The organism is Nostoc sp. JL34, assembly GCF_017114945.1.
Taxonomy (GTDB): domain Bacteria; phylum Cyanobacteriota; class Cyanobacteriia; order Cyanobacteriales; family Nostocaceae; genus Nostoc.
The window spans coordinates 1-115,343 of the sequence record NZ_JABXKQ010000014.1; the positions used below are offsets into that span (position 1 = coordinate 1).

The 115,343-nt window shown below is 42.2% G+C and carries 87 protein-coding genes and 2 pseudogenes (1 of these 89 running past the window's edge); 37 read left to right on the forward strand and 52 right to left on the reverse strand.

From position 1 onward, the window contains the following. Positions 1 to 162: 162 nt before the first annotated feature. The 9 genes and pseudogenes from HWQ44_RS01305 to HWQ44_RS01345 all read right to left on the reverse strand — a co-directional run bounded on the left by HWQ44_RS01305 (position 163) and on the right by HWQ44_RS01345 (position 12,976). A complete protein-coding gene (locus tag HWQ44_RS01305; RefSeq protein ID WP_292713821.1) occupies positions 163 to 1,464 on the reverse strand; it encodes a response regulator in 1,302 nt (433 codons plus the stop codon). Then, positions 1,461 to 4,256: a CHASE2 domain-containing protein gene (locus HWQ44_RS01310; RefSeq protein WP_292713983.1), complete on the reverse strand. Its 2,796-nt coding sequence runs from the start codon at positions 4,254 to 4,256 to the stop codon at positions 1,461 to 1,463. Before HWQ44_RS01310 ends, HWQ44_RS01305 begins: the two co-directional genes overlap by 4 nt. Positions 4,257 to 4,375: 119 nt before the next feature. Then, positions 4,376 to 5,296 (reverse strand): DUF928 domain-containing protein, encoded by a 921-nt coding sequence (locus HWQ44_RS01315; RefSeq protein WP_292713823.1) that lies wholly within the window; start codon positions 5,294 to 5,296, stop codon positions 4,376 to 4,378. 274 nt (positions 5,297 to 5,570) lie between these two features. After that, positions 5,571 to 8,135 carry a CHAT domain-containing protein gene (locus HWQ44_RS01320; RefSeq protein WP_292713824.1) on the reverse strand — a complete coding sequence of 855 codons (2,565 nt, stop codon included), beginning with the start codon at positions 8,133 to 8,135 and terminating at the stop codon, positions 5,571 to 5,573. Between the two features lie 385 nt (positions 8,136 to 8,520). After that, positions 8,521 to 9,138, reverse strand: coding sequence for a Uma2 family endonuclease (locus HWQ44_RS01325; protein ID WP_292713825.1), 618 nt, complete (start codon positions 9,136 to 9,138; stop codon positions 8,521 to 8,523). 52 nt (positions 9,139 to 9,190) lie between these two features. Then, positions 9,191 to 11,674 carry an S-layer family protein gene (locus HWQ44_RS01330; RefSeq protein ID WP_292713826.1) on the reverse strand — a complete coding sequence of 828 codons (2,484 nt, stop codon included), beginning with the start codon at positions 11,672 to 11,674 and terminating at the stop codon, positions 9,191 to 9,193. A 24-nt stretch (positions 11,675 to 11,698) separates the two neighbouring features. Further along, the gene (locus tag HWQ44_RS01335; protein WP_292713828.1) at positions 11,699 to 11,953 is read right to left on the reverse strand and encodes a hypothetical protein; all 255 of its coding nucleotides are present in this window, start codon (positions 11,951 to 11,953) and stop codon (positions 11,699 to 11,701) included. Beyond that, a pseudogene (locus HWQ44_RS01340) lies at positions 11,889 to 12,125 on the reverse strand (ShlB/FhaC/HecB family hemolysin secretion/activation protein); the annotation flags it as partial. The gene HWQ44_RS01335 and the pseudogene HWQ44_RS01340, both read right to left, overlap by 65 nt. A gap of 686 nt (positions 12,126 to 12,811) precedes the next feature. Next, positions 12,812 to 12,976, reverse strand: coding sequence for a CopG family transcriptional regulator (locus HWQ44_RS01345; RefSeq protein WP_292713830.1), 165 nt, complete (start codon positions 12,974 to 12,976; stop codon positions 12,812 to 12,814). Between the two features lie 282 nt (positions 12,977 to 13,258). Here HWQ44_RS01345 and HWQ44_RS01350 point away from each other — a divergent pair, with 282 nt between their 5' ends. Both HWQ44_RS01350 and HWQ44_RS01355 read left to right on the forward strand, forming a co-directional pair. Then, positions 13,259 to 13,408, forward strand: a complete 150-nt coding sequence (locus tag HWQ44_RS01350; RefSeq protein WP_292713832.1) for a hypothetical protein — start codon at positions 13,259 to 13,261, stop codon at positions 13,406 to 13,408. 248 nt (positions 13,409 to 13,656) lie between these two features. Next, positions 13,657 to 14,856, forward strand: a complete 1,200-nt coding sequence (locus HWQ44_RS01355; protein ID WP_292713834.1) for an acyl-CoA dehydrogenase family protein — start codon at positions 13,657 to 13,659, stop codon at positions 14,854 to 14,856. 207 nt (positions 14,857 to 15,063) lie between these two features. On the opposite strand, the gene HWQ44_RS01360 is transcribed toward HWQ44_RS01355, so the two are convergent. The 6 genes from HWQ44_RS01360 to ssuD form a co-directional block, all read right to left on the reverse strand. Next, on the reverse strand, positions 15,064 to 16,014 hold the full coding sequence (locus tag HWQ44_RS01360) for a D-2-hydroxyacid dehydrogenase (RefSeq protein ID WP_292713835.1): 951 nt from the start codon (positions 16,012 to 16,014) through the stop codon (positions 15,064 to 15,066). Positions 16,015 to 16,101: 87 nt separating this feature from the next. Then, positions 16,102 to 17,049, reverse strand: coding sequence for a D-2-hydroxyacid dehydrogenase (locus HWQ44_RS01365; RefSeq protein WP_292713837.1), 948 nt, complete (start codon positions 17,047 to 17,049; stop codon positions 16,102 to 16,104). Positions 17,050 to 17,148: 99 nt separating this feature from the next. Further along, positions 17,149 to 17,652 carry a GNAT family N-acetyltransferase gene (locus tag HWQ44_RS01370; protein ID WP_292713838.1) on the reverse strand — a complete coding sequence of 168 codons (504 nt, stop codon included), beginning with the start codon at positions 17,650 to 17,652 and terminating at the stop codon, positions 17,149 to 17,151. A gap of 268 nt (positions 17,653 to 17,920) precedes the next feature. Beyond that, positions 17,921 to 18,691: an ATP-binding cassette domain-containing protein gene (locus tag HWQ44_RS01375; RefSeq protein WP_292713840.1), complete on the reverse strand. Its 771-nt coding sequence runs from the start codon at positions 18,689 to 18,691 to the stop codon at positions 17,921 to 17,923. A gap of 134 nt (positions 18,692 to 18,825) precedes the next feature. Then, on the reverse strand, positions 18,826 to 19,653 hold the full coding sequence (ssuC, locus tag HWQ44_RS01380) for an aliphatic sulfonate ABC transporter permease SsuC (RefSeq protein WP_292713841.1): 828 nt from the start codon (positions 19,651 to 19,653) through the stop codon (positions 18,826 to 18,828). 101 nt (positions 19,654 to 19,754) lie between these two features. Next, complete coding sequence (gene ssuD, locus HWQ44_RS01385; protein WP_292713842.1) at positions 19,755 to 20,903, reverse strand: FMNH2-dependent alkanesulfonate monooxygenase; 1,149 nt, start codon at positions 20,901 to 20,903, stop codon at positions 19,755 to 19,757. A 148-nt stretch (positions 20,904 to 21,051) separates the two neighbouring features. Here ssuD and HWQ44_RS01390 point away from each other — a divergent pair, with 148 nt between their 5' ends. Next, positions 21,052 to 21,393 (forward strand): hypothetical protein, encoded by a 342-nt coding sequence (locus HWQ44_RS01390; RefSeq protein ID WP_292713843.1) that lies wholly within the window; start codon positions 21,052 to 21,054, stop codon positions 21,391 to 21,393. 692 nt (positions 21,394 to 22,085) lie between these two features. Further along, complete coding sequence (locus HWQ44_RS01395) at positions 22,086 to 23,900, forward strand: iron uptake porin (RefSeq protein ID WP_292713845.1); 1,815 nt, start codon at positions 22,086 to 22,088, stop codon at positions 23,898 to 23,900. 645 nt (positions 23,901 to 24,545) lie between these two features. Here HWQ44_RS01395 and HWQ44_RS01400 read toward each other — a convergent pair. After that, on the reverse strand, positions 24,546 to 26,312 hold the full coding sequence (locus tag HWQ44_RS01400; protein ID WP_292713847.1) for an iron uptake porin: 1,767 nt from the start codon (positions 26,310 to 26,312) through the stop codon (positions 24,546 to 24,548). An 802-nt stretch (positions 26,313 to 27,114) separates the two neighbouring features. Here HWQ44_RS01400 and HWQ44_RS01405 point away from each other — a divergent pair. From HWQ44_RS01405 to HWQ44_RS01415, 3 genes are all read left to right on the forward strand, one after another. Next, complete coding sequence (locus tag HWQ44_RS01405) at positions 27,115 to 28,737, forward strand: FAD-binding protein (RefSeq protein WP_292713849.1); 1,623 nt, start codon at positions 27,115 to 27,117, stop codon at positions 28,735 to 28,737. Further along, entirely contained in the window at positions 28,734 to 29,063 is a 330-nt protein-coding gene (locus tag HWQ44_RS01410) for a ferredoxin family protein (protein ID WP_292713851.1), read from the forward strand. Before HWQ44_RS01405 ends, HWQ44_RS01410 begins: the two co-directional genes overlap by 4 nt. A 297-nt stretch (positions 29,064 to 29,360) precedes the next feature. After that, the gene (locus tag HWQ44_RS01415) at positions 29,361 to 30,419 is read left to right on the forward strand and encodes an ABC transporter substrate-binding protein (protein ID WP_292713853.1); all 1,059 of its coding nucleotides are present in this window, start codon (positions 29,361 to 29,363) and stop codon (positions 30,417 to 30,419) included. On the opposite strand, the gene HWQ44_RS01420 is transcribed toward HWQ44_RS01415, so the two are convergent. Then, the gene (locus tag HWQ44_RS01420; protein WP_292713855.1) at positions 30,416 to 30,841 is read right to left on the reverse strand and encodes a hypothetical protein; all 426 of its coding nucleotides are present in this window, start codon (positions 30,839 to 30,841) and stop codon (positions 30,416 to 30,418) included. The genes HWQ44_RS01415 and HWQ44_RS01420 overlap by 4 nt on opposite strands. 73 nt (positions 30,842 to 30,914) lie before the next feature. Between HWQ44_RS01420 and HWQ44_RS01425 the strand changes: the two genes are divergently transcribed. The 7 genes from HWQ44_RS01425 (at position 30,915) to HWQ44_RS01455 (ending at position 40,459) form a co-directional block, all read left to right on the forward strand. Then, positions 30,915 to 32,402 (forward strand): amidohydrolase family protein, encoded by a 1,488-nt coding sequence (locus HWQ44_RS01425; protein ID WP_292713857.1) that lies wholly within the window; start codon positions 30,915 to 30,917, stop codon positions 32,400 to 32,402. A gap of 108 nt (positions 32,403 to 32,510) precedes the next feature. Then, the gene (locus HWQ44_RS01430) at positions 32,511 to 33,992 is read left to right on the forward strand and encodes an amidohydrolase family protein (RefSeq protein ID WP_100897324.1); all 1,482 of its coding nucleotides are present in this window, start codon (positions 32,511 to 32,513) and stop codon (positions 33,990 to 33,992) included. Between the two features lie 196 nt (positions 33,993 to 34,188). Then, the gene (locus HWQ44_RS01435) at positions 34,189 to 35,541 is read left to right on the forward strand and encodes an acyl-CoA dehydrogenase family protein (protein WP_292713985.1); all 1,353 of its coding nucleotides are present in this window, start codon (positions 34,189 to 34,191) and stop codon (positions 35,539 to 35,541) included. A gap of 83 nt (positions 35,542 to 35,624) precedes the next feature. Next, complete coding sequence (locus HWQ44_RS01440; RefSeq protein WP_292713861.1) at positions 35,625 to 36,446, forward strand: class I SAM-dependent methyltransferase; 822 nt, start codon at positions 35,625 to 35,627, stop codon at positions 36,444 to 36,446. A 305-nt stretch (positions 36,447 to 36,751) separates the two neighbouring features. Next, complete coding sequence (locus HWQ44_RS01445; RefSeq protein ID WP_292713863.1) at positions 36,752 to 37,858, forward strand: aliphatic sulfonate ABC transporter substrate-binding protein; 1,107 nt, start codon at positions 36,752 to 36,754, stop codon at positions 37,856 to 37,858. A gap of 36 nt (positions 37,859 to 37,894) precedes the next feature. Next, positions 37,895 to 38,758, forward strand: a complete 864-nt coding sequence (locus HWQ44_RS01450; RefSeq protein ID WP_292713865.1) for a TauD/TfdA family dioxygenase — start codon at positions 37,895 to 37,897, stop codon at positions 38,756 to 38,758. A 615-nt stretch (positions 38,759 to 39,373) separates the two neighbouring features. Continuing rightward, positions 39,374 to 40,459 (forward strand): sulfonate ABC transporter substrate-binding protein, encoded by a 1,086-nt coding sequence (locus HWQ44_RS01455; RefSeq protein ID WP_292713866.1) that lies wholly within the window; start codon positions 39,374 to 39,376, stop codon positions 40,457 to 40,459. A 62-nt stretch (positions 40,460 to 40,521) separates the two neighbouring features. Here HWQ44_RS01455 and HWQ44_RS01460 read toward each other — a convergent pair whose 3' ends face one another. After that, positions 40,522 to 43,566 (reverse strand): PAS domain S-box protein, encoded by a 3,045-nt coding sequence (locus HWQ44_RS01460; RefSeq protein WP_292713868.1) that lies wholly within the window; start codon positions 43,564 to 43,566, stop codon positions 40,522 to 40,524. 2 nt (positions 43,567 to 43,568) lie between these two features. After that, on the reverse strand, positions 43,569 to 43,796 hold the full coding sequence (locus HWQ44_RS01465; RefSeq protein WP_292713870.1) for a helix-turn-helix transcriptional regulator: 228 nt from the start codon (positions 43,794 to 43,796) through the stop codon (positions 43,569 to 43,571). Positions 43,797 to 44,094: 298 nt separating this feature from the next. Here HWQ44_RS01465 and HWQ44_RS01470 point away from each other — a divergent pair, with 298 nt between their 5' ends. Continuing rightward, a complete protein-coding gene (locus HWQ44_RS01470) occupies positions 44,095 to 44,379 on the forward strand; it encodes a hypothetical protein (RefSeq protein ID WP_292713872.1) in 285 nt (94 codons plus the stop codon). A gap of 195 nt (positions 44,380 to 44,574) precedes the next feature. Continuing rightward, the gene (locus tag HWQ44_RS01475) at positions 44,575 to 46,773 is read left to right on the forward strand and encodes a CHASE2 domain-containing serine/threonine-protein kinase (RefSeq protein WP_292713874.1); all 2,199 of its coding nucleotides are present in this window, start codon (positions 44,575 to 44,577) and stop codon (positions 46,771 to 46,773) included. 105 nt (positions 46,774 to 46,878) lie between these two features. Here HWQ44_RS01475 and HWQ44_RS01480 read toward each other — a convergent pair whose 3' ends face one another. Continuing rightward, positions 46,879 to 47,109: a hypothetical protein gene (locus HWQ44_RS01480; protein WP_292713875.1), complete on the reverse strand. Its 231-nt coding sequence runs from the start codon at positions 47,107 to 47,109 to the stop codon at positions 46,879 to 46,881. 83 nt (positions 47,110 to 47,192) lie between these two features. Between HWQ44_RS01480 and HWQ44_RS01485 the strand changes: the two genes are divergently transcribed. The 3 genes from HWQ44_RS01485 to HWQ44_RS01495 are packed head-to-tail and all read left to right on the forward strand — an operon-like array spanning position 47,193 to position 52,023. Further along, on the forward strand, positions 47,193 to 50,240 hold the full coding sequence (locus HWQ44_RS01485) for a CHAT domain-containing tetratricopeptide repeat protein (protein ID WP_292713877.1): 3,048 nt from the start codon (positions 47,193 to 47,195) through the stop codon (positions 50,238 to 50,240). 2 nt (positions 50,241 to 50,242) lie between these two features. Beyond that, positions 50,243 to 50,653 (forward strand): hypothetical protein, encoded by a 411-nt coding sequence (locus HWQ44_RS01490; protein ID WP_292713879.1) that lies wholly within the window; start codon positions 50,243 to 50,245, stop codon positions 50,651 to 50,653. Then, the gene (locus tag HWQ44_RS01495) at positions 50,650 to 52,023 is read left to right on the forward strand and encodes a hypothetical protein (RefSeq protein WP_292713881.1); all 1,374 of its coding nucleotides are present in this window, start codon (positions 50,650 to 50,652) and stop codon (positions 52,021 to 52,023) included. The genes HWQ44_RS01490 and HWQ44_RS01495 overlap by 4 nt, the downstream gene beginning before the upstream one ends. 108 nt (positions 52,024 to 52,131) lie before the next feature. On the opposite strand, the gene HWQ44_RS01500 is transcribed toward HWQ44_RS01495, so the two are convergent. The 3 genes from HWQ44_RS01500 to HWQ44_RS01510 all read right to left on the reverse strand — a co-directional run bounded on the left by HWQ44_RS01500 (position 52,132) and on the right by HWQ44_RS01510 (position 56,277). After that, a complete protein-coding gene (locus HWQ44_RS01500) occupies positions 52,132 to 53,115 on the reverse strand; it encodes an RNA polymerase sigma factor, RpoD/SigA family (RefSeq protein WP_292713883.1) in 984 nt (327 codons plus the stop codon). Positions 53,116 to 53,669: 554 nt separating this feature from the next. Continuing rightward, positions 53,670 to 55,412 carry an ATP-binding protein gene (locus HWQ44_RS01505; protein ID WP_292713885.1) on the reverse strand — a complete coding sequence of 581 codons (1,743 nt, stop codon included), beginning with the start codon at positions 55,410 to 55,412 and terminating at the stop codon, positions 53,670 to 53,672. 70 nt (positions 55,413 to 55,482) lie between these two features. Next, positions 55,483 to 56,277, reverse strand: coding sequence for a glutathione S-transferase family protein (locus HWQ44_RS01510; protein WP_292713887.1), 795 nt, complete (start codon positions 56,275 to 56,277; stop codon positions 55,483 to 55,485). A 742-nt stretch (positions 56,278 to 57,019) separates the two neighbouring features. On the opposite strand from HWQ44_RS01510, the gene HWQ44_RS01515 reads away from it, so the two are divergent. After that, positions 57,020 to 57,865 carry a fasciclin domain-containing protein gene (locus HWQ44_RS01515; protein ID WP_292713888.1) on the forward strand — a complete coding sequence of 282 codons (846 nt, stop codon included), beginning with the start codon at positions 57,020 to 57,022 and terminating at the stop codon, positions 57,863 to 57,865. Between the two features lie 76 nt (positions 57,866 to 57,941). Here HWQ44_RS01515 and HWQ44_RS01520 read toward each other — a convergent pair whose 3' ends face one another. Next, positions 57,942 to 58,862: a polysaccharide deacetylase family protein gene (locus HWQ44_RS01520; protein ID WP_292713890.1), complete on the reverse strand. Its 921-nt coding sequence runs from the start codon at positions 58,860 to 58,862 to the stop codon at positions 57,942 to 57,944. A 688-nt stretch (positions 58,863 to 59,550) separates the two neighbouring features. Next, positions 59,551 to 60,849: a glutamate-1-semialdehyde 2,1-aminomutase gene (hemL, locus tag HWQ44_RS01525; RefSeq protein WP_292713892.1), complete on the reverse strand. Its 1,299-nt coding sequence runs from the start codon at positions 60,847 to 60,849 to the stop codon at positions 59,551 to 59,553. A 422-nt stretch (positions 60,850 to 61,271) separates the two neighbouring features. Here hemL and hisIE point away from each other — a divergent pair, with 422 nt between their 5' ends. Continuing rightward, on the forward strand, positions 61,272 to 61,922 hold the full coding sequence (gene hisIE / locus HWQ44_RS01530) for a bifunctional phosphoribosyl-AMP cyclohydrolase/phosphoribosyl-ATP diphosphatase HisIE (protein WP_292713894.1): 651 nt from the start codon (positions 61,272 to 61,274) through the stop codon (positions 61,920 to 61,922). A 29-nt stretch (positions 61,923 to 61,951) separates the two neighbouring features. Here the strand turns inward: hisIE and HWQ44_RS01535 are convergent, their stop codons facing one another. After that, positions 61,952 to 63,226 (reverse strand): MFS transporter, encoded by a 1,275-nt coding sequence (locus HWQ44_RS01535; RefSeq protein WP_292713896.1) that lies wholly within the window; start codon positions 63,224 to 63,226, stop codon positions 61,952 to 61,954. A 470-nt stretch (positions 63,227 to 63,696) separates the two neighbouring features. Between HWQ44_RS01535 and HWQ44_RS01540 the strand changes: the two are divergent. After that, a pseudogene (locus tag HWQ44_RS01540) lies at positions 63,697 to 63,888 on the forward strand (DUF2811 domain-containing protein); the annotation flags it as partial. Positions 63,889 to 64,502: 614 nt separating this feature from the next. Here the strand turns inward: HWQ44_RS01540 and HWQ44_RS01545 are convergent. Beyond that, positions 64,503 to 65,222, reverse strand: coding sequence for a response regulator transcription factor (locus HWQ44_RS01545; RefSeq protein WP_292713897.1), 720 nt, complete (start codon positions 65,220 to 65,222; stop codon positions 64,503 to 64,505). 647 nt (positions 65,223 to 65,869) lie between these two features. On the opposite strand from HWQ44_RS01545, the gene HWQ44_RS01550 reads away from it, so the two are divergent. Next, positions 65,870 to 66,496, forward strand: a complete 627-nt coding sequence (locus HWQ44_RS01550) for a CPP1-like family protein (RefSeq protein WP_292713898.1) — start codon at positions 65,870 to 65,872, stop codon at positions 66,494 to 66,496. A gap of 293 nt (positions 66,497 to 66,789) precedes the next feature. Here the strand turns inward: HWQ44_RS01550 and HWQ44_RS01555 are convergent, their stop codons facing one another. The 7 genes from HWQ44_RS01555 to HWQ44_RS01585 all read right to left on the reverse strand — a co-directional run bounded on the left by HWQ44_RS01555 (position 66,790) and on the right by HWQ44_RS01585 (position 73,337). After that, positions 66,790 to 67,482: an HAD family hydrolase gene (locus tag HWQ44_RS01555; protein ID WP_292713900.1), complete on the reverse strand. Its 693-nt coding sequence runs from the start codon at positions 67,480 to 67,482 to the stop codon at positions 66,790 to 66,792. 143 nt (positions 67,483 to 67,625) lie between these two features. Continuing rightward, entirely contained in the window at positions 67,626 to 67,781 is a 156-nt protein-coding gene (locus tag HWQ44_RS01560; protein WP_292713902.1) for a hypothetical protein, read from the reverse strand. Beyond that, positions 67,778 to 68,884 carry a 4-hydroxyphenylpyruvate dioxygenase gene (gene hppD, locus HWQ44_RS01565; protein WP_292713904.1) on the reverse strand — a complete coding sequence of 369 codons (1,107 nt, stop codon included), beginning with the start codon at positions 68,882 to 68,884 and terminating at the stop codon, positions 67,778 to 67,780. The genes HWQ44_RS01560 and hppD overlap by 4 nt, the downstream gene beginning before the upstream one ends. 106 nt (positions 68,885 to 68,990) lie before the next feature. After that, a complete protein-coding gene (locus tag HWQ44_RS01570) occupies positions 68,991 to 69,695 on the reverse strand; it encodes an SDR family oxidoreductase (protein ID WP_292713906.1) in 705 nt (234 codons plus the stop codon). Positions 69,696 to 69,776: 81 nt separating this feature from the next. Continuing rightward, entirely contained in the window at positions 69,777 to 70,886 is a 1,110-nt protein-coding gene (locus HWQ44_RS01575; RefSeq protein WP_292713908.1) for an NYN domain-containing protein, read from the reverse strand. Between the two features lie 352 nt (positions 70,887 to 71,238). Continuing rightward, complete coding sequence (locus HWQ44_RS01580) at positions 71,239 to 72,018, reverse strand: phosphate ABC transporter ATP-binding protein (RefSeq protein ID WP_292713910.1); 780 nt, start codon at positions 72,016 to 72,018, stop codon at positions 71,239 to 71,241. Between the two features lie 365 nt (positions 72,019 to 72,383). Next, complete coding sequence (locus HWQ44_RS01585) at positions 72,384 to 73,337, reverse strand: stage II sporulation protein M (protein ID WP_292713912.1); 954 nt, start codon at positions 73,335 to 73,337, stop codon at positions 72,384 to 72,386. 80 nt (positions 73,338 to 73,417) lie between these two features. Between HWQ44_RS01585 and HWQ44_RS01590 the strand changes: the two genes are divergently transcribed. Both HWQ44_RS01590 and HWQ44_RS01595 read left to right on the forward strand, forming a co-directional pair. After that, entirely contained in the window at positions 73,418 to 74,386 is a 969-nt protein-coding gene (locus tag HWQ44_RS01590) for a DUF975 domain-containing protein (protein ID WP_292713914.1), read from the forward strand. Positions 74,387 to 74,406: 20 nt separating this feature from the next. Beyond that, positions 74,407 to 75,186, forward strand: a complete 780-nt coding sequence (locus HWQ44_RS01595; protein WP_292713916.1) for an RDD family protein — start codon at positions 74,407 to 74,409, stop codon at positions 75,184 to 75,186. A 163-nt stretch (positions 75,187 to 75,349) separates the two neighbouring features. Here the strand turns inward: HWQ44_RS01595 and HWQ44_RS01600 are convergent, their stop codons facing one another. Next, positions 75,350 to 76,141 carry a DUF1868 domain-containing protein gene (locus HWQ44_RS01600; RefSeq protein ID WP_292713918.1) on the reverse strand — a complete coding sequence of 264 codons (792 nt, stop codon included), beginning with the start codon at positions 76,139 to 76,141 and terminating at the stop codon, positions 75,350 to 75,352. A 190-nt stretch (positions 76,142 to 76,331) separates the two neighbouring features. Here HWQ44_RS01600 and holA point away from each other — a divergent pair, with 190 nt between their 5' ends. Both holA and HWQ44_RS01610 read left to right on the forward strand, forming a co-directional pair. Continuing rightward, complete coding sequence (gene holA / locus HWQ44_RS01605) at positions 76,332 to 77,321, forward strand: DNA polymerase III subunit delta (RefSeq protein WP_292713920.1); 990 nt, start codon at positions 76,332 to 76,334, stop codon at positions 77,319 to 77,321. A gap of 109 nt (positions 77,322 to 77,430) precedes the next feature. Beyond that, positions 77,431 to 77,913, forward strand: coding sequence for a DUF4168 domain-containing protein (locus tag HWQ44_RS01610; protein ID WP_292713922.1), 483 nt, complete (start codon positions 77,431 to 77,433; stop codon positions 77,911 to 77,913). Between the two features lie 256 nt (positions 77,914 to 78,169). Here HWQ44_RS01610 and HWQ44_RS01615 read toward each other — a convergent pair whose 3' ends face one another. The 7 genes from HWQ44_RS01615 to HWQ44_RS01645 form a co-directional block, all read right to left on the reverse strand. Continuing rightward, positions 78,170 to 78,784 (reverse strand): helix-turn-helix transcriptional regulator, encoded by a 615-nt coding sequence (locus tag HWQ44_RS01615; RefSeq protein WP_292713924.1) that lies wholly within the window; start codon positions 78,782 to 78,784, stop codon positions 78,170 to 78,172. A 720-nt stretch (positions 78,785 to 79,504) separates the two neighbouring features. Then, complete coding sequence (locus tag HWQ44_RS01620) at positions 79,505 to 83,842, reverse strand: PAS domain S-box protein (protein WP_292713926.1); 4,338 nt, start codon at positions 83,840 to 83,842, stop codon at positions 79,505 to 79,507. A gap of 187 nt (positions 83,843 to 84,029) precedes the next feature. Continuing rightward, complete coding sequence (locus HWQ44_RS01625) at positions 84,030 to 86,417, reverse strand: glycoside hydrolase family 31 protein (RefSeq protein WP_292713928.1); 2,388 nt, start codon at positions 86,415 to 86,417, stop codon at positions 84,030 to 84,032. A gap of 483 nt (positions 86,418 to 86,900) precedes the next feature. Further along, positions 86,901 to 87,236, reverse strand: a complete 336-nt coding sequence (locus tag HWQ44_RS01630) for a hypothetical protein (protein ID WP_292713929.1) — start codon at positions 87,234 to 87,236, stop codon at positions 86,901 to 86,903. Then, complete coding sequence (locus tag HWQ44_RS01635) at positions 87,236 to 87,595, reverse strand: hypothetical protein (protein WP_292713930.1); 360 nt, start codon at positions 87,593 to 87,595, stop codon at positions 87,236 to 87,238. The genes HWQ44_RS01630 and HWQ44_RS01635 overlap by 1 nt, the downstream gene beginning before the upstream one ends. A 3-nt stretch (positions 87,596 to 87,598) precedes the next feature. After that, the gene (locus HWQ44_RS01640) at positions 87,599 to 88,813 is read right to left on the reverse strand and encodes an Nramp family divalent metal transporter (RefSeq protein ID WP_292713931.1); all 1,215 of its coding nucleotides are present in this window, start codon (positions 88,811 to 88,813) and stop codon (positions 87,599 to 87,601) included. Next, positions 88,806 to 89,258, reverse strand: coding sequence for a hypothetical protein (locus HWQ44_RS01645; protein WP_292713932.1), 453 nt, complete (start codon positions 89,256 to 89,258; stop codon positions 88,806 to 88,808). Before HWQ44_RS01645 ends, HWQ44_RS01640 begins: the two co-directional genes overlap by 8 nt. Before the next feature lie 670 nt (positions 89,259 to 89,928). Between HWQ44_RS01645 and HWQ44_RS33485 the strand changes: the two genes are divergently transcribed. The 5 genes from HWQ44_RS33485 to HWQ44_RS01665 all read left to right on the forward strand — a co-directional run bounded on the left by HWQ44_RS33485 (position 89,929) and on the right by HWQ44_RS01665 (position 96,119). Then, positions 89,929 to 90,093, forward strand: a complete 165-nt coding sequence (locus HWQ44_RS33485) for a Rieske 2Fe-2S domain-containing protein (protein WP_366931342.1) — start codon at positions 89,929 to 89,931, stop codon at positions 90,091 to 90,093. A gap of 766 nt (positions 90,094 to 90,859) precedes the next feature. Then, positions 90,860 to 91,690: a phytoene/squalene synthase family protein gene (locus HWQ44_RS01650; RefSeq protein WP_292713933.1), complete on the forward strand. Its 831-nt coding sequence runs from the start codon at positions 90,860 to 90,862 to the stop codon at positions 91,688 to 91,690. 686 nt (positions 91,691 to 92,376) lie between these two features. Next, positions 92,377 to 93,981: a serine/threonine-protein kinase gene (locus HWQ44_RS01655; RefSeq protein WP_292713934.1), complete on the forward strand. Its 1,605-nt coding sequence runs from the start codon at positions 92,377 to 92,379 to the stop codon at positions 93,979 to 93,981. Positions 93,982 to 94,466: 485 nt separating this feature from the next. Next, on the forward strand, positions 94,467 to 95,735 hold the full coding sequence (locus HWQ44_RS01660) for a bifunctional sterol desaturase/short chain dehydrogenase (RefSeq protein ID WP_292713935.1): 1,269 nt from the start codon (positions 94,467 to 94,469) through the stop codon (positions 95,733 to 95,735). 189 nt (positions 95,736 to 95,924) lie between these two features. Beyond that, the gene (locus HWQ44_RS01665; protein WP_094350397.1) at positions 95,925 to 96,119 is read left to right on the forward strand and encodes a hypothetical protein; all 195 of its coding nucleotides are present in this window, start codon (positions 95,925 to 95,927) and stop codon (positions 96,117 to 96,119) included. A gap of 84 nt (positions 96,120 to 96,203) precedes the next feature. Here the strand turns inward: HWQ44_RS01665 and HWQ44_RS01670 are convergent, their stop codons facing one another. The 3 genes from HWQ44_RS01670 to ahcY form a co-directional block, all read right to left on the reverse strand. Beyond that, positions 96,204 to 96,326: a hypothetical protein gene (locus HWQ44_RS01670; protein WP_292713936.1), complete on the reverse strand. Its 123-nt coding sequence runs from the start codon at positions 96,324 to 96,326 to the stop codon at positions 96,204 to 96,206. 115 nt (positions 96,327 to 96,441) lie between these two features. Next, on the reverse strand, positions 96,442 to 96,621 hold the full coding sequence (locus HWQ44_RS01675) for a XapX domain protein (protein WP_292713937.1): 180 nt from the start codon (positions 96,619 to 96,621) through the stop codon (positions 96,442 to 96,444). A 407-nt stretch (positions 96,622 to 97,028) separates the two neighbouring features. Beyond that, the gene (ahcY, locus tag HWQ44_RS01680) at positions 97,029 to 98,306 is read right to left on the reverse strand and encodes an adenosylhomocysteinase (RefSeq protein WP_292713938.1); all 1,278 of its coding nucleotides are present in this window, start codon (positions 98,304 to 98,306) and stop codon (positions 97,029 to 97,031) included. A 392-nt stretch (positions 98,307 to 98,698) separates the two neighbouring features. Here ahcY and HWQ44_RS01685 point away from each other — a divergent pair, with 392 nt between their 5' ends. Continuing rightward, complete coding sequence (locus tag HWQ44_RS01685; protein ID WP_292713939.1) at positions 98,699 to 100,351, forward strand: mechanosensitive ion channel family protein; 1,653 nt, start codon at positions 98,699 to 98,701, stop codon at positions 100,349 to 100,351. A 328-nt stretch (positions 100,352 to 100,679) separates the two neighbouring features. Next, positions 100,680 to 104,021 carry an efflux RND transporter permease subunit gene (locus tag HWQ44_RS01690; protein WP_292713940.1) on the forward strand — a complete coding sequence of 1,114 codons (3,342 nt, stop codon included), beginning with the start codon at positions 100,680 to 100,682 and terminating at the stop codon, positions 104,019 to 104,021. Positions 104,022 to 104,245: 224 nt separating this feature from the next. Here the strand turns inward: HWQ44_RS01690 and HWQ44_RS01695 are convergent, their stop codons facing one another. From HWQ44_RS01695 to HWQ44_RS01705, 3 genes are read right to left on the reverse strand one after another with little or no spacing between them, the layout of a single operon-like run. Further along, positions 104,246 to 104,947 carry a carbonic anhydrase gene (locus tag HWQ44_RS01695; RefSeq protein ID WP_292713987.1) on the reverse strand — a complete coding sequence of 234 codons (702 nt, stop codon included), beginning with the start codon at positions 104,945 to 104,947 and terminating at the stop codon, positions 104,246 to 104,248. A 28-nt stretch (positions 104,948 to 104,975) separates the two neighbouring features. Continuing rightward, a complete protein-coding gene (locus tag HWQ44_RS01700) occupies positions 104,976 to 105,287 on the reverse strand; it encodes a P-II family nitrogen regulator (protein ID WP_292713941.1) in 312 nt (103 codons plus the stop codon). Positions 105,288 to 105,291: 4 nt separating this feature from the next. Then, positions 105,292 to 106,260 carry a sodium-dependent bicarbonate transport family permease gene (locus HWQ44_RS01705; protein WP_094349023.1) on the reverse strand — a complete coding sequence of 323 codons (969 nt, stop codon included), beginning with the start codon at positions 106,258 to 106,260 and terminating at the stop codon, positions 105,292 to 105,294. A gap of 512 nt (positions 106,261 to 106,772) precedes the next feature. Here HWQ44_RS01705 and pcrA point away from each other — a divergent pair. Then, a complete protein-coding gene (gene pcrA, locus HWQ44_RS01710; RefSeq protein WP_292713943.1) occupies positions 106,773 to 109,097 on the forward strand; it encodes a DNA helicase PcrA in 2,325 nt (774 codons plus the stop codon). Positions 109,098 to 109,145: 48 nt separating this feature from the next. Here pcrA and HWQ44_RS01715 read toward each other — a convergent pair whose 3' ends face one another. The 3 genes from HWQ44_RS01715 to HWQ44_RS01725 all read right to left on the reverse strand — a co-directional run bounded on the left by HWQ44_RS01715 (position 109,146) and on the right by HWQ44_RS01725 (position 112,052). After that, positions 109,146 to 109,439 carry an antibiotic biosynthesis monooxygenase gene (locus HWQ44_RS01715; RefSeq protein WP_292713945.1) on the reverse strand — a complete coding sequence of 98 codons (294 nt, stop codon included), beginning with the start codon at positions 109,437 to 109,439 and terminating at the stop codon, positions 109,146 to 109,148. 82 nt (positions 109,440 to 109,521) lie between these two features. Further along, on the reverse strand, positions 109,522 to 110,874 hold the full coding sequence (locus HWQ44_RS01720; RefSeq protein ID WP_292713948.1) for an MATE family efflux transporter: 1,353 nt from the start codon (positions 110,872 to 110,874) through the stop codon (positions 109,522 to 109,524). 260 nt (positions 110,875 to 111,134) lie between these two features. Beyond that, positions 111,135 to 112,052, reverse strand: a complete 918-nt coding sequence (locus HWQ44_RS01725) for a metallophosphoesterase (protein WP_292713950.1) — start codon at positions 112,050 to 112,052, stop codon at positions 111,135 to 111,137. Between the two features lie 135 nt (positions 112,053 to 112,187). Between HWQ44_RS01725 and HWQ44_RS01730 the strand changes: the two genes are divergently transcribed. Both HWQ44_RS01730 and HWQ44_RS01735 read left to right on the forward strand, forming a co-directional pair. After that, complete coding sequence (locus HWQ44_RS01730) at positions 112,188 to 113,075, forward strand: hypothetical protein (RefSeq protein ID WP_292713952.1); 888 nt, start codon at positions 112,188 to 112,190, stop codon at positions 113,073 to 113,075. A gap of 35 nt (positions 113,076 to 113,110) precedes the next feature. After that, complete coding sequence (locus HWQ44_RS01735) at positions 113,111 to 113,941, forward strand: YheC/YheD family protein (protein WP_292713954.1); 831 nt, start codon at positions 113,111 to 113,113, stop codon at positions 113,939 to 113,941. A 51-nt stretch (positions 113,942 to 113,992) separates the two neighbouring features. Here HWQ44_RS01735 and HWQ44_RS01740 read toward each other — a convergent pair whose 3' ends face one another. Continuing rightward, positions 113,993 to 115,343, reverse strand: the 3' portion of a protein-coding gene (locus HWQ44_RS01740) for a GAF domain-containing sensor histidine kinase (protein WP_292713956.1). The gene runs 683 nt beyond the window's last position; only the last 1,351 of its 2,034 coding nucleotides appear in the window; its start codon lies off the right edge, out of view; its stop codon occupies positions 113,993 to 113,995.

The following is a 115,343-nucleotide window of genomic DNA, read 5'->3' on the forward strand; positions in this document are numbered from 1 at the left end:
GCAGGGGGCAGGGGGCAGGGAGAAAGAGGTTTTCCTGACTTTTGCACGGATGCGGTAATCATAAGTAATTAACCGGACTTGATATTATTCAGTAACACCAATTTTTGATTGTAGTGTGGGCTAATGTACCCATTATTTAATTATTAATTAGTAATTATTAGGTCACATAGGCAGAGTAATAATAAACTTTGTCCCCTCACCAGGGATTGAAAAGCAGTTGACTTGTCCATTGTGTTTATCAACAATAATTTGGTAGCTGATTGCTAATCCCAGCCCGGTTCCCTTACCCACAGGTTTGGTTGTGAAAGATGGCTCAAAAATTCGAGCTTGCACCTCAGCAAGCATACCGGGGCCATTATCTTGGATGCAAATTGTGACGGTTTGTTGCTGAGAATCAACCGATGTAGTAATGGTGATGATGTTTGGACAAGCAGCAATCTCTTGATAAGAGTGGTTTAGATTGAGTTCATCAAATGCATCAATAGCATTGGCGATGATATTCATAAACACCTGGATCAGTTGTCCGGGATAGCAACTAATTGGAGGTAACTCACCATATTGTGTCACAACCTGGATTTTAGGGCGGTCTCCCTTGCCTTTGAGTCGATGTTTCAACAGCATTAAGGTGCTATCGATTCCTTCGTGAATTTGAAAATCCACTTGAGATGAAATATCTGCGCGAGCAAAAGTTCTTAGAGAGAGGCTGATATCTTTAAGACGGGTAATTCCCTGGCGCATTGATGTTAGAAGTTTCGGCAGATCCTCTGCCAGATACTCCAAGTCGATTTCTTCAACAAGTTCTTCAATTTCTGTGTCTGGTTGCGGTAGCTTCTGCTGTTGGAGGCTTACCAAACGAAGCAGATCCTTTACATATTCCTCAATATGGGAAAAATTCCCGCCCACAAAACCAACTGGATTATTAATCTCATGACCAATACCTGCAACCATCTGTCCGAGAGTGGACATTTTCTCACTCTGGATCAGTTGTAGTTGACTTTGTTGTAACTGCTCTAGAGATTGAGTTAATTCTGCGGTGCGCTCTTGTACACGTTCTTCCAATGTGCGGGTGAGATGGGAAATTTTTAGGTGTAACTTTAAACGGGCAATGACTTCTTCCTGTTGGAAGGGTTTGGTAATGTAGTCAACTGCACCAATTTCCAATCCTGCCACCTTGTCTGTAGAATCGGATAGGGCAGTCATGAAAATCACCGGAATATTCTGAGTGATGGGATTAGTTTTCAGCCTGCGACAAGTTTCAAATCCATCAATACCTGCCATCATCACATCCAAGAGAATGAGATCGGGAGGGGCATATTCTGTTTGTTCGATCGCTGACTCTCCATCTGTTGCCATCAGGGCTTTCCAGCCACACCCCTGAATTGCTTCAGATAGCACCTTGAGATTGTTTGGATTGTCATCCACCAACAAAATATGTATGGGTTTCGAGATAGAAACAGCGATCATGGATGTAACTCCGTTGTGACAAATGATTTGAGGAACTTACGGATTTTTCCGGTTTGGAAATTGGCAGTGAGTTTGCTTAACTCTGCCGTGAAGGGAGCTAGCTGCCTATTTTGCTCAACTAGCTCTCTTAACATTCCCTCAATCGCTGAGATATCCCCCATCATTGCCAGATGATAGAGTTGTTGCAAAACATCCTGGGATGGTAGAACCCATTTACCTTTGAGAGGTGAAGGTTGGGCATACATCCACTTGACTCCCAACAGATCACGCAGTCTATCGAGTAGTTCATCAATCTGGAGGGGTTTGGGTAGGAATGCTGTTGCCCCTGCTTCTAAACTCCGCTGGCGATTTGACTCAAAGACGCTGGCACTAGAGACGATAATCGCAATAGAACGGGTTTGCGGATTCGCTTGCAGGTGAACCATTAGTTCAAAACCATCCATGTTGGGCATGGCTAAATCGAGCAGAATCACATCTGGATTGTGTTCAATTGCCATCTGTAGCCCAAGTTTACCATCGGTCGCTTCCAGGGTTCGACAACCAATTTCTTGCAGCAGATTGGTTAACATAGAACAGTGGTTGCGATCGTCATCGACAATCAAAATCTGCGGCGCACTGCCCCGAATCTCGGTAATTTTCTGGGGAGTTGGGGCGTAGCCCATCGTAGACATCACTCCTCCATACCAGTCATGTAGGCGTACGTCGTAGACATCAAGCGGTACTGATACTGTCAAATCCAGCCAAAACAGACTTCCTTCGCCCAGGTGACTCTGCACCTGAATTTGGCTCTCCATCAAGGCTGCAATTCTTTGGCTAATCGCTAATCCCAAGCCAGTACCTTCAGATCGCTGCCCTGCTTTACCCACTTGCTCAAAGGGCAAAAAGATTTTTTCGAGTTGCTCTGGTGACATCCCAATACCCGTATCTTCAATCTGAAAACGAATCTTGAGCGTTGGGGATTGGGTATTCTCCTTATCTCCCTTGTCCCCCTTGTCCCCAGTCTCCAATACCTCTACTTTGAACGTTACACCACCGCTGTCTGTAAATTTGATCGCGTTGCCCAACAAGTTAATCAACACTTGCCGCAGCCGTTTTTCATCGACTTCAATGGCAAGTGGTAGGCGATCGCTAATTAAGACATTAAATGCAATCCCTTTCTGTTCAGCCCCAATACCACAAATCTCAGTCACACCATATAAGAAATTGGGTAGATGCACACTGGTTACCACCAAGTCCAATTTCCTCGCTTCTATCTTCGAGAGATCGAGAATGTCATTGATTAGCATCAAAAGGTGTGATCCGCATTGGTAGATAATGCCGACTCCTTCCAGATTTTTAGCTGTCATGTTTGGCGAGCCTTCTAGTACCTGGGCAAAACCAAGGATGCCATTGAGAGGTGTACGTAGTTCGTGGCTCATATTGGCGAGAAACTCACTTTTTGCCTGATTGGCAGCATCGGCAGCAAGCTTGGCCTCAACCAATTCATGAGTTCGTTCTTCGACTTTTGTCTCCAGGGTTTTAGAATAATCCAAGAGTTTACTGTTGGCAATTTCTAGTTGGCGATTTGTTTCTTCTAACTTCCGCTGTTTATAGGCATTCGTTGTTGCAATCACACTACCGATAAACGCGGCTAAGGTGGGTGTTACCGGAATTAAAACCCCATACAAAAACATTCCATAGCCACCCCCAATGCAGGCTCCACTAACGCCTACAGTTACCCAAAGAATTTTGCCACCGGGAATCCGCAGCCTGCTATTGGATAACAACCAACTGCCCGTAGAACCAATGACAGACCACAAAACAATCCAGAGTGATAAATTAATGCCAGAAACGCCGTGCAGACTGGCTTTTCCTGTTTTTGCCCCTCGGACTAGTTGATGAGCAATATTGGCATGAACAACCACACCTGGAGTCGGTTTTTGAGCAGATACCCAGGAAGAAAAGGGTGTGCTGAAGAAATCATTGGTACTGGAAGCGACTGACCCAATAAATACCATGCGATCGCGCATCAAATCTGCCGGAATTCGCCCTGCTAACACATCGCGCATGGAAACTCTACGAAAGGCTGTATCTGTTCCATACCAATTGAGCAGAATTTGATAGCCTCCTAAATCGGCATCAGGATAACCTGCTTCTTGATTTTGCAGTGGTAGGTAAATTTCCTTGCCCAACTGAAACTTTTGTTTTTGAGGGTCAATGCTTTCTAAGCTAATTTTTTCAGCTTCCAGGTACTTTAGAGCTACAAGGGTTGCCAGTCCGGCTTTAATGGTGTTTTTCTCTTTGGCATCTTCAGCTGTCAAGAGGGCACGACGTACAAAGCGATCGCCATCCAACACTAAATCTGCTAATCCTACCTGATCCTTTTTTTTCAATTCCGGTGGGGGATTGACGCGTTCACCGGTAATTTTCTCAACTCCGATCAAATTGGGAGTGTTGCGGAAGACTTGAACAAGTTGATCGTGTCCGTTTCCTTCGGGTAAATCTCGATAGAGATCCAGTCCAATGGCGCGGGGTTGTTGCGCCCGGATTTTTTCTAGTAATTTTGCCAGCGCCCAGTCTGGAACTGGCCATTTACGTACCGATTGGATATCGCGCTCATCAATTGTGACAATCACAATTTCATCAGCGATCGCCTGTGAGGATCGCTGACGAACCCATTCGTCGCGAATTTTCCATTCCGGTAAATTGAAAAGTCCCAACGATTGCCCAACTATAACCGTCAAGGCAACGCTGGGAGTAATAATCAAAAGGCTGCGAGTACGTTGGATAAAAACCTGGAATCTGCGCCACATATTTGTGCCATAGAATGAATAGGGAGTGGGGACTGGGGACTGGGTGGAAGGAAGAAGAGGGGGACAAAGAGAATAATTACTCTTAACCCAATGCCCAATGCCCAATGCCCAAATTGGCATTAGTTAGTAGATGCCAATAAGTTCGCTGTTACAATCTCCTTCAAACTCACTGAGGACAGAAGTTCTTCCCATTGTTTGCGGAGAGTTGCATTGTTAGGCTGGGCGGTGTATACCGCTGCAAGTGTTGCCACACAGTCATACCAAACACCATTTTTACCCAAAACAGTAGCCCGCTTCAGAGCATCTTTCTCTTGCATTGCTGTTGCTAACTCAGCACTAGGCTGGATACGCTGAACCCAACCATCGACGTAAGGTGTACTGGGGCTGAGTTGTCCATCTACTTTAAGTGCTAGAAACCATTGGTAGTTTTTGCCAACGGCTAAAGCGGGTGCATTGGCTGGTAATTTGATCGCGATTACCCCAGTTTTCCCTGCAACTGAAATGTTCATCTGATGTTGCATGTTGCCAGCTTCATCCTTGAGGCTAAACAACGCTTCTTGGGCATTGGAAGCCGGGAGATACACCAGAATTGTGGGACGTTCAGACACTGTTGTGCCATAGAAATTTTGGGGCAAGAGGGCGATTAGCGCTGCTGGTTGTGTTGTGCTTACAGTCGATGGATTCAAGTAGTAAGTACCAACGCGAGAAGCACCCGCACTTGCTTGTTGGGGAGCGCCTTTTCCAGGGGCAGGCGTAAAGAGGTTGCCGCGAGAAGCTCCTCCAGTTGCTTGTCTGGGCGCACCTTTTCCAGGGGCAGGTGTAAAGAGGTTGCCTCGAGAAGCTCCTCCCGTTGCTTGTCTGGGCACACCTTTCCCGGAAGTAGGCGTAAACATACTACCCCGAGAAGCTCCTCCCGTTGCTTGACTAGGAGAACCACTGTTGATGGGCGGGGTAAATGTAACAGCATGAGCACTAGTCCATGCACTGCTAGTAATCAGAGCGATGACGCTCAATGTACTAGCTAAATATCGACGTTGCATGATGCTTTACCTCATCTAATTGAAATGTGATAGAAAATATGTTGCCTTCGACTCTGATCAGAAGTTCAGAGAATAAGTCCAAGCAATAGTCAACAGATTTGGGATTTTGGATTTGTGTCACCCACAAGGGATGTTAGTCCAGCATGAACCAAAAGAAGCTAAAATTGGCACAGTCAAATCAGGAAACTTCTACTAGCAGTATAGGCGAGGTTTAGCTCAAACACTGTAAAAAATAGCCTAACTTATTTGTAGTAGAGTCCGTTTTATTACTTAGTTAAATCCAGTTGCCGATCAAAACAAAGCCAGACCAAAAGAACGGATCGTGGAAATCAGTTTGGCGAATTAGGCTAATTTGTGCTTGTCTTAGTGCTTCGGCTTTAGTGATTTTGGGTTGTCGCAGTTGTTCATAGAAGCGAGTCATGAGTATTGCCGCTGCCCGGTCTTTGACGGGCCATAGGGTGGCTATAGTTGAGCGAGCGCCGGATTTCACAGCCAAGCCCGCCAGTCCCAAGACGGCGCGATCGTCTCCTGCTGCTGTATCGCAGGCACTTAATACCAGCAACTCGATGGCTTTCGATGGATCGCTACCCCGATTTTTCAGGAGTTCCGAGAACTCCTTAACGTTGACTTCTCCATCCCAAGTGAGCAAGAAAGTATCTTCGAGGCGGGAGCTAAACTGTCCGTGGGTTGCTAGGTGGACAATACTTGCGCTACTGGATTTCACTCGTTCAGCAAGGGCTTTACTAGTGAATTCCTGGTTCAGTAACAGAGAGGAGGATATGGACTTAGAGATTTGTTTAACTTCTGATTCTACAGCGGGCAAAGCACTAAATCCAGCGCGAGATTGGCTGATGCCACCCACGATCGCACTGATGTGGTTTTGATGAAGCGATCGCGTCGCCATCAGTTGTAATCCTGGTGAGAGCGCCACAGCATACTTCTCAATCAGATATTGCTTACCGTCATACAGAGCTGCTATGGGAATGTTCCGCAACCGACCATCTAAAACAAACACTAATGTCTTAGTATTAATGAATGCTTGATCTCCTTCTGCTGGACGAATCAACCAATCATAAATCTGTTGAGACAATCGATCCCGATCTTGGGAATCTGAGACTGGGTTGAGAGCAACCAAAAACTTGTTCAGAGTCTGCTCCATTTCAGTTTGAGATTTGTGAGTGACATAAGAACGGAGTGGTTGCCCTGCTTTGGAGAGGATTACCGTTAAACGATCTGGCAAGATAATTGGATAAACGATAGTTGCAGTGGGATCAACCCGATCAATTTGTTGAGTTCTATCTAAACAGGCTTCCCGAAAAAAGTTATCGAGTTCTGCAATTTGGAGTGCCTCAATCAATTCACGAGCTTGCATTAGTTCTGCTTGACTCGGTTGATTTTCTAGAAGTAAATCAACTAGTTCCCGGTAGACAGGCTCCACACTGGTGCGAAAAGAGAACTGGACATCAGAGTTGATAGCTACCAAATCGCCCCGCAGTGCCTTTAAGGCATTGACTGCTTCTATATAGGCAGTAATTGCTTTTGAGCGATCGCCTTGTTGCTTATATAGCTGTCCTACCTGCCAAGCAGATTGAGCAATGATATCGTTAGCTTGGAGTTGACGGGCAATGTTGAGGGATTTCTGAGTTAACTCCTGTGCTTCAGATAACTGCTGTGTACGCCGATAGAGTTTTCCCCACTGATGCAGTGCATAAGCTTCTGCTTGAGTATCTTGGATTTGTTGTGCAGATTTGACTGTGACTGCCATCAGTTGGGCTAAATCTTTCAATGGTATAATTTGGTCAGAATTTGACTGGTGGTTGAGGGTGGCAACAAAATTAATCGCTGCGTAGAGGGAGGTATGACTGGGGGGTAGTTCCCGGAGTCGTTGGAGTAGTTGAGGTGCAAGTGGGATAGCAAACTCAGGTTTGTCGTAATTGAGGAAAAGTTTAAACTCAGCTAAACGCGCTTGCAACTGATCGCTTGGGTTGCTGGCTAAGAGTTGAGCCTGTTTAAAGTAATCTAATCCTGCTTCTGGATCTTGCAAATCAACGGCAGTTTGACCTAGGCTGATCAGAATAGAACTTAAGTGAGGTTTAGCTGCAATTTTGCTAGCGATCGCTAAACTTTGCTCTAAAATCTGTTGACTTTTACTAGAGTCGCCAATCATTTGTAAAGCTAAACCAAGCGATCGCAATCCACTAACTTTGACTTCCGAATCTGGCATTGCTAAGAGCTTTTGAGTCAGCGCCTCCAACTGCTGTTTAGAACGGCGATAAAATCCTAAACTTTGTAAAGCTTGTGCCTGGTTGATTTGACTACCCAAGCTGCCTGTTTTGTCACCTGCTTGGTCATAAAATTTTTGAGCTTGTTGCCAACTTTCTAGCGCGGTTTCAGCTTTGCCAGTATGCAGTTGCAAATTTGCTTGCGTATTGAGTGCTTGTGCCCAAAGAATTGCATCAGCAGGGGGTCTAGCTGTTTGCAATAGTTTCAGACTTTGCTCAATAGACTGTTGGGCTGCTTCCCATTGATTAAGTTCCTGTTGTGCCAGTGAGAGATAACTCAAACTGAGAGCTTCGCCCTGGCGATCGCCTTGGGTATGATACTGTTGTGCTGCCGTTTGCCAACTTCTCACTGCTTCTACAAAGCGTCCTGAATGGTAGAGGTTTCGTCCCTGTTCTAGCCAATTGGTAGGCTGGGAAGTGGATGCAGACACATTCAGGGTAGAAGTTGTTGGTAATTGCAGAGATGCTATAGCAGGTGTAATGGTGACTGCCAAACACAAGCTCAAAATACTCAGACTAATATATAACCAACGACATTGTTTAATTTGGAAAGTCATAGGTTGTTACCTGAGCTATAGCCGATAGCATTATCCCTGGAATTAATAACCCACTTGTGAATATAAATAGAAAAGCGTAGACGCTTCGCGGTGAGGGGGTTGCAGTCTTCTCTACGAGACGCTGCGCGTTGGCAAAGCCTCTCACAGAGAAGGCGGTTTCCGTTAATTGCGACCCCCCAAACCCATTGGCGCAGCCTCTCGTAGAGAAGGGCTTGTTGTTAGACATCGCTTTTATTGACATGAAATACTTACCTTTAACTAATAGTCTTATAATTCCCGAAATAGTTGTGTTGATAACAAACACCTATTGTCTGGAATGAAAGTAATTATCAGCTATCAGCATATTATCGAGTGTTCTTTGGAGTGTAGATAGAAAAAGCTCTATCTATAAAGCACTATTAAAAATGTGATTAGCAGTCAGTTTCAATTCTGGAAAAGTAGGGAATATAATCCGTTCCAAATCCCTAAATTGAGAAACTTGATATTCTTCATCAACTAGATAATAAATAGAAATAGTTGGTTGTTTGGGATTAGCAATAAATTTTATTACTCCCAAATCTGCATAATCAACGATCCAATATTCAGGAATCTTTATTGCCTCATAATTCCCTAACTTGGTGTAATAATCATCTTCCCAGTTTATACTGACAACCTCAATAACTAAAGAAATAGATTCACTTTGAGTCACAGTAGATTCTTTTTTCCATAATTCCTCATTCGGCAAATTAGCATCGTTGATTAAAACCACATCTGGTGAGTAACCCGATGATTTTCTCGGTGGTTTTATTAACGCTGTTTTGGGGATAAAGTATGGCAGTTTCAACCGCTTATATTCAACAGTGATTTCCCCTGCTAAAAATCCCGTAACTTTTTCATGTTTTCCGCTCGACTGAGGTATTTCAACAATTATCCCGTCGTGTAATTCGTAACGCTTGCCGATATTTTCCGGCAGCCATTCGATAAATTCTTCAAAGGTAAATAATTTGGGTAAAGCTTGAGCCATATCAACACCTTTGCTTGTTTTGACACTTTACCATTTCTAGCATCGGGACTGATTAATTTGGCGTTGCAGCACAGTTTAAAGATCGTTGAATATGGGCTGGATGAGCCGCAATTAACTCAACTTTGCCCTGGGCGTTGCGATGCCAAGTTGTGGCTTCGACGAGAACCTCCGGTGATGCTGGAATTTGGGCATTTAGCTCACCCGTTTTGCGGTATGCAGACAAATCTCGTACATCATCCCAAGTGCGTAGGCGTAGCCCGTCGTAGACATCGCTCGTCACTTGTTGATTAGGATTTGGCGGTATACCACCTCGTCCCGTTGCCACAAAGCGACTGCCTGCACTGTCCCCGCAACCTGTAGCAATTTGCCGCGATGGATCGGTGACATTTGCTGGTAGTTCAACTAAACCCGAATTTGGATCAACACCGATAGTATTAACTTGAACTGTGCCACTTACCCCAAATTGTGAACTGGCGGTGATGTCACTATCAGGAGTGAGTTGGTTGCGGAACTTCAGTCCGAAAAGCCCTTGTGTGGTGATTTGGATATTACCCCCCCGACCTTTCACGGCATTAGCAATAATGTCACTATTTTTTAAACCCACAATGATCGGAGCGTTGAGGGTGATGTTACCACCATTGCCTGCTTCCTTGGCTTCAACAGAAATTTTGCTATGATCGCGTATTAGCAAAAGTTTTTGAGCATTAAGAACCAGGTTACCTCCGTTCCCAGATTGTGTGGCTGCGGAAATCGTGCCGCGATTAGTCAAGAGAATCGAGTCAGCATAAACCTCAAAATTACCTGCATTACCCGTACCCTCATTTCTTACCCCGATGTCGGCTCGATCCGTAACGCGCAATTGAGGCGTTATCAGAATTACTCCTCCCCCATTACCACTAGGAAATTCGGGTAGGTGATAAGTCGCACGGGTGATAGGATCGAGGCGTAGTGCATTAGATCCAATGCTGCTACTAAGAATACTATCTGGTGATGCGCCGCTCACATCGATAAAGTCTGAAGCCACAATTTTTACATTACCAGCATTTCCGGTTGCACCAGTTGAGGAGGTGACCAAGCTTCCATCCCGCACTGTTAATCGTGCAGTTGTGATGGTCAAATTCCCAGCATTTCCACTTCCTACTGTTGATGACGCCACAGTAGTAGGGAGAAATGTGACATTATTAATTCCAGAAACATCTATCGAATCTGAGGCATCAATTTGGACATTACCACCATCCCCAGCTCTAGCAGTTGAACCAATACTAGTGCCGTTAGCAACTGTAAGTTTTTGGGTTGAAAGAGTAAGGTTTCCTGCCTTTCCAGAACCAGTAGAGCTTGTTAGAATCGATGTCATTACTGAAGGATTGACACGATTAAACCCACTGGCTGAGATAGACTCAGAAGCCTTAACTACGATGTTTCCACCCTGCCCTAAACTCAAATTTTGAGACCTGATTTGCGCTCCATCCCGCAGCAATAGTTGCCGGGTTGAGATGGTAATGTCTCCAGCTTGCCCTACCCCGATTGTGTTGCTTGTCAATTGGCTGCTTCTAGTTCCCGCTAGGTTTGTTCCTACGAGGCTGAACGACCCAGTGCTATTAATCGTAATCTGATTCGATGAGAAAGCACCTTGATTTCGAGTGATAACAGCCGAACCTTCCAAAAAACTGATATCTCTACCCTGCATTTGAATCAAACTACTTCCAAACCCTGAACCAGATACTTGTGCCTGCTGAGTCAATTGGATATCGCTCAGTCCGCCACTATTAGAATAATCAAATGTCCATCCCTGAGGTACTTCTGTAAGGCGAACTTCTCCTGACTGAACACTACCAAGTTCGATGGCCCCATTTACGGTTTTAAGAACACCACCTGCTAAATCAATTCCATTTCCCAGCAAAGCCAGAGTCTTACCTGAACTTACCTGTAAGCCTAGTGGAGTTTGGGGGATGCCATTAATCGAATTTTGTACTGCGATGCCTACGGTGGGCTGTGCCAATGCACCTGAGTTTTGTCCAAACTGCAAGCCAACTGGTACATTGATTGTCAACAGGGGTGCTGCTGTAATGTTGGTGGCACTAAACTCCACCCCATCAGCAAACTTTATGCTATTTGCAGTTGTACCAATAAACGATCCACCAATATTCAGTTGGGCATTGGGGCCAAAGACAATGCCACTAGGATTGATCAAAAATAAGCTAACGGGGTTGTTGCTGTTGATGGTTTGAATGACGCCATCAATGTGAGAAATACTACCTCCTGTAACCCGGCTGAATATGGAGGATATATTAGGCGTGTTGATTAAATCAAAGATGGCTGAAGTGCCTGTGGGAAGATTAAACTGCTGGAAACTGTGAAATAGGTTACTGTTTGCAGCACTACCGTTAGTGATGGTGAACTTATTACCATTTTGGGAGACAGTAGTATTGACAGTGCCATCTGCGGTAACCTGGGCGTTGGCAATGTCGCACCAGAGGAACATCCCACCTGTCAAAATTACATTGACTAAATTCCAGCAAACAGAGGGTGCTTTCATGGCTCGGTTTCCATCAATACTTACTTAATAAATAGGGTTCCCTAAATGGCATTGTGTTTCAACAACTTGACCACTGTCACCGATACTACGCGATACTGAAGATAGCCCTGCACCATTGGACACTAGTAAACTATCACCATTGACGAAGATATTACCTGCGCTCCCAGAACCCAAGCGGTATGGTATTGAACCATCAACTGGGCGATCGCTTCCCTCAAAACGGTGAATAGCGCACCGAGAAGTACAACCCATTTTCCTGAAGCGATCGCCTTTCACCATCCACTGAGATCAGGGGAATACCCCAATCTAGGCGGGCCAAAAAGTCATCACCCTGTTTCCACAATAGCCCCAACCCACTACTAAGAAGTGTACTCGGTGATGGATTTTCGCCATTGACATTCCAGCCTTTGCCAACTTCAATGAAGGGTGTCAGTTGCAACACCCCGCCAACATTTGCTAAACACTAAGCTCGACTTTATTCAAAATGAGCAACTAATTTTACTTGATGCGGCAAAAACTTTTTGTATGTTACTGATTCTCGTTGAAAATCAAAAAGTCAAAATATCTTTACAAAAAGGTTTCAGTCTCGGCTTTGACCTTTGGGAAAAATGGATAAAATAGGTTTAAGTAGTTTGTTCAAAAAATCAGGATACCCATCCTAATTCTTAGGATGTTTTTACTTATCATACTAATTATAGTTGTTAATAAATATCCAACTATTTTAAATAAAAATATTATATAGAAAGAACAAAATTCAATAATTTAATCAAGATAATTGCACAATATCTATAGGTAAAATTCAGAGCAGAGTAAGTCTCCGCTCTGAATTTTGTAAGAAAATGTTCTTATTTATAAGCTAATCGTCATTCAAATTACATCTTTGCGTTCCCGCATCTTTAGAGCGATTTTAACTATGCAAGTTAAAAGCACATCAGCTTATAATGGAACAGGCTTTAAAGACTATTTTTGTCTGTATTTTCTCATTATTTCATGTCCTAATCTACCTGAAAAACACTATAAATCACCTAATTTTAGCTATGGCGATTCACTGTGAGACGATCGCTGTTAAGCACTATATTTCACTCACAAATTGAGATGTACTTAACCTGATTTTACTTTTTGTCTAGTTATGATTTACTAGATTTCAGAGACTTTTTCATCTTTAGACGAAAGAGAACGAATTAACTCCCGAATTACATCAGTTGCTGGCCTCCCCGTTATTGAACAGTATTGTTCAAGCTTTTGTGCCTCACCTGATGTGAGATTGATTGTAAGTCGTTTAGCAGCCCATTTTTTATTCATGTATTAGACAAGCTATGTTTTTAAACTACTTCTCTAATATCAATCATGTAGACTGCTATTACAATGGTATAAGTAATGACATTTGGTTCAAGTAATCATGAAGTTGGATAGAATATTTTTATAATCAATAGTGAAGAGGTCAAGCATATTCTAAAGTATAAAGTTTAGCAACTTTCCGGGCAGTAATTATAAATAGAATGTAAAAACAATATTAAAGTATATCAACACAAAATAAGTATTCTCACAGAATAGTTGAGGACAGTAATACAGAAAATTTTTGCAATGTCATACCAATTCTTTCCTCTGCTGCACATTATTGGAGAGGATAAAAGTCGATGGGTCAAGGTTTTTATCCCTTTGTTATATAGGGAATTTGGCGATTCGTTAAGTTGTGGAGCGATCGCTAAATCCTCTGGTTGGCTTGCTCTCTGAAAGCTGTTTGTGTAATACTTACAGAACTTATAAATTACTAAATCTCGATTGACTTTAAGTAGTATTTTTAGCGATCGCCAGCAGACCTGAGTTCGAGGTCAAAAACTGACGAATAAAAGTAAGCAGGATTTAGGCTAAAAGTAGTTGCGATCGCTTAACTCCGATGAAAGCATCTTAAGTTTGCAGGAAGATCCATTTTTCGCGGGATGAGATTCAGTAGTAGTAAAGTGAGTTTTGAAGGAGTATTTATGTCACAGTTGGAGCAAGCAGTACCAGATACCTTTGTAGCCAAAGGCTTAGAAACTTTCCCCAATATTTTCGACCGAGTTGAGGCTTTGGCCAAAGACTTTGCCACCCGTGCAGGGGCACACGACAAAGATGGTTCCTTTCCCTTTGAGAATTTTACAGCTTTGCATGAGGCAGGATTGCTCAACCTCACCATTCCACGTGAATTTGGTGGTCAGAATTTGGGGTTGCGAACTATCTGTCGGGTGATTGAAGGGATAGCGCGTGGCGACGCTTCGACCGCATTAGTCCTGACAATGCACTATCTTCAACATACTCATGCCGCCCGTAGCCGTCGCTGGCATCCAGAAGTATATAAGCGATTGTGTCGTGAATCAATTGAAGGCATCGCCTTGCTGAATGCTGCCCGTGTTGAACCAGAGCTAGGAACGCCAGCAAGAGGCGGATTGCCAGCGACAATTGCCGAACGAACAGCAGAGGGCTGGCGTTTAACAGGACATAAGCAATACACCACGGGCAGTCCTATCCTCAGCTATTTTGTTGTTTGGGCACGGACAACCGAGGATGAACCGCAAGTTGGAAATTTTCTGGTTCCGCGCGATCTGCCAGGTTTGCAAATTGTCGAAACCTGGGATCACTTGGGGATGAGAGCTACAGGCAGCCACGATCTCATTTTAGAGAATGTATTAATTCCCTCAGAATATGCTCTAAGTATCAGCCCCATATCTACTGCACCATCCTTTGATCCGCTGATTTCCACTTGGGGCAGTTTGACAGTGAGTGCCTTATATCTGGGTGTTGCTACTAGTGCGCGAGACTGGCTTGCTAAATATCTTTGGGAGCGATCGCCTTCTAATCTCAAAGAGCCATTGGCAACTCTGCCCCGCTTCCAAACTGCTGTAGGTGAAATAGAAGCACTCTTGTTTGCTAACAATAGGTTGATTTATAGCTTGGCTGAAGATATTGACAAGGGTGAATATCAGCCTGACGTAGGATTACAGGCACAAGCAGTTAAATACCTTACTACAACTAACTCAATTCGTGCTGTGGAGATTGCCTTAGAACTGACAGGTAATCCTGGTCTGTTAAAAAGAAATCCTTTAGAGCGTCACTACCGTGACGTTTTATGCAGCCGTATCCATACACCGCAAAATGATGTTATTTGCCAGTCTTTAGGGAAGTCGGTGCTGAAAGTTAAGTGATTGGGGATTGGGCATGGGGGAAGACTTGTTGCAAGTTCTCTTCGAGTCACCTTGTCTCTCTCATCCCAATCTCCAATTCCCAATGCCCAATGCCCAATGCCCAATATTTAGGCATCATGTAAAAATAAGTTGTACAAATTTAATTTGGAATAAGCTGTCAGCCTTACTTTCCAATTAAAAGTGTTCAAGTTATTTTTGCGTGACTCCTTAGTATCCTGCTTGCTTGTCTACAACATTCCGCAAGGGCTGACCGTTTTGGTAGCGTTGAAGATTGTCGATAAACAGTTGTGCTATACGCTCTCTCAGGCGTGGCGATAAGGCTGAACAATGGGGTGTGATAAAAGCGTTAGGTAGCGACCATAAGGGACTTTCCGGTGGCAGAGGTTCTGTAGCCACTGTATCTAATCCAGCACCTGCAATCCATCCCTCACGTAGTGCAGTGAGCAATGCGGTTTCATCTACGATCGCACCACGAGCAATGTTAATTAGGTAAGCAGACTGACGCATAGAGCGCAATGCAGCTTCATCAATCAAGCCGTTAGTTTCTGGAGTTAATGGTGTAGCAAGAACTACATAGTCGGCTGCTGGGAGGAGCGATCGCCACTCATCAGCACCCACAACTTTGTCAAAATTCGGTAGGGGTTCGGGATGGCGGCGACTACCCCAAACTGTGACTCCAAAGGCTTTGGCCCGAGATGCGATCGCTTGACCGATATTTCCAGTGCCGAGAATTAATAAAGTCGCGTCTGCCAACTCTTCGAGAAACACTCCTCTTACCCAAGTGTGTTCATCCTGCAAAGTTTGCAATTTCCGCAGATTCTTGGCGTGATAAAGCATAAATGCTAGTACAAATTCCGAAATTGGAATTGCATGAACCCCTGCGCCATTGGTGAGGATAATATCCTTTTGCAAAAAAGTTGGTGTGAGGATGTGATTCACGCCAGCACTTGGTGATTGTTGCCAACGCAGCGCGGGTGCTGCTGTCAGTACTTTGTCAAGGGTAGAAGTTTTCAAGTAAAATCCGTTGACATAAACTTCTGCATCACTGACATCACCATCGAGATTACCTTCACTATCCACTTCTACGACATCTATATTAGATGGTAGGTGTGGTTCAATATCTGCAATGAGATGATCGGGTAAAATTAGTTTCACCATTTGCTACTCCTTGATTCCATTTTGGATTTGGATTTTGGATTGTGCAACCCAATAGGCAGCACCTCTTAATTTTTAATTTTTAATTGTTTAGTATCCTGCGTTTTTGTCTACGACATTTCGTAACGGCTCACCAGCTTGGTAACGCTTCAGATTGTCAATAAATAACGCTATTGAACGCTGTTTACTTTTTGGTGAATGACCTGAAGTATGAGGTGTGATAAAGATGTTAGGAAGTGACCACAAAGGACTTTCTGGTGGTAATGGTTCTGAGTTAACTGTGTCTAATGCTGCACCTGCAATCCAACCTTCGGTGAGCGCTTTTATTAATGCCGATTCATCGACTACGCCACCGCGAGCAATATTAATTAGGTAGGCATGATTTGGTAGCGATCGCAATACAGATTCATCAATAAATTCTTTGGTTTCTGGAGTTAGCGGGGTCGCAATAACTACATAGTCAACCCCTGGCAGGAGCGATCGCCATTCATCAGCACCCACTACTTTATCAAAATTTGGTAACTCTTGGGGATGACGGCGACTGCCAATAATTCTTAAGCCGAAGGGTTTAGCACGGGCGGCGATTTCTTGACCGATACCACCAGCACCAATAATTAGCAAGGTTGCATCTGTCAACTCTTGGATGGCAAAGCCTCTTTTCCAGTGACGTTCCGCTTGTAAAGCATATAACTCTGGCAGGTGTTTGGCATGAGCCAATATATAAGTAATCACAAATTCTGCGATCGGAATTCCATGCACTCCGGCCCCATTTGTGAGGATAATATCTCTTTTCAAATAAATTGGTGTCAGGATGTGATTTACCCCTGCATTGGGTGCATGATGCCAACGTAGTGCAGGTGCTGCTTCTATTATTTTATGCAGCGTCAGACTTCTGGATAAAAACCAACTGAAATAAACTTCAGCATCGCTAGCATCTCCGTCTAAATTACCATCAATATCTACTCGTACAATTTGTGTATTGGGTGGTAGATGTGGCTCAATATCAGCAACGAGATCAAGCGGCAAAATCAGCTTCATTGTAGATTACCTCTTCTTTTTTACAGGGCTATGTTTATAAAATATCTCTGTTTGATTCAAAAAAATGCCATTTTTTTATTAGTCTAAATTATGATATTTTTATTGAATCTGTAAACGCATAAGCTCCAGATCAAAATATTTATAATTAGATTTATATGCCATTTCCTCTATTCCATATACTTGAAAGCCAAATGATAAATAAAGTTGTTTTGCTAAAAAATTATTTTTAACAATATCAATTAATAATATTTCTACCTCATTAATAGCTTTTGCTTCTTCGATTAATTCATTTAGTAATAATTTACCTATGCCTTTTCCTCGATATTCTTGTTGAACATACATACTACTAATATATGCTTTATGCCTGAGTTTCATTCTTGATTCTTGATGAAATGCGACTATTCCAATTAATTTTTTATCCTCAAAATAGCCCAAAATAAAGTTATTGTTATTTACTGGTATTCTATCCCGAAATTGTTCTATCGTCTTAATTGCTTCTTCATGATCCGTTGTGCCAAATGAATCTGGATTTTTAGATAAAGCTTCTAATCTGATCTGTCTATAATCTTCTGCATCATATTTTGTTAATTTTCTAATTATCATTAGATTAAATATAAATAATAGATATTTATTGCTTATTTTCAATAAAAAGATATAAATTAATAATTATTGTGTTCTAGTTTATCTAGGTTGTGAATATCTAAAAAATCATCCAGAGGCGCAGAGAGAATAGTTGAGAGGTATTTTGAGTTTTCATAAAGAATTTTCGATTGCTATAGCTGCTTTTTAAGAGGAAGTTTTAATCTCGAAGTAGCCTATTTACCGCAGCTACCTCAAGTGTAATATTACTCAACTAGCGAAAACTTAAATTTCAACTACTCAGTTGTAATAATTGGTTACTTGTTTGAGTACCTTCATGGCTCATTACTCGCTGTAGAACTGTTTCTCTGATATTGATAAATACTTCGCTACTTCTATCTCGCGGGCGTGAAAGTCTCACAGGTAGATCCAGAGAAATTTGCCCTTCTTCAATCACTATCACTCGGTCTGCCAATGCCACAGCCTCTTCCACATCATGAGTAACCAAAAACGCAGTAAACCTCCGCTCTTGCCATAAGTTCTCAATCAAACCCTGCATGTCTTGGCGAGTTAGAGCATCTAATGCTCCCAAAGGTTCATCTAGCAATAACAAACGGGGCTGACTAACTAATGCTCTTGCCAATGAGACCCTTTGCCGTTGTCCACCAGATAAAACGTATGGCCACTCATCAGCCCGATCTTTAAGTCCGACTTTATCGAGTGCCCACAGAGCTTTTTCACGCCAATTACCTTCCAAACCCAACCCCACATTTTGAACAACGTGCTTCCACGGCAGCAAGCGGGGGTCTTGAAACATTACTGTTACAGAGCGGCTGAGTCTATGCAGTGGTTCTCCATCTAGTAGTATTCCACCGGAAGTTGCTTTATCTAATCCTGACACAAGACGCAATAAGGTACTCTTGCCACAACCACTTCGTCCGACAATAGCGACAAACTCACCTGCTTCAACTTCTAAAGTCAGCGCGTTTAAAACAGTTTTCTTGCCAAAAGCCTTCGTCAAATCCAAAATACTTAGTTGTGTACCCTGTACATTTGAACTCACTTGCAAAACCTCCTTATTTTAGAACAATCGGGATTTAATTATTTGATCAGACGTTGAATAAAGCAAATCACGCTCAAAATAAATAGAAGTCAAAATCAAGAGTTTTCAACCTTTTACTCTAGTGACTTGAGCATTTATGACTTTTGATAGTTGGGATTCCAAGCCAAGAATTTTGTTTCCAATCCCCTGGCAACAGCATCTGCTAATTTACCCAGCAGTGCATAGATTACAATACTCAAAACCACAACATCGGTTTGCATAAACTCACGGGCATTCATTGCCATATAACCAAGACCGGAATCTGCTGCGATCGTTTCTGCCACAATTAGTGTCAGCCACATAATCCCCAAGGAAAAACGCACACCAACGAGAATCGAAGACAAAGCTCCTGGAAAAATAATTTGCCACAGAAGTTGCGGTGTTTTCAATCCATAGACTTTTCCCATTTCAATTAGTCCAGGATCAACACTGCGGATGCCATGAAATGTATTGAGATATAACGGGAAAAATACCCCCATAGACACTAGAAATAATCTAGCTTGATCGCCAATACCAAACCAGAGAATCACTAGCGGAATTAATGCCAAATTAGGGATAGTACGGAGCATTTGCAAGGAACTATCCAATAACTTTTCTGCTACACGGGAAAAGCCATTGAGTAATCCTAAACCGAACCCAATACTGCCACCAACGATAAAACCAGATATCGCCCGTCCAGCACTAATTCCTATATGTTGGAACAGTTCTCCAGTTGAGCCTAGTTTAATCGCTGTAGCGATTACACCACTAGGTGCTGGTAAAATCCTGCTTGAAAGTAGACCAGTTCTGGAAGCAAGTTCCCAAAGAACTAATACGGTGATAGGCACAATCCAAGGAACTATTTTCTCGATTTGCGGGTTGTCTAATATCTCGCTCAGGGATATATTATTGCTGCTTTTAGTGCGTTTAAAGGTAATAGTCATGGAATTTGGGATTTTAGATTGTTCCAAAGGATGAATCTAGGAGCATCGCCACCATAATTCGTAATTTGCTCTTTAATTACGAATTACGAATTACGAATTAGTTATGAGGCACTCGTTAGTTGTTTAGCAAATTTTTCATTGGCGATGATTTCGCCAACAGGACTCAAGATTGGTGGCGTTAAAGGTGCAGGTTCGCTCTGCAAAGGTAGCCGGGGAAATAATAATTCAGCGGTGCGATACGCTTCTTCTAAATGGGGATATCCAGAGAAAACGAAAGTTTCTATGCCCAAATTGCGATATTCCAGCATTCTAGCGGCAACGGTGTCAGGATCTCCAACTAGGGCCGTACCAGCACCACCCCGCACCAATCCAATTCCTGTCCACAGGTTGGGGCTAATCTCTAAGGTTTTTCGACTACCACTATGTAGTTGACTCATGCGCCGCTGTCCTTCAGAATCAGAATGAGCTAAGTCTTTCTGAGCTTTTGCGATCGCATCCTCATCGACATACTTAATTAGCTCATTGGCAGCATCCCAAGCAGCAGATTCGGTTTCTCGCACAATTACATGCAAGCGAATCCCAAAACTTACTGTTCTACCTTGTTCAGCAGCCAATTTTCGGACTTCGGCAATCTTTTGGGCCACTTGTTGTGGAGGTTCACCCCAAGTCAGGTAAACATCTATATGTTTAGCAGCAACTCGCTTGGCAGTAGCAGATGAGCCACCAAACCACAAGGGTGGATAGGGTTTTTGAACTGGTGGGAATAAGAGTTTACCGCCTTTGATATTCAGGTAGTTTCCCTGAAAATCAACTGTTTCCCCGCTGACGATACCCCGCCAAACTGTGAGAAATTCATCGGTTAAATCATAGCGATCGTCATGACTAAGATGCAAGCCATCCCCAGCCAGTTGCACAGGATCTCCACCTGTCACCACATTAATCAACAATCTTCCTTTAGAAATCCGGTCAAATGTTGCTGCCATCCGTGCCGCAGCCCCCGGAGAAGTAATTCCTGGACGAATTGCTACCAGAAATTTCATTTGCTTGGTGACAGATATGAAAGCAGCGGCGGTAATCCAAGCATCTTCACAAGAACTCCCTGTGGGTAACAATGCGCCCGTGTAGCCTAAACTATCCACAGCTTGGGCAATTTGCTGCAAATAATCAGGTGTGGCAACACGAGAGCCAATATCTGTGCCTAAATAGCGTCCGTCATGAGATCCAGTAGGAATAAACCAAAGAATTTGCATGTTTGTCAGGCAGGGTATGAGGGCTGAATATACGATAAATCGACGCTATTACCGTAGATTATAATCAGCATTTTACAGGAAATGATTTAAAAAGCGAGTATAGATTAACGATTCATAAAAAAGAACTGCCCACGAAAGAGTCAATTTTGTGGATAATTTTGCTAATCATGACACTTTTGCCGCAACAATGGCTGTCGTGAAGAATACAAGTTTTATGTTAATTACTCAGATTTTTGCAACTCCGAAGTGTGAGCTTCCGGTTTCATCAACAGAAGCCTTTCTATCTTGCAGTTTCTTGCTCTGTGCAGAACCCACCAGTTATATTCGTGGTTTGCGTCAGCAGAAGGGTAGCAACTACCGGACAAAAACGCCCTTACGCAAAGATGCGACTATCTGCGGCTATTGTCTACGGTACACTACGCGATCGCAGTTGGATGAGTTGACTTACCTAGTAATTTTGACATCCTTTCACCTGATGAAGAAGTACTAGGTCTTGCATTGTACCAAGCTCTATGCAAAGATAATTTCACGGAAAATACGGTAATTCTATCGGCTTATCGTATCTAGATAATAATTGATGCTGTCAAATATTCGCTGATTGCAAATTACTGCCTTCAGCTAATGCTAATTGGCAGATCATAACTTGAATCAAAATCAAGCTTTAGTCAATGTCATTAACATTGGTTTACTTTGTACATGATAACCAATAAAAACAGGATTTCAAAGAATGTCTTAGAAGTGTCAGTTCACATAGCGTATGCTTTAGTTTCCCTTAAAAGGAGTGAAGTCTTTGTCAAGGCAGTGATTGTCTTATCCAAAAGGTTTTAAGTATCCTTTCAATCGCCAGAAGTCATAATTTAACCCCGTCTACTGTGAAAGCTGGAGTTTTTCAAGAGAGTATATTATTCGCCTGTGGCTTGAGTTGCGAATTTTACTCTCATTACAAAAAACTATGATTTTCAAGGTAGGCGTGGTTTGACTGCGGCTTTTGGATTCTATATTCAACTGCTTAGTACTAGTTTCGATATCTATAGGAGATTGCTACTTTTCTCCCTAGTGAAACCTTTACTAAGGTTATTCTCTAATGGTTTAGCAGTGGCATAGGAACAAGTATTTCTGCTGATTTATCTGTCCAATTTAGAGCTAGTTTATTCATCATTTAGGTTGAGGAGTCGAGGAGTCATGTCGAATTTTCGCTGGAATTATAGATGCCTAATGTTTTTGCTTTCGTTGCTAGATATTCTAATTGTCCTGGTTTTTTGTCCAGCAAAAAGTAACGCGGAACTGCCTAAGTCTGATGCATCTACTGTCCAATTAGAAGTGAACAAAGCTCCAGAAGCAGAAGTCAATCAAACAGTAGAAACTTCAATTGCACCGTTAAATAATGAAAAGGCTACAAATAATATTACAGGCTCAGTGATACCTGTCTCGCAATTGTTAGAAGTTGCACCGCTAACTAGTAAAAAAGGTACAAATAATGCTGCCGGACAAGCGACATCTGTCTCGCAACTGTCAGATGTTAAGCCGACAGATTGGGCATTTCAAGCATTACAGTCTCTAGTTGAACGCTACGGTGTAATTGCAGGATATACAGATGGCACATTCAAAGGAAATCGTCCCCTAACGCGCTATGAATTTGCAGCTGGGTTGAATGCAGCTTTAGATCGCCTCAATGAACTAATAGCAACTTCAACGACAGATTTAGTCAAACGGGAAGACTTAGATACCATCAAAAAACTACAAGAACAATTTTCTTCAGAACTTGCTGAATTTCGGGGACGCTTAGATACCTTGGAAACGCGAACTGCGAAGTTAGAAGCAACTCAGTTTTCGACCACAACCAAACTTATCGGTCGATCTCAGATTGTTTTTGGTTCAGTTCTGGCAGGTAATAACGTTGTCAGCAAGAGACCAGCACCTCACAATGTCACACTTCAAGGCTCAACTACTTTACGGTTAAACACCAGTTTTAACGGTAAAGATTCACTAGGTATAACAATAGGAGGTGGAAATATTGAATCATTGGGACAAACAAGAGCCGGATTATTGGGAACTTATGAGGGAAGAACTGCTGATAACTCCAGTATTACTTTTGTACGCAATACTATTATTCTCAGTGGTGTTCGCTATCGGTTTCTACCTTTTCCAAATACCCAAGTAAACATTTTTCCATTGTCTGACGGAGCTAGTGAAATAGGTCTTTCTGGCCCGATTAACCCATATTTTGAATCGTCTTCTGCGACTGGTGCTAATGGGATTTCACGATTTTCACGGCGGTCTTTGGTCTATAACTATGGAGATAGCGGCCCCGGAATTGCCATACTCCAGGGATTAGGCAAACAGGTTCAATTAGGGCTAGCGTACAGCGCACCAAACGGTGGTAATCCCGCACCTAATAATGGCTTATTTACAGGCAGATATTTAGCTTTAGCACAGTTAATATACTACTCTTCTAATAGGAATTTTCGGGTAGCTGCAACTTATGTTAATACCTATAGCCCACCAAGAACACTAGGTTTTAGTGGGACAAATTTCGGCCCAGCAGTCGGGAGTAACTTAGTAAACAGCACCGTGGATGGAGCGGGAACTGTGGGCAACCTTTATGGTCTACAGGCGTTCTATCAAGTTAATCCCAAGTTGGCGATCAATGCGTGGGTAAGTTATGGGGTACACCGTTATTTAGGACGCGGAGATGGCGAAGCTATGGATTGGGCGGTAGGACTGGCATTCCCGGATCTTTTTACTGAAGGTGCTTTAGGGGGGGTTTTAGTTGGTATGGAGCCGAAACTCACTAGTCTCAGTCAGAATGTAGATTTGGGAGCAGGTGCGGGACAAGCGGATAAAGATACTTCCCTACACGTTGAGGCATTTTACCAATATAAAATCGGAGATAATATTGAGGTTACGCCGGGTTTCATCTGGATTACTGCACCGAACTCTGATGCCAGCAATCCTGATAGTTTATTTGCTTGGGTTCGGACTGTCTTTAGGTTTTAACTTGTAAAAACTAGATATCTAGGTTTTCTAGCAATATATATCTGTCAAATGCCCCACCTACTCTTGGGATGGGGCTTGTAACTAACCGAGAGAATCGGCTCAAATGGATGGTGCTGACTGACACCTACTCCTCTGTCCCTTAGGTAGAAGAGAGAATATACTTATCCCGAACATTTTTCGCAACATTGAGAACAGTATGAGTCTGATGTCCACAGTTTTTAGATATCATCGGCGCATCTTTGCGTCAGCCCTAATTATTACCCCTCTTCTGTCACTCTCCGAAAACATTTGCCATTTCTTAATTCTAGAGCTTTTGTATAGCAAGCGATTGCGCAATTCTTTTCTAATAATAAATACAAGACAAATTTTTTTCTAATAGTATAGCTTGTATTGATTGCCTCATGAGGCTTCTAGCGATCGCCCTCCCGGAGAGTGACAGAAGAGGGTTACAGCGATTTTCAGGTAAATGAACCACAAATAGACCTTTATTCCAAACCTCTCTCCTACGTTCGCGTAGCGGCACGAAGTGCGGAGAGAGGCTTTGATTTTCTCCCCAACGCTAGTAGGGAAGGGGCTGGAGGTTAGGTCTCATAATTGTGATCTAAATACATGAAAACTGCTGTAAGTATTCATCTGAATATGAGATTAGAAATTAAATGTACTACGTATAGCACCTACCCAAATTGGATCATTGGCTGAATTTCCTTCAGGGTTGAGAATTACAAACAAAGTTGGGGTAACACTAATGTTGTCATTCAACCTATAGGTATAAAAACCTTCTAGATGTAAGGAGGTATCTTTGTCTCTGCGATTTATGTTGTCATTACTAGTAACTTTAGGTGGTATACCAAAGACCAACCCACCTAGATTCGCTTTTTTAAACAGGTCTGGAAAAGCTAAGGTAAGCGCACCATTAATTATGGTTGCATCGTTATTAGTACCTTCTTGATGGGCAAGTGTATAACCAAACCAACCACCTACATTAACTACACCACTGGCTTTCCAGTTGAATTGCAGTCCGAAGTTATCAGATGAAGTGGGAGCGGCACCAAAAGGACGAATAGCGAAAGTAGTACCTGTACCACCAGTGATGTTATAACCAGATCCAAAAGCGGCAGTTGCGCCGGTACCAACAGCGATTGGGGCAGGGAAGTATTTGTGGGCGTAGGCGAAACTAATATCTAAACTGCGACTGGGTGTGAAAGTTAGTTGACCAAGTGCTTCATAGGAGTTACCAAATAATCCTCCTCTATTGGTTGCATTGCCTGCGGGGTTATTAGCTAGACCGTCATCTACTATGTAACCTGCGTTGAGTTGGAATTGATTATTAAACTTATAAGCAAAAGCTGCACCAGCACCGTCAAAGCCGGGTCGGTAAATTACAGGGTTGGAAAATGCAAACCGCGAGAGAGTACCACTTTGCCCGTTACCAATCAAGGGATTTAGTGTTGGAGCAAAAGTAACTGGTTGGAGTGCTCTCGCGCCTATCCAGACAGTGGTTTTAGCTCCAAGTGGGAAGCGATAAAACAATCTGTCAAGATAAACAGAACCATCGGTGTAAAAAGTATTCCTTTCAGTATTAAACCGGGTCTGTGGAGTTCCTGTCAGAACTGCTCCCAAAACAGGACTGTTAACTGCTGTTAAACTAGTGGTCAACTGGTCTTTACCAGTAAAACTAGTTTGCAGCGCAAGTGTAGCGCGGTAGGAAAAAAAGACGTTGGTGTTATCTCTGTTAGTACCAACACGATTGCCAAAAGTATCACCCACAAAGAATTGTGCAAGGCCCAGCAGTTTGGTAGTAGTAGAAAACTGAGTGGCTTCTAACTTAGCACTACGCGTTTCTAAGGCATCTACCCGTCCGCGCAATGTGGTAAGTTCGGCGGCAAACTGTTCTTGCAGTTTTTGCAGAGTCGCTAAGTCTTCCTTTCGTACCAACTCTCCAGTGCTAGTAGCAATCAGTTCGTTGAGGCGATCGAGGGCTGCATTCAAGCCTGCGGCAAATTCATAACGATTCAGGGTCCGATTACCTTTAAATGTGCCATCTGGATATCCTGTAATCACACCGTAGCGTTCAACTAGAGACTGCAAGGCTTGAAAGGCCCAATCTGTAGGTTGAACATCAGAGAGTTGCGAAACAGATGTAACTTGCTCTATGCGATCGCTAGGAACAGCTAAAACTGGCAATTTTACTGTGCTACCCAAGGGTTCTGCATTCACAGGTGCTAGAGATGATTCTGATGAAGTCTTCTGAGCAATACCAGTTGGAGTAATCTTGTCAATCTCTGGTATTACTTGCTGTGTCGGCTGTGCTATCTGTTCTACTTCCGCAGCAGGCGCAGCTGAAGACAGGACTACGAGTCCACCGAACAAAGCTGGAATCACTAGCAAATAATTCCATAAAACTTTAGACATGGGTTATTTGTTCCTCACACAATATCAACTAAATTTCGCTGCTCAATCTTTTTCGGTAGCTACAAGACCTTGTGGAAGAGCGAACATCTGTCTGTATATATAATTCTTGGAATTTCTTCGGTTTCTAAGTGTGGCGTACATCCGTACGTCCATACAGCCGATTCATTTGTTGCAAAGATTTAACGCTGAAATAGCGCTACGCAATTACTTTCAAAAAAGCAATTTTCACAAAAGACTTCTGGCAAAAACTTTTTTTACCCTTGCCATTCTTAGCTAGGGTTTCGGAATTTATAAACTTTAGATGCTAAACAGCTTATAAGCTATTAGCCACTTTCACTAAGCTCGAACTTTGAAAAACATTGGTAGTAGATGCCTTGAGCCAGAATAGGATTCCTTGCTCTTTTTTGGAGAAATTTATTAAACAACAGTAAGTCTATCGAAATTTAGTACTTTGTGTACTAACATTGGATATTTGCACATAAGACTGTAAAAAGCAAGTCTCTGAGGAGAGATAATAAAATTAACTTTACATAACTTTATGTTTGAAGTTGTTTAGTAAAATGCTTGCTTTTTCTCGAAAACTGTGAAAAGCTTTGTTATATTGCAAACTACGGTTTATCGATCAAGATAAAGTATTTGTAATGCTACTCTAGTGGTAACCCGTCTGAAGGGGCCACAATTTCGGGCTACTAGTAAGCTGTGAAAATGTAGATAGGCAAACAGATTTCTAAATATTTATTTTGCAGCATCGATGGGGTGAAAACTTGATGCTTAAGACTTTATCGATGGGGGAAAATGGTAGATGCTGAAGACGTTAACAACCGATTTTGAACTCGACTTAGAAGCAGATGTGCTTGTGATTGGAGGTGGGCCAGCTGGGACTTGGGCGGCATGGAGTGCTGCATCAAGTGGAGCTAAAGTCATCCTGGTAGATAAAGGATATTGCGGCACAACTGGATGCGCTGCTGCATCTGGGAATGGTGTGTGGTATGTGCCACCCGATCCAGAAGCACGGGAAACAGCAAAGGCGAGTCGGGAATCGTTGGGTGGGTTTTTAGCCGATCGCAATTGGATGGATCGGGTACTGAATCAGACCTATATCAACGTCAATCAGTTAGCAGAGTGGGGTTATCCCTTTCCTACCGACGATGAAGGTAAACCCTATCGGCGATCGCTGCAAGGGCCAGAATATATGCGGCTGATGCGGCGGCAAATTCAACGCGCTGGAGTCAAGATTTTAGATAACAGTCCCGCCTTAGAATTACTGGTTGATGACGATGGTGCTGTTGCTGGTGCAACAGGTGTGAACCGTCAGACTGGTGAAAAATGGATAGTGCGATCGCAGTCCACAATTATCGCAACTGGCGGCTGTGCGTTTCTCAGTAAAGCGTTAGGATGCAACGTCCTGACAGGGGATGGTTACTTAATGGCGGCAGAAGCAGGAGCCGAGATGTCGGGTATGGAATTTTCCAACGCTTATGGCATCTCCCCCGCCTTTTCTTCAGTCACCAAAACCCTGTTTTATAATTGGGCAACCTTTACCTACGAAGACGGTACTGTGATTCCGGGAGCAAGTTCTCATAGACGTTCAGTAATTGCCCAGACATTACTGCAACAGCCAGTTTACGCCATCATAGACAAAGCGGCGGAATCGATGCGGCCATCTATGCGTTTAGCACAGCCCAATTTCTTTTTACCCTTTGACCGTGCAGGTATCGATCCATTTACTCAACGTTTCCCTGTGACTCTGCGCCTAGAGGGAACTGTGCGCGGTACGGGGGGAATTCGGATTGTAGATGAGAGTTGTGCCAGTTCTGTGCGGGGACTTTACGCGGCTGGAGATGCCGCTACACGCGAACTAATTTGTGGCGGATTTACTGGCGGTGGTAGTCATAACGCTGCATGGGCAATATCTTCTGGCTATTGGTCGGGGAAATCGGCTGCTGAATATACCCGCAGCTTAGGGGAATACAAAACTCAACGCCGCGTTCAGGGCGTTGGAGAGGTAGGATTACAGAGTGGGAGCGATCGCTCTCAAACTTTGGCAACTGATGAAATTATTCAAGCAGTTCAAGCCGAAGTATTCCCTTACGAAAAGAACTATTTCCGTACAGAACAAGGTTTAACTGAGTCTTTGGGTAAGCTAAATCATCTTTGGCAAGAACTCCGCAGTAGCCAGGTAAAGTCAGATAAAGAGCTAATCCGGGCGCGAGAAGCTGCGGCAATGGTAGCCACAGCGCGATGGATGTACAGCAGTGCCATTGAACGTAAAGAAACTCGTGGAATGCACAAACATCAAGACTATCCAGAACAAGATGCTAACCAGCAACATCACTTGATTAGTGGCGGATTAGACCAGGTTTGGGTAAAAAGTCAGCCGCTAAGTACAGAAAAGCCTTTATCTAAAATAGGAGCAGCCGTGTGATTGAGTTGGTCAGCGAATCGCGGTGCATAGAATGTAATATCTGCGTGAATATTTGTCCAACCAACGTGTTTGACAGAGTACCTAATGCGCCGCCAACCATTGCCCGACAGAGTGACTGCCAAACCTGTTATATGTGCGAATTGTATTGTCCAGTTGACGCCCTTTATGTAGCACCAGAAAGCGATGTGACGACCTCAGTCAACGAGGCAGAATTGGCAAAAGTGGGGCTACTGGGTAGTTATCGGCAAAACATCGGTTGGGGACACAAACGTACATCAACAGCAAAAGCCGATGAAACATTCCAAATTTTGAAGCAGATGAAATAGTAATGCGATGTGCAACTTATCCTTAGAACCCCGCTTCCATTCCTCTCCCCCACTCTTCGAGAGGCTTTGATTCTTGCTCCCCTTCCCTAGAGCATCGATTCAGTAATCAAAAACCTAACCCCCCAGCCCCCTTCCCTTCAAGGGAAGGGGGAGCTAAACTCCCCTCTCCTACGAGGAGAGGGGTAGGGGGAGAGGTTCTTCCAGGATTACTGAATTGGTGTCCTAGTAGGGAAGGGGTTGGGGGTTAAGTCTGAGAGAAAGTTGCACACGGCGTATAGTACGGCGGAGAAAAAAGTCATGCTGTCGTTTTCAGTAGTAACAGGTTCTATCAGTAAAAATAAACTTACTTTCAGATTATCAACCTCAGTGGCTTGTCTTCTACTGCTACTAACTACAGCATGTAGCCAAGGCGAAACTAAATCTGCTCAATCTGTTGAAGCTGTTAATGTCAATAAAGCTGTTGCTGCATCCAATAAAATTTCTACGCTACGTATAGGTTATGTAGGTAGTTCAGAACCTACAGGGCCACTTGGTTGGGCAAAGAAAAAGGGAATTTTAGATCGTGAGTTGCAACAAGCAGGATTTAAAAACATTACTTTTGCAAGATTTCCTAATGGGCCGGATCTAAATGAGGCGCTGGTTGCAGGACAATTAGATGTTGGCTCTTTAGGGGATACACCAGCCATAGTTTTGAGAGCAAGGGGTCAGGAAACACGACTGCTAAGGATTACTCAATTTAATACAACCGCTTGGTTAGTGGCGAAAAAGAATGGGCCGCGATCGCTTGCTGAACTTAAGGGTCAAAAAATAGCTACCCAAAAAGGTTCTTATATGCATCGATATCTGCTGGGACTATTAGCTGAAGCTAAAATTGCCAAGGATGTTAAAGTTGTTCACTTGATGACTACTGAGGCAAAAGCAGCTTTAGAACGTGGTGATGTCGCAGCTTATGCAACTTCAAGCGATCTGGGGCCTTTTCTGAAATCGCAAGGGTTTCCAGTGATTGATTCTTCGGCGAATCATAAAGGTTTGTCAGGGACATCATTAGTTGTCGCAACCGAAAGCTTTTTGGCAAAACAGCCTGATTTCCCGCAGAAGTTTAATGGAATTCTGACAGAAGCAGCCAAGGATTTAAAAGCTAATTCTGAAGAATATTATCAGTACCACGCCCAAATTACTAAATATCCCCTCGATATTATCAAAGTATCGTTACCACTCAAACAAATATCAGAAGAACCATTACCAGCCGAGGGAGTGAAACTTTTAGAGGGAACAAAGAAATTTTTAGTCTCGCAGGGTTTGGCAAAGTCGGACTTTAAATTAACAGATTGGGTTGTGAACAAACAACAGCGTTAATTTCTATCAGCCATTGCAAATGCGGGAATAGAAGAAGCAAAGGGAGTAGAGGAGGTAGGAATTAGTAACTTTTCTAAGCAAGAAAAACAAATTTTTGTAATTAAGTCTTTTAAAGGTGCAACTTCCAAGCTCAAAGGCTCAACTTCCAAGCTCAAAGGTGCAACTTCCAGGCTCAAAGGCTCAACTTCCAAGCTCAAAGGCTCAACTTCCAAGCTCAAAGGCTCAACTTCCAAGCTCAAAAGTGCAACTTCCAGGCTCAAAGGCTCAACTTCCAAGCTCAAAGGCTCAACTTCCAAGCTCAAAGGCTCAACTTCCAAGCTCAAAAGTGCAACTTCCAGGCTCAAAGGCTCAACTTCCAAGCTCAAAGGCTCAACTTCCAAGCTCAAAGGCTCAACTTTCAAGCTCAAAGGCTCAACCGTCATATTTCAAAAGCTTTCTGCATCCCTCCTAGCTCCTGCTTCTTGACAATCCATTTGAAAATTCAGGTAAAATGCTATGACTATTGCACTAGACCGTCCACAGAAAACCAAGTCTGCTCAAATTAGGGAAAAACTGGGTTATCCGATCATCGATACTGATGTACATACCCAAGAATTTCCCCCAGCATTCTTGGACTATTTAGAGCAAGTTGCAGGAACTGCGATCGCACAGCGTTTTCAAGAACACTTACCCGGTGCATCTCGCTCTAAATGGTTTAAGCAATCTTGGGAAGAACGCCGCGCTAACCGCACCGCTCGCCCTCCTTTCTGGACTCGTCCCACTAACGATCCCCTAAATTTAGCTACCGTTAGTTTGCCAAAGTTGCTGCACGAACGCTTACAAGAAGCTGGTACAGACTTTGCCGTTGTGTACCCCAACTTGGCAACGATGGCCCCACACATTGGGAATGAAGAAATGCGGCGGGCTGTTTGTCGGGCAGCTAACACCTATCACGCTGATATTTTTCGCCCTTATAGCGATCGCTTAACACCCATTGCGGCTATTCCCATGCATACGCCCGAAGAAGCGATCGCAGAATTGGAATATGCGGTAAAAGTGCTGGGACTCAAAGCCATTCAAATCCCCGGACATATCCGCCGCCCGATTCCCGCCTTTGAGAAATATGGCGAAGAAGTAGCCAACGAAGCCATCTGGATTGACACCTTTGGCTTGGATAGTAAGTATGATTACGATCCTTTCTGGGCGAAGTGCGTGGAACTGAAAGTTGTACCCACCACCCACTCTTCCGGTATGGGTTGGATAAATCGCCGTTCCATTAGCAATTACCAATACAACCATATTGGTCACTTTGCATCGGCTGCGGAAGCATTATGTAAATCTCTGTTCTTTGGTGGTGTAACTCACCGCTTCCCCACACTCAAGTTTGCTTTCTTAGAAGGAGGTGCAGCTTGGGGTGCTAGTTTGTACACCGATTTGATTTGGCACTGGGATACCCGCAATAAAGATCATTTGGTGGAAAATAACAATCCCGCCAATATCGATCGCGAAGAATTGTTAGAACTATATACCCGTTACGGTGGCGAATTAGTACATGGTCGTTTGGATCAACTAGGTAGCGGTTTAGGTTTCCACGCTGAGTTATTATCTCCCCTAGAACCCGGTGATTTAGATGAATTCGCCGTTGCCGGAGTTACCAAGCCAGAAGATATCCGCGATCGCTTCTTGAATCACTTCTACTTCGGGACAGAATCAGATGATACCCGTGTAGCTCAAGCCTTTAACCGCAAAGCTAATCCTTATGGCGATCGCGTCAAAGCCTTCTTGGGTTCCGATTCCGGTCACTGGGATGTACCTGATATTACTGCGATCGCAGCCAATACCTATTCAATGGTAGAACGCAAGATTATCAGCGAAGAAGATTTGCAATATTTCCTGTCAATTCATCCCTTGGAGTTGTACACCAGCCTGAATCGTGACTTCTTCAAAGGTACGGCTGTCGAGAAAACAGCAGATGAGTTTTTGGCTGCGAAAGAGACGCGATAAATCGCCGTCTGTACAATAATCAATCCTTTGTAGAGACGGCGATTTATCGCGTCTTTGCTAGTGGCGTCTTTGCTAATGCCTATAAACATTTGATGAGGATAAACTATCATGACGATCGCTCTAGACCGCCCACAAAAAACCAGGTCTGCTCAAATTCGGGAAAAACTTGGTTATCCGATCATTGACACCGATGTACATACCCAGGAATTTGAACCAGCAGTCTTGGATTACTTAGAGCAAGTTGGTGGAACTGCGCTTGTCGAACGTTTCAAAGAAAATTTACCAGGATCTTCCCGTTTTAAGTGGTACAAACAAAGTTGGGAAGAACGTTTTGCTTATCGCACCAATCGCCCTAACTGGTGGGGTCGTCCCACAAAAAATACTTTGAATTTGGCTACCATTAGCTTGCCCAAGTTGCTGCACGAACGCTTGCAAGAAGCAGGTACAGACTTTGCCGTGGTGTACCCCAACTTGGCAACAATGGCCCCAAATATCGGCAACGAAGAAATGCGGCGGGCTGTTTGTCGCGCAGTTAACACCTACCATGCTGATATTTTCCGCCCTTATAGCGATCGCTTAACACCCATCGCCGCCATTCCCCTGCACACTCCCGAAGAAGGGATTGAAGAGTTGGAATACGCGGTGAATGTTCTCGGACTCAAAGCAATTCAAATCCCCGGTTATGTTCGTCGTCCAATTCCTGCCTTTGAAAAGTATGGCAAAGAAGTCGCTAACGAAGTGGTTTGGATTGATAACTTTGGCTTAGATAGCGAGTATGATTACGATCCATTCTGGGCTAAGTGCGTAGAACTGAAAGTTGTACCCACAACTCACGCTTCTAGCCAAGGTTGGACAACTCAGCGTTCTGTCACCAACGCTCAGTACAATCACATTAATCACTTCGCCTTTGCAGCAGAAGCATTATGCAAATCGCTGTTCTTTGGTGGAGTTACCCGCCGCTTCCCACAATTAAAGTTTGCCTTTTTAGAAGGTGGTTCAGCTTGGGGTGCTAGTCTATACGCCGATATTATTTGGCATTGGGAAACCCGTAACAAACAACATTTGTTGTCAAATAATAATCCTGCGATTATCGATAAGGAAGCATTGGTAGAGTTGTACACCCGCTACGGTGGCGAACTGGTAGATGGACGCTTAGATCAAATTGGTGACGGTTTAGGATTCCATCATCAACTATTAGCGCCAGAAAATCCAGGCGAACTCGACGAATTTGAACTAGCAGGAATTGAGAAGCCAGAAGATGTGCGCGATCGCTTTTTGAATCATTTCTACTTCGGTACAGAATCAGATGATACCCGTGTCAGCCAAGCCTTTAATCGTGCAGCTAATCCCTTTGGGGACAGAGTTAAAGCATTCTTAGGTTCAGATTCCGGTCACTGGGATGTGCCTGATATCACCGCCGTTACTGCCAACGCCTACTCAATGGCAGAACGCGAAATCATTACCGAAGAAGACCTCCGCTACTTCCTCTCAATCCATCCCTTGGAGTTGTACACCAGTCTCAATCAAGACTTCTTCAAGGGTACAGGTGTTGAGAAAGCCGCAAATGAATATCTGGCGGCTAAGAAATAACTGTCATTAGTCATTAGTCATTGGTCATTTGCAAAGGACAAAGGATAAAGGACTAATGACAAAAGACAATTACAACGTTCCATGTTCCATTTCCTCTGTTCACTTGTAGCGTGGGCCTTGCCCACTCTACATTTCTCCTAAATTCTGTGTCTAATATCAACAATCTGTACCTTTATTGCATCGGTTTGCACCTTTGATGCATCGGTTTGCACCTTTGATGCATCGACTTGCACCTCTATTGCATCGGTTTGCACCTTTGATGCATCGATTTGTACCTTTATTGCATCGGTTTGCACCTTTGATGCATCGGTTTGTACCTTTATTGCATCGACTTGCAAAAACTAACTTACACAAAAATGATTTAATTATGGTGCTAGATATTACAAAACCAAAGGATTACGTTGACCTAGCAACTTCTCTATCCAAGGAACTTGCTCAATCCGCAGTTGAACGGGATGCTAAAGCTGGAGTTCCAGAAGAGGAAATTAATAAACTGCGTGAAAGTGGACTGCTACCACTGATTGTACCTAAGCAATATGGTGGGATTGGAGCTACTTGGATTGATGCTTTAAAAATTGTCAGAAAGCTATCGAAAGCAGATGGTTCAATTGGTCAATTATATGGTAATCATCTCAATTTGACGGCTTTGGGTCACGTTTCCGGCACGCCAGCCCAAAAGGAAAAATATTATAGAGAAACTGCTAAAAATAATTTATTTTGGGCAAATGCCATTAATACAAAGGATACTAGACTGAAAATTAATCCAGAAGGTGAGAATTTTCGGATTAATGGTGTTAAAAGCTTTGGTACAGGTATTTCCGTTGCAGATTACCGGGTATTCTCCGCTTTAGAAGATGGCGTAGAATTGCCCTTCATATTCATAATTCCCAAAGACAGGGAAGGGTTAGTTTCCAATCACGATTGGGATAATATTGGGCAACGTCGCACAGATAGCGGTAGTTATACATTTAATAATGTCCTAGTAGAAAAAGATGAGATTTTGGGGCCACCAAATCCCGCTGATAGCGCCTTCTCAACTTTTCTTGGGATTATTGCCCAGCTAACAAAAACCAACGTTTATCTAGGAATTACTAAAGGAGCCTTCGCCGCTGCTCGTGATTACACTAAAACTACTACTCAACCGTGGATTACATCAGGAGTAGATAGTGCTACTCAAGACCCATATATCCTGCATCATTACGGAGACTTTTGGATTGAAATTCAAGCTGCGATCGCACTAGCTGACCAAGCCGCTGAGAAAGTACAAGCAGCCTGGGAAAAGGATGCAGAACTGACTCATCAAGAGAGAGGAGAAGTTGCGATCGCAGTTTCCGCAGCCAAGGCATTAGCGACCCGTGTAGGCATAGATATTACCAACCGCATTTTTGAAGTTACTGGAACTCGCGCCACAGCAACCAAATATGGATTTGACCGTTACTGGCGAGATTTGCGAACCTTTACCCTACACGATCCTGTGGACTACAAATTGCGTGCGATCGGCGATTGGGTACTCAACGATCAACTACCTGTAATCACCCAATATTCTTAGGGCATTGGTTATTTCTCTCTCCACCTTTATCCCCAAAGACGCGATGAATCGCGTCTCTACAAAATCCAAAATCCAAAATTGATATGACTCAACTAAAAACACTTCCTACCTACGACCCAAGTTTATTTGAGGGAGCCGCAGAGGGCTACGCTCAATATAGAACCAAATACCCACCGATTGTATTCGACAAATTAGCCGAAATATTTAATCTCAATGGTCAAGGACGACTCCTTGATTTAGGTACTGGCCCAGGATTAATTTCAATTGGTCTACGAACCAAATTTGAAGAAGTTGTGGCGATCGATCCCGATCCAGAAATGATTGCAGAAGCTAAACGGCAAGCAGCAGCAGTTGGAGCAAATAATATTACTTGGTTAGAACAAGGAGCAGAATTAATTGACTCTAGTTTAGGGAAATTTAAGTTAACCACAATTGGTAGAGCCTTCCACTGGATGGAACGCGAACTAGTGCTTGAGCGCCTTTATGAATTGCTAACTGATGATGGTGCATTAGTACTGCTTCAGACTGGTGATAACCCTTGGGAAAGTAATCTACCTTGGAAACAAGCTGCTGTTGGAGTAGTGAAAAAATGGTTAGGTGAAGAACGCCGAACTGGGCAACGAGGACAAGGCACTCGTAAGCCAGTCGATCCTCCCCATGAAGTCGTCATTGGCAATTCGGCTTTTGCTCGCCAAGAAAACTATGAAGTGCCATTTGAAAAATCTTGGACTGTCGATAGCTATCTCGGCTATTTATACACTACAGCCTTCTCTCTGAAAATTTTCTATGGTGATAACGCCCCAGCATTTGAAAAGGATCTCAGAGAAGCGTTACTCGCAGTTGAGCCGTCTGGACATTTTACAGAAGAACTCCAAGCTACAATTCTAGTCGCTTGGAAGCACTAGCAAAATTGCACGCAAATAAAACAGAGCTTCATTCACAAATTTCAATCTTCCACTAGCACGACATTGGAGTGGGTCTTTCTCACTCCACTTCCTAAATTTTTGCCTCCTAACTATTAAATTCTCAGTTCCTCGAGTCGTTTTAGGGTGGGTTATACCCACCTATTTCTTAAGTTAATAGATAAAGCTTTTTGAGTAAAAAGTATTTTTTAATTATTAAATAACTTAATAAAAAAGATTTTTTGTTTTTTACATAGCAATTAATCATCATGTTTTAACCACTTAGAGGGAAATCAATAAAACAACCCATGCCAGCTTTAAAAGGAAAGTTTGAATTCAGAAAAAGCCAGAGAACAACACGTCGTTCCTTATTGTTTGCTCTGGGCTACTGCTTAATGCTATCGACGGCCCTATCAAGTTGTGGTGAAGCAAAAAATAGCACTCAGCAGTCACCAGCTTCCCCTGAGTCGGTAGCTTCATCTAGCACTACAGAGAAGTCAACAGAGAAACAAGTAGTACGGATTGTACGTTCAAAACAACTTACTGCTCTAGCAGTTTTAGAAAAACAGGGTTCCTTGGAAAAGCGATTAGAGCCTCTGGGTTTTAAAGTACAGTGGCCTGAGTTTGCTGCTGGGCCACAACAGCTAGAAGCCTTGAATGCAAATGGACTAGATATTGCATCTACAGCCGAATCGCCTCCTGTATTTTCACAAGCAGCCGGAGCACCTCTTGTTTATCTAGCTACTACACGCCCTAGTGGTAAAGCTATTTCACTTTTAGTTCCTGTCAACTCTCCAGTTAAAAGTGTTACTGATTTGAAGGGTAAAAAAGTAGCTTTTCAGAAAGCTTCTATCGGTCACTACTTATTAGTTAAAGCATTAGAAGATGCCGGACTAAAACTGAGCGATGTCCAATCAGTTTTTCTCACACCGCCAGATGCAAATGCGGCATTTAGTCAGAGTAAAGTAGATGCTTGGTATATTTGGGAGCCATTCGTTACCAGAAATGTAGAAAAGAAAATCGCTCGTGTTTTAGCAGATGGTGATAAGTTGCGGGATACTGGAAACTTTTACTCAACCTCGCGCCAATTTTATCAGGCTCATCCTGATGTTATCAAAGTGTTTCTAGAGGAGTTAGAAAAGGCAGAAATCTGGACTAAAGATCATCCCAAAGAAGTTGCCCAACTGCTGGCTCCTGTGACTCAGCTAGATCCACCAACTCTAGAAATAATGCATAAGAAATATGACTATGGGTTAGTACCAATTACTGATAAAACTATTACCAAGCAACAGGAAGTTGCAGATAAATGGTACAGCTTAGGACTTATCCCCAAAAAGGTGAATGTTAGAGATGGCTTTTTAACACCTGAAGAGTACGCCAAAATTACTCCTTCAGAGGTTCTAGCGAATAAGTAGTTATCTCAAGAAAAAATTAAAGCACAGGAGAATATTATGTCTACCTCGACTTTGACAAAGGTTAAAATTAGGTCTATCGATGCTCCTTTGGGAGCCATAGTTACAGATATAGATGCCAGTCAAGCGATCGCACCTGAAGTCATATTACAACTTAAAGAAGCTTTGCGCGATCGCCACATTTTAATCTTCAAAGACCAAAAGCTCTCCGATGAACAACTTTTGAACTTTTCTCTATACTTTGGCGCACTCTTTGTACCATCTGATGAAACTCCAGTATTGGCTTCTAAACCAGGAGAAACTCCGGTAGTAATTCCGATTTCCAATGTCGATGGTGGCTATACTGGTACTGGAGAATTAACTTTCCATTCCGACCACAAATGGACTCCTACCCCATCTAGTGGTTCGCTTCTTTATGCATTGGAAATACCAACTCATGGTGGAGATACTTATTGGTTAAATACTAATTTAGCTTATGAGGCATTAGATGAAGCCACCAAAGCACGGATTGCAGATTTACAGTTAATTACCTACAACCCATTTTTGCGAGATCGGAATGCACCCCGTTCTTTGTATCGTTTAGACAAAAGTATTCCTTTAATCAGTCCAATCTTTCCCCATCCTTTAGTTAGGACACATCCAGAAAGTGGTAAAAAGCATCTTTACTTAGATGCTGCTACAGAAGTGGAAATTGTCGGGTTAGAGCCGGAAGAAGGATCTAAACTGATTGAACAGTTGAGACAACATCTAAATCAACCCAAGTTCTACTACCAACACAAATGGTCTGTAGGCGATATTGTCTACTGGGATAATCAAGCTACCTTACATTACCGTCAAGCATTTGATCCAAATGAGCGACGAGTCTTAAAGCGGGTTAGCCTTGCAGGTAGTCGTCCTTTTTAGGATAGCTCAGAAGATTCAGCTAATAGGCATTTTTTAATACATTTTATTGGTCAAGAGTCAAGAGTTATTCTGGGTTTGTGACCAATAAAAATTGTCTAAATATCATCCTCTATGCTTGTAAATTAAAAATAGTAAAAAAATGTTTTTTGTTTAAAACAAGTGTTAATAAATACTTTATTTGAAGACCAAATTTGATACACTATAGACTGAGATTGATAGTTTTTAGCACTTATTAAAAACGCTAAAACGAAAATTATTAAATTTAACTAGAAAATATTATTGGACTTTTAAAATCTTTGCAAAGGCTAAATTGGTATTGATGTAACTACTCTCAAAGCGATTCATAGTAAAGCAGTATATGGTCTGCTACTAATCACCAACGAACTTGTTAACAAACAACAAGAAATAGCTGATTGATGGTATGCACAAAGACTCCTCCCAAAAAAGGTTAATGTCAAAGATGGAGTACTTACTCCAGAAGAATATGCAGCATTCACACCTGATTCAATTAAATCTAATAAGTAAATAATTGTAATAATATTTAAAATTTTGGATAAATTAAGTTTTAACGCAATGTTTAAAAATCAGTAGCTAATCAAAAGTTGAGGTGCAAAAATGTTTAATAATTTGGGGAATGCTAAGATAACAGTAATCAGTAAATTAGCCTTATTTGTCATACCTGGATTTGTAGCTTTATCTACGACTTTAATCAGTTGTACGTCAACTGTATCTAATACAGATACAGGAATTACTAAAGCAAAAACAGTAGAGGCTAAGACTATAAATTTTAAAACAAAGGTGCTGCGAATAGGATATCAAAGCTCTGGTGATTTAGTTAGAGTCAGAGGAGTTTTAGAAAAACGTTTGCAGCCTTTGGGCTTGAAAGTAGAGTGGTCACAATTTGCTCAAGGGCCACAACTCATGGAAGCGATGAATGTGGGCAAAATTGATATTGGCTCAGTTGGAGAAACTCCTCCGATATTTGCTCAAGCTGCGGGTGCAAGAATCATCTATTTGGCTGGTAGAAGACTTGGCCCTAATTCAGGTAAAGGTAGTGCGATCGCAGTTCCGAAAGGTTCTCCAATTAAAACTTTAGCTCAGATTAAAGGTCAAAAAGTAGTCTTTCAAAAAGGTTCGGCTTCTCACTATTTTATTATCAAAGCCTTAGAAGAGGTAAATCTAAAATATAGTGATATTAAAGTTCTGAGTATGCCCAACGTTGAAGCTCGTGGTGCATTTATTCAGGGAACTATTCCAGTTTGGGTGACTGGCGATCCTCATTTAGCTTTGGTAGAAAAACTCTACGGTGCCCGTGTATTGCGAGATGCTACAAATATTGGTACTCCAGGGGGATATTACATCGGAACACGTGAGTTTACTAAGGAAAATCCTGAATTAGTTCGCATCATCCTAGAAGAAATTGATAAAAATGGTCAATGGGCAGAAGCGAATCGTAAAGAAGTAGCCAAACTCATAGCACCTGTACTCAAAATTGATTTACCTATTCAGGAAGTAATTTCTAGCCGTGCTAATTATCGGCTGAGAGGAATCACTCCAAAACTAATCCAAAGTCAACAAAGTGTTGCTGATTTGTTCTATAAGGAAAAAATCTTACCCAAAAAGATTGATATTAAAGAAGCACTACTAACACCTCAAGAATATGCAGCTATCACTCCCGAAACACTCATCAGTGAAAAATAAATAGATGGGGATTGGGGATTGGGGATTGGGGACTGGGAAGAGGTAAATAGGTAGCGGCAGGTTTATTCAGCGATTAAATTGGCGATCGCATTTATTAACTCGGCTGGCTCTACTGGTTTGGCAATATGCTTGTTAAATCCGGCTCTTAGCACCTGCTGGGCGTTCATTTCTCCAGCATAGGCGGTAAGTGCGATCGCTCGAATTTGCCCTCCCTGCTCTGGTGGCAATGTTCTCAACTGTCGCATGAACATACATCCATCCACGTCTGGCATCCCAATATCGCTTAAAAGTATATCTGGCAAGGATTGGGCTAAAGCAGCTAGGGCTTCATTGGCTGATGTTACTGCTGTCACATTTGCCCCATATTGCTCTAATAAGAAGGCAATAAATTCTCGCGTATCTGTATCATCATCCACTACTAAAATTTTGACACCATTCAAATTAGAGTATGGCTCTGAGTCGCTACTGTCTTGTTTAATCTCTAATTGATTTTGCATTAACGGTAATCTTACAGTAAAAGTTGCCCCCTGCTCTTCGCCCTCACTTTCTACCTGGACTGTTCCACCATGCAGTTCGACTAAGTGACGAACGATCGCTAATCCTAACCCCAATCCACCAAATTTTCTGGTGGTGCTGCTGTTCTCTTGGCGAAAATATTCAAACACGTAAGGCAGAAAATTAGGGTCGATGCCTTTCCCTGTGTCGCTGACTTGAATCAGTGCTGAGTTATGAGTGCTGGGTGCTGAGTTCAAATTAGCACATGATGATACTCGAATATCAACCCGTCCGCCTTCTGGTGTAAACTTAACCGCATTTGAGAGCAGATTCCAAACGATTTGCTGCAATCGGCTGGAGTCTCCCAAAACTTGCCCCAAATTTGGTTCTAGGCTGATGTGCATCTCAATTGATTTAGCTTCTGCCGATAGCCGCACTGTCTCCATTGCTGCGGAAATCACAGATGTCAAATCAACTGGGTAGATATTCAAGCTGATTTTACCTTGTAAAATCCGGGAGATATCCAGTAAATCTTCAATCAGTTGAGCCTGTAACTTCGCATTTCGCTCAATAGTCTTCAGCGCTTGAGGAATTGTCTTTTCATCAAGTTTTTTGGTTTGGAGTAGCTTTGACCAACCTAAAATTGGGTTGAGTGGCGATCGCAATTCATGAGAAAGTACTGCCAGAAACTCGTCTTTTATCCGGTTAGCGTTTTCTGCTGCTTTCCGGGCGGTTTGCTCTGCCTCGTATAGACGGGCACGTTCCATCGCTTGAGCGCACTGCTGTGCTAATGCCAGCATAAAGGCTTGGTCATCCTGATTAAACTTCTGAATTTCGGTAAAAGCTAGAGACATTCCACCGATGGCTCGTCCCTCGATGATCAATGGAATCGAAATCCCAGCGCCGTAGTTGGACTGGGCGTATTCCTGAGCCAGATTTGGAGCAACTTTTGTTGTGGTTGGTTGCCAAATAGGCTGCTTAGTTCTTACTGCTTCTGCCAGTGGCGCGGATGGATTAATCGAGAATCGACGCGATGAATCTACTATTTCTTGTTGTTCGCCAACAGTTCGGACAATTTCTAATTCAGTACCGTTTTGAGTCAGTAGTGCGACAAAAACAGAACTAGCTCCCAAAGCTGCCATACCTTGCTCTACAATTACTTCAGCGACTTGTGTCGGAGTTAGAGATTCAGAAAGTGCAGCGGTAATGGCTTGCAGACGGGTAGTGCGAGATGCTGCGTGTAAAGCCGCCTGTTGAGATTGCTGTGCTTCTCTGTAGAGTCGGGCATTATCAACTGCGATCGCCGCCCGGCCAGCCAACTCCTCAGCTAACATCAGGCTTTTGGTGTCGTAGCGACGACCTGAAGAAGATACCAAAGTCATCGCTCCCAGCCCCCGTCCCCGAACTATTAGCGGTACACTCATACCAGATGTCGGATTTAGTTCTTGCAAGATTTTTAGATGAGTGGCGTTGTGGCTTAACCTTTGCATCTGTTCATCAGAAATCAAATGAATAATTTTTGATTTGCCTGTCCGTATTACCTCAGCAACACCTGCTGTTTGGGCCAAATCAGGCGGATAATTTTGTAACTGTTCTACCAATTCTTGTTTCTCTGGATTGGCATGGGCTGCTGCAACCCGATGGACTAATTGATTGTCACAAATGATATCAACTAAGCACCAATCAGCGATTTCCGGCACTGCCAAACGCGCCAAACCTGCTAAGGTTGTCTCGTAATCCAATGATGCAGCCAAAATCCCACTAGCCTCAGCCAGAAAACGCTGCTCCTCTTCCACCTGCTTGCGCTTAGTAATATCTCGCGAAGACGCCTGCATCTCTAAAATTTCTTGAGTTTGGCGATCGCGGATAGCTCGAATAGTTGTTTCCAACCAGATATAATGTCCCTCTCGGTGACGCGCTCGGTGAGTAATGGTATAAATATCTGGTAAATCACCATTGACTGGGTAATGTCTCGCCATCTGTACCAAGTCGTCTGGGTGAACTAACTCATGGCTGGGATGACCGACTAGTTCCTCTGGTTGATATCCCAGCACCGTGTAGCAAGCTGGTGAAAGGTAGAGAAGAATTCCATCGACTGTATGGCGGGAAATAATATCAGTTGAATTCTCAGCCAGCAGCCGAAAACGCGCCTCACTCTCGCGCAGTTTGGCCTCACCCTGCTTGCGTTCGGTAATATCGATGCACATTCCCACCCATTCGCGGATTTCGCCTGTTTCATCGAGTATCGGCACACCGCGTATATTCATATAACGATATTCGCCGTCATGCCGCAGAACTCGATACTCGGCAACTGCAACGCTGCGTGTCGGAAATGCCTGTTTCCAAATTTCCACCATCGAAGAACGATCCTCTGGGTGCAGAGCTTCAACCCAACCCCATCCTTTATATTGTTCGAGACTTTGCCCTGTGAACGCCTCCCAGGTAGGAATCTCATCAACGACGTTGCCCCAAGGTGCTGCCCTCCAGACAATCGATGCGCTTGCCTCTGCCAGTGAGCGGTAGCGTGCTTCACTATCGCGCAGTGCAGCTTGCTGTTCGCTCAAATCTTGCTGCAAGTCCCTAACCTCTTGAGCTTTCAGGTTATCACTCATTTTTAAAAGTATTTGGCTAAAAGCACCTCACCAGGTTCTCCCATCTGGTATAGTAGCTCTTTAATTTGTTTCATGGCCAGTGGCGAAGGTTGTGTGCGTCCGTTTTCCCAGCGATTTATAGTGTGGAATGAAACCCCTAACATCGTTGCCAGTTTTATCTGTGTAAATTTGAGGCACTGCCGAGTCTCACGAACCAACTGGGCAATTCTTAGCTGTTCGATTGCAGGCATAAGCTAAATATATTTTGATTTTTCTACTAGATATTGCAATATAACAGATGCTATAACTCTGACTGCACCTATCTAGGGTATATAGGTAGCCCTATCAAAATGGGTAGAAATTTTATGAGTCCCTGTATAGCGGTTCCCATTCAGATGCGGTACAAAATTATATCGCGAGTTGTAGGGGCACGGCACTGCCTACAGGTGTACTTCGCTACGCTATAAGTTGGTGATTATGTACTACATCAACTATCATGCAAGCTATTTAAGCTAGTAATAGAGTTGTTTCAATCCAGGGGATGAGAATATGAGGGTTTGGCTTGCCTGCTTTTTGGTGCTGTTTGCCTTGGCGGAACTGTTTGACTGGTTGCAAGAGTTTAATTTGCCATTACCTATCTATATTTTGGGTGGCACTTTTTTAGCTGTTGCTTCTAACTATGATAGGATTTTTGGCTCTTATTTTGCTGATTCAAGCATTGAAGCATCACTTGAACAACCTCAGTTAGATTCACTAACCCCATCTGCGAATCCTATTTCTTTCCCAATTACCAATCCTGTTGAAGATACTCAAACATCTCAAACAGATGATTAGCCGATCGCTTGTCTTATTTTCTAGTTGAGGCTACGCGTCAGCTTGCTTTCAAAGTAGGAATATGCCAAAGTCTCTAACTAGCAAGTAAATTGCTACATTAATAGAAGCTCAGGTTAGCTAGCTTTTAACCTAGAGTCTAAAAATTGACTTCTGCGCCTGCAACATCTACCCAATTCAGGCTACCGCCGCAACGCTGTGATTAGTGGACTATTAGAAAAACTCCGTGTCCCCTTTGTCAAAGTTCAGGATTCCCGTGAAACTTCCCAGAGCAAAAGCTGGCTGCAAATTATTTTTGTTACCAGTGTAGGAGTCACCGCCTTGATCTGGGGGGTTCGTGAACTCAAATGGTTACAGCCTTGGGAGTTAAGAGTTTATGACCAGATGTTGCGATCGCGTCCCGCACAAGCACCCGATCGGCGAATTTTGCTAGTAAAAATCACTGAGGAGGATCTTAAACGAGAGAAATGGACTCTATCAGATCGGACAATCAATCAACTGTTAAAGAAAATAGAGTCTTATCAACCACGAATTGTTGGTTTATACCTTTTTCAACCAGAACACAACAATTTGGCGGCTAATGTTCAAAATCAAGATAATATTATCAACACCTGTTTGTTCAGCAGCTTGGGTAGAGATGAAATTCCACCGCCGCCTAATGTCCCTATAGATAATGTTGGGTTTAGCGATGTGGTTGCTGACAATGAAAACGACCAAATTGTCCGCCGCAGTTTGTTATTTGCTTACTCTACAGACAAGAAATGTACAACATCATTTGCATTTGGTGCATTAATTGCCATTAATTATCTAGAAAAACAAGGTATTGAATACCAGTTTACTAATAAAGGAGATTTTCAGTTAGGGAAAACCCTGTTTGTACGTTTACGAGCTAATTCTGGTGGCTACCAACATCTGGATGCAGATGGCTATCAAATATTATTAAATTATCGTCACCCTAACAGCCTTGCGGAGCAAGTAACCCTTACACAAGTTCTCAGTGGCCAAGTTAACTCTAGTTTATTTAAAGATCGTCTTGTAATCATCGGTACTACAGCAGCTAATCTTCCTCCAGGTGGCTTTTATACGCCCTACAGCGCTTTGCCAGATCAACCAGCCAGAATGCCTGCTCTGTTTATTCATGCACAGATAGCAAGTCAACTCATCAGTACAGTGTTGGATGGGCGATCGCTAATTTGGTACTGGCCCGATTGGGTGGAAGTTATTTGGATATGGGGCTGGTCGCTTTTAGGTAGTGTTTTAGCATGGCGATCGCAAAATCCGTTGCTTTTACTAGTGGTAGTAGGGATAACTCTACTTGGGTTAGTATTAATCTGCGTTGCTTTATTTTTGCAAGCCGGATGGATACCGTTAATCCCCTCTGCTCTTGCCTTCGTAATTAGTAGTATCTGTGTGATTGCTTATACTAACTACCAAAATCAGCGACAAACTCAGGTAATTATTCTGCAAGTTGAAAAACAACAAGAAGCGATCGCCCAATTAAATGTCCTCTTAGAAGATAAAACAGCAATCCCCGACTCCTATCTTGACTTTCCTCCCCCAGTTGATTCACTAGAAATAAAATCAGGTGATTTGCTTTTAAGTGGACGCTACAAAATCTCTAAAACTCTCGGTGCTGGGGGATTTGGTCGCACTTATTTAGCACAGGATACTCAACGACCGGGGAATCCTACTTGTGTAGTTAAAAAGTTAATGCCAGCCCGTCAAGATACAAGATTTTTGCAAGTTGCTCGCAGGTTGTTTAATAGTGAAGCTGAAATTTTAGAATCTTTGGGTAAACATCATCAGATTCCTGAACTACTTGCTTATTTTGAAGATGACCATGAATTTTATTTAATTCAACAATATATTGAGGGACATACCCTAAGTGAAGAATTACCACCTGTACAGAATGTGCAGAACGAATCATTTGTGATTGATATGCTCAAACAAGTTTTAGAAGTTCTAGAATTTGTTCACCAGCATCGAGTGATTCATCGTGATATCAAACCGACTAATATTATTAGATGCGCTGAAGATAATCGGCTGGTGTTGATTGACTTTGGTGCTGTGAAATTGATGCAACCGCCGAGTAGTGAGCAAACAGAATTAGCCACAGTAGCCATCGGAACGCGGGGTTATGCACCTCCAGAACAATTTGCTGGTCATCCCCGGTTGTGCAGTGACATTTATGCTTTAGGAATGATTGCTATTCAAGCCATAACTGGGATACCACCGCAAGAACTTCATCCAGATCCAGAAACGGGGAATGTGATGTGGCGACAAACCGTGCAAGTGAGCGAAGGATTAGCAGCAATTTTAGATAAGATGGTTTGTTATCATTTTAGCGATCGCTATCAATCAGCCGCCGAAGTTTTACAAGATTTGAAACGGGTGTAGCCTTAGCGATTAGAAATTACGGCTGAACTATAATTAATTACACAATGTCATTGCGAGTGAAGCGAAGCAATCGCAAAGGCTGGGATTACTTCGCTCTGCTTGCAATCACTGTAAATATTTTTGTTTATCTACACTATAGGCTGACAATACGATTGTTTTGGGTTGCATTGCGATCGCATCGACTAACAATGCGATTGTTTTGGGTTGCATTGCGATCGCGTCGACTAACAATGCGATTGTTTTGAGTTGCATTGCGATCGCGTCGACTAACAATGCGATTGTTTTAGGCTGCATTGCGATCGCATTGACTAACAATGCCATTGTTTTGGGTTGCATTGTGAAATTATACTTTCGCACCCCACTTTGCTTTCGGTAAAATTGCTAAAATACACTACAAAAGCAATACATGGTTGCGGCAAATGCTCAAGCGGCTTTGGCGGTGGCTCAATAAGTTTTTTCAGCGCTTATTTGGCAACAAGCAGACTCCTCCCTTGAGGGAACATAGGAAAGTAGAACCACCGAAACAGCTAACAGATGCAGAGTATGAATCGTTGTTTCTCCAGTTGTTGGCAGAAGTCAATGACGGCTTGAGTAGAGGAGGGGCAAAAGATTTCTTGGCTGCAAACCGCATCAATGAAGCTAAGTTGGTGGAGTGGTTGGGGGGTTTTGGCGAAAGATTGTTAGCTTCAGCTACACCGAATGATGAGTTAGCAAGGCGGATGGTGCGGCTGGGTGAGTTGAATATTGGGGAAGTTAGTGTTGTTGCTTATAATATTGGGCGGCGGTTGGGGGGAGGAGAAACGAACCGCAGAGGCGCAGACGACGCGGAGGACACAAAGGGAAGAGAAAAAAAAGGGATTAAGCAAGTTGATGTTGTTAGTGAATCTACTACAGATAAAGCAGAAGCTTGGTTTAATCAAGGGGACGTGCTGTATAGTTTAGGGCTATATGAACAAGCGATCGCACTCTTTGACAAAGCTATTGAAATTAAACACGACTACCACGAAGCTTGGCATAACAGGGGTGTGGCGTTACGTCAATTAGGGCAATACGAAGAAGCAAACGCATCTTTTAAAACAGCCTTCAATCAACAAGCCTCAAAATTTCAACCCCAAAATCACGTATCTTGGTGTAGCCGTGGAGATATGTTACTTAGTTTGAGGCAATATGAAGAAGCGATCGCATCTTACGACAATGCTATCGAATTCAAACCCGAAGACCACAACGCTTGGTATCAAAGGGGTATGGCGCTGTATAATTTAGGGCGATTTGAAGAAGTGATCGCATCTTGTGACAATGCCCTTAAATTCAAACCTGACGACCACGATGCTTGGTACAAACGGGGTAATGCCCTGGCTAATTTAGAGCAATATGAAAAAGCGATCGCATGTTGGGACAACGCACTCAAAATTAAACCCGACTACCACGAAGCTTGGAACGCCCGGGGTTATGCGCTGGCTAATTTAGAGCAATATGAAGAAGCGATCGCATCTTATGATAGTGCCCTCAAAATCAAACCCGACGACCACGAACTTTGGCACAACCGGGGTTATGCACTGGATAATTTAGGGCGATTTGAAGAAGCGATCGCATCTTATGATAGTGCCATCAAAATTAAACCCGACAAAGACAAAGCTTGGTACAACCGGGGAGTTGCGGCGGGAAACGCAACTGGAAAGAGGATAGATTTATTTTTCACATTCACTTTATCTAATGCAGCAGCACCAAACCTAGCTTTAAAATTTAACAATCCTGATTTAAACCAGCGTGGCTATGAGGGGAAATTGGCAAGCTACGAGGAAGGGTTGAAGCATTGTCAGCAAGACATGCATCCAGAAGGTTGGGGAAAATTGCATCAGGCGAGAGGTAATGCTCATTACTTCCAAGGGCGAGAAAATTCTCAAACCCGCTATTGGCACAAAGCTGTTAACAGTTACAAAACGGCACTGCAAAGTCTTACAGCAATAGATTTTCCTGAGTTGCATCTGGAAGTTTTGCAAGACTTAATTCGCGTTCAGTTGGATTTGAGGGAAACAGCCGAAGCCACAGAACTCCAGCGACAGGGTACTGATTTATTGCGGCGCTTATTAAATGAACCAAATCGCTCTGATCAAAGTAAAAAACAACTAGCTCTAAAATTTGCCTGGATTCAACAGTTAACTGTTGATTTAGCAGTGCAATCTGGAGATTTGCTGCAAGCGATTGAATTAGCAGAAGAGGGCAAAAACACCTGTTTGCGTTGGCTTTTGGATGGATGGAGTGATGAGAGTTCATCTCTGAGTTATTCAGAAATGCAATCACTGCTGAATCCTTCAACTGCTATTGTTTATTGGCATCTCAGTTCTTACGCCTTACACACCTTCACCCTAAAACACAACGCGCCATCACCAATTGTCCCAAGAGAAACCGAGTTTATAACTCAGGCGCGACGCTTACAAGATTTTGAAGGCTGGGTGAAAAATTGGAATGAACAATATTCTGATTATCGCAAAGGTAAAGATCAGCAAGGTGACAAAGCAATCACTTGGCGCGACAACTTACCCGAAATGCTTCGCCACTTGAGTAATATCCTTGATATCAACGCTGTTATCTCAGAAATACCAGAAATTACTCACCTAATCCTCATTCCCCACCGCGACTTACACCGCTTCCCTCTCCATGCACTCTTTCCACCTGAATTCACCATCACCTATCTACCCAGCGCAAAAATTGGCTTGATTCCTCGAACTCCCCTGAAAAAGCAGGACTATCATTTGCAACAGCTACTCAGCATCGAACATCCCAACAGCAAAGATTATCCCTTACTGGAGTTTGCCCAAATTGAATCGGAAGCGATAAGCCAACTGTTTCCTAACGCCACTCGCAAGCGTTCTGAAAAAGCGACAAAAGCAGAACTAATAAACGCTTTATCCCAAAACTATAATATTTTTCACTTTACAGGGCATGGCGAATACAATTTTCAAAATCCGGCATTATCTCACTTAGCCTTAGCAGGTGAAGATAAGCTAACTCTCGCGGATATTCGCAATTTAAATTTGCAAAGCTACCAACTCGTCACTCTAGCAGCTTGCGAAACCGCGATTACAGGTAATCACACCATCGCTACAGAATATGTCGGGCTTGTCAGTGGCTTTCTGGGTTGCGGTGTGGCTCATGTTGTTAGTACGCTATGGACTGTAGAATCAGCCGCTAGTGCTTTGGTGATGATGCAGTTTTACCAATTTCTGCAACAAGGTAAATCAGAAGTGGTGGCTTTGGCTAAGGCTACTCAATGGCTGCGAAATGTCACAAATGCAGAACTTGCAGAATGGTATGCAGCGCAAATTGCTAAATTGCCCCAAAATGAAGGTATTATTCGTCCTTTTTTACAAGATCAGTTAAATGATATTAGTATCAGACAAACAACCGATCAACCTTATAGTCATCATTACCACTGGGCAGCTTTTACAATTATTGGAGCTTTTTGATCGTGCAACCTTTAGAAGCCTATAATCTCAAAGCTTTTGTCTTTGCATTGTCTTACCTTGATGCACCATTAGCAGATGATGTGCAAACCCAGGTTAATCAAGTAAAAATTCCCGATGACATTGGTAAATTGGATGCGATCGCCCGCAATTACCCGCCCTTAGCTCAACATTATCAAGCTGTTCGTCAAAATTTAGCACAGAAAACTCAAATCCGCAGCAAAGGGCCTTTACCTGCTGAAATTAATCAGGCTGCTGAACAGCAAAGCACAGAAATCAATAATATTCTTGTTGCCATTGATGAACAGATGGATGAGGAAGAACTCACTAAAATCGCTACACAAACTCTGCAATCTCCTGATTCTGTCAGTACATTAAAAATATTGATTCGTTCCTTAAAAAAGTTTATATCATGAATCAACAGGATCATCTCATTTACCCCACTGTTGATTTATTTATCTATGACCTACAACAAGGTTTAGGACAAACAGATGACCAAATCAACCAAAATCGTCATTATTTTTGGCGTAAAATTAAACCAGATTTAAATCAAGATTACGATAAAGTTAAAGATGATGATTTGCTTAAACAACTCGCTACTTTAGAAAAAACAGAAGCAGATTACGTCGAGTTACTAAGACCACAAAAACATAAAAAATTCCAACCAGATATAGCAGGTTATGATTACGCACTGCAACTAGGTGATACCTATGCTCTGCAAGTAGATGGCGGTGTTAGCGATGAACTCAGCAAACCTATCAGCCAATTTCAAGATATTAAAAAAAATATAGAATCTCGTATCGATCACCAACAAGGGAAAATTGGTCAAACTTGGTATGTTTGGGGACAGTTGGAAAAGATTTATAATGATGAAGAAATTAAAGCGATCGCTAAACAATGCTATCTGCAAATAAATCCTGATTATCAAGGCGAAATCAATTTAAAAAGCCAAGGGACTTTTTTAGGTGCGACTGCATTTGACATCTGGGAACAACCTAGTGATTGGACAGATGAACAAAGTTTTAGAAATAGTTTTCATTTGTTAATATGCTTGTTTCCACCACAGCGATCGCAGAAGGAGATTACAGAAACTATTGCTAAAGTATATTTTGATTTAATTCGTTTATTTTGCTATCGCCATAAAATTCTTTGGGCTTACTACCAAAGCCGCAAATTAAAAAATAAACTCAAGACAGATTTTCACCAAGTACAAAAGACAGTTAAAAAAATCAGCGTTTTAGGGCAAGAAATAAATCAAGGAAAACCTAATCTTGAGGAATTACAAAAAACCTTAACTGATACGCTGACAATCCTATCGCAATACGCGATTAATTTAAGCTATCTGGATGACCAAGGACGCACAATTAAAGTTAATCTGAATAATTACGACAAACGGCTAGAGAAGATTTCACGAGAAAACAGCAACAGCCAGCTTCAATTTATGCAACAATTCAGCGAATTTAGTACTGAAAAATATCTCCAGCAAATCGAGACAGATTATATTAACCTCAGTCCAGGCTTAACCCTGCTACAAAATTTAATTAATACAATTCAAGGTACTATTGACATTTACCAAGCAAAAAGCGATCGCAACTTAGAAAACTTCATCGGTAGTGCAGGGATCGGATTAGCAACCAGCCAAATTGCATCTTCAGTATTGGTTGCTCAATATCCACCGAGTAGCAAAATTCCATTTTTCCTCACAACAGCTTTCGGTTGGAGCGTTTTTGCTGGAGTGCTTACCAGTATAATAGCCTGGATATTCTTTAAAAAAATTCGCCGCTAATCACTCTTGGCTTTGCGTCCTTAGCCAGCAAAAAAAATCGCCCCCTGAATTATTCAGGAGGCGCATCACCAAGGTGGTGTAGAGACGCAAGATTTTGCGTCTCTAGTTTTAACTAGCAACGTATTCTTTGACATTGGCACGACGGCGACGCAGATGAGCCAAAGCTTGATGCTCTAACTGACGAACCCGTTCGCGGCTGAGATTCAATCTCTCACCCACTTTCGCCAATGACATTTCATTACCATCTTCTAAACCAAAGCGTAAAGCTACAACTTCTCGCTGTTGCGGGGTTAGTTCCGCTAGCAGGTTGTTCAAGTCTTGGCGTAAGAATTCCTGGTTGGTGTAATACTCTGGTGATGGGCCATCATCTTCGAGCATTTCTTGCAACTCAGTATCCTGGTTCTCACCAACTCGCACATCCAAAGATACTGGTTGACGAGCCATATTCAGGTACTCGCGAATCTGAGCAGGTTCTAGTTCCAGTTCTTTAGCAATTTCGGCTGGAGTGGGCGATCGCCCCAAGGTTTGAGCCAACTCGCGCTGCACTTTTTTGATTTTGTTCAGTTTTTCGGTAATATGGATTGGTAAGCGGATAGTCCGTCCTTGTTGAGCGATCGCACGAGTAATTGCTTGGCGAATCCACCAGTAAGCGTAAGTTGAGAACTTATAACCCCTCATTGGGTCAAATTTCTCCACACCTCGCTCTAATCCTAGTGTTCCTTCCTGGATTAAATCCAGAAACTCCATATTTCGCTTTTGGTATTTTTTGGCAATAGCAACGACCAAGCGCAAATTCGCTTCGATCATTTTTTGCTTTGCCCGCTTACCTTGTGCTACCGTTTGTTGTACTTCAGTTTCCGATTGTTGAACGTGGTCAGCCCACTCTGACATATTCGGTTCGCGTTGCAGTTTCTTCGCCAAAGCTTCCTTGGCGTCGATAAGCGTCATCATTTGTTGCACCTGCTTCCCAAAGACAATTTCTTGTTCACGGGTTAGCAGTGGTACACGACCAATTTCTCGCAGATAGGTTCGCACCATATCAGCCGTGAATTTGGTGTTGAGATTTTCCGTTTGGGTATTGACAGTAGGCATTGGTGCGATGTCCTCTACTCCGTAAACACAATGTATGTTTTCTTATTAAAATGGATTGGAAAAAGTAGTACATCTATCACGAAATATCGGGAGCTACCAAAAGCAATAAATCAATTGATACAGCCGTTGTTAAGACGGTAAGCCCCCAATGATAGGTTCCCCTACCTTCCCTAAATTTTCAATCTTTTATAAGCACGCTGGTTGTTTTTGAGAATTCTTCTTTTGAGCAGTTACTGACAGCAACTGGCAAATCCGAAGTCGGTATGAGTTCTACTTAGCTTTATATTACGATAAATTAGGTAGATAGTAAACTATCTTAAGATAAAGCCTATAATTATAATTCAAAAGCGGTCGTTCGGTAAAAAATTTTTAAACTTCCTTGAAATTACTGACTATATATATAGTGACGCCAAAAACCCCTCTTCTGTTGCAAAAAACTAGCCGGATAACCGAACTTAATTTGCTGTGACAATGGAGGGATGTCACGAATTAGTCATTGGTCATTGGTCATTAGTCATTTTGCAAAGGACAAAGGACAAATGACTAATGACAATCTAGAAACCAAGGTCAGCTTTGGCTAGTTCGGCAGCTGCGAATACTTCTGCGTCAGGTTTTTCTTCCCAGGCTGGCTCACCAATTTCTTCGTAGAAAGTTGCGTCGTAAGGTCGGGTACGCACTACTACTGGCATAGGAACAGCGTGACCCAAAATTAAGGCTTGTTGTTTCGAGTCTAACTTTGCCAACACCGATCGCAGTCCGCTACCACCAGATACACCCGTGAAAATTGCGTCAATGTCTTTTTCATCATTAAGCAAAGCGGTAATCCGAGTCCCGATCTGGGACATAACCTCATTATCTATGCCTGACGGACGTTGATCAACTACCAAAAGTGTGACAAAGTACTTCCGCAGTTCGCGGGCAATAGTCCCAAAGATTGTACTTTGTACAATAGCCGGGTCAAGGAAACGGTGCGCCTCTTCAATGGTAATCATCAATGGCGTCGGGCGATCGCTAGGATTTTTGCTTTGCAGAAATTTATCTGCTTTCTTGACGTAATGCTCGTGAATCCGCCTGGTGATCATATTCGTCACCAACATATAAGAGAGCATATTAGACTGGGAACCAAATTCTATCACAACATTCTTCCCAGATTCCAGGCATTGGACAATTTTACTAATATAATTTTGGGGGCAAACTGCTCGCATATACTTCAAGCTATCCATCCGCAAGAGTTTGCGCTGCAATGCCATAATCGAGCCTTTGTGTCCGCGCTTCTCGTCGCAGAACATCTCAATTTCTTCGTTAGTCATATTCAGCAACTGGACAATCCAAGACTTGCCAAACTCGCTATACAAAATATTGGCGTTATCTAAGGCTGCGTCAGAGAGTCCTAAATCTCGGCTACATAACTTAATATCTTCAACTTCTATTTGCTCATAGCTCAAATAAAGTTCTTGAGCATCACGCACACCCCGACGCTTTGTCGATTCTGGGTCGAGGGTATAAACTTCTACCTTACTGGGGAAAAGTTGCTTTAAGCCCTTAACCGTATTGACGTTCTTACCTTCTGCAACGGCTTCCCAGCCATACTCGGAGTGCATATCAAAAATCAAATTTACTGCCGCATTTTTACGGATAACACCAGCTAAAAGTAGCCGCGTTAGAAAGGATTTACCAGTACCAGATTTACCAAAAACCCCATTACTCCGTTCCACGAAGCGATTTAAATCGATACAAACGGGCACATCCATATCCAAAGGTTTACCGATGGAAAAATTGCGCCTTTGGGGGTCATCTTCCCAACCAAATACCCGGCGAAAATCGTCAACACTGGCTTCGTAAACTTGACTAAAGTGGCTAGGAATAGTTTTAACGGGTAACAATTCCATCGTCGTACTCGTTTGTGGCACAAATGAAGCCAAACCCGTCATTGATGGGACGAAAGGATTTGCCGATTTGCCATTTGTTGGGGAGAAAGATTCTTCAGTTTCGGGAGTGAACATCAACATCGGCGCGAGGTTGATAGTACCATAAGTACCACTTCCGGCTAAAACATCCCGTAAAAAAGTATCTTCCCAACTGGGGGGATTAGCTATAATTCGCGCATTAGCAGCTCCCAATGCTACATCTGTCAGCATACAAAAAAAACGCGATCGCATCCCTTGCACAACAAGAAACTTACCTACCCGCATATCTTCTACAGAAATGTCAGGATGCAATCGGACTTCTAAACCTTCAGTTAGAGAACCTTGAATGACCGAACCTAATGGCTGTGCCGAATTTATCTGATTAGTCATTGGTCATTTGTCATTTGTCATTTGTTTTTCTTCCCCCATGCCCCATGCCCAATTCCCCATGCCCAATTGTCTAATCAATCTGAATCGAAGTTGGCGCACTTCCCGTTGGTGGAGTGGTAGTAATTAACGGTCTGCGGAATTGGGCGTAAAGGCGATCGCGCCAGGTAAAGAATGGTTCATAATCTATATTCTCGGCAAAGATTGGCAATCCTTTACCTCTAATAGAAGCTGGTAAATCCAGATAGGGGCCAGGGGGAAACTTGAGCAATATCGATAAGCCAGCCACAGCTAAGTCAGCTAAAGTCGGCTCATCTCCCGTTAAATAGGGACTATCTGCCAATAATAACGTTAGCGCTTCCAAGTCTTGTTTTAAAGATGCGATCGCTGACTGGATTACATCTGGGCTATAACCTACGCCAAAACCCAATAGTGCCACTAAGTCACTAGGTACTCCTTGAACCAGACTTTTAAATATATCTGGTGTTGAGGTAGGTAATAAAGACTTACGGAAATTTTGATCTTGACTTATGGCAGCAAATAGTGCTTTGCGACCTTTGATGCCTATGGACTCATCCGCCCATTCTTCTATTAATAAAGTTAAACCCCGTTGTTTGGGATCTTGCGGTATTATTGGGCGATCGGGATACTCTAAGTCTAAATACTTAGCTATCTCCGTAGAATCCGCAATATATTTATTACGATCCTTTAATACTGGGACTTGTTTCTGACCAGTCAGCCGGAACAATTCTACCTGTCCAATCCCAGGTGTCACCTCTATTTTGCGGTAATCTAGTCCTTTAAAATCTAGAATTAGGCGAACTTTCTCTGAGTATTGAGATAGTTCCCATTGGTATAATTCCAGCATGTATTGTATACCTTGTAACTGGTCAACTTCTTAACTTTATAATTGTATCTTTAGTTAATGTAATTTTTCTTGACATTAGGGAGTAATTATCAATTTAATTGATATCAAGGTTGAACTCATGCCTGATTGTTGGTAGAACTATCGATTTAAAAAAATATTGTTTTCTGATTAATTAAAATATCAAATAGCTAAATAATTTAATTTGGCATATATAAAAAAACCTCACCACTCAGTCGTGAGTCTTCAGCTGTTACTTTAATTTCTGTCACCGTTAACCTATGTTGAGATATTTCGGTGATTAATCTCTGTGATTTTGTCAAATAATCAATGCTTAATTCAGAGATATATCCTTCTGGCCTATGGGGTTGAGTATTTTTGAATTAACTATTAATTTACGTACAAGTTTGTATATAAATTGGCTTTGAATTGGAATCTTGATCCGAGCTTATTCTAACTCACAACTTGTAGATGTAAGATTTTCACGGTTTACTATAGATGACGATAGCTCAAGTGGAGTTTTTTAACTATTTTTGGTGTGATGGAGAAAATTTGCTCAATTTACATAAAATATATGATAGATATATTTCATACTCGTCAGCGTCAGCCGAAGTCGAATATTTTACCTCACAAGCACAAACCTATTCTGAGAAAAAATCTTACTTCCCTCTTCAGTTAGATTTTGTGCATAGCAAAATGTTATAAATCTTTATGTAACGTGTGGACAAAAAGACAAACAAAATTTATGAAGACAAATTACAGCAAATTGCTGACCACGTTGGCAGGCATAGCAGGATTGAGTAGTTTCAGCGTCCTCATTACTTTACCATCTGACGCGAAAGAGGCACTAAATCCTAACCCCAGTATTTTCAACGAAGCCCCTTATAACCAGGGTCAACGCCTTCAAGCAGACGCTCAATACACACCTGCTGAGGCTATTTCTCAAATAGAAAAGGGCAATACCAAACGCAAACCTGTAGCACAGAATAGCGGTGGAACGCTAAATCCCAAACCAAGTATTTTCAACGAGCCTCCCTATAACCGTGGTGGTGGCGCTACACCTAGTGAACCTACACCCCGCACCCCACGTCCTATCCCGGAAACTCAACCTACCCCACCATCTACTGGGACACCTTCTACAACTCCACCAGGGCCAGGGGCAAGCGACAATCAAGGCAAAAACTTGTTAGCGTTGGCAGAATCAAACGCTTCCTTTACCACCTTAACCAAGGCCTTGAAAGCAGCAGGATTGACTGGAGCTTTGCAAGGTAAAGATAACTTAACTATTTTTGCACCAACAGATGCAGCTTTTGCTAAATTGCCACCAGATGCTTTGCAAGAATTGCTAAAACCAGACAACAAAGAAGTATTGCTGAAGATTTTAACTTACCATGTAGTACCTGGTAAGGTATTGTCCAGTGATTTGAAGTCTGGCGAAGTTAAAAGCCTTGAAGGCGGCACAATCAACGTTAAGGTTGATCCTGCTACTGGTGTTACCGTGAATGATGCTAAAGTCACACAGGCAGATATCACAGGTACTAACGGCGTAATCCACGCAATCGATCAGGTGATTTTACCTCCTGACTTGTAGTTGTAAGGTATCAGCACAACTGGCAACATAACTAGATTTGCATGAAATATTAATCTGTTAAAATTCCGTTCAGATGTTAATTTTGGACGGTTTTTTTGTTTCCAATCAGCTTTTGATCTTCATCTTGCATTTCTAAAAGTTCAGGAATAGTAACAAACCTATAGCCCTGTTTCCGAAAGTTGGCAATAATTTCTGGCAAAGCTTGCACAGTTTTAGAGCGATTACCACCACCATCATGCATTAGCACAATTCCACCTGGCTTGGCCCTTTTAAATACATTATTAATTAATTTTGGTACAGCAGGACGTGAGTAGTCTACAGAGTCAGATGACCAGCGAATGATGGCATATTTGCTATTTCTAGCATAACTAGCCACCCCATTGTGCATAATTCCCCCTGGTGGTCGAAATAAATTTGTTTTAATCCCTGTCACTTGATAAATCAAGTCTGCTGTGTGGTCAATTTCATAGGCAGCTGCTTGGGGATTTAAGAATTGATACCAATGATGCCAAGTGTGATTACCAATTACGTGACCCTCAGCAATTTCCCGCTTCACTAAGCCTGGATAATTCTTCACGTTTTGCCCAATGAGAAAAAATGTCCCTTTGATCTGATTTTTTTTAAGAATATCCAGTACTTGCGCGGTACTCTCAGGCCATGGCCCATCATCAAAGGTGAGCGCAATTACTTTCTGTTCGGGAGTAAGTTTTGCCGCATCAACTATTGCCCCTTGAAAACGTAGTGGCACAGTATATGAAATACCTTTTGTTTGTACTTGTTGCTGCCAACTTTTAAGCATCGCCGCTTTTAGGTCTTCAATCTGCTGCTGAATTCCAACTTTGCTTGGTAGATTGTTTACATTTATATTCTCTGTACTTTGAGCATCAGAGGAGCTTGACTTGATGAGCATCATCGTGCTGGCACTCAAAATGCCACTCAAGACAAGCAACGTAATTAATATTTTTTGCAGACCATAAAATGACTTATTGTCGTTCACTTCATAGCTCCTTCAAGGTTGAACCATCTTTTTTTTCCACAATACTTATGGCAGCTTTTTAGACTCTGGTAAGCCTTGCCATACAAGCTACAAGTTATGATTGGTATATTTTTTAAAGTTAGCTCCAACCCTGACTCTGAAAAAATACCTTACCCGATGGATAATCTAATATCTATAAGTAAAACCCTCGCCATGAAGGTAAGAACCTTCTTCCGTGTTAATTTTTATAACCTATGGGGTATGAGGAAAATTTCGAGAAATGTAAAAGGAAATTAAAATAATTTGTAATTAAGTTTTACAACGGTGATAAAGACAAAAGCAACAAAACTTGCCGCTTGTTAGTTGCGAGGGACTTAACCCTCTAGAATTTGTTAATCCTGCTTTATTAACATGAATATCTTAATGTAGGCTAAATATTGCATATTCTATTGACGAAGCCATTGCGAAATTATGACGAAGATGTGACCTTCCTTGAGTAATAACGATAGAGAGGAAACCTGTTAAAAAATTTCTTTGATCCCCAACCGTACAAGACGATTGAACACCATTAGCTGCTGAAAGTTCTGCAAATAAGGCTTTAGAGTTGCTTAGAAAAGGGAGTTCCTATAAATTATGCCTTTTGTGGGGCAAGATGCCCGCCCCACAAGAGGTAAGAGGATACTTTTTTATTTGGAAATCCCTTAACACCTTACAGGCTCGACATTACATCCCGTGCAACTGCTAAAGTCTGCTCAATATCCTCTTCAGTGTGAGCAAAAGACGTAAACCCAGCTTCAAATTGAGAAGGTGCTAAGTAAACACCACGCTCTAACATTCCGCGATGGAAGCGTCCGAATTTGGCTGTATCAGACTTTTTCGCATCTTCGTAGTTATGAACTGGGCCAGAGGTAAAGAATAAGCCGAACATGGCGCTGATTTGACCGCCGCAAACCGCATGACCAGTTTCTTTGGCAATTTGCAGCAAACCATCTGCTAGCTTTTTAGTAATCCGTTCAAGAGACTCGTAAGTACCTGGCTTTTGCAGCAATTCTAAAGTCTTAATGCCAGCAGTCATTGCCAAAGGATTACCAGAAAGAGTCCCAGCTTGATATACGGGGCCAGCGGGCGCAACCATTGACATAATATCTCGACGACCACCATAAGCCCCTACTGGCAAACCACCACCAATCACCTTACCCAATGTTGTTAAATCGGGAGTGACGCCAAATTTTTCCTGAGCGCCACCGTAAGCAATGCGGAAGCCTGTCATCACTTCGTCAAATACTAATAACGCTCCATACTCGTGAGTCAGTTCCCGTAATCCTTCTAAGAAGCCAGCATCAGGAGCAATAAATCCAGCGTTGCCGACAACTGGCTCAAGAATGACACCGGCAATCTCGTCGCGGTTTTCTTCAAATAAAGCTTTGACTGCTTCTAAGTCATTGAAAGGCGCAGTTAGAGTGGTGCTAGTTGCTAATTTAGGTACTCCCGGTGAGTCTGGCAAACCAAGTGTAGCAACACCAGAACCCGCCTTTACTAGAAACGCATCGGCGTGTCCGTGGTAGCAACCTTCAAACTTGATGATTTTCTCCCGGTTGGTGAAAGCCCGCATTAGCCGCAAAACTCCCATACAGGCTTCAGTTCCAGAGTTAACAAATCTGACCATTTCGATGCTAGGAACGGCATCAATGACCATTTCTGCCAAAACATTTTCTAGGACTGAGGGAGCGCCGAAACTAGTGCCTTTTTCTAAAGCTTCATGCAATGCTGCAATGACTTCTGGATGAGCATGACCACAAATAGCTGGCCCCCATGTGCCTACATAGTCTATGTATTGATTGCCATCTACATCCCAAATATATGCGCCTTTAACACGATCAAAAACGATGGGTTGTCCGCCCACAGATTTAAAGGCACGAACTGGAGAACTGACTCCTCCAGGCATGAGGTTTTGAGCAGCAGCAAAGACTTCTTGTGATTTTGTTGTTTTAATTGTGGTATTTACCAAGGTTCTCTCCTAACAGTAGGCAATAAAAAGCTCTATCTTAGGATAGGGTCAAACAGTGCTTAGAATTTCTATCCTATAGGATTAGCTGAACCAAAAAAATAACAATATATTATGCAAGTCCAATGAAGACTTGACTTTAAGGCATCATGTAAAAATAAGTTGTACAAATTTAATTTGGAATAAGCTGTCAGCCTTACTTTCCAATTAAAAGTGTTCAAGTTATTTTTGCGTGACTCCTAAGATATTCAAACTCGATAATTTGCGGCATACTAGGATCTTTACCGAAGTCTATGCTTGCATCAGTCTAGGAGTCTGTCACAGCTAGATAAGATAGTTCAATTCAAAAAAAACATCCCAGTTGCCCTATTCTGGATGGTATCGTAAATCCATATAATTATTCTCATTAGAGCAAACTAGCTGGTATGTCTTCTAAGGATTCGCGATCGCTGCATTACACCATCCCGGTTGAGAAAATTCGCTACGATGAACGGGGTCTGGTGCCTGCAATTGTCCAAGACTATCTGGATGGTACTGTCCTGATGATGGCGTGGATGAATCAGGATTCGTTACAAAAGACTTTAGAAACTGAAGAAACTTGGTTTTGGAGCCGTTCTCGGCAAGAATTATGGCACAAGGGAGCAACTTCGGGACATCTTCAAAAGGTGCAGAGTATCCGTTATGACTGTGATAGTGATGCGTTGCTCATTGGGGTAGAGCAATTAGGAGATGTTGCCTGCCACACTGGAGAGCGCAGTTGTTTTCACCAAATAGAAGGGAAAATTGCCCCGCCACCAGGGGATACATTGTCGCAATTGTTTGAAACAATATGCGATCGCCGCGATCATCCTACCGAAAGTTCTTATACCTGTAAACTCTTTGCAGGCGGCGATAACAAAATTTTGAAAAAGATCGGTGAGGAAACAGCTGAGGTAGTAATGGCCTTTAAGGATGATGAAGCAGATGCGATCGCAGGTGAAGTGGCTGATTTGCTATATCATACTTTGGTTGCCTTAGCTCACCATCAAGTTGATTTAAAATCGGTATATCGTAAGCTGCAAGAACGTCGTCAATAGAGGGAAAATAAGCGCACATCTGTGCGCCCCTACTCAGCCAAAATTCGATTGAGATACTGTAAAATTGCCACAGCGATCGCTACACTCAAGGTAAAACCTAGCCAGTAACTATTGGTAATAATTTGTGGTTGATCTAATGCCCATCCCCCCAAGGGATGACCAATAAAAGAGCCAATAGCCCAGCACAAAGCGTTGATGGAAAAATAAACGCCGCGTTGATTTTCCGGGGCTAACTCAGTCACTAAAGAAGCAGCAGATGGGGTATAAGAAACAATTGCCACAGCAAATACTGCCAGTGCCAATATTACCCAGACCAGATTATGAGATGGGGCAGTGCCGCTTACCCAAATCAGACCAAAACCAATTGCCCAAAAAATGGCGGAAACAGTGAGCGCGAGTGTGTGAGAACAGCGTTTTAAAATGCTGGTGACAGGCAACTGACAAATAATTGCGAATACTAAATGCCAAGCAAATAGTCCGCTAATGGTAGTTTCAGTAAATCCCTTGGCAGTACTTTCGACAAATACAAAGTTTTTGAAGTAAAGCGGCAGGGTGCTGTGGATTTGAGAAATATAGATTGTAAAGAATATATTAACTGCGATGTAGACCAGGAAACGGCGATCGCTTAATACTGCCATCCAAGAAGCGAAAAGTTCTGTCTTTTCAGATTTCTCTATCTGCTGTTGTTCAGTTTCACTAATCCCTACATAGACAACTCCAAAAAATACCATAAAAGAGATGGCATCAATCACAAATAGCCATCGATAACTCCCAATTATCGCGATCAAAAACCCTGCTAGCACAATTCCGATCACTAATCCAAGGTTATCAGCTAGTCGAGCGATCGCAAAAGTTTCCCGGCGATTGTCAATTTGGCTGGCGTCAGCAACCACAGCTTCAGCCGCCGGCCAATAGAAACCTATCCCTAAACCGCTAATCAAGCTACCGATTACCAAAGTAGTGAAATTATTGGTTGCAGCTAAAACTAGAGAAGCAATTGCTGAAATCGCCGTGGCTAGCAACAAAGTGCGGCGGCGTCCCCAATATCCAGAATCAGCCAAAGAACCACCTGTAATCCGCCCGACGATGCCGGAAATCGAGGCGCTACCCAAGGCTACCCCAACACTGGTTGCAGATAAACCAAGTTGATTGACAAAAAAGATGGGGGCGTAAAACAGGGTAAAGCCGGTGCCAACTTCCGAGAAAAATCTACCAATTGCGAAAATCCAGACCTGGGGATGTATCGAAGACAGCCACGATGATAACTGAGATTGAGAAGCTAATTTCATGAACTTAAATGTCATAATCTGGTGACATTTTGGTAATTCTTATCATTGGCTGCAATTTTTCTCACTAATTCCACAGGGTTTCCACAGGGATTTTAACAGTTTTCCACAGGTGTTCAACGAGCTAATAGGCTTCTTACCGTCTGACTGGGGATTGTTGATTAACAGTGGTAAGGAACTTCCAGGACTGAGTTTTTGTAAAGTAAAGTAACGAAAAATAGACTCTAAAGCTGATTCTCTCGTTCGCATTTATTTTTTATACAATCGTTTTTAACATTTCGCAGCATTGACAAACCCACCCCCTCTTGGCGCACAATGATGCGGCTTGCTTTTGTAATCCGTTCAACCGTCAGCATCAAATGTGTAAAATATATTACTATTAGATGCGGACGTAGATTGTCGGGATGGCGAAAGAGCGTGTGAAGCTTTAAGCCGCTTCACCGCAAGCAACTTGTCCCTCTTGATTATCCTCATAGGAGGAAAATCTCATGAAAGCAACGGTTAGCATCTTTACAGAAATTCCCCAAACACTCCACGAATCATTAAAAAACTACTTAGAAACCCATCCCGATTGGGATGAAAACAGAGTATTGACAGCGGCGCTATCATTGTTTTTACTCCAAAATGGAGATAGCGATCGCCGTGCTGCCCGAGTATATCTGGAAACTTTGTTCCACCACTCCTCAGTAGAAATGCCCTGTACCGACTCACCAGCAACAGCTAATTTACTAGACACCCCATAGGTACTGGTATAAAGGGCGTTATTCTGGCTCACGCCCTAATATGGGCACGGCAAACCGTGCCCTATTAACGGGATTTTAAGCTAATAGCGATCGGCAATATTACAACAAAAAAGATCAGTAGGTTCTGATCCTTAAAAAGTTCCAATAGTTTCTCCTGTTGCCAAAACTAGTTGGTAATAGTGCAAGATTGAGAATTGAGGCAAGACTTGAGTATATTAGCTGACCGTTAATACTTGTTATCTAGCAGTTTTCTTTTGGATACAAACACGTTTGTAGGGGCGCATAGCTAACTATGCGTCCCTACTAACTCCAACCTAAGTACTGTTATCTCTATGAAAACGGTCAGATGCAAAGAAATATTTTCCAGTGGACTCTCTCCCCTGTCCACTGTCTTAAAAAGATAAATATCTCAAATAAATGCCTGGTCTATATTTGAGGAATATCTACCTATTTTTATCGTCTGAATTTGTCTTTTATTAAAGCCAAATCAATTCACTAATGCCTCCCCCAAGAGTCAACAGTCAAGAGTTAAAAAACTCTAGACTATCAACTCAGGATTTGGCCTCTAACTGTTGGGAATAAGCAGGAGATTCAAACTTATACCCTACGCCACGTACAGTTTGAATTAATGCTGGCTGACTAGCATCAATTTCAATCTTCTTGCGAATTTGACCGATATGCACATCTACAACCCGCTGGTCGCCGACATATTCATAGTCCCACACCTCTTGGATTAGTTCTGCTCGCCGCCAAACTCGACCTGGATGACTAGCTAAAAAATGCAACAAGTCAAATTCCAGAGCAGTTAACGGTACTGGTTGGTTATTAAGTGCTACCTCCCGTCGCACTGGATCAATCATCAGTTTTTCAAATACCAAGCGTTTCTGCTCGGCCGTAGTTATCACTCGCTGACGCCTCAAAATAGCTCCGACTCTGACTTCTAGCTCTCCCAGCCCAAAAGGCTTGGTGAGATAGTCGTCAGCACCTTTAGCAAAGCCGCGAATTTTGTCAGCTTCGTCAGCACGGCTAGTCAACATCAGAACAAAAACACCATTACGACTTTGCATCTCTTGGCAGAGGTTAAACCCTGTGACATCTGGTAGATTCACATCTAGAATCACCAAATCAGGGTTAAATTGCTCAAATAGAGTTAAGGCTGTCTTTCCATCTTCGGCAGCCTCTACCTGATAGTTCTGCTTAATCAAAAAGCGTTGGATTAAATTCCGAACCGCAGGGTCGTCGTCAACTACAAGAATCTTGGCAGGAGCCATGACCATTACTTTGCACAAAAATTCGTAAGATTAACAAGAGGGTTGCGTAAAAACGCAGTTGCCACTTTAGGACTAACTAAGAATCTACATGGCTACGGTGTGAGAATCCTGATTATTTAAAAATAAATACTTTAATCAGGATTGTGGGCAATGAGAACGCGAAACTTCTGTTAGGCACAGTGTATAAGCGTTATGAACTTTAGCCGCAACAGTTTTTTACACCAAGACACCTCGTTGATCCCAGTTAGGTGGTAACTTAAAACGTTTCAATTTTAAATCGATATGCGGATATATACCACAAGCGATTATTCAGTATAATTAAAAAAACTCTATTAGGGCACAGTAAGTTGCCAAATTTGAAACAATAAACTTGATTTTTTCATAAAAACTATGCAATTTAGGTACTCTCCGTTCAAATTCTAGATTAGAGCCAGAACTAGGCAACGACATGAGGGTATACACGGAGTTATAGCAATATGTTAAAGTGACTATAGTTGAAATTACAAAGTCGATCAAACTAACCCGTGCTACTATCCTGGTAGGGCATAAAATAGGTCGAGACTTTAGTTTCGATCAAAATAAAACCTAAAGCTGTTTTTTCTTCGACAAAAGACTGCCGCTGACTGAGGCTGAAGTAACAAACTCCCATGAGCGATCAAAATCCCTACGAAAAACTTGGGGTATCAGAAGAGGCTAGCTTCGATGAAATTCAGGATGCTCGTAATCGCCTATTCGAGCAATATAATGGCGATGCCAAGCATTTAGAAGTAATTGAAGCGGCTTACGATGCGATTTTAATGGATCGCTTACGGATGCGCCAGGAAGGTAAAATCAAAGTTCCTGAGCGCATCCGCTTTCCAGAGTTGCGAGTACAATCGCCTCCTAAAGAAAGTCCAACCCCTCGCGAACAGTCACCTGCATGGCTGCAACGGATGCTGGATCAGCCAACACCTGCGGATATATTCTTACCAGGAGCTTGGTTTCTTGGCTTGAGTTCTATTAGCCTGTTTTATCCAGAGGGAGGCGATCAGGTTTTGCAGTTAGCATTGGTGGTTGGGGTAGGCACTAGCATTTACTTTCTCAATCGCAAGGAAGGCAAGTTTGGCCGAGCAGTTTTGTTCACCCTGGTCAGTTTAATAATTGGCTTAATCGCTGGGGGACTAGTTGCTATGTGGCTCTTACCACAAATGCCATTCCTCAATCTGTCATCGAATCAGTTCTCTACTGTACTGACGTTTATATTTTTGTGGTTGGTTAGTAGCTTTCTACGCTAAATCGATAGCCGTAAGGAAGTTTCTAAATACTTCTAAAAAGAAGACGTGATTAATGTGTGTTATTTATTTGGACATAACACGTGGTAAGGGTACATATATGTGTGCCCTGATCGTAGAAACGTCAGTATACTAAAATACAATAAACATATACTTATTGATTACTTATCAAACCCCAAGAACCCCACTGCTACCAAAGCTACGCTTTGTCTCGCCTCCCCGCAAGCGAGGAGGGGATTAAGGAGAGCGCTAATTTATCTGGTATGATTCAAGCTCTTGCAGCCTACAGAGTCTTTCTAGACAAGGCGTTTAGGTTTTAGGACTAAATCTACAGCAGTGCTGAAATCCTTAACGATTAGGTTGGGATGGTAAAGTTCCAATTGGGTGCGATCGCGAATCCCAGATTCTACAGCCATCACCTTAATACCATAATTTTTTGCTGCGGTGATGTCGGCTTCCGTATCCCCCACCATCCAGGTATCAGTAGCCGGGGGCAGTTCTCTTAATGCCCTAGCCATTAACAAGGGCTTATCTTCAATATCACGAGTTTTAACATAGTCGTTACTCAAGCAATAACAACGATTTTCCGGGAAAAATTTACCTAGATCGTATTTTTTAAAGGCATAATCTAGTTCTCGAACTCGGCGCATCGTCATAACTGCCAAATCGATTCCAGCTTGTTGAATTTTTAATAGTGCATCCACAGCACCGGGTACGAGAGTGTCATAGTGAAAGTAAGCTTCTGTATGCACAGTTTGCCGCCGCAATTGGGCGAATTCTTGGGCTTGGGCTTCGTCTAACCCGGAATTTAAGGCGATTTGTTTTTCAGGAACCCGCGATCGCTTTAACTGCCAAAATTCCGCTTTTGGAAGTTCTTGCACTACTTGGTCTGGGCGACGGGTTTTCTCCAAGCAGAATTGATAAACACGGTAGTACCGTTCGGAAACATCAATAATTGGGCCGTCGAAGTCAGTAATCAGTCTTAGCATCGGCGGAAAATGTTAATTTTTATTAAAATTATCTCAGATATATGGCTATTTTTCGAGACTATCAAGTTCAACTAAGGTTTTTTGTAAACTCTTTTTAAGAAAGTATCGACGATAACCTGGAGGAAAATCCTCCAAGCCGCCCGCTACATTTTTTCTGAATCACGAAGCAATAAAAACAGTGGCGTATATTGATAATCTCCAATCTTACTTGTATTAAATTCCTGAAGTTGCTTGTCTACAAAATCAACTTGTTTGGAATCTGGCTGAACTTCAATTGAGATTTTGTACTCAGACATCATTGCAAAGTACCGCGTTTGATTTGTTCACTTTCAATAGCTTCAAATAAGGCGCGAAAGTTACCTTCCCCAAAACCTTGAGCTTGAAAACGGCGTTCAATAAACTCAAAGAAAAATGTCGGCTGTTCAAAAATAGGCTGAGTGAAAATTTGCAGTAGGAGGGGTGCAGTTTGTTGTGTTCCTACGGAAGTATATTCTTGCCAGTCTACGAGAATTTCTTGTTGAGCGATCGCTTCTAGTTCTAGAGGTGATAGAGTGAGTCCTTGACGCTGTTTTAGCTGTGAGTAATAGGTTTGGGGAACTGAGAGTAAGGATAAACCACTGGCACGAAATTTAGCGATCGCACTTACAAGATTAGTCGTTCGCAAGGCAATATGTTGAATTCCTGGCCCCCGGTTAACATCGAGAAACTCTTGAATTTGAGAATTCCTAGAAGCCGGTTCATTAATTGGCAATTGGACGCTACCGTTGCGCGAAACCATCACCTGGCTGTGTAAAGCAGAGCGATTGGTTTTAATTTTAAATGCTTGCTGGGGCTGAAAATCTAGGATCTTTTCGTACCAAGCCACAGCACGATCTAATTCACCAACTGCCACGTTCAGCACTATGTGATCTATGGCGGTAATTGAAGAAGACACGGGGAGACGGGGAGACGGGGACACAGAAAGTTCATCCCCCTCTCTCCCAATCTCTGCGTCTTTTCCCACTTCTCCACAGTGCCTTTCTACCAATGTATGAGTCAGTCCACCCCAAGCGGCAATTTTGCCACACTTGAGAGATGCCCTACCTTCCTGGCGTTCCTGGACGGGTTGTAGGATTGTAGCACCGTGCATTTGAGCTAGTGCGATCGCAGCCTCGACATCTTCGACGACAAAAGCGACATCTGCCACACCAGGTGGGTATTGACGTAGAAACTCAGCTACTGGACTTGTAGGCAACAGTGGTGAAGACAGAAAAAAGCAGACATCGCCACTTTTCACCACTTCTGTACAAGTATGAAATGAACTAACGCGATCGGTTACTGCTTGAAAACCAAGATGGCGTACAAACCAATCCCGCCACACTTTGGCGTCTTCTACATAGAAATGAACGCGATCAATTTTCATAGATATTGAAAATCCAGCATAACAGTTTATATATCTGTAAATTTTGCCTTTTTTGCTAGATTTTCACGTCCTTCCTAAGCAAGAATTATGTAGGCGCACTCCCCCTTTAAAAGAACAAATGACTATCAGGTTGAATGTTAATTTCCATTGGCACAGCTTGCGGTTCGGCAGAAAGAGCAAAGAAAATCGCATTGGCAGCAGTTTCAGGACTGAGCATTTTTTTTCGGTCTACTTTTAGGTTGACGTTATCCCAGAAAGGAGAATCTACCCCACCAAAGTAGAATAGCGTGAACTTGATACCAAAACGCTTGAGTTCTTCTGCCATGCACTTGCTGAAACCAACAACACCAAACTTAGAAGCAGAATAAGCCGCTGCCATTCCCATCGAATGCTTACCCAGAATTCCCACCACATTACAGATGTGACCAGATTTGCGCTTTTGCATCTCTTCAGCAGCCGCCTGAGTAGTGTAAAAGCTACCTTTTAAGTTGACATCTAACATCTTGTCTAAATCAGCGGGTTCTAGGGTGTTGTAGGGCTTGAGTATACCAGCACCAGCTGCATTCACTAAAATATCTATTTGACCAAACTCAGCAATGGTCTTTTTGATCAAAGTATCTACCTGTTGGGGATCAGTAATATCCGTGGGAACGCTCAAAATTTGCCCTGGTAAATCAACAGACAGTGTTGTTAAACGAACAGCATCTCTGGCAGCCAGTACCAACCGGACTCCGGTAGGCACAAGTTTGTGTGTTAAAGCTGAACCAATACCACCAGTAGCACCGACAACAACAACGACTTTATCCTGCATTGTATCATTTACATTTCTTTACATCTTTTTACATAATACTGAATTACAGGCTCAGGTTGTAGGTAAACATCTAGAAAGTATTTACTCGCAGGGTAGCGCTGTTACCTCGTATTCTTTGCCATTTGCCTTTAATGTAAATGTGGGAGATGATTCTAAATATTTACTAAAATTGGAGCCTAACTTTAATTTTTTAATAATTGAATTAGGAGATTCTCCGGTTATTTTCTGTAACTCTGAACCTAGCTTGGACACAGATAATTTAGTTTGAGGAGACTTATTTTGTATATCTTGAATAATTTTTAATAGTAATTTATCTAATGTTTCTCCATTATAAATTTTCGCAGCATTTTCTTCTTGAATAGATTGTGCAGATGAGTTATATTGAATAGAGATTATTTCCTCAATTTCAGATTGCTTTGGATTAGATTTAATATTGATATCGCATCTTTCTTGAAATAAAGTGGCAACATCCACTAAACTGTTTAATTTAGCATTGATTGATTCCTCTTCAGTTTTAATTAAATCTTGAATTGGATCAATCACTTTTTCAAAAGATGTAGCTTTTGTTGCCATTGACAAAGAATAATGAGTTAATTTGCCAGTATTCCGGTTGTCTATATGCAAATTTTGTCCTTGTCTACGTACCCAATAGACAATTAATCCTTGATTTTGGAGTTCGTTACAAAGATGGTTTAAAATTCCATCGCTAGAACAGACTAATATTTCTTTAACTTTTGGATAAGAGCGTAAGACACAAGCACCGAATGCAATCATTTTTGCATCAGCACTATTTTTCCCTTCAGGCACATGGAGAAGTTGATAACCACGGTTATATAGTTCCATATCTTGCTTCCCAATACTGGGGTTTTTCCAATTAGCAAATGCAATTTTTACTTGGAGTGGATATTCGCAAAGACTGGCTAAAAATAATTCTGAATTAATATCTAATTTTAAGTTTTCTGCATCCAAAATGAGAAGAGATATTCCTGTTTCTAACTTATGCTTAATTTCATTATTTTGCTGAATTTTTAAGAGCAATTGGCTGAACACAGAAGATTCTAACCAATCAGGCGATAATATCATTTGCAGCAGTTCTTCAGCTAATTTAAAATTAAAAGAGCCAAGACTTTTCTCTGTGATTTTTTCTTTTGGCAGGTTTTTTACTAAAGAAAGTTCCGCCGCATCAGTCATAGATAGTTTAGTATGTCCATTGCTGTTAACTAGCAAGTCCCCTTCCAGGGAATGAGGTAATGCAGGCTCAAGGAATTGTTTGCCACAATTTTTGCAGAGGTAATTCTGCTGGTCATTGCAACGACCATTTTTATAATATGAAGTAGATTCGCACAGAGGACATTTCATCTTATGATTCAGGTGATCTAGGCAGATACTTTTCTTTAAGTATATAGTATAAAAAGAGACTGTCAATCTCGGTCTGCATTGCCCAACACAAGAAAAACTCAAAACAAGCGGAAATCAAATTTAACCCCTAATTTCCGCAAGACTATCTAGTTACCCTCTGAATAGCTAGAATCTTAGAAACACTTCAACTGACGCGGGCGAAAACGTAGTCACGGGTGCGAGAATCTACGGGGTTAGTGAAGATTTTATTTGTAGTTCCAAATTCAACCATTTGAGTCATGCGATTTTCATTACTGCAAAAGAAAGCTGTAAAATCAGATAGGCGAGTAACTTGCTGCATATTGTGACTAACAATCACAATTGTCAACTCAGAGCGCAAGTTATTGATCAGATGCTCTATTTTCATACTACCCATAGGATCAAGACCTGAACAAGGCTCATCCATCAACAGAACATTCGGCTTGACTGCTAAAGCACGGGCAATACATAATCTTTGTTGTTGACCACCAGAAAGCTCTAAAGCAGATTTGTGCAGCTTATTTTTCACTTCATCCCAAAGTTCGGCAGCTTTGATGGCAGATTCAACAATTCCATCTAATTCTACTTTTGGATGCCATCCAACTAATTTCACCCCATAAGCAACATTATCGTAAACGCTCATGGGAAAAAGATTTGGTTTGGGAAAAACCATGCTAACTTGGCGACGTAAGCGATTGATGTTGACACGACGCTCATAAATACTCTGCCCAAAGAATTCTACTTTTCCTTCAACTTTCACTTCTGCTTCTAATTCACCCATGCGATTTAACGATTTCAGAAAAGTAGACTTGCCACAACCACTAGAACCAATAATTGCCGTGACTTGGTTTTGGTAAATATCCATTGACACGGCTTCAACTATCTTTTGAGTGTCGTAATAGTAGCTGAAGTTTTTGACTCTGATGGCTGGAATTAGTTTACTCATATTCCCAAAACGTGTGAAACAAAACTTGACTAAGTAAAACAGTACAAATCAACGCCGCTGTTTCACTATGTTACTCCCAAAAGGAGATATTCATGGAAATTACGTAGCTATATAGTAGCCATCCAGCAGATAAACTGTTAGCAGATAGTTGTATTAAAGCTGTGTTCCACAATTTATCTTTTAAAGAGTTTTTATACCAAGCTTTTGCACTTTGAACTATATACCAATTCGCTTGAGTTAGCATCAAAAACCATCAACTGCGTAGATTGGCTTGAACGAAGTAAACCAAAATTTTCTATTTAACAGGCTAGTGCAGCTATTGTACAGATTTTTTAATTTACCAATCTGCCACCATCTAAATTATTTTATGTTTGCTTGCGGCTACAATACATTACCAAAAGTATAAACAATCCTAATCCTGCCAGATATTTAATTGCATCAGGGACGCTGGGATTAGGTGAAAAAAATCCTTCGATTGCACCAGCAATAATCAACATTGGTACAATCCCAAATACTAGCTGCACCGCCTGAGAACCGTAAAATTTCAGTGCATCTCCACGGCGATATTTACCAGGAAATAAAATTGCTCTTGCTAATAAAAATCCCGCACCCCCAGCAAAAAATATCGCAGGTAATTCCAAGGAACCATGCGGTAACACAAAGGCCCAAAAAGGATAAGCTAGATTATTTTGACCAACTAAAGTACCAACAGCACCAATTAATAAGCCATTAAATATCATCAAATAGGCTGTGTATGCTCCAGTCGTCATGCCACCAGCGACAGCCCCAAAAGACACGGACAAATTATTGATCATGATACCGCTAGATGCCAGAGGTTCAACACCGACAATTGAACCCATCCATAATTTATGCTCATCTCGCACCTTGCTAATCAAGTTTTCAGGTACAATCAAAGGCATAAAGCTGGGGTTTTGCCAAGAATACCACCAAGCCACTAGTGCGCCTAGTAGAAACAGCGCCGTTGCAGCTGCAATGTATACAAATGCTTTCTGGACTACAGATGGTAATCCCCAACGGTAAAATTCTAGGATTGCCTGCCATTCTTGTCGCCGCGAACCTTGGTAAATCTGCGTGTAAGCACGAGTTGTTAAAGATTGTAAACTTTGGATTAAAGTATTGCCGATTTGCTGAGTGCGGGCACGGGCTAAATCTGCCGCCACTGAACGATATAAACTCGCTAACTCTCTAATTTCTATTGCTCGTAAGGACTTTAATCCTTTTTTTTCTATCTGCCTTAATAGGGCATCCAAACGCTGCCAATTCAGTTCTCGTCGCGCAATCCAACGTTGAATATTCATGAATTTTGGGAACACTGAGTTTAACTTAGCTTAAGATAGCCTCAAACTCATCTCCGTAGTTTCAAGGCAAATTTACCATTATGTTTGAAAACTTTGGATCTCCTGGTCAAATACAACCACTGAGTTTAGGAAATGTAGTTACTGCTGGATTCCGAATTTATCGCTCTCATTTAAAATCCTACTTTTTGCTTGCTTTAATAGGTTATTTGTGGTCATTGCTGCCATTTTTGTTTTTCATCCCTGCGGGAATAGCACTTTTTTGGAACTTACGCTTTAATAATAATTCTCTTTTGCTTTGGCTGATTGTACTGCTCATTGGAATAATTGTGTATTTTTATGCATTGGGAAAATACTTAGTTAACGCTGCCATTATTTCACGATTAGCTTTTGGTGAATTAGTCAATCAACCCGAAACAGTTAATACTGCTCGCAGCCAAGTTAAACCTCGTTTATGGATGTTTGTACTAACTGTACTCTTGCTATTGCTAATTTCTTTTTTACTCTTACTATTTTTTGTAATTTCACTATCTCTCTTACAAACTTTACAATGGATAAAGCCCTTGGATTTGATTTTGCCACTATTAAATATTGGGTGGGGTTTTATTGTATTGGCTGCTATTTTTTGGTTTGTTGCAAGGTTTTTTATAGCTGACGTACTAATAGGAATTGAAGAGCATCTTAATCCAATTACAACAATAAGTCGCAGTTGGGAATTAAGTAAAGGAAATGCATTGCGGATTATTTTAATATTATCTGTATCTTTATTGATCACAATGCCAATACAAATAGTTATTCAATTAGTTGTCAGAGGATTTATCCAAGCATTAAATCAACCAATATTAATTCAACAAGCAATACCAGATATTATGAATGGTTCAACAAATGCAATTTTCTTTATTGCTATAGTTTATTTATTTGTATTAGGATCATTATTTTTAGTGAGTGCAGTTATTTTACCCTTCTGGCAAGCAATCAAAGCTGTTATTTATTATGACCTGCGGAGTCGTCGTGAAGGGTTAGGCTTGAAGTTACGCGATCGCGAAATTTAAACCTCAGTACAAAGACGATTATGCACCTTTTCAATAATGTTAAATTTAATACTCCCGAAAGCGTAGAACTAGAATTCACTCTTGCTGGAATCGGAAATCGTGCCTGGGCTTTGCTCATTGACTATCACGTTTTGGCTGTGATTTTGGTGGGATTTTTCATAGCTTGGTCTCTTGTTTTAGACCAGTTAGGAGATTTTTGGGTAGATATTTTCGGTACCGCAGTAACTTTGTGGTTGATTGCGATCGCATTCTTTGCCAGTTTTATTATTTATATTGGCTATTTTGTATTTTTTGAAACCTTATGGTTTGGACAAACCCCTGGTAAACGAGTTGCAAAAATTCGCGTAGTTCGAGATGATGGTAGACTCATTGGGCTACAACAAGCAACACTACGCGGCTTACTACGGCCCTTTGATGAAACTTTGTTTATTGGCGCTTTTTTAATTATGTTGGGTCGCCACGAAAAGCGCTTAGGTGATTTGGCTGCTGGTACAATTGTAATTCAAGCTCAAATAACCACTGCATCTGCAACATTGACAATTTCAGAACAGGCAAAGATACTGCATGAACAGTTAGTACAGATTGCCGATTTGTCACCATTGATGCCAGATGATTTTGCTGTTATTCGTGAGTATTTGCAGCGACGTAGTGCAATGTCATTAAAGGCAAGAGCTTCACTATCTCTAAAGTTAGCCGAGCAAGTTGTAGCTATTATTAATTTAGAAAAGTTGCCAGAAGCTGTTACACCTGAAGTTTTTTTAGAAGCAATTTACATCGGTTATCAAAAACCGGAATTTTAAATCCGAACAAACTATAGTAATCCTGAATAATTCGTGATAAACAAGATCCCCAACTTCTTTAAGAAGTCGGGGATCTGCGGCTGGCAATTCTTAAAAATCAAATAGGATTGCTAGATGATTCCTGAATTCTTAGATTTATTGTTCAGATAATACACGCATCAGGTTAAAAATCTAAAATCGGCCAGTTTGGTTCACGATAATAGCGCGTCATATTATCAAACTTTCGCAATTCGACACGATTGATCAAAACTTCTGGCAAATTCAACAGCCATTTTTCATTCAATTGAGAAAGCATTGTGCTGAAACTTATGCGGTCTAAGTCAGATGAAACCTCCCCAAAATAGGCTAATGTAACATGGGCTGTGAAGTGATAATGCTGCTCAATACCCAAGGCAATTAACTTGGGATTTTGATAAATTGTTCGGCGAAATTTAATAATTTCCTCGTAGCAGCTTTCATCTTGAGGTACTAAACAAACGGCTACAGCTCTTGGCATCAGTATCAGTCCCAGCATTTGCCATTTAATCGGATGACTCCTGTTTGTCATCAATTGTTGATATTGCTGAAATATTTCGGCTAAACAAGAGTGTAACTCTTCATCAAATTTGGGATTTTTTTCGTAGGCATCAAGGTAAGCATTGTCCCAAATTAAATCCGCTAAAGTCACATGAAAGCTAGCAGAAGGTACAGGTACAATCAAATTACGGTTTACAGGCAACTGTAAAAGTTCCTGTTGGTAAGTCTGTAATTTGGCATAGAAAGCAGCGTTTTGCGATTCTTCTTCTGCCGCAGGTGGGGTAATTAGCGTATAGCCAGGAAAGGATGCTGCTTGTCTCAACCCAGAATTTGGCTGAAATTTAGAAGATTCCTGAATATGCTGGGCCTGGGATCTGTAGGTTTCTGGCAGCGTCAGTCGTGCTAACCGATTTAAGTAAGTTTGATAGTTGTCGTCCAATCTTCATAGCCTCACGCTCTCACTTGATAGATTTTAGGGAAAATTACCTTGATTAAGAGAATGATTTCAAAAGTATTTAGTTTTTTGGAGTTGGGAGACGCGAATAATCGCGTCTGTACAAGGGGGATAAGCGGAATGATTCAATAAGTCTCTTTCTATGCCCCATACCCATCTATTAAGAGGTTTATCTATGCCAATCTATGTTTACTGGGGTGAAGATGATTTTGCTATGGAAAAGGCGATCGCTATGCTGCGCGATCGCGTCCTCGATCCTCAATGGATCAGTTTTAATTACACTGTATTCTCCCCAGATCAAGCTGATGCTGCTATCCAGGGGTTAAATCAGGTCATGACACCCACTTTTGGCGCTGGTGGGCGCTTAGTATGGCTGATAAATACTACTCTGTGTCAGCATTGTCCAGAGAATGTATTGGCAGAATTAGTGCGATCGCTACCAGTCATTCCCGAAAACTCATTTTTATTGCTCACCAGCCGCAACAAGCCAGATGAACGCCTCAAATCCACAAAATTGTTAAAACAGTTTGCTACCGAATTTCGAGAATTTCCCCTCATTCCCCCTTGGAAAACAGAATTACTGGTGCAATCTGTGAATCAAGTAGCCCAGACTGTGGGCGTGAAACTGACTGCCAATACTGCCCAACTGTTAGCAGAATCCGTAGGAAATGATACACGACTACTCTATAATGAGATGGAGAAATTGCGGTTATATGCCCAAGGTAGCAATAAGCCTTTAGACGTAGATACTGTTACGAAGTTAGTAAGAAATACTACTCAAAATAGCTTACAATTAGCAGCAGCAATCAGAACAGGAGATACAGCTAAAGCTTTGACAACCTTGGCAGATTTGAGCAATGCTTCCGAACCAGGATTACGGATAGTTGCCACACTGATTGGACAATTTCGCACCTGGCTCTGGGTCAAGATGATGATGGACAGTGGTGAGCGCAATCAACAAGCGATCGCTATTGCCGCTGATATCGGTAATCCCAAACGGATTTATTTCTTACAGCAAGAAATCAGGCTGCTTTCTGTGCAACAGTTAATCTCTTGCTTACCCCTACTACTGGAGTTAGAAGTGAGCCTCAAGCAAGGAGCATCAGAAATGTCAACATTACAGACTAAAATAATCGAACTTTGTCAAGTATGCCGAGGAAATTGACAATCAAATATAAAAGCTTGATGTATTGAGCAGTTGCTGGAACTTCCAACTTTGAAAATAATTCAAAGTTCTTATAATATCCCTGATGTAGTTCTGTGTCATACACTATATGAAGAAAATTTCTGATTTATTTTCCCGCTCTAACCGAAAGCGAATCCTTTTCCAATCATTCTTTTTTGGCGCGATCGCCACTGCGGGTGTGATTTCCAACGCTTTTTCATCGAGTTCAAAAGCTTACGCTCAAACTCCACCACCAATAGTTAACAATACTGAAATCAACAGCTACGCTCAAGCCGTGCTAGCAATGGAGCCAGCCCGTCAAAATGCCTTTGAAGAAATTAAAAAACTTATTGGCAATGGAGAAATTCCCAAGATTGTTTGTAACGATCCTAACAGCATAAGTGGTCTTCCAAAGAAGGCTCAAGATATTGCAGTTAATTACTGCGCTCATGCTCAAAAAATTGTCCAAGATAATGGTTTGAGATTTGATCAGTTCAACAAAATAACTATAGAATTACAAAATAATAATATGTTAAAACGGCAGGTTTACAATACATTATTACGCCTGCAACAAACTCCTGATTCTCGGTAGTTAAATCTTGCATAAAAATTTGACTAGCTATAGATTATACTGAATTTTCACGATTTTACTTGTTGCGACTCGTGCGAGTTATCAAAATTATTCAGTCGCCACGCAAAACTTTGTTTTCATGCCAGGGTTGATATTACCTATTCTATTATTTGATTAGATTTACTTAATAATATGACCCCAAGCAACTTATCAAATAACCGGATGAAAAAATCCAGTTAACAACTTGCAGTTTAAAAATTAATTCTGAATTGCAATACTAATATTCAACTACAATGGATGCATGTCGCTTGGTGTGAATATTTTTCATGTGCTTTTTCACTGTGTTTATGGTGATGTAAAGCTTAGTAGCAATTTCTTTGTAGCTGTAGTTGTTTCTATAGAGAAACCAAATTTCAGCTTCTCGCGGCGTCAAGTCAAATTTTTTAACTTCAGTGATTGCTAAACTTTTCTGAGACTCATATTGATTTTCGATGGTAACTAATAAGCAAGGTACTTTAAACCCATCTAAATCTAGCAGTCTCACCCTAATACGAAAAATATTTGACTTATCAAGCACAATCTCATCCGACAGAATGATGAGTTTATCAGAAAAAAAACATCCATTGCTAAGTAACGATTTACAAAGATTCCAGATGACTGACGGGACAAAATTTTGGTTGAAATTGCCTTGATTGAATTGACAACAAAGACGACGAGCAGATGCATTAGCATGAACTAGTTCACCCGTTTGACTTAAAATTAATATGCCGTCTTCTAAGCCTTCAATTACTTCTTGTAAAAAATCAGCTCGCTTCGATTCATGTAAGTCAATATTATCTAGCTGTTGGGGTTCAGCTAAAGTTTTTACTAATGTCTTTGTTAGGGCGCTCATACGAGGTATACTAATGTATAAAATAGTGCTTGATTATGAGATTTGAGATTTATGAGAGTTGGAATATATACCATCCATTTTTTACATACTCATCTGAGTAAATTTAGAAAGTCAATGTGCTAATCAGCTTAAAAAGCATACAAAAATTGTCTTAGCGAATGTGCGTAGAGTCACACAAAGGGTGAATACTACAGACTAATCACACTAACTAAGGTAAAAAAAGTTTTATTTTTAACATTAATCTCTTGCAATACCCAAGTGAAAGTTTATGTAGCCTGTTTAGATTAGCTGAGGTTACATAATCTAAATACAACTCTTAAATTACCTATTTCGGAAGCCGCATTCAATTTGTTTCGGATAGCATTCCCCCACTGATGGCGGTTGCTTTTTTAAAGGGGTAAAGGTGGAAAAAAGCAAGCTTTTTAAGAGGATTTGGGCGAATGTTTGCATAATAAACAAGCTAGCCGAATTGTATTGAAGCCGCTTTTACTAAGTACTCATCGCCTCAATAGACAATAGTTATTCATATTGAAATAAAAATATACAGATAAATATTTTGATAATGCAGTATTTACCAGCCACGTTAAATTCAAAGAAAAAACTGCTTTTTGGTAATAGGGAAAAACTTGGAATTTTGGATAAATTTTAATATTGCTAAAAAAGGGAATGGGGCATTGGGGATTGCTTGTTTCTTCCTTGTCTCCCCAGTCCCCATTCTCTCTAAGTCCTTCCAACAAGGCTAGCTACTACTGTAGCTAACTCAGCAGCCTCAATAGGTTTAGGTAAATGCAGCTGATAACCTTCTTGTATAGCTCGCATCCGATCTTCTGCCCTAGCATAAGCTGTCAACGCTGCTGCGGGAATATTTCCTCCTAATTCTGGTGGTTGCGATCGCAATTTGCGGATCAAAGAGTAACCATCCTCTTGGGGCATACCGATATCGCTGACTAAAACATCTGGTTTCCACTGTGTAATTACCTGCAATGCTTCTGAAACTGATGCTACTGCTTTAACTTCGGCTTGGCACTGTTCCAGGACTGTGGTGATGAATTCACGGGTATCGGCTTGGTCATCTACAACTAGCACGCGCACGCCAAGCAGGGAGAGGGGAAGAGGAGGAGGGGGAGAGGGAGAAAGGGGAAGAGGGGGGAAGGGAGAGAGGGGGGGAGTTTTCAGAAGTGGTAGTTTGACTGTAAACGTCGCTCCTTGTTCTTTACCCGGACTATCTGCGTGGACAGTACCGCCATGTAATTCTACTAAATGACGGACGATCGCTAACCCTAATCCTAATCCACCATAGGTTCTAGTGCTAGAACTATCAGCTTGACGAAAGCGATCAAAGACATAAGGAAGAAAGTCACGACTCATACCTATGCCTGTATCAATCACTTGAATTTGGGCATATTTATCCGTCGTCTGTTGTTTTTCTTCTCCACTAACCACTGACAATTGCACCTCTACTCGTCCTCCGACGGGTGTGAATTTGATGGCATTGGATAGCAGATTCCAGATGATTTGCTGCAAGCGCTCGAAATCCCCAGAAACTAAGAATTGAGAATTTTCACTAAGCTTGCTGTCCTCTGAGTGTTGATTGGTTTGGGATTGTGCTTCTGGAGATTCAAGATTTTCGCGATTGATTCCTAATCCCCAATCTGAATTTGGCGTTTCTTTTGAGGGAATCAGGGAAAATCTCAAATCGATTTCCTTGGACTGAGCGGCTAGACTAACAGTCTCGATGGCTGACTCAATCATGGGAACCAAATTACAAGTACGGACATTGAGGCGTAACTTGCCTCTAATCATCCGCGATATATCCAGCAAGTCTTCAATTAGCTGGGTTTGCGCTTTGGCATTACGCTCAATTGTCTCCGTAGCCCTAGCCATTTGGGTTTCATTGAGCTTGCTTCGTTGCAGTAATTGCGCCCAACCAAGGATGGCATTGAGAGGCGATCGCAACTCATGGGACAATATCCCCAGAAACTCATCCTTCATGCGGTTAGCCTCTTGCAACTGCTCAGTTTGTTGTTGCAAAGAAGCAATTAAACTAGCCCGTTCCATTGCGATCGCTATTTGGTCGCATACTGCTTGCATCATCCCTTTTTGATTGTCGGTGAAGCTTAACCGACTGCGGCTGCCAAAAGAAAGAGTACCCAACAGCCGTCCTTGGGCGATCAATGGGTAGGCATAATAAGCAGTAATGCCTAAAGAGCGAAGCAATTCTGTTTGCGAGTCAGTAGATTGCTGCACATTCTCTACAGCTATGGGATGGCGTTCCTGCGCTACAGTACCAGAAACCCCTTCACCAAATGCCAACCACTCGATTTTCTTTGCCATCTCCTGGGAAATGCCATTGTAAGACCCCAACCGCATTACCTGAGAATTATCCTCAACCAAGTAGTTAAAGTAAATATCTAAACCAATTTGGTCTCTTAGTTTTCGGTAGACGCTATCGATTAGTACTATTGCTTGCTGGCTCGATAGTAAATCATTGGCTGTGTCAAATAGTAGCTTTAGCCTTTTGTAACCCAAGGAGAGCGCTTTTTGTGCCTCCTTGAGGTTGCTAATCTCTTGGAACACCAAAATACAAGTAGCCGGATGACCGTGCATTGCTGGCAAAGTATCAGCAAATATCAGTAGAGAGCGCACACCAGCAGGAGTGTGCCAGTCCACCTCCAATCCATTCAGGCGTTCGCCAAGGGCAACGCGCACTCCTGGCATTTGCTCATTGGGAATGCGATCGCCAGCAGCATCCGTATAGTGATAAACTGTGTGATAATCTGCGGCTGGTACACCTTTGGGAAATTCGCCCCCAGCTAATTCGTTAGCAGAGCGATTGGCAAAAGTTACCCGCGCCGTTCCTGGTTCGATAAACAGCAGCGGTCTTGGCATCAGATTTAACACATCTTCCAGCCATTTTTGCTGATTTAGAAGTACTTCCTCTGCTTGTTTGCGCTCCGTAATATCTAAAAATGCACCAACGCTTCCTCTGGTTTTACCCTCTTCGTCAAACAGGGGTGCAACGGACTCCAAGAGGTTGACGATTTTTCCATTTTCATGAACTATATCAACTTCAAAATCTAGAACTTCAACACCATGAGCAGCAGAGTAGTGCATTGGGAGTTCTTCTGTTGACAGTTCTCTTCCCTCGCGGTAGCTTTTAAAGCTTGTTGATCTTTCGTCCAAGGAAGGACTGAGGTGGGCATTTATATCTGAGGATATCCCCAACTGCTTGGCAAAAGAAGGGTTTACCTTGATATTTTTGCATTCTGGATCTTCGGCAATGCCAATTCCAATGGGAATTACCTCTAACAAAGTTTGTAACTCAGTAATGCGGCGCTGTAGATCCTTGTTTAGTTGTAAGATTTTTTCCTGGGTCTGCTTTTGTTCGCTGATGTTGCGAGTCACAGTTGCTAAAGCAATTGGCTGACCTGTGTTGTGATCTGTAACAGTGAAGATGTTGTAATCAACTGGTATCGGTTGACCTGTTTGGAGGTGGCTAAAGCAAAATTCTCCCTGCCAGCGCCCTTGTAATAGCACAGTCGGCAGTATATGTTCTTGAAAATAGGCTTTGTCTTTGGGCATGACGTAATCTAATACTGCTTTTTGCCTCACTTCATCAAGGCTGGCAAGCCCTACCAGCTTTTGACCTGCATCATTTATGTAGAGTAATTGACCCTCAAGGGTGGCGATACTGATAAAGTCAGAACTATTTTCTACCAGCAATACTAGTTTTTGTTGCTCTGCTTCTGCTTGTTTGCGTTCGCTCAAGTCGAGGATAAACGCTACTGACTCTTCCCGGTTTTCTCCCAGCAGGACGTAACCAACTAAAACCGGGATGCGGCTACCATCCTTGTGAATATATTCTTTCTCGTAGGGCGTACAAGCAGCGTTGGTATTACCTTGTGCCTCGGCGACACCTCGCTCATCCAAGTATAGATACTCTGGTGGTGTGATATCGCTCCAACTTAATCTACCTGCTAACAAATCCTCCCGCGTGTAACCAATCATCCTGAGAAATTCGTCATTTGCCTGCTGGATATCGCCATACACGTCGCCAAACAAAATGCCGATGACGTTAGCATCTACAAAACTTCCTAGTTTAGCTTCGTAGGTTCTCAGTGCTTTTTGAGCGAGATCGCGTTGATGGCTGAGGCGTTCAATAACTCTGGCACTTTGCCAAATCAAAATAGTAAAAATTACAATCAGGACGATCGCAAACACTGATACTGCAAAAGCCGGATCGTATTGTCCTGCCCGTTGACCTTCTACAATTATCCACCCCAATCCAAAAGGGACTGCGATCGCAGCAACTAATAAACGTCGGGCAAGTAAACCGCCGTAAGTATCACTTGTAACTACCCTCATTAACCCCTGTTCTGCCTGCGCCCACAGAATGCCCATACTTAGTAAAAGGAACAACACCGCTGTGTGTAACGCCATTGATGTTGTATAAGGGGCGAGTCCGTAGAGAACTTTCACTTTATAGGCATAGCCCATGAGCGCCTGAAAGGAAATTAAAGTAGCGATCAGAGCGATAATCTGGGCATACCAATAACTGCGGTGGGTTTTTGGATGAATCAAAATCTGTAGGGCGACACTGACCAGGATAAAATTTACTGCTGTGTTCACCCCCATTCGCCCCGGATGCGATGTCGCTATACTAGTTAGCGAATCACGAAACACCAGCTCGTCAATGCCGAGATTCCAGCCAAACTGATATTGACAGAGTGTGAGCGCAGCAATTGTAGTGACAGCTATTGCACAGACCTGAGAAATGAGAAGAGTGGGGAAGTGGGGGAATAATTTGGAATTTTTTTCCCCTGCTTTTAAAAATAGCCACAACGACATACCACACAGCACAAAACACACCGCTGTGTTGACTTTCATAGTGGCAGGACTACCTGGGAAGCCGCGCTTAAGAACTTCAATGCCAAGCCACCAGCCAACTAGTACCACACTGCCAATAAAAACAGCGATCGCACTTGCGACTTTTGCCACAAGTGAATTTGTAGGGATCTTTGATATATCTTGCAGCCGCAAGCGGTTAACATTTAACATTGATTGTTCTCTAACCGCATCTATCTAGCGTAGTAAATTTACGTATTTCTTACGGTTTCACCATTTTCATCCTTTGTATTGTATGTTACCCCTTGACTTGCTTTTCATCTACCTCTATGCATATTTTTTCTGGCACAATTTAGAGTAGGAGATAATGGTGGTTCAAGAAACCACCTTTGCAAATATTTCAAAATTGCAGAGTATGTCGCTTACCATCATCTTGGAAACGTTGCTCTCCAACACCAACAACTTCTACAATCACTTCACGCGGTGGTGTCCATTCCCCAACTCTTGCTCCAATTTCCACTACTATTTGATTAAACTCAGTAAATACGCTGATAGTTGCTAGCGAAAACTTTTGATCTTGATACTTATTTGTCTGTCCATCATCTTCAAATAGCTGATATTCATTATTACCTGGCCAAATCCGTAATCGGATCTCGTCGAGTGGGGTTTGATCAACGTATTGCCTAACAGGTTGCATGGGAACGATCGCACCACTACGGACATAGAGTGGCATTGTTTCTAGTGGTGCATGAGCAAGAATGTGAATCGGGCCTTCGTAGCGATCGCCACTCCACCAATCATACCAAGTGCCGGCGGGTAAATAGACAGCTCGATGCTCAACTCCAGGACGGTAAATTGGCGCAGCCATCAGCGACGCACCTAGTAATACTTGATCGTAGAGGCTATAGGTTTTTGGATCGTTAGGGAAGTGGTACAATAATGGTCTTAAAATCGGTGCGCCCGTTGTTGTCGCTTCCCAGAAAAGACTATAAATGTAGGGCAGTAGTTGGTAACGGAGATTAATGTATTCTCGACAGATATTTTCAACGCGATCGCCAAATACCCAAGGTTCATGATGAGCAGTAGACATTGCCGAATGACCGCGCATCAATGGGTAAAGCATTCCCACTTGCATCCACCGAGCGAATAATTCAGCTGTGGCGTTACCAGCAAACCCGCCAATATCGCAACCGACAAACCCCACACCCGAAAGTCCCATGTTGCAAAGCATCGGCAGAGACATTTCTAAATGCTCCCACAACGATTGGTTATCTCCCATCCACACAGAAGACCAGCGTTGCACACCAGCATAACCCGATCGCGTTAACACAAACGATCGCTCTGAACTTCGATGCCGTTGCAATCCTTCATAGCAAGCTTTAGCCATCATCAACCCATACAAATTATGCACTTCTGTATGAGTCACATCAATTTTGAATTTTGAATTTTGAATTTTGGATTGAGAATTATCCTCCTCTCCCTCTGCTTCCCTGCTTCCCTGCGGTGCATCTAGCGGAAACCAAATTTTTTCACCTTCATCGCCGAAAGGGCGATCGTTTATGGCAGGTTCGTTCATATCATTCCAAATTCCTGCCACGCCAATATCAGTTAGGCTTTTGTGTAAATCAGCCCACCAGTTACCCACATCAGGACGCAAAAAGTCAGGAAAAACAGCTTTCTCAGGCCAAACGTAGCCGTGGAACAACGTACCATCAGCTTTACGCACAAAATAGTCGTTTTCTATTCCTTGGTCAAAAACGTGATAATTGCCTTCTGGTTCATATTTCACACCAGGATCAATGATAGTGACAGTTTTGAAACCATCCTGTGCTAAATCACTGATCAGTTTTGCCGCGTTGGGGAAGCGTTGGGGACTCCAGGTAAACACCCGATAGCCCCGCATATAGTCAATATCGAGGTGAATAACATCGCAGGGAATGCGGCGCTGGCGAAATTCCTTTGCTAGTTCTCGCACAACGGTTTCTGATTCGTAACTCCAGCGGCATTGATGATAACCTAGCGCCCATTTCGGCGGTAATGGCATTCTCCCAGTTAACTGAGTGTATGTGTCCAGAATTTGGGCTGGTTCGGGGCCGTAGATAATGTAATAATCCAATTCACCGCCACGAGTTTCCATCTTCCAAATACCTGGTTGTTCAGCACCGATATCGAACTGACTCCAAAAAGTGGTATTGAAAAAGATGCCATAGCTTACCTCTGGGCGCAAAGCCATAAAAAATGGAATTGCTTGGTACATTTCATCTGTCAGTGCATCATAATCTAGGGCATCCGTTGTCCAGTTGGTTTTTACTTCGCTGAGTTTATCCAGAAAGCCTGTGCGTTCACCAAAGCCATAGAAATGTTCATCGGCTGCAATTTTTTTCCACCCTGCAACTGCGCCCATCCGCCAACCTATACCCATCTCTGCATCTTTGGCAAAGGGACGATTAGCTTTGTCGAAACAGGCGATGCGACACTTTTTTCGCTGGACACACACACGAATCTGTGCTGTTTCAATTTCTACCGTTGCTTCAGTTTCCCGAACTGTAAAAGGTGTTGTCGTCCATTCTGCATCATCCAGCGTCACTGCCCAAGAACGGCGAGGCATAAATTCCCTAGTCAGTGCGAAACGCACGCGGATTAAATTGGGAGCAAGTACGCTGACGGTAAGGCGTGAGTCCCCACAGTCACAATTAATAATATTATTGTCCCAGGTTACAGCTTTTACATTGCTAACTGTTGTCCAAGGTTGGTTCGTAGTGGGTAGTTTTCCGAAATATTGCGGCATATCAGTTATTTAGCAGGTTAACACTTGTCCGCATTCATGATTACAGAGATACTCAGCCTCAAACTCTTTCTTTCGCTAGAAGTTGGGTGAAAGATTAGCAGATATTTTTTAGCAAGAGTGGTTTTTGTAATGCACAAGCTTGTGTCGTTACCACACTAAATACAGCATTTTATTAATTTGTAGCGAATTAAATTTGGCAATACCCTGCAATGCTAATGCATCGGCCGCATTGTTAATGCGTCGGCTGACAATCCTAATGCACTGGCCGCATTGTTGATGCGTTGGCTGACTAATGCCAATGCATCGGCCGCATTGTTAATGCGTCGGCTGACAATGCCAATGCAGCCAGTGCATTGTTAATGTATCGGCTGACAATGCCAATGCATTGCCCTACATTAAAAACGCTACACTTTTACGTAAAACTACACTAACTTCTCTTGTTAGAAGCGAATTAAATGAGACTGTTGGCTAATTGATAGATATCTATATATCCTGTGGTTGCTCGTTTAATGACTTTAATGCATCTAGACTGCAACGCAAACGCGGCTGGTCAGGGTCAGTCAAATCTAGCTTGTCCCAAGGTATTGTATAACCATCGGAAATTTTCTGCGCCCCCAATAGATGCAAAATTTTTAACCCAATTGTCCAAGCGGATAGCCTTTCTAACACGGCAATATAGCCGATAAGATATTCTTTTACAATCCATTCTTCGCCTTGTTGTTCGGCGCGTACTTCCTCAATGCGTCCAACTACTTTACCAGTTGAGTCTAGTACTGGTTTACCTAGCAGTAATTCTAGATGAATTTCACGAGTTGTCATTATCCCCCTCCTGGAATTCGGGCGATGATGCGATCGCGCAGCCATTTTTCATAGGCTAAGGCTGGTGTTGCTTCAGCTTCAATATCGACTTCGACATCAATACCAACATCCCGTACTTTTGACCACGGAATCCGAAATGGTTCACTTTGTTTAGCGCCCCATTTACTTGCAATTGCTGCTACCAAACGTGCCAAGCGGGGATTTAGCCGTTTGGCCAAGGTTGTTACTCCTACTTCAATATAAGCAAGTCGTGGTGGTTGGCCGTCTTGCAACTCCATCACAATGCCATCAACTTTACCCATTTTGTGTTGATTGCGGTCAACTAATTGGTTATCAAGAACATCTCTAATAATGTTCATTTCCTACCCTCCAATAATTTCCAATGGAATAGCAACAATCGCTAGCACAAATGTCAGCGCAATTGTAAAAATGACAACACTATTACTAATCCAGCCGTTGCGATACTTGCCAACATAAGATTGATCATTCATTAAAACTAGAAATGGTATGATTACAGGCGGCAAAATCACTGCTGTAATTGCCATTGAAAACAAAGTTAATTGCAACGGGTCGATACCAAATACCATCAATAACGACGCAAAAAAGACAAACACGGTGTAGATTAAACTAAAGCGTGCGGCATCTTTTGGTTTAAGACTTTCGCCCCAATTCCAACCAAAGGCTTGAGCAACGTCATAGGCAGTATCAAGGCTTACCTCTAATGCTGCACCGAAGCAGGCAATGCCCAAAGATGCTGCAAATAGAACAAAGCCCCAATAACCAAAAGGTTCTGTCAACATCAGCGCCGCCTGTTCGTAGCTATCAACCTGGATGCCTTTGGATTTGAGTACCAATGTTGCTACAATCAACACCCCCAGCGAGACAATGCTACCAAAGCCCATCCCCAAACCAGCGACGGCGCGATTCACACCAATATGCCCTTCATCCCATTTATCTTCCACTGCACCAGATGAGTAGAAATAAAATAGGTAAGGGCTGATTATCGCACCCAAGATGCCAACTGCAAGGAATAAATAATGTACGGTGTCTTCTTGTGGCAGAGTTGGCAATAAACCAGTACCAATTTTTGTCAATGATGGATGTAATTTGAACGTGGCAACGACAAATGCCAGTGTAATTAATCCTAATACGGAAATACCATTTTCAATGAGACCAAAGTTGCCATACCAAAGTATCAACCAAATTGCAAAGGCAACGGGTAGAGCATACCACTGAAAGCTAATGCCTGTTAACAGTTGCAAAGCAATACAAACACCGCCAATTTCAGATCCTAAAATTAGAAAATCAACAATAACTTCTGCAACTAGGGGAATGATATAAAAGTTGAACCCAAAACGTTCCCGCACTGCCGCAGCTAACGTATGTTTGCTGACTGCTGCCAAGCGACCAGACATTTCTACTAAGAAAATTACACAAATTGTACCGAGAATAATCGCCCAAATCAGTTGAAAGCCAAATTCAGAGCCGGCTTCAGCAGCAGTCGCGATCGCCCCTACATCGAGAAAGCCGCCGATACTGGTAACAATCCCAAGGGCGATTTCCAAAATTTTATTCATTCGTTTGTCCTGCTACTTTTCTTAGCTTGTTTAACGATCGCTTTTCTGCTGCTAATTCTATAAGTTTTTGCCGTACCGCTGAACGATTTTTTTGTGCCACAGCCCTGGATATTTCCTCAGTTTTATTTCCTAACTTTAAAACTTCAGCTAATAGTATTGATTTATCATCTTCACTTACATCCTTGGATAACTTTATTTCGTCTATTTTCTCTTTTTCTTTTTGCAGCTCTTGCTGGGCTTTTTTCAATGTTTGTTCAGCATATTTATTTGGCACAACATCGCGTATCCAGGCATCACCGACCATATTTGCTGTTGCTACCCAAGAAGATATATTTTGTGTTTCTTTGTCCATATCTTCTGCTGACGTTTTAGCACTGCAAGAAGCTAACAATGTCAGTATTAATAAACAATTAATTACAGATGCCATTTTACCAGGCTCTGGCATTTCTAGCCCTCCATAGCCAACATAAGTATATTTGTATGATTACTTTGATAATAGTATACATCTCTCTAGCGAAATATTTTAGCAGATACTAGTTTAAATTTAATTGTTTATTTTTTAATTACAATGCATTTTCATAACGTAAATTAGCTTCACAAATACTGATAATAGTTTTATTGATAATTTATGGTGTATCCAAAGTAAATAAATATAGAAAAATATAACTTTTTTTCACAGGAGATTTTATTGGCAACTTCATCCCTAATAAAGTATATTTTTAATGTCTATCATCGTGCAGATACTTTATTTATAAATAATAGTTTACGGCACACTTGTCGAATGTGCTGACTTATCATTGACCAAGAACTCAAGGAAATACACGGTAAAAAGGGCGCAAAACTTGTTGCCCAAAGTCATACAACAGCAATTAATACTATAAAGGCGATCGCTACCCAAGAAAACATTAACTGCGACTTTGAGCGACTTGACGGCTATCTTTTTCCCCAGACCTAAAATCAATAGATGAGATTCAGCAGGAGTTAGAAGCAGTACACCGGGCTGGACTGACTCATGTTGAAATGGTGAAAAAAGGGCCACTGACTGACTTTGATACAGGAGTGTGTCTACGCTTTCCCCGACAAGGGCAATTTAATCCACTCAAGTATCTAGCAGATTGCACAAACATTCTGCAATCTGTACTCACCTCAATGGTATCGTCGCCTGGAATTCCTCAGAAAAGACCTGGGATTGCCCGTGTGACAGTTCGCGGTTTAATACACAGGGACAGGTAATCAACGACCCAGCGATTAATGGGCTGACACTAAAGGAAAACAAATGAAGGAGGCAGGAAGCACGAGGGGATTCGACCCCGGATGATTTGGAGTCACTGAACTTCCGTACCCTGCGGGAAGCTGACACAACAGAGGGCGTATTAAACCCCTGCTCCCTCTGGTCGTATCAGTTCTTGGTAAAAATATTCACAAATGTTTTGTTGAGTGGACAAACAGCCCACTTTTTTATTGTCAATCTAGTAAATATACGGGAACTTCTGGTTGTGGGTTATAGTCATTTGGTGTCACTATCTCATTAGCGTAGACGTAGCCCGCCGTAGCCCTCTGTGTCCAATTTAACTTACTCTAACTCTTCAGCAAACCGCTGTATGCATCTAAAGGTGCGTACAGATGCTGCTCTCATTTGTCAGCTTTTGCTGAATTGTCTTTATATATACAATAATTGCACTTTTTTAGTCAGATTAACGCAGACTTGAAATACTTTTAAATGCCTAAAATGGATGTTTGCTCATGGAAAAAATTCGCGATATTCAACCAAACATTACCATATTTCCTTATATATATCCTAAAAGTTTATGAAAGCTATATTAAACGACACCTCACACATTTTTACAACCAAAAACCTATATACTAGACTAGACTTTGATTAATTTGAGAGTTTTGTTAATTGCAACACCAAAACTATTAATTTTTAGATGAAATACTAGCGTATCTTATAGTCTATAGTTTTTAAGGTTTAGTCAAAACTATATCCAGTATCATCAAAAAACTGCAAACTTCATGTGGTGCAAAAATCAAGCGGGGAGTGAAAACATGAATTTACGTAGAGATGCATTGCAAATCCTCAAAGAAACTAGCCGAACTTTTTATATACCAATTAGTCTTTTACCGCCAGGATTGCAAGAAGCAGTAGCATCAGCATATTTGTGTATGCGTGCCATTGATGAAATTGAAGACCATCCTGAATTAGATAATGCTACTAAAGCGAAGCTGTTAAGAACGATTAGCCTGACATTACAGGCAGGGGTTGATGGCTTCGCAGTAGACGCTTTCTTTGCAGGTTTTAGTGGGTATGAGAATTTATTAGAAGAAGTCACTTTGAGCATTAGAGAATGGTCGCTGCTAGCACCAGACACCATTGCACCTCGAATTTGGGATGCCACTGCTGCAATGGCAGACCGAATGGCTTATTGGGCAGAAAGAAACTGGAAAATTTACACAGAATCTGATTTGGATCGTTATACCTTTGGGGTTGCAGGTGCAGTGGGATTGTTACTTTCAGACTTATGGACTTGGTACGATGGAACACAAACGAACCGTACCCAGGCGATTGCATTTGGTCGCGGTTTACAAGCAGTTAATATCCTGCGTAATCATACTGAAGATTTGGGACGTGGGGTAGAATTCTTCCCAGAGGGTTGGAATGCAGAAAATATGCAAGAGTATGCGCGGCGCAATCTAGCCCTGGCAGAAACTTACACCAAAAACCTTCCTACAGGTCCAGCCTTAGATTTTTGCCAAATTCCCTTAACCTTGGCTAATGGTACTCTTGACGCCCTTGCTAATGGTAAAGAAAAACTCAGCCGCAGTGATGTTTTTGCCCTTATCGAACAGCTGATTAGTGTAAACATGAAAGCCAGCTAATAGTCTCTTTAAGACTAATGGAGACAATTCTAAATTGCCTCGAAATTTGGGCATCCAAAATCCTACAGCGATTTTCTGTACGGAAGCCAGTGTGGTCTTGGGGTCTCCCCCGAAGTTCAGATCGGCAAAAGCCACCGCTCCGACTTCTCTCCAAGTAAAACAACTGGCGTTGGGCACTGCCCTCCAATACCTCTAAATACTAATTATCCAAAATTAAGATTACACATACAATCATGGGTAAATCTAGTACTCTACCGTAGGGATGATGACAGCTTAAGAGATTTTGTGGTAAGCACTGAAGTACTTAGATAAGGGCTACAGCCATCCACTACGAATTTGGCAAAATTCATGTAGGAGACTACTAGATAAAAGCTGACTTTCTTAATTAGGAATTACGTTAGTAAGTTAGGAGAGCAGCAAGCTTTAAGGGAACGTCATTACCTAGCTTGCTTCTCGCCTTTAGCAAGTATTACAAATTAGTATAAAGTAGCATAAGCACTATCTGTAAGCGTAAGTATAATAAATCTTCTTGTTATCGCGATCGCTTTACGTAATCTCAATTAAACTTTAGCAACTCTTCAAAGGATTTCCAGCAAAAATTACCTGGCAGGAGTTGATTAATATCTAAATAATTGAAAGGGAGTACAACACTCCCCGTGATTATTCGTGCAGCGAGTTGAGAGTGCATGAGCTACTGCTTAAATCCTACCTGTCCCAATCCAGAAAATTTGGTATATAGCCAAAGGTGTCAGTCTTGTGGCTCGCAACTACTGTTGCGCGATCGCTATCAGGTGATCAAACCATTAGGTCAGGGTGGCTTTGGAGCAACCTTCTTAGCCAACGATCAAGGCTTACCAGGAGAACCAAGTTGCGTAATCAAGCAATTACGCCCATCAGGAAGCGCCCCCCACGTTTTACAGATGGCTAGAGAACTCTTTGAGCGAGAAGCTAAAACTCTAGGTAAGATTGGCAATCATCCCCAAGTACCAAGATTGTTAGACTATTTTGAAGATCATCAGCAATTCTACTTGGTTCAAGAATACATAAGTGGTGATACCTTGCAGGAGGAGGTCAAACTTAACGGCATCTTGAGCGAAACTGGAGTCAAGCAATTTTTGAGCGAGATTTTGCCACTGCTGCAATACATCCACGATCAAAAAGTGATTCACCGTGATATTAAGCCAGCCAACTTAATTCGCCGGACTCAAGATGCCAGAATGGTACTCATCGACTTTGGTGCCGTCAAAAACCAAATTAGCCAAGGTGGGACAAGTCCATCAGGACAGACAGCGTTAACTGCGTATGCTATTGGTACTCCTGGTTTTGCGCCTCCAGAACAAATGGCTATGCGTCCAGTCTACGCCAGTGATATTTATGCATTGGGGGTGACATGCATTTATTTACTGACTAGCAAAACTCCTAAAGATTTAGATTACAATCCCAACACTGGCGAGATGATCTGGGAGCATCTTGTGCAAGTGAGTGACCACTTGAGCAATGTATTGCGAAAAATGTTAGACGTGTCTGTGCGTAATCGCTATCAGTCAGCGGCAGATGTTCTCAGAGCATTGGAAATAGAACCATACTTAGATAGTTTAGCAAAGGGTTTACTGATTAAATCTGATAGTGGATCTAAAGAGCGAACATACAACCACCTGGAAAATTCTGCTGTTTTATCTAATAACCCTTCTACTGCTGTCACCAGTGCAGGAGTGGCACAAGTAGCGGCAGCAATTCGTGCCAGACGAGCCAAGGCAGCAGAAGTGGGTGGATTACACCAGGGTTCTGGGATGGCTAAATCAACCACTTTAGCTAACAGCAGCAGTAATGGCTCACAAGTTCAAAATTCTAAAGTTGAGCGTAAGTTAGATACCCAAAGTTTATTAACAGCCTATCTGAAGGGGAGAAGGGATTTTGCCCTACACAATTTAAGTTTGCTGAATCTGCAAGGTGCTGACTTATCCCAAACAAATTTCCATTCCGCTCAATTGCAAAAAACTAATCTTCAGGGAGCTAATCTCCACAATAGTGACTTTGGTAGAGCCAGTCTCACTCGAGCAAATCTTAAGGATGCTAATTTGAGCAAAGCATACTTTAACCATGCTGATTTAGAAGGGGCAGACTTGCGAGGTGCAGACCTCAGCAATGCTTATCTTAGCAATGCTAATCTTCGAGGAGCCAATTTGTGTGGTGCTAATCTTACCAGTGCCAAAATTTCTGATGAGCAGCTAGCACTAGCAAAAACAAATTGGATGACTGTGCGCCCCAATGGGAAACGAGGCTTGTTGTAATTTGAAAGTTTAAATTTGGGAGCTACTTGCTTGCTTTGGTTGCCAGGGTTGAGCGAAGTGGCGTTATTTTTAGATGGGGTTAATTATTGTCATCACTGTCGGCAGTCAGCTTTCAACTCTCACAAGACTTATGTTTACGGTTATACAAATTAGATGTTTTTCTGTTCATCTTACACAAAGCTAAAATTCATTTGGAAATGACTATAGGATTACTCAGCCAGTAAAGTTAATTTTTAATCACTAATTCTTGACTCCCTTTATTCCAGAGGGGAGTTTTTTATGTATTATAGTTATTTTCGATAGTTCACTTTCTTTGACCTTCAGATTATTGCGATCGCCTGGGTTGGGTGCTTAGTGCGATCGCAAGTCCCCTTGTATTCCCCACTCGGCATTGCCTACTTTAATTTTTATTTGCTCTAGACTCGACCTTAATGCACCTTTATCAGATTATGAAGAATGATTAAGAAAAACGAGTATAGACAAACATGATAAAAATGCTAGCTGAAAATTTGACGAGAATTGAGACAAGCTTACAAATTAATTGGGTTTGGCTAAATGCCAGCTTACAGTTTGCTAGTTGGGCACTTTTCTCACTTTTACTTGCTGAGGTTTTGAGAGACAGTTACCATGCTTTGTGTCACCAAGTCAATTGGCTGGCTAAATGGCACAACAAGCACCACATGGCCTATCGCCGCGATTTATCGATAGTTTCCCTGAAAATTTATCAAGAATCCCAGCTATATCACGACATTTTAGAGTCGAGTTTACTGCTAGTAGTCTTGGTAGCCATTGCCTTAATTGTCCAACAACTGGGGTTATGGTTGGGAGTAGCTTATGGTTGCACCTTCTTGTATGGCGCGTCTGTGCGGTATTTTCAGGGAAAAATTGATACAGACTACAACCACCTGCCCGGCCCTTTAGAGACAATTCCATCCATTTGGTGGGTGAATCGGTCTTATCATTGGCGGCATCATTTTGATGATGTCAACGCTTACTACAGTGGTGTCTTTCCTCTAGTGGATAAAATTCTTGGTACAGGATTGTCTCTCAAGGGTAAAACCATCGCTTTAACCGGAGCATCAGGAGCGTTAGGGCAAGCGTTGGCGGCTGAACTGGTAAAGAATAATGCTAAAGTCGTGGCATTAACCACTAATCCAGAAAAATTAGTAGAGCAAGTTGGGGTGAAGGTGGTTCCCTGGCAGTTGAGTAATGAAGCCGAACTGAAAAATAGTTTAAAGAAAGTAGATATTTTAATTATCAACCACGGAATCAATGTCTACGCCAGCCGCACATCAGAGGCTATCAACTCTTCTTATGAGGTGAATACCTTTTCAGCATTGCGGTTGATGGATATATTTTTGACAACTGTAACAGGGCCACAAGCAAAAGCAACGAAGGAAATCTGGGTGAATACTTCTGAGGCTGAGGTTTCTCCAGCGCTGAGTCCGCTTTATGAACTCAGTAAAAGAGCGCTAGGGGATATTGTTACCCTCAAGCGTTTGGACGGGGATTGTGTAATTCGCAAGTTAATTCTTGGCCCATTTAAGAGTCAACTGAATCCTTATGGTGTGATGTCTGCACAACAAGTTGCTCGTGCGATCTTATTTTTCGCCCGGCGAGACTTCCGAAATATTATTGTGGCAATAAATCCTCTCACCTATTTGCTGTTTCCCTTCAAAGAAACTAGTACGTCGTTATACTATCGAGTCTTCAGCCGGACAGCAAAAAGTGAAGAGGATTCAAGCAAACAATAGCCGAAAAGAATGATTTTCAGGTAAGGGCAATTCATGAATTGCCCCTAAGCGCGTGTAGTTTTGCATAGGCGTAGCTCAACCTAGGCATCGTTAACTATCAACAAGGTTACACATTTGCCGTCGATGTCGCTTAAATAAAGAAAATGGTAGAGTTAAGAGCGATCGCGTAGCAAAAAATGTAAATAAGATATGGCTGACCAAAAAGATAAAGCTCAAGAAAAAAACCGCCTTGAACAGCTTCAAGAAGAACAAGGCAACACGGATTCTAAACACTCAGGGGGCGCTGGCGCTTCTGGCGGGAATTCGGGTGCAGGTAAATCTGGCACATCAAAAATTTCTGCCACTGGTACACCTGATGATATCGAAAAAGTTGATCAGGAGTAAAGCTGACTCCGACGATGAGTCAAGGTTTAACTGCGCCGACTCTCATTAGTAACTTAACTCAACAATGGTGGATTGAATACCTTGTTATTTCGTCCACCATTGCAATGCCTGCGGCGGGCTACGCCTACACAAAACTTTTCGGTCTACTGAAAGTCCACCACGAATGCCTCCTAATTGTGCCAGAGCGATCGCTTCATCGTTAGTCATTGTTAATGGTCTATATCTTTCTTAGGCTATCTAATGTTCTCTGTGCTGATAGTACCGCCCGCCTCGCCAACTGAGCCACGCATCAATCGCTTTGCCTATCGTCAGCAGATCGAGTTCATTGTCGAAAAAGCAGTCTGACGATGAACTCATAACAATAGCCGCCGAATAACACACCCCCTGCTCCAATTAACCCTAAAAGTGGAGGAACTGGAGCCGGAAGCTTTATCCCAGCAAATGCAATGCCGATAATCCAACCCCCTAGTAGCGCCATGCCTGCCTGTTTGAGGAACTCCATAACAATTACCTCTTAGTGACACCGACAATCGTACAGCTATGACCTCTGGTTTTTTTGAAAAAGAAGGTGTTGCAAAATGAAATTTGCAGATTGCTGACAGGAGCTTATTTGTGTCATTGTCAGGGGTTTATTTATAGCTTCTTACCTAATTTTTTAAGTAATATCATGTCCGCCTAATTAGTTATAATTCCCGCATCTGTGCAAAAACCAGGAAACCCTCTTTCCCCCTGCCCCCTGCTCCCCTGCCGTCTTAATGATAAGTCTTGAACCGGACACGATATAAGCTATTGCACTTTGCCCTCTTGGCATCTAACCTGCGGGTTCTGCTTGCAGTGTCCGCGGCGCGAAACACAAAAAAAGGGATAAGCCCAAAAGCCTATCCCTCAAAAAATCAACTAATCAATGTATCAAGTTCCACTTGTCCAAGAATTGATATACTCAATTTGATCGGCAGTTAGGCTATCAATCTTAATACCAATAGCTTCCAACTTCAAACGAGCAATTTCTTGATCAACTTCAAGAGGAATTGAGTGCAAACCAGGTTCCAACTTACCCTTATTCTTCACCAGGTATTCACAGGCCAAAGCTTGGTTGGCAAAACTCATATCCATTACCGCGCTGGGGTGTCCTTCAGCCGCAGCTAGGTTAATCAAGCGTCCTTGCCCAAGAACGACAACTGATTTACCATTTTTCAATTTATACTCTTCAGTGAAAGGACGAACTTCCTTGATTTCCCTAGCTTGTGCAGCCAAGTATTTCAAATCAAGTTCCAAGTCAAAGTGACCAGAGTTACAAACGATCGCACCGTCTTTCATCACATCGAAGTGTTCACCGCGAACGACGTGCTTGTTACCAGTCACAGTAATAAAAATATCACCTTGGGGTGCAGCTTCAGCCATTGGTAGGACGCGGAAGCCATCCATCACGGCTTCAATTGCCTTGATAGGGTCGATTTCGGTGACGATGACGTTAGCACCCATCCCACGGGCGCGGAGGGCTGTACCTTTACCACACCAGCCATAACCGACGACAACAATGTTTTTACCAGCCAACAAAATATTTGTGGCGCGGATAATGCCATCTAGGGTTGATTGCCCAGTACCATAGCGATTATCAAAGAAGTGCTTGGTGTCGGCGTCGTTAACGTTGACTGCGGGGAAGGTAAGAACGCCTTCTCTAAACATGGCGCGTAACCGCACAATACCAGTGGTGGTTTCTTCGGTGCTACCAATTAAATCAGCAATTTGGTGTTGGCGTTGTTGTACCAGAGTTGCAACCACATCGCTACCGTCATCAACAATAATGTTGGGGCGATGATCTAAAGCTATTTGGACGTGGCGGTTATAAGTTTCGTTATCTTCACCTTTTTGAGCAAAGACGGGAATTTCATGATCGAGGACGAGGCTAGCGGCTACGTCATCTTGCGTTGATAAGGGGTTACTAGCAATTAAAAGCGCATCTGCACCACCGGCTTTCAGAGCGATCGCCAAATGTGCTGTTTCTGTTGTAATGTGGGCACAAGCTACAAGGCGTAAACCAGCGAAGGGCTTTTCGATAGCAAAGCGATCGCGAATTTGCCGCAAAACTGGCATTTCGCGTCCAGCCCATTCAATGCGCTGTCTTCCCAAGGCAGCTAGGCCGAGGTCTTTAACCTCGTGCTTTAATCGGGGAGAAGTTGCGGTCATCAAAAGTTACCTCAAAAAATTAAAAAAGTTACGTAAATTTTACGCACTCTACTAGATTATTCTACGACTGGCGATTTTTGCTTGAAAGAAAGCAAACTACTAGTCAATAGTCTTCAAAACTAGCTTGACGTTTGATCAGCGTAATGTCAACTTCATCCCCAAGTTCTTCTTTTTTGTTTTATCTTTGGTAAGAGTAAGACTCTTCTCAGTCTTAATCGCTGATTGTGAGTACAATGTCATCTGTCTAAAGATAGATAACAACCAAAAAAACATCAAAATTTCATCGTCTAAAGGGAAAACCTTAACTTTAGATAGGTACATTTACCCAAATTAATTGCGGAGGATGGTTATAGAAGTAGTCACTAGTAAATTTTACTCAAGGAGGTGTTTGAGTGCGCTTTCAATTTTTGGCGATCGCCAGTTCAATGGCCATAGGCGTTGTATCTGTGCCAAAAGCCACAGCCCAGATTCCTTTTTTCCCGCAACTGCAAGCTCCTAGCAGTGTGAGTAATGATTCAAATGATCGAGTTGTTTCGGGCTGGATTTATTTAGATGGTCGCCGGTTATTTCAGATAGCGGCATCAAAAACCAACTTTCCTGAGCGTTCAGAAGACATCCAAAAGAAGTTGGAGAAAATTAGTCAAAATTACTTTAAATCACCAGCAAATACAGTAGTCAAGGTAGAAGTTCGGAAAGTAAACGAATTACCAGTAATTTATGTCAACGGTCAATATCTGATGACCATCACTTCTGAGGATGCTGGACTGCGACAAGTAGATATATCAACATCGGCAAATCAAGTAGCGGAATCGTTACAAGAAGACTTGCAACAAGCAAAGCAAGAAAGGCAAACTCAATTTTTAATCGACCAAGGTAAAATTGCTGCCGGTACAGGACTGGCAATGATTGTGATGAGTTGGGGGGTATATAGCTGGCAAAGACGTTCCAAAAAGGATTTAGTAAATCCTATCGCCTCCCAACCCCCCAGAGGGCCGCTAAACTCCCCAATTTCACCAGTAGCTGCTCAACCAATTACTACACAACTGAATCAACAACAAAAGCTGCATCTCCAAGAAGTCAAAAGACGATTGTTTCAGCTAACTCAAGCCGGAATTTGGGGAGGTGGAAGCTTCTTTATTTTGGGTCTATTTCCCTATACACGAGGGGTTCAGCTAGGAATTCTCACCGCTGCCCAATTTCCTTTGCGATTAGGTATCGTGTTATTAGGAACCTATGTAGCAATCCGTTTGACCTACGCCCTAATTGACCGCTTCACCACCACTCTGATCAGCAGTGGTGCTTTATTGACTCCAGAAAGTTCTGAACGGCTACAACTGCGAGTTTCCACATTTTCTGGTGTGACTAAAAGTATTGCTACTGGTATCTGGGTGGGAATAGGCTTCTTGCTAGCGCTGGTATCATTGGGGATAGATATTGTTCCTTTGCTAGCGGGTGCCAGTTTAGTTGGTGTTGCAGTGTCTCTAGCTTCGCAAAACTTAATTAAAGATGCGATTAACGGTTTCCTGATCATTCTAGAAGATCAGTACGCTTTAGGCGATGTGATTAATGTGGGAGATGTAGGAGGCTTAGTAGAAAATCTGAATCTGCGGATGACCCAACTGCGGGATTCCGAAGGGCGCTTGATCACGATTCCCAATGGTGAAATTAAAGTTGTTGCCAATCTTTCTAGTCGTTGGTCACGAGCAGATTTAACAATCCCCATTGCCTACCAAGCTGATATTGAAAAGACTTTGAAGTTGATTGAAAGTATTGGCTTTGAGATGGATAAAGATCCGCAATGGCAGCGTCAAATTCTGGAAACACCGCAAGTTTTGGGAATAGATCAATTTGGCGATCGCGGTTTGATTATTCGCGTCTGGATTAAAACACAGCCCCTCAAGCAATGGGATGTAGCCCGGGAGTTTCGCCGCCGTCTGAAAGTTGCTCTAGACGAAGTTGGAATTTCCATTTCTGTGCCTCAACAAGCAATTTGGGTCAATGACGAGCAGTTATTAAATTTTCAGGGGAATGGTAAAGCTAATTAGGAATTTGCATTCATGACCGCATTTTTCATTTTATTAAACCAAACCCTGACCTCTCTTTTCTCAAGCTCCGGTGTACACACAAGTCCTAAAAACCTAGCTTGATCAGGCTTTCCTCGTTCTTATGCTCTGCATAGGAACGAGAGAATACAACACACGGGATGAATGCATATCTGTGCATTGGTATCAACTTCCAAGAAAAATCCTCAATCCCCAGAGGGGGCCGCACCTGACCCAATTTTGCGCGTTCGCCAACACTAAACCTTAATAAATTCTTATATTAATAAAAAGCTACTACCTTACTAACGAGTCTTGAACTTTTCACTGATTTATGTTTGTCAATACCTTCATCAAACGTCCAGTCCTGACGACGGTCTGTACGTTCATTATTTTGCTGCTGGGAAGCATCTGTATTCCGATCTTGCCGATTTCTCAGCTACCAGACCTGGCTCCGGTGCAAATCACCGTTAGCTCCAACAATATTGGTGCGGATGCTCAAACAACAGAAAGCACTGTCACCAACATTATTGAGCGACAAATTAATGGTGTTAAAGATGTATCTTATATATCTTCTAATACGGGTAATGATGGTTCTAGCAATATAACTGTTTCCTTCCCAACCAATGTCAATAGCGATATTGCTCAAGTAAACGTTCAAAATAAACAAGCACTTGCCGATCCGCAACTGCCAGATACAGTTCAACGAACAGGTGTCACTGTTGAAACGGCATCAAGCAGTCTGCTTCTGGTCTATGGGTTTTACTCAGAAAATAATGAGTATGACAACATTTTTATCAGTAACTATGTTGACCTGTATATTTTCGATCAGATCAAACGGCTTCCTGGTGTCGGAAGTGCGAGGGTTTTTGGGGAGCGCAAATATGCCATGCGTCTCTGGCTTGATCCCAACAAGCTTGCCCAACATCAACTAACTCCTCAAGATGTTACAGCCGCCCTGCAAGAACAAAATATTCAAGTGGGTGCAGGGGCGATTGGTAAGGAACCAGCACCAGATAATCAAAGCTTTGAATTTGCTTTACGGGCAACCAGTCGATTTAAAGATGCGGCTGAATTTGAAGATATGGTGCTGAAGGTGAGTCGAGGTGGCACTAATAGCACTACTAATAGCGCCACTAATAGCATCAGTAATAGCGCCACTAATAGCACCCTAGTTAAGGTCAGAGACATCGGTCGAGTTGAACTAGGAGCAGAGAGCTATCTCGCTGATGCTAAATTCACCATCCCCGGAAATGCTCCCAAGGCAGCTGTGGGTCTGGGTATATATCAACTTCCGGGTAGTAATGCCCTAAACGTTGCTCATGCTGTTGAAAACCAGATCAAAATATTAGAGAAGAATTTTCCACCTGGACTAAAAGCACAGTTGGCATTTGATACCACTCCATTTGTAGAAATTTCTTTAGAAGAAGTTCTGCACACTTTGGTTGAGGCGATTGTCCTAGTAGTCTTGGTAATTTTTGTCTTTTTGCAAGACTGGCGAACCACGATCATTCCCACTGTGGCGATCCCCGTTTCCTTAATTGGGACATGTGCGGCTCTGTTGGTTTTAGGATTTCAGATTAATACACTGACCTTATTTGGTTTCGTTCTGGCGATCGGGATCGTCGTCGATGATGCCATTATTGTGGTGGAGGCAGTTGCAGTTAAACTCGAGCAGGGCATGAGGCCCTTTGACGCCGCTGTCGAAGCAATGAAAGAGTTGACTGGGGCAATCATTGCCACTTCACTTGTACTCATGGCGGTATTTATTCCAGTTGCATTCATTCCCGGCACTACTGGGATTGTCTACAAACAATTTGCGTTAACCGTCGCTTGCTCCATTGCCATCTCGACCTTCAATGCCTTAACCTTCTCTCCGAGTATGGCAGCCATCCTCATGCGCCCGGCTCAGACTCCACGGGGCCCTTTAGGCTGGTTCTTTACGCAGTTTAATCGAGGATTTTCCTGGTTCACACGCCGATATGTCGGGTTTGTTAGCTACCTTACCCATGTCAAGCCGATTGTAATTGGGGTTTTCATCACTGGTTTAGTAGCAACGGTTTTGATGTACAGAGCAGTGCCTACTGGATTTATTCCAGAGGAAGATCAGGGTTACTTCTTTGTCATTGTCCAGGGGCCTGATGGGGTTTCTTTAAAATACACCGAATCTGTTATGGAGCGGGTTGCCAAAGAAGTAACATCGCTTCCTGAAGTTAGAGCTAGTTTTATGATCAGTGGCTTTGGTTTCGATGGCAATGCTTCTAATTTAGGCATTGCCTTTGCTAACCTCAAACCCTGGAAAGAGAGAGTTAAAGAATCTGAGTCTGTCTATGGCATACTTCAGAGGATGAACAAAAAGCTCTCTGCAATTACAGATGCCAGAGCGATCGCGGTAAATGCTCCTCCAGTTAGAGGGTTAAGTACTACGGGTGGTTTTGAGTTTATTATTCAAGACAAAACCGGAAGTGCGCCAATTCAAACCCTGGTTGATACTGCTAACAAATTCATTGCGGCGGCAAATAAAAAGCCTGTTCTCCAACGAGTCTTCACTCAATTCACCGCAGACACTCCCCAATTTGACATTCAGGTAAACCGCAACCAAGCTAAAGCTCTCAACGTCGAACTCAACGACATCTTTGGGACTTTGCAAAGTTACTTGGGGTCGCAATATGTGAATGACTTTGTGCAGGGACAGCGACAGTATCGAGTATATGTCCAAGCAGATGGGGTTTTCCGCTCTAATCCAGATGATATTGGCAAGCTGTATGTTCGCTCTGCCAGTGGGACGATGATCCCGTTGAGCAGTCTGGTGAAAGTTACTCCCTTTGTGGGGCCAAAAACCATCTCGCATTATAACTTGTACAGGTCAATCAAAGTACAAGGCGCTCCTGCTCCCGGTTCTAGTTCTGGAGAGGCAATTAAAGCGATGGAGGAAGTTGCAGCAGAGACCTTACCTCAAGGATTTGGTTACGAGTGGACAGGGACTTATCTCCAGGAAAAGACATCTGGGGGATCTACGGGCTTGATTTTTGCCTTAGCGATCGTGATTGTCTTTCTGGTGCTATCAGCTCAGTATGAAAGCTACGTTGACCCGATCATTATTTTGCTGACGGTTCCCCTAGCAGTCTTGGGAGCGATGACGGCGATTTGGCTACGTTCCAATATTTTCATGACAGGTAGCCTTTTCCCCAAAGTGGTGGATGATATCTATTGCCAGGTAGGTTTGGTGACTTTGATTGGTCTAGCCGCCAAAAACGCGATTTTAGTCGTGGAATTTGCCAATCAGTTGCATGAGCAGGGCATGAGCTACACACGGGCGGCGGTGAAAGCAGGGGAAGAACGTCTGCGACCGATCTTAATGACTTCCTTTGCAGCGCTGTTAGGATTTTTGCCCTTGGTAATCTCTCAAGGGGCTGGAGCCAGTAGCCGTTGGTCTTTAGGAACAGCGCTCTTTGGGGGGCTGATGCTGGCAACATTCTTGAGTTTGTTCTTAGTGCCAATTCTTTACATTTTAGTCAAGACCCTGGCTCAGGCTATATTTTCTCGGAAGCGATCGGGAGGTTCAAAACCTCCTGATTCTCCAAATGGAGCTTCGGGATCTAGACATGAAGTTCTTCCTGCTGGCTCAAGTCAGCCAGAGACACAACTCAGGTCTCAGCAGGATGGGATAACTTAACTTTTGCCCTTAATCGGCGGTTAAAAACTACACGCCAGTCGCCTCTCTCTTGGCGCTGGCGCCTCTCTTTGGGACTCCTACACAGTACTGGCTCGTCTACACGAGGCTTTATGCACGGAGGTGGGTTTCAAACCCTCAATTTTTTCTTAGTCCGGCAAAGAAATAATTCTGAGCGCCGGATACAGGCACTCAGAATTTTGAAGTGTTGGCAATCCTCTGCCGAATTAAGTAATAATAGTCACCCTACCTGTATCTAAATCGTAACGACCGCCGACAATTTTCAATTTGCCCGCTCGCACCTGTTCAGTTAAAAGCTGCGATCGCTTCAATCGTTCAATTTGATATTGCACATTTGCCACCACGGCGTTTTCAACTGCATCACCCGGCTGACCCTTGACCTTTTTTACGGCTGGTTTAATTGCCTTCACAAAAGTACCAATATCACCAAGTAACGATTCGTTCTGTACAGCGGCGGTTACAGCCCCACAACGCTCATGACCCATCACCATCAGCAGTGGAGAACCTAACAAGACAACCGCATATTCAATACTGCCGATCGCTTCACGTGTAGCAATATTTCCGGCAATCCGCACATCAAAAATGTCCCCAATGCCTTGATCGAAAACAATTTCTGCCGGGACTCGTGAATCCGCACAACTAAGAATAGTTGCAAATGGATGTTGAGCTTGAGCAACTTCGTGCAGCCGCAGCTCAGATTGATCGGGGTATTGGGGATGATGATCGACAAACCGCTGATTTCCCTCGATCAGCTTTTGTAAGGCGGCATCGGGATTGAGGGATTCAGCAGAAGTTGAGGGAATTTCGGCAGCTTTAGCCTGTTCTACCCGCCAGAGTAAATCGCTGGCAGATAGCATCATCCCAAACGCTCCGGTCATTCCCAACTTCAAAAAGTCACGACGTTCCATGAAATGCTTCATTGAATTTATAACTCTCTTAAATCGACGCGATACATCTGACAGAGCGAATTTCCATCACATCGGAAACGTAACAAGTACCTCCGAATTTATTCAGGAGTGGTCTGATATTTTCGACAACACGCTTGAGTTCTTCTGGCATACAAAATGCGAGGATGTAAACATTATCAAGCATGGTCATGTCTAAATCTTCTGTCGTTCCTCGTAATCCTTTACCAACCACATTGCGGATTACGGCATGGCTATGTACACCCGACTTGTCTAAACTCTCTAAAATTTTGGCAAGCTCAAAGGAGTTGGCGATAATTTCTATCTTTTTAACTACGTGCATATTATTACCTCCAGAATAGGTTAATTCCGTAGAGATATAGCGGAATTCCCACAATAATATTGAACGGAAATGTGACTGCTAGAGCGGTAGAAACATATAGGCTGGGATTTGCTTCGGGAACAGTCATCCGCATCGCTGCTGGCACAGCAATGTAAGAAGCGCTGGCACACAATACAGCGAATAACAGCGAATTTCCCTGAGGCATACCGATGAATTTGGCGATCGCTAACCCAATGCCTGCATTGAGTATTGGAATTAGTATGGCAAATAAAATCAGGAAAACTCCGGTTTTTTGCAAGTCTTTAATTCTTCTGGCAGCCACCAGTCCCATATCCAATAAAAAGAAGGTGAGAATGCCATAAAACAACCCTTGAGCAAAGGGTTCTAATACGTGCCAACCACGTTCTCCTGTCAAGACACCGATTAAGAGGCTACCAACTAGTAAAAAAACTGAACTATTAAGAAATGCTTCTTGCAAAACTTCCGACCAAGCAAACTCTCGCTTTTCATCGGCGGTGAATATACTCACCAAAATCAGACCAACAATGATCGCCGGAGATTCCATCAGGGCAAGAGCTGCTACCATGTAACCATCATACTGAATACCAAGCTCAGTTAAAAAAGCGCCGGCAGTGATGAAAGTGACGGCACTGATAGAACCGTAGGTTGCTGCGATCGCCGCAGCATCGTAAGTATCCAGTTTCCACTTTAAGATAAAAAAGGTGTAAATTGGAACAAAACAAGCCATCAACATTGCTGCCAGGAGTGTTAAAATTACTTCCTGATTCAGTCCGCTTTTAATTAGTTCTACCCCTCCTTTAAAACCAATAGCAAACAGCAAATACAACGAAAGGAGTTTGGGTACTGGTGGGGGAATTTCCAAATCAGACTTGACAAAAACAGCAGTCATGCCTAAAAAGAAAAACAAGATTGGCGGATTCAAAATGTTGGATACAATTAAGCTAAAATCCATATCCACCCCTCTTTATACTGGTAAAACCTGCAATTAAAGAAATTTTTCATCTTTAAAAATTTAACGGTTCAATGATGATGTATCGTGTATTGTTACCTAATGTCAATTGGGTACTCAAGGAGTGAATAGTCCGATTGGTGACTATACTCTCAGTTAGGTATGTACAGCGTTTTGCAAGCAAATAAACCACGGGCTAGGGAACATTCTCATGTCCCCATGAAAACGTATTGGGGCAATTTATTAATTTAATTGCCCCTAGTGTTGACAACAGAACAAGTTAGAGCTTGCTCATCATGTTTTGATGTTTGATTCCCCGTGGCTGATTTTACGACACAACGCGCCGGAATAACTCATAGCTAACTTTTCTACGTAGAAAAGTTAACGTATTGTCGGGACAATTCATGAATTGCCCCGACAGAAATTATATGTTTTTTCTGGTACAATATTTGTGGTAAACTTCACACACATTGGTGTCTGATGATGTGACGCCAGGCGTTCGCTTTTTCACATCTATGACAACAACCCTTGACTTTCTCAGTCACCTTAACCCTAGCCAACGTCAAGCTGTCGAACATTACTGCGGCCCGTTACTAGTTGTTGCTGGCGCAGGTTCCGGTAAAACACGAGCGCTGACTTATCGCATTGCAAATCTGATTCTGAAACACCGTGTAGATCCAGAAAATATCCTGGCGGTTACTTTTACCAATAAAGCCGCGCGGGAGATGAAAGAACGGATTCAAAGGCTGTTTGCAGAACAACTGGCGATGAAGCAACACGGTCAGCGGTTGGATTTGTTGACAGAATACCAACAAACGCTACTGCGATCGCAGGTTTACAAAAATACGATCAAAGACTTATGGTGTGGCACTTTCCATAGTCTCTTTTCTCGCATTCTCCGTTTTGATATTGAAAAATACGTAGACGAAAAAGGACGCAAGTGGAATCGCAATTTCTCTATCTTTGATGAATCAGATGTTATCAGTCTGATCAAAGAAATCGTTAATAAAGAGCTAAATTTAGACGATAAGAAGTTTGATGCTCGGTCTGTTCGCTACGCTATTAGTAATGCTAAAAACCAAGGTTTATCACCCCAAGAATTTGAGCAAGAACAACCAAATTATCGCGGACGGATAATTGCCCAAGTTTACAATTTATATCAAGATAAGTTAGCACAAAATAACGCTCTCGATTTTGACGATCTAATTCTTGTGCCAACTAGATTATTTCAACAAAATGAGCAGGTATTAGGTTACTGGCATCGCAAGTTTCGCCATATTCTCGTAGATGAATATCAAGATACTAACCGCACTCAGTATCAACTTATTAATTTATTAGTTACTAATGGCGAAACCAAAAAGAGCGAATGGCAATGGGAAAATCGCTCAGTTTTTGTTGTTGGTGATGCAGACCAATCAATTTACAGCTTTCGGATGGCAGATTTTACCATCTTGCTAGGATTTCAGGAAGACTTTGGCGATGGTTTGGTAGATGATGACACCCGAACGATGGTTAAGCTAGAAGAAAACTATCGTTCTTGTGAAAATATTTTGCAAGCGGCTAATGAACTGATTGAAAATAACACCCAACGGATTGATAAAGTCCTGAAAGCGACGCGGGGGTCTGGTGAACAGATTACTTGTCACAAAGCTGATGAAGAACTTGCAGAAGCGGCATTTGTAATTAATCAAATTAGCACTTTAGAACAGCAAAATCCAGAGTTAAACTGGGGTAGTTTTGCCATACTTTATCGGACGAATGCCCAATCTCGTCCCTTTGAAGAATTGTTGGTGAAATATCAAATTCCTTACACAGTTGTGGGGGGAATGAGATTTTACGATCGCAAAGAAATTAAAGATGTCGTTGCTTATTTAAGAGCGATAAATAACCCAGCTGATACAGTCAGTTTATTACGAGTTATTAATACTCCCCGGCGGGGAATTGGCAAAACCACTATTGACGCTTTGATGAACGCATCTCAGCAATTAGGGACAACTTTGTGGGAAATTCTCAGCGATGAAACATCAGTTAATACATTAGCTGGACGGGCTACAAAAGCTGTAAATAACTTTGCCGCAACGATCAGCCGTTGGCAAGCACAAGTCGCCACGCTTCCGGTGACAGAGGTTTTGCAAGGAATATTAGAAGACTCTGGTTACGTTCAAGACTTGATGAATCAAGGCACAGATGAAGCCACAGATCGGGTACAAAACGTTCAGGAACTTTATAACGCCGCATTGCAATTTCAAGAAGAAAACGAAGAGGTTTCCCTAAGAGATTTTCTAAGTAGCGCCGCCCTCAGTTCCGATTTGGATAACTTAAAAGAAGGACAGACAGCCGTTTCTTTGATGACTTTGCACGCATCCAAAGGTTTGGAATTTCCCGTAGTGTTTTTGGTGGGATTAGAACAAGGGCTATTTCCCGGCTACCGTTCCCTAAGCGATCCTGCATCTTTGGAAGAAGAACGCCGCTTGTGTTATGTGGGCATTACTCGCGCCCAAGAGAGGTTATTTTTATCACACGCGCGGGAACGTCGTTTGTATGGTTCTCGTGAACCTGCGATGCGATCGCAATTTCTCGACGAATTACCAGAAGAATTAATATCTACAAAACGCGCGAGTCGTCAAAGTTATACCAAAAGTGCCTCTACTCCGAATGGAAAACAAGACACAACGCAGAATTGGCAAGTAGGCGATCGAGTATTACATAAAACTTTTGGACTTGGTGAAATTACTCATGTTTTCGGAACAGGTAGTAAGATGTCTGTGGCAATTAAATTTGCTAGCTTAGGACAAAAAATTGTTGACCCAAGAGTAGCGCAGTTACAACGAGTAGAGTGATACAATCGCAAAAATCCGACTTCTCAAATAAAGCGGGGTTCTTGTTTTTTATATTTCAATTTCTTCAAAGTGTTCAACAGTGGGAAATGGCTCATAAAAATGATGCAGAAGTTTTTTCCACTCTTGATACTCAGCAGAATTTCTAAATCCAACAGTATGAGATTCTAAAGTTTCCCATCTAACAAGTAATAAGTATTTACCTTTAACTTCTATACATTTATGCAATTTATGGGATAAATATCCGTCCATTGAGGAAATAATTTTAGAAGCTTTTCTGAAAGTAGCTTCAAAATCGGATTCTAGACCAGGTTTAACATGAAGAATAACTGCCTCAAGAATCATAAAGTTTTGCGGTGATAATTAAGCTCAATGTTAACGCGATGTGCAACTTAATATTTTGACCTCTTTCCTTTTAGGCTATCCATTATCCGTGGTTAGTTGTTTTGTTACTAAACCGCAAAGTCATGATAATTGCAGCGATCGCTAAACCAATAGCCAGTCCCCACCAAAGACCAATCGCTCCATACCCCGACCAGATTCCGAAAGTATAACCAGCGAATAAACCAACACACCAATAAGCAAAAATACCAATCAACATAGGAATTCGAGTGTCTTTTAGTCCGCGTAATGCTGCCCCCGCAGTAACTTGCACACCGTCAACTATTTGAAAAATCGCTGCCACTCCCAGCAATTTCACTGCGAGGACAACCACATCTGCATTGTTTGGATCGTTAATGTCAATATAAAGAGAAATAATCGACTTTGGCACTAACCACAATGTAATGCCTATTACACCCATAGATAGAGCTGCAATGGCAATGCCTACATATCCAGCTAGACGAGTAGCAAGCAAATCATTCTGTCCAACTAACTGCCCAACACGTACTGTTGTCGCTAGAGAAATGCCCAGTGCAATCTGGAATGATATTGAAATTGTTTGTAAAGCAATTTGATGGGCAGCAAGAGCGTTTGTTCCTAATTGTCCTATTATGAAAGTAACAACGGTGAACAGTCCCCCTTCGACCGCAATCAGCCCCCCAATGGGCAATCCAACCTGAAAAATCTCGCCAATAATCCGGCGATGCTCTAGGGGAAAAGCTTTTTTAGATGAAGATCGAAAAATACTGTAAACTGCAAAGCGAGGCTGATTACATATATAAACTGTCAAAGCAACAAACATACTCCAAAGTGAGAGTGTGCTTGCCCAACCGATACCAGCTAAACCCAGCGCCGGAAATCCCAGTTTGCCAAACATCAGCACATAGTTAGCTGTGATGTTGAACAGAGTACCCAAAACCACAGTCACAATCACTAATTGCGGTTGCAACAGAGCAGAAAGAAAGCTTTTAAGTACTGCAAAGCCTAAAGCAGGAATAAAACCCAGTGCGATCGCCCTTAAAAAAATATCTGTTAGTGCTACTGTGTTAGCATCTTGCCCTAGTAGAAGTAGTAAAGCACTTCCATTGTAAAGCAGCAATGTAATTGGTATTCCTAGTACCAGAGATATCCCTAGTCCCAGGCGGACAATTGTGCCAACTTTTTCTCTATTTCCCGCCCCGTATGCTTGGGCAGCTAAGGGACTAACAGCAGAAACGATACCAGTAACGATCAACAGACAAAAACTAAAGATAATAGCTCCCAAACCTCCAGATGCAATAGTCTGACTCCCCAACCAGCCCATCATTACCGTATCCACAAAACCAGTTGCAGATTGAGCCAGTTGTGCTGCTGCTAAAGGTACGGCTAACACGAGGCATTTTTTAACTTCAGAAAACATAATGCTTATAACCCGATGTGAAGAACAAAGGGTTTTTCCAAAATCTAAACCCATGTTCAGGAGATGTTGCTCCTGGGAACTTGAATCTATCTTAATGGAGTAAGAGGACTCCCGTTACAGTCGTTTGCGCAGCATTCCGCAGGAAAGACTTAACGTGAGATGAATTACAACCAGGTAACAACTAAGGCGACAACTATCAAATATTTGGTTGATTTTGGTTTTCAACGTAATGTTTGAGTTGCTCAACTGTAGTTATCTAACTAAGCTGATTTTAATTGAATAATGCCTTTATCAAGAACGCGATTATCAGTAGCGATCGCACTTATTTCTATTCTATCTTTATACACTTCATAAGAGGCAAAACTTAAGTCACTGGTAGAATACCCTGTCCACTCAGAACGCCCTACAGGACGATTACCAGCACCTGCGCCACAAATTAAGTAAGTTGTACCATCAATAGAACGAGTGCGTTCATAATTATGTTCGTGGCCATTGATGTAAAGTTGAACGCCATATTTTTTAAATAGAGGAGTAAAAGTTTTAATAAAATCTGGATTATTCCCATATTGACCTGATGAATAAATCGGATGATGACCAAACACTACTTTCCAAGGAGCATTACTAAGACTTAATTCTTTTTCTAACCAAGGTAGCTGGTTTTTCCAATCAGCATTTACGTTAGTATCTAAAGCAAAAAATTGTACAGTTTCCCGGCGAAATGTATAGTAACGTCCCTTCATATTAAAGCCAGCATACTTGACTTGTGGATCACCATTAGCGGTACGAATATCGTGATTACCTAAACAAGCCTGAAATTTCACACCTTGCTTCAGTAAACTCTGGTAAGGACGCTCAAAAACTGCATTAATTTTTTCAATTTCGCCGTTATTGTAAATGTTGTCCCCAGCTAAAACGACTAAATCATAAGGATTTTTCTGATGATACGCATTCATCGCTCTAGCCACAGCATACTGTCCTTTAGCCCCAGTTCCCGTATCTGCTACAGACACAAAACGTAATAACAAGTCTTTTTTGGCTGGGTTGGCGGCTATAGCTGTTGTTGAATCGCTAATATCAGCACTTTGATGATTTTGATGAGCAAACATCCAGCTTAAAAATCCTGTACTAATGGCGCTAACACTACTTAAAAATAAAAATTGACGGCGTTTCAGTTTCATAAGTCACCAAATTTAATAAATACTCAGTTTAGCGGAAACAATGAGCAATGAAGTGATACATTAAGGCAAAAGAAGGCAGCACCAGTAATAATGTACGTTGTTTGTCTTTGATTCGCTGCTTTTGGTGAAAGTTCCATGTCACAAGACAATCAGTCAAAACCGACGGATGAGCAGATAACTCAACCTCCCCAAAAACCTTACCAGAGAGTTCAGCCTTTTTGGAAGGCTAAAATTATCCAACTTCTCCAAGGGACGATTGGGGTTTTAGAAGTAACTGTGGAGAAACTGGAGACAGCACCCCCACCTGGTTCTGAGGAAAAACCTGGTTTTTTTCAGCAGCTTCTGTTGAAGTGGGGTGGACTTTTAAGGACAATCCGCTTGTTTTTACCATCAAATTTGTCAACAAAGTTATCAGATACAGCTTTGACGGGAATTGTGACTGGAATTGCTGTAATTCTCGTTTGGGCGACTACAACTGTATTTACTGGTAAACCTACGGAAATAGCAACTGTTCCCCCGGTTGAAGAGGTTCCGATACCAACACCAACGATAACTACTCCACCGGAGTCAGTCGCACCAGAACCACAGCCGCCAGAGAAAATTACGCCGCCGCCAGAAGTACAAATTACGCCACCAACACCGGAACCGGAACCAGAACCAATTCCTACGCCAACGCCAACACCAACACTAACGCCGACACCCATCATAGAATTGACACCTGAACAAGCCTTGATTGCGGCTATTGAAAATCAAGTAGCCGAAATTAGCGATCGCATTGCCTCTGGTCTGATAAAGTCAATTCAAGCCAACTTCCGTACAAGTAACTTGACTGTCAAAATTACTAATGATTGGTACACTCTCAATGAATCTCAGCAAGACAAACTAGCTGCGGAGATATTACAACGCTCTCAAGAACTTGATTTTACTCATTTAGAAATTATTGATTCCCAAAATACACTCATAGCTCGTAACCCAGTTGTTGGGACTGAGATAGTAATTTTTAAACGGCAAACAGCAAGTTAAAATAATTCGTAATTTGGAGTTTAACTTAAGTATTTATGTTAGACAACGTTTTGCTATTGCTCAAAGCTTGTGATAACTTAAACATCAGTTATGAAATTCTTCATCCTTCGGAAAACTTAGTCAAAATAAAATTGAATAATAAACAGCATTATTTTTGTAACTATAGCACTCCGTTACTTAATCAAGCAGTAGCACACCTTATCAAAGATAAAGAATACACTTATCATGTTTTAAATAAAAAAGTTAAACTTCCTCGGACAGTAGGTTTTCTTTCTCCTTTTTGTGATACCCGATATAAAATTTACTTAAAATTTCCAACTATTCAAGATATCATATTGGAAATAAAAGAAAATTTTCAAACACCAGTAATTATTAAAAGAAACTCCGGTGCTAGCGGACATAATGTCTTTTTGTGTAAGAATCTAGATGAAATTGAAACTGCTTTAAAAGAAATTTTTAATATCAATAATAAGTATGATTACGTCGCTCTTGCTCAAGAATTTATTCACATCAAATCTGAGTATAGAGCGGTTTTCTTAAAAAAAGAGTTAGTTTTGCTCTATGAAAAAGATATAACTGATGCGAAATTTGTCGGTAATCTCAGTCCTCTACACTGGGATGGTGCAAAAGCCAAGTATATTAACGATCCAGAAATACTGTCAGCGATTGCTAATTTTGCTCAACCAGTTTTTGAAGAGTTAGACCTTGATTATGGTGGTTTTGATATTGTATTAGATCGAGATAATCAATATTGGTTAATTGAAATCAATTCTCATCCAAATTTTGGCATTTTTATTAGAGACAATGGAGAGGAGCCAATATTGAAAATTTTTGAAAAAATGCTCATTAGCCTAGCCTCAAATTGAAGAAATAAATCATCACAAATACGGCGATTCATCGCGTCTCTTGCTTAACTCCTAACTTACCACTCTCATTGTCTGAGTTGGTATCCATACAGTAAAAATCGAGCCGATACTTACAGTTGATTCTACTTCAATTCGACCTCGATGGAGTTCTACAAGTTGTTTAGTTAAAGCCAATCCCAGCCCAGTGCCTTCGTAGCGGCGGCGATAGGGTGTATCGAGTTGCTGAAATTTCTCAAACAGTAATGGTAATTGTTCTTCAGGAATGCCAATCCCGGTATCTTCCACTTGAAAAATAGCGGTATTATCTTCCACCCAAAGACGTAAGGTAACGCTGCCACTTTCAGGAGTAAATTTAATTGCATTAGTTAACAGATTCCAGAGGATTTGTTCTACTCGTTTTGCATCACCAATAAAGCGATCGCGCCTGGGATCGATTTGCAAATCAAGTATGAGATTAATTTGTTCGCTCGTTGCTTTTTTTTGCAGCGACTTCACAGCGTTTTCGGCAATATTCACTAAAGAAAATTCCGAAATATTTAAAGCCGTTTTACCAGCCTCGATTTGTGATAAATCGAGGATGTCGTTAATCATTCCTAATAAATGTTCTCCACTGTCGTGGATTGTTTGCAGATAACCCCGTTGTCGTTGGCTCAATTCACCCAAAGGCCAGCGTAATAACGTCGAAGACATTCCAATCACATAAGTTAAAGGCGTGAGCAATTCATGACTGATAGTAGCGAGAAACTCACTTCTGATCCGGCTAGCAGCTTCGGCGGCGAGGAGAGCATCACGCAGAGCCATTGTGCGCTCAATAACTCGTTGTTCGAGATTTTGTTTTTCTTGGGTGAGAGTTTGCATTAACTCAGCTTGGTGAATAGCGATCGCTAATTGTTCTGCGATCGCAACCAGCAAGTTTTTTTCGCTATCATTCCACTGGTGGGGTTCATCGCACTGATGAGCAATCAGCAATCCCCACAGTTTATCCTCAAACATTATTGGTGCAGCCAACTTAGCCTTAACTTGGCATTCCCTTAAAAAATTCAACAAACACTCTTCCAGAGCATAAGTTTTTTCGACATCATCCACAGCTAAGGTAAAACCTTGCTGATACTTCTCCCAACACCGAGAGGTTCGGATAAAGCAATTTTTCTCCGTGTAATTCAACACCGATGTAATAGCATCTGTAGCACGAGCTTCATAGACAATATAACCTCCATACTTTTGGCAGTCTCCTAGTAGAGATTGATTGTTTGTTGATATAAAAGGCGAGTGTCGATCGTTGTTTTCGTGTATATAAAAATAGATTTCGGCAGGTTCCCTAACTGATAGTTCCATACCTGTTGTCAGTGCCGTTTCATTGAAGGGAATAGTCTCAGACTGGTATGGTTGAGTATTTACTTGA

What these genes read in the sequence shown, in the direction of transcription:
- HWQ44_RS01355 (WP_292713834.1), top strand. Translation starts at nt 13,657, where the DNA reads ATGTCACAGTTGGAGCAAGCAGTACCAGATACCTTTGTAGCCAAAGGC.
- HWQ44_RS01595 (WP_292713916.1), top strand. Translation starts at nt 74,407, where the DNA reads ATGCACCTTTTCAATAATGTTAAATTTAATACTCCCGAAAGCGTAGAA.
- holA (WP_292713920.1), top strand. Translation starts at nt 76,332, where the DNA reads ATGCCAATCTATGTTTACTGGGGTGAAGATGATTTTGCTATGGAAAAG.
- ssuC (WP_292713841.1), bottom strand. Translation starts at nt 19,653, where the DNA reads ATGACTATTACCTTTAAACGCACTAAAAGCAGCAATAATATATCCCTG.
- HWQ44_RS01460 (WP_292713868.1), bottom strand. Translation starts at nt 43,566, where the DNA reads ATGAGTGATAACCTGAAAGCTCAAGAGGTTAGGGACTTGCAGCAAGAT.
- HWQ44_RS01575 (WP_292713908.1), bottom strand. Translation starts at nt 70,886, where the DNA reads ATGACTGATGCGGCGGAACTTTCTTTAGTAAAAAACCTGCCAAAAGAA.
- HWQ44_RS01615 (WP_292713924.1), bottom strand. Translation starts at nt 78,784, where the DNA reads ATGAGCGCCCTAACAAAGACATTAGTAAAAACTTTAGCTGAACCCCAA.
- HWQ44_RS01335 (WP_292713828.1), bottom strand. Translation starts at nt 11,953, where the DNA reads ATGGTGAAAGGCGATCGCTTCAGGAAAATGGGTTGTACTTCTCGGTGC.
- HWQ44_RS01445 (WP_292713863.1), top strand. Translation starts at nt 36,752, where the DNA reads ATGCCAGCTTTAAAAGGAAAGTTTGAATTCAGAAAAAGCCAGAGAACA.
- HWQ44_RS01320 (WP_292713824.1), bottom strand. Translation starts at nt 8,135, where the DNA reads ATGACTTTCCAAATTAAACAATGTCGTTGGTTATATATTAGTCTGAGT.
- HWQ44_RS01495 (WP_292713881.1), top strand. Translation starts at nt 50,650, where the DNA reads ATGAATCAACAGGATCATCTCATTTACCCCACTGTTGATTTATTTATC.
- HWQ44_RS01440 (WP_292713861.1), top strand. Translation starts at nt 35,625, where the DNA reads ATGACTCAACTAAAAACACTTCCTACCTACGACCCAAGTTTATTTGAG.
- HWQ44_RS01650 (WP_292713933.1), top strand. Translation starts at nt 90,860, where the DNA reads ATGAATTTACGTAGAGATGCATTGCAAATCCTCAAAGAAACTAGCCGA.
- HWQ44_RS01395 (WP_292713845.1), top strand. Translation starts at nt 22,086, where the DNA reads ATGTCGAATTTTCGCTGGAATTATAGATGCCTAATGTTTTTGCTTTCG.
- hisIE (WP_292713894.1), top strand. Translation starts at nt 61,272, where the DNA reads ATGTCTTCTAAGGATTCGCGATCGCTGCATTACACCATCCCGGTTGAG.
- HWQ44_RS01590 (WP_292713914.1), top strand. Translation starts at nt 73,418, where the DNA reads ATGTTTGAAAACTTTGGATCTCCTGGTCAAATACAACCACTGAGTTTA.
- HWQ44_RS01310 (WP_292713983.1), bottom strand. Translation starts at nt 4,256, where the DNA reads ATGTGGCGCAGATTCCAGGTTTTTATCCAACGTACTCGCAGCCTTTTG.
- HWQ44_RS01470 (WP_292713872.1), top strand. Translation starts at nt 44,095, where the DNA reads ATGAGGGTTTGGCTTGCCTGCTTTTTGGTGCTGTTTGCCTTGGCGGAA.
- HWQ44_RS01690 (WP_292713940.1), top strand. Translation starts at nt 100,680, where the DNA reads ATGTTTGTCAATACCTTCATCAAACGTCCAGTCCTGACGACGGTCTGT.
- HWQ44_RS01535 (WP_292713896.1), bottom strand. Translation starts at nt 63,226, where the DNA reads ATGACATTTAAGTTCATGAAATTAGCTTCTCAATCTCAGTTATCATCG.
- HWQ44_RS01325 (WP_292713825.1), bottom strand. Translation starts at nt 9,138, where the DNA reads ATGGCTCAAGCTTTACCCAAATTATTTACCTTTGAAGAATTTATCGAA.
- HWQ44_RS01695 (WP_292713987.1), bottom strand. Translation starts at nt 104,947, where the DNA reads ATGGAACGTCGTGACTTTTTGAAGTTGGGAATGACCGGAGCGTTTGGG.
- HWQ44_RS01370 (WP_292713838.1), bottom strand. Translation starts at nt 17,652, where the DNA reads ATGATAATTAGAAAATTAACAAAATATGATGCAGAAGATTATAGACAG.
- HWQ44_RS01450 (WP_292713865.1), top strand. Translation starts at nt 37,895, where the DNA reads ATGTCTACCTCGACTTTGACAAAGGTTAAAATTAGGTCTATCGATGCT.
- HWQ44_RS01435 (WP_292713985.1), top strand. Translation starts at nt 34,189, where the DNA reads ATGCATCGGTTTGCACCTTTGATGCATCGACTTGCACCTCTATTGCAT.
- HWQ44_RS01305 (WP_292713821.1), bottom strand. Translation starts at nt 1,464, where the DNA reads ATGATCGCTGTTTCTATCTCGAAACCCATACATATTTTGTTGGTGGAT.
- HWQ44_RS01665 (WP_094350397.1), top strand. Translation starts at nt 95,925, where the DNA reads ATGGCTGACCAAAAAGATAAAGCTCAAGAAAAAAACCGCCTTGAACAG.
- HWQ44_RS01635 (WP_292713930.1), bottom strand. Translation starts at nt 87,595, where the DNA reads ATGAACATTATTAGAGATGTTCTTGATAACCAATTAGTTGACCGCAAT.
- HWQ44_RS01620 (WP_292713926.1), bottom strand. Translation starts at nt 83,842, where the DNA reads ATGTTAAATGTTAACCGCTTGCGGCTGCAAGATATATCAAAGATCCCT.
- HWQ44_RS01655 (WP_292713934.1), top strand. Translation starts at nt 92,377, where the DNA reads ATGAGCTACTGCTTAAATCCTACCTGTCCCAATCCAGAAAATTTGGTA.
- HWQ44_RS01725 (WP_292713950.1), bottom strand. Translation starts at nt 112,052, where the DNA reads ATGAAACTGAAACGCCGTCAATTTTTATTTTTAAGTAGTGTTAGCGCC.
- HWQ44_RS01480 (WP_292713875.1), bottom strand. Translation starts at nt 47,109, where the DNA reads ATGCAACCCAAAACAATGGCATTGTTAGTCAATGCGATCGCAATGCAG.
- HWQ44_RS01580 (WP_292713910.1), bottom strand. Translation starts at nt 72,018, where the DNA reads ATGAGTAAACTAATTCCAGCCATCAGAGTCAAAAACTTCAGCTACTAT.
- HWQ44_RS01625 (WP_292713928.1), bottom strand. Translation starts at nt 86,417, where the DNA reads ATGCCGCAATATTTCGGAAAACTACCCACTACGAACCAACCTTGGACA.
- HWQ44_RS01585 (WP_292713912.1), bottom strand. Translation starts at nt 73,337, where the DNA reads ATGAATATTCAACGTTGGATTGCGCGACGAGAACTGAATTGGCAGCGT.
- HWQ44_RS01360 (WP_292713835.1), bottom strand. Translation starts at nt 16,014, where the DNA reads ATGGTGAAACTAATTTTACCCGATCATCTCATTGCAGATATTGAACCA.
- HWQ44_RS01610 (WP_292713922.1), top strand. Translation starts at nt 77,431, where the DNA reads ATGAAGAAAATTTCTGATTTATTTTCCCGCTCTAACCGAAAGCGAATC.
- HWQ44_RS01560 (WP_292713902.1), bottom strand. Translation starts at nt 67,781, where the DNA reads ATGATGTCTGAGTACAAAATCTCAATTGAAGTTCAGCCAGATTCCAAA.
- HWQ44_RS01715 (WP_292713945.1), bottom strand. Translation starts at nt 109,439, where the DNA reads ATGATTCTTGAGGCAGTTATTCTTCATGTTAAACCTGGTCTAGAATCC.
- HWQ44_RS01420 (WP_292713855.1), bottom strand. Translation starts at nt 30,841, where the DNA reads ATGACGGTTGAGCCTTTGAGCTTGAAAGTTGAGCCTTTGAGCTTGGAA.
- hppD (WP_292713904.1), bottom strand. Translation starts at nt 68,884, where the DNA reads ATGAAAATTGATCGCGTTCATTTCTATGTAGAAGACGCCAAAGTGTGG.
- HWQ44_RS01630 (WP_292713929.1), bottom strand. Translation starts at nt 87,236, where the DNA reads ATGACAACTCGTGAAATTCATCTAGAATTACTGCTAGGTAAACCAGTA.
- HWQ44_RS01570 (WP_292713906.1), bottom strand. Translation starts at nt 69,695, where the DNA reads ATGCAGGATAAAGTCGTTGTTGTTGTCGGTGCTACTGGTGGTATTGGT.
- HWQ44_RS01315 (WP_292713823.1), bottom strand. Translation starts at nt 5,296, where the DNA reads ATGCAACGTCGATATTTAGCTAGTACATTGAGCGTCATCGCTCTGATT.
- HWQ44_RS01700 (WP_292713941.1), bottom strand. Translation starts at nt 105,287, where the DNA reads ATGCACGTAGTTAAAAAGATAGAAATTATCGCCAACTCCTTTGAGCTT.
- HWQ44_RS01645 (WP_292713932.1), bottom strand. Translation starts at nt 89,258, where the DNA reads ATGCCAGAGCCTGGTAAAATGGCATCTGTAATTAATTGTTTATTAATA.
- HWQ44_RS01550 (WP_292713898.1), top strand. Translation starts at nt 65,870, where the DNA reads ATGAGCGATCAAAATCCCTACGAAAAACTTGGGGTATCAGAAGAGGCT.
- HWQ44_RS01735 (WP_292713954.1), top strand. Translation starts at nt 113,111, where the DNA reads ATGTTAGACAACGTTTTGCTATTGCTCAAAGCTTGTGATAACTTAAAC.
- HWQ44_RS01365 (WP_292713837.1), bottom strand. Translation starts at nt 17,049, where the DNA reads ATGAAGCTGATTTTGCCGCTTGATCTCGTTGCTGATATTGAGCCACAT.
- HWQ44_RS01500 (WP_292713883.1), bottom strand. Translation starts at nt 53,115, where the DNA reads ATGCCTACTGTCAATACCCAAACGGAAAATCTCAACACCAAATTCACG.
- HWQ44_RS01400 (WP_292713847.1), bottom strand. Translation starts at nt 26,312, where the DNA reads ATGTCTAAAGTTTTATGGAATTATTTGCTAGTGATTCCAGCTTTGTTC.
- HWQ44_RS01640 (WP_292713931.1), bottom strand. Translation starts at nt 88,813, where the DNA reads ATGAATAAAATTTTGGAAATCGCCCTTGGGATTGTTACCAGTATCGGC.
- HWQ44_RS01405 (WP_292713849.1), top strand. Translation starts at nt 27,115, where the DNA reads ATGCTGAAGACGTTAACAACCGATTTTGAACTCGACTTAGAAGCAGAT.
- HWQ44_RS01555 (WP_292713900.1), bottom strand. Translation starts at nt 67,482, where the DNA reads ATGCTAAGACTGATTACTGACTTCGACGGCCCAATTATTGATGTTTCC.
- HWQ44_RS01730 (WP_292713952.1), top strand. Translation starts at nt 112,188, where the DNA reads ATGTCACAAGACAATCAGTCAAAACCGACGGATGAGCAGATAACTCAA.
- HWQ44_RS01345 (WP_292713830.1), bottom strand. Translation starts at nt 12,976, where the DNA reads ATGAATAAAAAATGGGCTGCTAAACGACTTACAATCAATCTCACATCA.
- HWQ44_RS01660 (WP_292713935.1), top strand. Translation starts at nt 94,467, where the DNA reads ATGATAAAAATGCTAGCTGAAAATTTGACGAGAATTGAGACAAGCTTA.
- HWQ44_RS01505 (WP_292713885.1), bottom strand. Translation starts at nt 55,412, where the DNA reads ATGACTAATCAGATAAATTCGGCACAGCCATTAGGTTCGGTCATTCAA.
- HWQ44_RS01415 (WP_292713853.1), top strand. Translation starts at nt 29,361, where the DNA reads ATGCTGTCGTTTTCAGTAGTAACAGGTTCTATCAGTAAAAATAAACTT.
- ahcY (WP_292713938.1), bottom strand. Translation starts at nt 98,306, where the DNA reads ATGACCGCAACTTCTCCCCGATTAAAGCACGAGGTTAAAGACCTCGGC.
- HWQ44_RS01455 (WP_292713866.1), top strand. Translation starts at nt 39,374, where the DNA reads ATGTTTAATAATTTGGGGAATGCTAAGATAACAGTAATCAGTAAATTA.
- HWQ44_RS01430 (WP_100897324.1), top strand. Translation starts at nt 32,511, where the DNA reads ATGACGATCGCTCTAGACCGCCCACAAAAAACCAGGTCTGCTCAAATT.
- HWQ44_RS01485 (WP_292713877.1), top strand. Translation starts at nt 47,193, where the DNA reads ATGCTCAAGCGGCTTTGGCGGTGGCTCAATAAGTTTTTTCAGCGCTTA.
- HWQ44_RS01465 (WP_292713870.1), bottom strand. Translation starts at nt 43,796, where the DNA reads ATGCCTGCAATCGAACAGCTAAGAATTGCCCAGTTGGTTCGTGAGACT.
- HWQ44_RS01515 (WP_292713888.1), top strand. Translation starts at nt 57,020, where the DNA reads ATGAAGACAAATTACAGCAAATTGCTGACCACGTTGGCAGGCATAGCA.
- HWQ44_RS01720 (WP_292713948.1), bottom strand. Translation starts at nt 110,874, where the DNA reads ATGTTTTCTGAAGTTAAAAAATGCCTCGTGTTAGCCGTACCTTTAGCA.
- pcrA (WP_292713943.1), top strand. Translation starts at nt 106,773, where the DNA reads ATGACAACAACCCTTGACTTTCTCAGTCACCTTAACCCTAGCCAACGT.
- HWQ44_RS01330 (WP_292713826.1), bottom strand. Translation starts at nt 11,674, where the DNA reads ATGAAAGCACCCTCTGTTTGCTGGAATTTAGTCAATGTAATTTTGACA.
- HWQ44_RS01425 (WP_292713857.1), top strand. Translation starts at nt 30,915, where the DNA reads ATGACTATTGCACTAGACCGTCCACAGAAAACCAAGTCTGCTCAAATT.
- ssuD (WP_292713842.1), bottom strand. Translation starts at nt 20,903, where the DNA reads ATGCAAATTCTTTGGTTTATTCCTACTGGATCTCATGACGGACGCTAT.
- HWQ44_RS01705 (WP_094349023.1), bottom strand. Translation starts at nt 106,260, where the DNA reads ATGGATTTTAGCTTAATTGTATCCAACATTTTGAATCCGCCAATCTTG.
- HWQ44_RS01545 (WP_292713897.1), bottom strand. Translation starts at nt 65,222, where the DNA reads ATGGCTCCTGCCAAGATTCTTGTAGTTGACGACGACCCTGCGGTTCGG.
- HWQ44_RS01350 (WP_292713832.1), top strand. Translation starts at nt 13,259, where the DNA reads ATGTCATACCAATTCTTTCCTCTGCTGCACATTATTGGAGAGGATAAA.
- HWQ44_RS01510 (WP_292713887.1), bottom strand. Translation starts at nt 56,277, where the DNA reads ATGCTGGAATTATACCAATGGGAACTATCTCAATACTCAGAGAAAGTT.
- HWQ44_RS01670 (WP_292713936.1), bottom strand. Translation starts at nt 96,326, where the DNA reads ATGACTAACGATGAAGCGATCGCTCTGGCACAATTAGGAGGCATTCGT.
- HWQ44_RS01675 (WP_292713937.1), bottom strand. Translation starts at nt 96,621, where the DNA reads ATGGAGTTCCTCAAACAGGCAGGCATGGCGCTACTAGGGGGTTGGATT.